Genomic DNA, 110,365 nt, shown 5'->3' with positions numbered 1-110,365 from the left:
CGCGGGTCACCGCCGGGCGCGGCGCCGGATGGGCGGCGGCGCGGGCGGCGGCGGCGGCGCGCAGCCGGCGCAGGTCGGGGGCCGGGCGCTCGACCGGGGCCTCGTGCAGGTTGGGGAACTCGCTGACCCCGGTCAGCGGCGCCTTGCGCTTGGCGATCGCCTGCTCGCGCTCGGCCCAGGCGGCGGCGACGCGGGCGGCGAGGCTGCCGTCCTCGATCACCGCCAGCATGCCGCCGGCGGCCTCGATCGCCTGGAACTCGGCCCAGGCGGCCTCGGCCAACTGGCGGGTCAGGGTCTCGACGTACCACGAGCCGCCGGCCGGATCGATCACCCGGTCGAGCGAGGATTCCTCCTTCAGCAGGATCTGGATGTTGCGGGCGAGGCGGCGGGCGAAGGCATCGGACGGGCCGAGTTCGGCGTCGAACGGCACCACCACCACCGCGTCGGCGCCGCCGACTCCGCCGGCAAAACCGGCGACGGTGGTGCGCAGCAGGTTCACCCACGGATCGCGGCGCGACATCATCCGCCGGCTGGTGCGGGCGGTCAGCTCCATCCGCCGCGCCGGCTCGGGCGCGCCACAGGCCTCGGCGACGCGGGCCCAGGTCAGGCGGGCGGCGCGCAGCTTGGCGATCGACAGGAACTGGTCGCAATCGACCGGCAGGGTGAAGGCGATCTGGGCCAGCGCGTCGGCGATGTCCATCCCGGCGGCGACCATTGCCTTGAGATATTGGGTGCCGGTCGCCAGCGCCACGGCGAGGTCCTGGGCGGCGGTGGCGCCGGCCTCGTGCCAGGCGGTGGTGTCGACGGTGACGGCGCGGACCAGCGGCCAGTCGCGGCGGGTGGCATCGGCCACCTCGGCCATCCGTTCGAGACAGGCCGGCAGCGGGGCGAAGGCGACGCCCTCGGCGGCCAGGGTGCCGAGCGGATCGATGCCGAACCCGCCCCGGGCCTGATCCGGGCCGATGCCGCGCTCGCGCCACAGCCCGACCAGGGCGGCGGCGGCGTCGATCGCGCCGACGCCGGCATCGAGGCTGACCGGCACCAGATCGAGCAGCACGTCCTTCAGCACCCGGTCGAGGTCGGCCTCGTCCTGGACGGCGATGCCGTCATCGCCCCACGCCGCCGCCTCGTTCGGGCAGCCCTGGCGGGTGGCGCGGTCGAAGCGGAGCTGGACCGCGGTGGCGCCGCGCAGCAGATCGTCGAGGATCGCGGCATTGGCGTCGGCCGGCTCGGCGGCGGCATGGTCGGCGCGGATCGCCCAGCCCTGGGCGCCGGCACCGCTGGCCTGGCCACCGCGCAGGAACGGCGCCGCGCCGGGGAAGCCGGTCGGGTCGCCGGCGGCGGCGAAATCGTCCCGGGTGTAGAGCGGCTGGACCACGATCCCCTCATAGAGCCGGGTCAGCAGTTTCTTGTCGAACGGGGCGCCCTTCAGGGCCTTATCGACCAGCGCCAGCCATTGCGCGCGATCGGGAACGGGGAATTCGGACGCAAGTTTCAAGCAGGGGTCACTCATGGTCTCGAACCTGGTGTTGGGCAACGGCGCGCACTATACGCGGAGCCGCGTTGCTCATCAGGCGAAAAATGACGGTTTTTGCATCGCCGTGAGCAAATCTTCGGCGATCAGTCCGCGTCCGGCGATCCGTCCGGCCCGGCCATGCAACGCCGCCCCGGCGGCGGCGGCGGCGAAAGCGTCCCATCCCTGGGCCAGCAACCCGCCGATCAGCCCGGCCAGCACGTCGCCCGAGCCGGCGGTGGCGAGGTCGGGCGGCGCGTCGGTATTGATCCGGGCGCGGCCGTCGGGGGCGGCGATCACCGTGTCGGGGCCTTTCAGCAGCACCACCGCGCCCGAACGGGCGGCGGCGGCGCGGGCGCGGTCGAGCCGGCTGCCGGCGACCGCGCCGAACAAGGCGGCGAACTCGCCGTCATGCGGCGTCAGCACCTGAGCGGGGGACAAGGCCGCGAACAGTGCCGCCGGATCGTCGCGCCAGCAGGTCAGGGCGTCGGCGTCGAGCACCGCCGGCCGCCCGGCCGCCAGCACCGTCCGCAGGTCGGCTCGGGTGGCGGCGTCGCTCCCGGCGCCGGGGCCGATCACCACCGCGTTGCGCCGGGGATCGGCCAGCAGGGCGGCCAGTTGATCGCGCCGGGCGAGGATGGTGCCGGGCTCGGCGCCACGCAAAGCGGGCAGGGCGTCGTCGGGGACGGCGAGGGTGACCAGTCCGGCGCCGATCCGCCGTCCGGCCAGCGCGGCGAGGCGCCCGGCCCCGGCCATCGGCCCGCCCACCACCAGCAGATGGCCGCGCCGGAACTTGTGGCCGTCGAGGGCGGGGGCGGGCAAGGCGGGCGCGTGGTTCTCGGCGGCAAGGGGGCGGATCTGGTCGAGCACGGTGGCGGGAATGCCGATCGCGGCGACGGTGATCGCGCCGCATTTGATTCGGCCGGGCAGCAGGCAATGGCCCGGCTTCTTGCGGAAGAAGGTGACGGTGGCGACGCAATCGGGGGCGGGGCCGAGCACCGCGCCGCTGTCGCCCGCGACTCCGGAGGGGACATCGACCGCCACCACCGGCAGGCGGCGCCGGGCGACCTCGGTCAGCGTGGCCGCCGCCGCGCCGTCGAGCGGGCGCGACAGGCCGGCGCCGAACAGGGCATCGATCACCCCGCCGCATCCGTCGAGCGCCTCGGGGGCGAGCGGCACCAGCGGGCCGGTCCAGCGTGCCGCCGCCAGCGCGGCATCGCCCTTCAGCCGGTCCCGCTCGCCGAGCAGGGCCACCCGCACCGGCCAGCCCCGCCGCGCCAGCAGGCGCGCGGCGACGAAGCCGTCACCACCATTGTTGCCGGGGCCGCACAGCACGGCGACGCGGGCGCGCGGCAGGGTGGCGGCGGCGATGCGGGCCACGGCCCAGCCGGCCGCTTCCATCAGCGTGACCCCGGGGGTGCCGGCGGCGATGGTCAGGGCGTCGGCGCGGGCCATCTCGGCCACGGTCAGAAGCTCGTCGCTCATTGGGGCAGGGTAGCGCGGGGGGCGGTGGGCTGCCAAGGCGGGGCTGCCGCCCCGCACCCCGCTTGGAGGCCAAGCCTCCAAACCTCCCTTGTTTTCATTGATGAATCAAACGGGGGTCCGGGGCATCGCCCCGGTTGGGTTTGGGCGAAAGCCCAACACCTCCTCCCGAAACCACATGGCTGGCGTTGTCACGCCGCATTTGCCAAGCCGAGCGCGCCGCACTACATGCAAAGGCCTGACGGCGTTGCAACATCGGGAGAGCGGAAGGGTGAAGATCATCGTCATCGGCGCGGGGGTGGTGGGAACGGCCGCCGCCTGGTATCTCGCCGCCGCCGGGCACGAGGTCGAGGTGGTCGAGCGGCGCGACGGCGCCGGGCTGGAGACCAGCTTCGCCAATGGCGGCCAGATCTCGCCCTGCCATGCCGAGCCGTGGGCCAATCCCGCCGTGCTGCCCAAGCTGGCCCGTTGGCTGGGGCGCGAGGACGCGCCGCTGCTGATGCGCTGGCGGCGCTGGGATCCCGAACTGTGGGCCTGGGGGGCGTCGTTCCTGGTCAATTGCCTGCCGGGGCGCACCGAGGCCAACACCGAGCGGGTGTTGCGCCTCGCGCTTTATTCCCGCGACTGCCTGCGCCGGCTGCGGGCCGAGACCGGCATCGCCTACGACCAGCGCACCGCCGGCATCCTTCATATCTACCGCGATCCGGCCGAATACGCCCATGCCTGCGCCGCCGCCGACCTGATGCGGCGTCATGGTCTCGATCGCGTCGCGCTGACGGTGGCCGAGTGCCTTGAACACGAGCCGGCGTTGGCCGCCGTCGCCCCGACCCTGGCCGGCGGCATCTTCACCCCCGGCGACGAAAGCGGCGACGCCCATCTGTTCACCCGCGAACTGGCCCGACTGGCCGAGGGGCGCGGGGTGCGCTTCCGCTACGGGGTGGGCGTGCGCCGGCTGGTGACCCGGGGCGAGCGCGTCGCCGGGCTCGATACCGAGGCCGGCCAACTTGAGGCCGAGGTCTATGTGCTGGCCGCCGCCACCGCCAGCCGCGCCCTGGCCCGGCCACTTGGGCTGCATTTGCCGATCGTGCCGGCCAAGGGCTATTCGATCACCGCCCCGGTGACCGACCCGGCCCGGGCTCCGGTGGTGTCGATCACCGACGACGAGCACAAGATCGTCGTTTCCCGCCTGGGCGAGCGGCTGCGGGTCGCCGGCACCGCCGAGATGACCGGCGAGGATCTGACCCTGACCCCGGCCCGGGTGGCGGCGGTGCTGGGCCATGCCCGCGCCCTGTTCCCCGGCGGCGCCGATTACGACCGGGCCGAGCCGTGGACCGGGCTGCGTCCGGCGACTCCCGACGGGGTGCCGCTGGTCGGCCCCACCCGCTACCACAATCTGTGGCTCGACACCGGCCATGGCACCCTGGGCTGGACCATGGCTTGCGGCTCGGGCGCGCTGCTGGCCGACCTGATCGGCCGCCGCCGTCCGGCGATCGACCCGGCCGGGCTCGGTTTGTCCCGATAGATCCGGGCGGGCCGCGCCGCTACAAACAGGTGGGCTCTGCCCACACCCATCCCTGATCGCAGGGATCCAAGGACCCCCGGCCCTTGGCGGGTGCGGGCGGAGCCCGCGTTTTTTTTCGTCCGAGCGGAGAGCGCAATGCCGGATCTGAGTACGAGTTGGGTGGGCGGGGCCGGGCTGGTCCTGTTCGTGGTCGCCTATATCCTGGTGATCGTCGAGGAACGCACCCACCTGCGCAAGTCGAAGCCGGTGGTGGTGGCGGCCGGCCTGATGTGGGCGCTGCTGGGGATCGCCGCCTTCCAGGGGGGCTTCACCGCCCAACTGGAAGAGTCGGTCCGCCACGTCCTGCTCGATTACGGCGAGTTGCTGCTGTTCCTGATGGTGGCGATGACCTATGTCGAGGCGCTGGAGGAACGGCGGGTGTTCGCCGCGCTGCGCTCGCGGCTGGTCCATGCCGGGCTCGGCTACCGCGCCTTGTTCTGGCTGACCGGGGGACTGGCCTTCGTCATCTCGCCGGTGGCCGACAACATGACCACCGCGCTGGTGATGGGGGCGGTGGTGGTGGCGGTCGGCCAGGGCCAGCCGCGCTTCATCGTCCCGGCCTGCGTCAACATCGTCGTTGCCGCCAATGCCGGTGGCGCCTTCAGCCCGTTCGGCGACATCACCACCCTGATGGTGTGGCAGAAGGGGATTCTGCCCTTCGCCGACTTCTTCAAGCTGTTCCTGCCGGCGCTGGCCACCTTCCTGGTGCCGGCGGCGCTGATGCATTTCGCCCTGCCGGCGGGACAGCCGGTCGCCGATGGGGCCGGGCTGGTGCGGCTGAAGCCGGGGGCGCGCCGCTTCATCGCCCTGTTCGCCCTGACCATCGCCCTGACCGTGCTGCTGCATTCGCTGCTCGGCCTGCCGGCGGTGCTGGGGATGATGACCGGGCTGGGGCTGCTCCAACTGGCCGGCTATGGCCTGCGCCGGGTCCATCGCCGCGATCCCAGCCGGGTCGAGCATGATTTCGATGTGTTCGCCCGGCTGAGCCGGCTCGATTGGGACACCCTGCTGTTCTTCTACGGGGTGATGATGTGCGTCGGCGCGCTGGGGGCGGCCGGGCAACTCGCCTGGGCCTCGCACCAGCTCTATGACGGCGGCGGGGCGACGCTGGCCAACATCGCCATCGGCCTGCTGTCGGCGGTGCTCGACAACATCCCGCTGATGTTCGCGGTGCTGACGATGAACCCGGCGATGAGCGAGGGGCAGTGGCTGCTGATCACCCTGACCACCGGCATCGGCGGCAGCCTGCTGTCGATCGGCTCGGCCGCCGGGGTGGCGCTGATGGGGCAGGCGCGGGGGATCTACACTTTCTCCGCCCATCTGCGCTGGACCGGCGCGGTTGCCGCCGGCTTTGCCGCCGGCATCGGGGTTCACCGGCTGGTCAACGCGTCGCTGTTCTGAGCGGCGGGAGGCAAGGCGCTGGACCCCCTTGATTTTCAAAAATAAAGGGGGTCCGGGGCATCGCCCCGGCCGGGTGCGGGCGGGAGCCCGCGCGCGTCAGCGCAGGCTGGCCTCGATGTTGCCGCCATCGACGGTGACGGTGCAGGCGGTGACCTTGTTGGAGCGGGCCAGCCAGACGAAGGCGTCGGCGACGTCCTCGGCGGTGACCTCGCGGCCGAGCAGGTTGCCGGCCATGTAATCCTGCTCCGACAGGCCGCGCGCCTTCGAGCGGCTGGCGATCATGTCGGCGGTCAGCAGGCCGGTGCGGATCCGGTCGGCATTGACCGCGCCGGTGCGGATCCCCTCGCGGCCATGGTCGAGGGCGTACTGCTTCATCAGGAACAGCGTCGCCGCCTTGGGCAGGCCGTAGGGGCCGAAATTCTTGCCCGGATTGACCGATTGCTTCGAGGCGTTGAACAGCAGCGCCCCGCCGGTGCCCTGGGCCCGCAGCAGCGCCACCGCCGCCTGGGCGACGTTCTGGTGGCCGAAGAAGTTCAGCTCGAACGATTTGCGCAGGGTGGCGTCATCGACGGTGCCGATGGTGCCCTGCCACGCCGCGCCGGCATTGCTGACCACCACGTCGAGCCCGCCGAAGCGGCGGGCCACCGCCGCCAGCGCGGCCTCGACCCCGGCGCGGTCGGTGACGTCGCAGCCGAGCCCGAGCACGCGCGGCCCGATCTCCGCCGCCGCTTTCGCCGCCGCCTCGGCCGACAGGTCGAGGATCGCCACCTCGGCCCCCTGGGCGGCGAAGGCCCGCGCGGTGGCGGCGCCGATGCCCGAGCCACCGCCGGTCACCGCCACCACCTGCCGCGCCAGCGCCTTTTCCGGGTGCTTGCGGGCCCCCAGCTTGGCCTGTTCCAGCGACCAGTATTCGAGGTCGAACAGGTCCTCCTCGCTGGCCGGCTGATAGATCCCGACGCTCTCGGCGGCGGCGGCGCAGGCGGCGGTGGCCAGCGCCATGTCGGCGGCGATCGCCGCCGCCTTGGCATCGGCGCCAATCCCGACCAGTCCCAGCCCGGGGATCAGCGCCACCCGCGGCACCGGGTCAAGCTCGATCCGCCCGCCGCCGCGCGCGGCGTCATGGCAGGCGAAATAGGCGTGATAGGCTTCCTCGAACGCCTCGATCGCCTGCCCGACCGCCTCGGTCCAGGCCTCCAGCCCGTCGGCGGCGGGGGCGGGCGGCAGCGCCAGCGGCGAGACCTTGGTGCGGATGACGTGATCGGGGGTGGCGACGCCGCGCCGCACCGCCTCGCTCAGGCCGGCATCATCGACCAGGGCGCGGGCCTCGGCGCCCGTGCGCAGATCAAGCAGCCAGCGCTCGAACCGCCCCTCGCCCCGCGGCCGCGCCAGCAGCCCGCGCAGACGCGGCAGCAGCAGCTCCGCCCCCACCGGCCGCGCCACCAGCCCGGCCACCGGCACCGCCCGGCGCCGGCCGCGCGCCAGCCGCCGTTCCGCCAGCGACACCAGGGTGATCATCCGTTCATAGGCGGTGTGGGCGTCGTCGCCCCAGGTCACCAGCCCGTGCTGGGTCAGCACCAGCCCCTCGACCGCCGGATTGGCCTCGTAGGTCTCGGCCACCGCCTTGGCCAGCGCCAGCCCCGACATCCGGTAGGGGACGATGCCGACCTTGTCGCCGAACGCCTCGGCCACCAGCGCCGTCGGGTCGGGCTGGTTGCAGAGCGCCAGCAGCGCGGTGGCGTGGGTGTGCAGCACCACCCGTCCCGGCAGGAAGGCGTGCATCAGGGTCTCGACCGACGGATCGGCCGCCTTGGTGCTGAGCCGGTTGAGCCGGAGCGCGTCGAGCATCGCCTCGTCGTCGAGCGTGTCGAGCCGGGCCAGCGCCCGCAGCGGATCGAGCCGCAGCGCGGTCAGGTCCTCGGGCCGCAGCGCCGCCATGTCGCGCCCCGAGCCCTTGACCCGCAGCAGCGCCACCTCGTCGCCCAGCAGGTCGCGTCCGGTCAGCTTGACCGAGCCGTTGCCGCCGCCATGCAGCACCAGCGCCGGATCGGCCCCCAGCAGCCGGCAGGCATAGGCGGTTTGCGCCAGCAGGGGATCGTCCCCCTCGGCGGCCAGACGTTGCGCTTCGGTGGCGGACCACAGGGATTTCATCGCGGCGAACCTCGAACAGGGAAAAATAGCCAGCGGTGTCTTTACTCCGCTTCGCCCGCGCTGTCACTTCCCCCCTGGCGGGGAAAAAGGAAAGGGTTCCAAGGGCCCTCGGCCCTTGGCGGGCGCGGGCGGAGCCCGCTACACTGCGCCCTGGTCATGTTTTTTCCGGTCTGTTGCTCCCGATGTCCGCTCTGCCGATCACCTACCTTGCCGCCCCCGACCTCGCCGCCGCGATCGAGGCGTGGCGGCGCTGGCTGGCCGAGGAGAAACGCGCCTCGGCCCATACCCTCGACGCCTACGGCCGCGACCTGTCGGCCTTTTTGGCCTTCCTCGCCGATTATCGCGGCGAACTGCCCGCTCTCGCCATGCTCGACGGGCTGACCCCGGCCGAGTTCCGCGCCTATCTCGCCCGCCGCGCCCAGCAGCAGCAGGGCCGCAGCGGCGGTGCCCGCCAGCTCGGCAAGTCCTCGCTGGCCCGGGTGATGTCCACCCTGCGCAATTTCTTCCGTTTCCTCGACCGTGCCGGGCTGGCCCACAACCCGGCGATTGCCGCCGTGCGGGCGCCTCGCGTGCCCCGTACCCTGCCGCGTCCGCTCGGCCAGGACGAGGCGCGCGACACCCTGGCCCTGGCCGGCGACATCCAGGAACAGCCCTGGATCGCCGCCCGCGACGTCGCCCTGTTTACCCTGCTGTACGGCGCCGGGCTGCGTATCGGCGAGGCGCTGGCGCTCAACCGCTACGAGGCGCCCAAGGGCGACACCATGGTGATCACCGGCAAGGGGGGCCGCCAGCGGATGGTGCCGATCCTGCCGGTGGTGCGCGAGGCGATCGCCCATTATCTCTCGCTGCTGCCGGCCGGCGGCCAGGACGGGGGCGGGCCGCTGTTTCTCGGCGCACGCGGCAAGCGGCTCAATCCCGGCGTGGTCCAGCGCCAGATGCGCGCGGTGCGCCGGCTGCTCGATCTGCCCGACAGCGCGACGCCCCACGCGTTGCGCCATTCCTTCGCCACCCATCTGTTGGCCGATGGTGGCGATCTGCGCACCATTCAGGAACTGCTCGGGCATGCCTCGCTCTCGACCACCCAGCGTTACACCGCGGTCGAGACGGCGCGGATGGCCGAAATCTACCGTGCCGCCCATCCGCGCGCGACGGGGGAGGCAGAATAAGAGTAGAGACGCGGGCTCTGCCCGCACCCGCCAGGAGCCAGCGGCTCCTGGACCAGCATCAATGGTCGGGAGCCCATGCAGCCTTCAGCTTGGGCGCAGGCCGTTCTTCCGGGGCAGACCACATGCGCATCCTTTACGTCGTTCATTCCTATCCGCCGTTCGAAGTCAGTGGCACCCCCCTGATCGCCCGTCAGTATGCTCGGCAGGCGCGGGAGGCTGGGTTGAGCGTCGCCGTCGCCTTCGGCGATCCGGGGCGGCCTCTGGCGGCACAGGACGACGGGATCAAGTTGATTCCGCTTCCGCTCGCCGCCAACTGGCCGGTCGCGGCCTATACCGCCTCGCTCGATGCCGCGCCCCGGCTGGAGGCGCTGCGCGCCTTTCGTCCCGACCTGATCCACATTCTCGATTGGGTCAATCTGCCGGCCGGGCTGCTCGCCACCGCCCGCGATCTTGGCGTGCCGGTGCTGCGTCACGTCTGGAACCTTGAGGATTTCTGTCCCTTCAACGAGCCGCTGCTGTTCGATCCCGCCGGCCGGCCCTGCCGCCTGCCGGTTGCCGCCGAACAATGCGGCGAATGTCTCGCCCGCCGCTATGGACGGGTGCAACTGACCCTCGATGGGCCGATCGACCAGTTGATCGAGCGTCTCCAGGCGATGCGCGGCCAGATCCGCGCCGACTTCGCCCGCGCCATCGCCGCCCGCGCCCCCGCCTTCGCCGAGCATTGCCGGATCTATCGCCGGCTGCTCTTTCCCTGCGCCTCGTTCGAGCGCAGTCTCGCCCCGCTGCTCGATCCGGTCCTGCCCCGACGGGTGATCGAACACGGCATTGACGTGCCCGTCGCGCCCGCCGTGGCATCGCCGCGCCAGGGGCCGCTGCGCGGCCTGTTTCTTGGGCCCTGCACCACCCGCAAAGGCTGGGGCGTGGTCGAGCAGGCCTTCGCCCGGCTCGCCGAACTTTATCCGGGGCGGTTCAGCCTGACCGCCTACGGCGCGCCGGAGCCGGCCGGGCCGTTGCCCCCTGGCCTGACCCTGCGCCCGGCCTTTGCGCCCGACCGGCTCGACGCGGTGCTGGCCGAGGCCGATCTCGGGCTGGTGCCGTCGCCGTTCGAAACCTTCAGCCGCGCCTGTCGCGAAATGCTGGCCCGGGGCGTCCCGGTGGTCGGCTCGGACGCCTTCGGCATTCCCGACATCGTCCGCGATGGCGACAACGGCCTGCTGATCGGCGAACCCACCGTCGAGGGGCTGGTCGCTGCCGTCGGTCGGGTGCTGGAGCAGCCCGACCTGCTGGAGCGGCTCCGCGCCGGGGCCCGCGCCACCCGGGTCCGCACCCCCGCCGAGGAATTCGCCGAACTGCTCGCCCTCTACCGCGAGACCTGTCCCGGGCGGGCGTGACCGGCGTTCAGCTTTCGACGAAGGTGGCGAAGGCGGCGCGCGGCTCGCGCGGGGTGTGCAGTTGGTTTTCCGGCGCCTGCGGGTCGGCATGGCCGAGGGCGATGCCGCAGGCGACCACCTGGGATTCGGGGATCGCCAGTTCGGCCCGGATCAGCCGGTTGAACTTGGCGAAGGCCTGTTGCGGGCAGGTGTCGAGGCCGAAGCCCCGCGCCGCCAGCAGAATCGATTGCAGAAAGGTGCCGAGGTCGAACCACGAGCCCTGATTGAGGCTGCGGTCGATGGTCAGGATCAGCCCGACCGGGGCGCCGAAGAAGCTGTAGTTGCGGCCGAATTGCCGCTTCATCGCCGCGTTGTCACCCTTGGCGATTCCCAGCAGCCCGTACAGCGCCAGCCCCAACTGCCGCCGCCGCGCCAGATAGGGCTCCTCCCAGCGGTCGGGGTAGTAGGGATATTCCTCCTGCTGCTCGGGATCGTCGGCCTCGTGCGCGGCGAGGATCCGCTGCGACAGCCGCTCCTTGGCGGCGCCGGTGACCACCCACACCTTCCACGGCTGGATGTTCGAGCCCGACGGCGCCCGCGCCGCGAGGTCGAGGATCGCCTCGACCGTCTCGCGCGGCACCGGATCGGGCCGAAACGCCCGTACCGCCCGCCGCGTCTCGATCGCTTCGAACACGTCGCACATCGCCCGCATGATCAGATCGCCCCCGTCATTGAGTGTGTCGCCAGGATAGGAGGGGCGGACGCGAGGCGGCAAGCCCCGGGGTCCGGGGCCTTCGGCCCCGGCGGGTGTTGGCGGCGCCCACGTCCATCGCGCCAGCGATAGAGCGCCCGCTTCAGTCCTGCTCGAGCGTGTCGGCGACGGCGGTAAGACGGTTGGTGAGGGCCTCGATCGCCGAGGCGAGACGGGCATCGATGTCGTCACCGATGGCGGCGACGCGGGCCGGGGCGGGGGCGCCCTCGCGGGCATCGGCCAGTTCGTCGGCCAGCATCAGGCACAGCATCACCAGCAGCCGCGAATCGCTGACCACGCCGACCGAGGTCAGCAGGTTCTGGGCCCGGCTGTCGATGTCGCGGCCGAGGGCCTGGACCCGGGCGGCCTGGGAATCGTCGCAGCCGATGTCGTAGAGGCGGCCATTGATGGTGACGGTGACGACGGCCAAGCCTCTATTCCTCCAGCAAGCCACGCAGGCGGTCGATGGCCTGATCGAGCCGGCCGCCGACCAGGCGGACGGTTTCCTCCAGCCGCTCGCAATCCTCGCGGGCGTCACGCAGTTCACCGGCCAGCAGCAGGTCGCCGGCACCGGTGCGGGTCGAGGCGGCTTCCAGGCGTTCGACCACCGCTCCCAGGCGCCGTATCGCTTCCTCGGTCCGGGACAGGCCGGTGCCTCGCCGTTGTTCCACGCCTACTATCCCTGTCGGTTGGGTTCCCGGGGGGAGGGTATGGCCGAAGGCGCGGCAAGTCAACGCGCGTCGCGGCGCTCGGGCCTTTGCCCGAGGCGGCTGCGCCGGGGGGGGACGGCGCGGGGAAACCGGGTCAGGGATGGGCGCGGCGGTCGAGATCGGCGAGCAGCCCAGCCCCGAAAATCGCGCAGCAATCGGCGTCGCGACAGCTGCGCCGCTGGGTACAGGACAGGATCTGGCGGACGAACTCGTTGGCTTCCGGCCGCGCGATCGAATCGTGCAGCCGACGCCCATGGTCCGAGACACGCTGAAACGAGCAGGTTTCGGTTGTGACCATCTGCCTCTCCCCAACTCCCATTACCATAGTCATAAACTGGGAGTTGGGCAAGACTTAGGTATCGAGGGCGGCGGCGGTTTCGCGCACCGCCTCGGCGAGGCCGAGCCGGCGCGGCACCACCCCGGGCGGGAAGGCGCCGAACAGCCGCGACGGCATCATCGGATCGAGCAGCACGAACACCCCATGATCCCCGGCGCGGCGGACCAGGCGGCCGAACGCCTGCTTGAGGCGCAGGCGGGTGATGCGGTCGTCGTAGAAGCGGCCGCCGAAGCGGTCGCGCCGGGCGCGGTGGAGCAGATCGGGGCGCGGCCACGGCACCCGGTCGAACACGATCAGCCGCAGGGCGCGGCCGGGCACATCGACCCCGTCGCGCAGGGCATCGGTGCCGAGCAGACAGGAATGCTCCTCGGCGCGGAAGATCTCGACCAGGGTGGCGGGATCCATCCCATCGACATGCTGGGCCAGCAGCGGCAGGCCGGCATCCTCCAGCGGCGCGGCGATGCGGCGATGGACCTCGCGCAGGCGGGAGATCGCGGTGAACAGCCCAAGCGCGCCGCCGGCGGCGGCGAGGAACAGCTCGCGATAGGCGGCGGCGACCTGATCCATCGCGTCCTTGCGCACGTCGGTGACGATCAGCACCCGGGTCTGGGCCGGGTAATCGAACGGCGAGGCCACCGCCGCCCGCAGCGGCGGGGCGGGCAGGTGGATGCCGCCGGTGCGCAGTTCGGCGGCATGCCAGTCGGCCTCGGGCTGGCCCGAACCGTCGCGCAGGGTGGCGGAGGTGATCACCACCCCATGGGCCGGGGCCATCACCGCGCGGGCGAACGGCACCGCCGGATCGATCCAGTGGCGATGCAGGCCGACATCGGTCTCGCGCCCGTCGAGGCGGTCGAGCGCCAGCCAGTCGAACATGCGCGGCGGTTCGGCCGGCGCGGGCGGGGCGGCATTTTCCGCCGGGCCCTCCGCGCCCCCCGGGCCTTTCGCGTCGGGCGGGGCGTTTGGGGTGCCGATTTCGGCCAGCATGTCGCGCCAGACCCCGAGCGGCAGCAAGGCGCGATGGCTGATGCCGCGCACGATCGCCTCGATCCGGCCCCGGGTGGCGCTGTCGAGTTCGGCCGCCTCGTCGTCGAGCAGGTCGTCGAGCGCCCGCGACAGATCCTTCAGCGGCTTTTCCAGCCGTTCCAGCGCGGCGGCGAGCCCGGCGGCGGCGGCGCCCAGCCCCTCGGCCGGCGGGGCCACCGCGCATTCCAGGCTGTAGGGCGAATCCGCCCCGGCGGCACGGGCCAGCACCTGTCGCCGCACCAAAGCGAGGAAGGTCTCGGCCGGCCCCTGCGGCTCGTCGAGGCCGAGCCGGGCGATCCAGCCCGGGCCGGGCAGGGCGCGGGCCGCCTCCAGCGCCGTCTCCAGCGCGGCGGCGGCCTCCTCGCTGGCGCCGATCAGTTCCTCGGCCCGGCGCCGCAGTCCGCGCGCCCGCGACCGCCCGCTGTCGCCCTCGGGGCCGAGCAGCCAGCGCCGCATCTCCGCCCCCTCCTGGCCCGACAGATGGGCGGAAAAGGCCGAATCGGCGACGTCGAACAGGTGATGCCCCTCGTCGAACACCAGCCGGGTCGGCAGCGAGGCATCGTCGAGCCCGCCCAGCGCCGCCTGGATCATCACCAAAGCGTGGTTGGCGACGACGATCTCGGCGCGGCGGGCGCGGCGGATCGCCCGCTCGATGAAGCATTTGCGGAAATGGAAGCAGGCGGAAAACACGCACTCGCCGCGCCGGTCGGTCAGGCCGAGCGTCGCCGACCGGCCGAGCAGATCGGCCAGCCAGCCGGGGAAATCGCCGCCGACCATGTCGCCGTCGCGGGTGGCGCCGATCCAGCGCGCCACCAGCCCGACCGGCACCGGGGCGCGGCGGTGGTCCTGACGCGCCGCCTCCTCGTAATTCAGCAGGCAGAGATAATTCTCGCGCCCCTTGCGGATCACCACCTTGCGCGCCTTCTCGGCCGGGTCGGGGAATAGCCGGTCGAGTTCGGCGTCGAGCTGGCGCTGGAGGTTGCGGGTGTGGGTCGAGATCCACACCGGGGCGCCGTTCTTTTCCGCCCACAGGCTGGCGGGAGCGATGTAGCCCAGCGTCTTGCCGGTGCCGGTGCCGGCCTCGGCCAGCACCAGATGCGGCTCGCCCGGGGCCTCGCGCGGCAGGAAGGCCTGACTGACCGCCGAGGCGTAATCGGCCTGCGCCGGCCGCTGCTCGGCATCGGGGCCGAGCATCTTCGCCAGCCGCGCCCGGGCCTCGGCCGGGCTGACCGGCAGGCTGGTGGCGGGCGGCTCGGCCGGGCCGTCGCTCCATTCGGGCAGACGCTCCCATACCCGGGCGGCGGCGGCACCGCGTCCGCCCTCGTTCTCGCCGCCCAGCGCGGCCAGCACGGCGCGGCCCCACCCCCAGCCGCCGCGCGCCATCATCCAGGCCAGCCCGCGCACCTCGCCGAGCGGGCGGGGCCGGGCCCGCGCCGCCGCCTCGGCCAGGGTTTCGAGCAGCCGCCACGCCGCGCGGCGCAGCGTTTCCGCCTCGTCGGCGGCATCGCGGGGCGGGGGCAGCCCGACCGCCTCGGCCAGCCCGCGCGGGGTGGGCAGACAGAAGCGGGCCGGGCGGACGAAGGCGAACAGTTCGAGCAGGTCGTGGCATTCGAACCGTTCGATGCGCAGCCGGGCGGCGACCGCCGGGCCATGGCAGACGATCGGCTGGTCGCAGCGGGCCAGCCGGGCGGCGTCGGCGGCCGACAGGGCGCGGCATTCCCCGTCGGGGTCGAGCGCCATCGCGCCGCGCCAGCCGACGATCAGCACCGGCACAGGCGGCAGCACGATCTGCGGATCGGTCATCATCGCCGGCAGACTAGCCGGTTCGTTCCCGGTTTGTCACGTCACCGGGCCACGCGGTATGATGTGGGCTCCGCCCACACCCGCCAAGGGCCGCAAAGCCCTTGGATCCCATTGATTGGAGGGCATCGGGGCGGCGGGTTATTTCGGGAGGCCGCACTTTTTGCGCGGGGGATTTGATGCAAAGTGATTTTCTCGACGCCCACCATCGCCATTGGGGGGATGCGGAATTGCTGTTTCAGCAGAATCGGCTGGCCAATGCCGATCACCTCTACGGCGTCGCCGCCGAATGCGGGCTGAAGCGGCTGATGCTGGCGTTCGGGATGGTTTATGATTCCGCCAAGGATCGCCCTGCCGATTCACGCGATGCGGAACATGTCAAAAAAATATGGAGCCGTTTCGAAAACTACAGGAGTGGGCATCCGGCAGGCCCCAATTACATTTTACCGCCCGAAAACCCGTTCGCGGATTGGCATGTTGGTCAGCGTTACGCTCCTCGGAGCAATTTCGATAACCGGCGGGTCGGTGATCACAAAGCCGGCGCCTCCCAGGTCCGCGCGTTGGTTCATCAGGCACTGCGAGACGGATTGATATGATCACCTTCGATCGCCTTCTTCCCGAGATCCTGGGTCGGTTCGAAACCTATCGGTCAAGGGTGGAGCGGCTCGACTGGTTGCTGGTCAATCGTGACCTCAACGGGCGGATCCGGTTGATTCTGCCGGAGGCTGCACAAGGGGACGACGAGGTGCGGTCCGGGATCGAGAGCCTTGCCGGGGATCTGGCCGAGACGCTGGGGCGGCATGGCTATCCCGCTGCCTCCGCCATCCTGTTCGAACCCGAGCGCGAGGCCGCCCTGGCTGGGGGAACCTCTTTTCGGCTGGAAGGGTTTGACAACGTTGTCGTGGTCGATCGTCTGGCTACCGAAGGGAATTGGCTGGAACTCACCCCGGAAAGCACCGGCGCGCCGCGTGTGGTGTTCTTTTCGATCAAGGGCGGGGTCGGGCGCTCGACCGCCCTGGCGGCGCTGGCCTGGGCGGTCGCGCAGGACAGCAAGCGGGTTCTCGTCCTCGACCTTGATCTCGAATCGCCCGGGCTCTCCACCACGGTGCTGCCGGAGGAAAAGCAGCCGCTGTTCGGTATCACCGACTGGCTGGTCGAGGATCTGGTCGATAACGGCGAAACGGTCCTGGAGTCGATGGTTGCCACCAGTGATCTCTCTCATGACGGCGAGATCCTGGTGGTGCCGGCGCATGGTCGCGACCCCGGGGATTATGTCGCCAAGCTGGGGCGGGTGTGGATGCCGAAAATCCATCCCGACGGGCGGCGTGAAGCTTTCTCCGCTCGTTTGAGACGCCTGATCGACGGCCTGGAGGCCCGTTACCGTCCCGATATTGTCCTAATCGATTCCCGCGCCGGCATCGAAGAGGTGGCGTCAAGTTGCGTGATGGGGCTGGGGGCCAATCTGGTCCTGCTGTTCGCGCTGGAAGGGCGGCAGACCTGGAGCGGCTATCGTATCCTGTTCGATTACTGGACCCGGGCCGGGGTGGCGTCGGAGATCCGCACCCGTTTGCAGATCGTCGCGGCACTGGTGCCGGAAACCGATCCGGCCGATTATCTCGCCGGGTTGCAGGATGAAGCCTACAAACTGTTTGCGGAAACCCTGTATGACGACCTGCCGGCGGGAGAACCCGCCCTGGATTTGTGGCATTTCGATCCAGCGGACGAGTCCGCCCCCCACCACCCCTGGCCGATCCGGTGGCATCGCGGCTTTGCCGCGCTACGCTCGCTGCACGGCCGGCTGGCCGTGATCGACCAAGGCGAGGTGGACGGCATTTTCGGTGCGCTGATCCGTAACGTGGACAGCTATCTGGAGCAGGGGACCCGCGATGACTGACGTTCAGGCACTCCGCAACGCGATCCTGGCCGCACCGCTGGAGACCAGCAATTTCGGCGAGGCGCCCGAGCCGGGCACGCTTTACCTTCCGCTTTCGCATCTGAAGGCGTTGCGTCTCGATGCCCATGTCGTCGTCGGCGGGCGCGGGGTTGGCAAGTCGTTCTGGACCGCGGCCCTGCAATCGGGACCGCTCCGTGCGGCGATCGGCACCGCCGTGCCCGAACTTGACGATCTCGACATCCGGATCGGTTTCGCCAACACCGACGCGATCGAGTCTTACCCCAATGCAGATCTGTTTGCCCGGCTGCTTGATCTGGGGGCGGAACCCTACGACATCTGGCGCGCCGTCATCCTGCGCTGGGTGGCGGAACGGGCGGGGCGGGCAATTCCGGTCGATAAATGGGACGCGACCATCGGTTGGCTGAAGGAGGAACCGGAGGAGGCGAGCCGGTTAATGGCGACCGCGCGAAGCTGGCGCGGACTGATCCTGTTCGATGCCCTGGACCGTACCAGTAGAGACTGGCAGCGTATGGATCAGATCGTCCGGGGGCTGCTGAACGCGGTGTTGTGGCTGAAATCCTCCGCCCCGACCCTGGCGGCCAAGGTGTTCCTGCGGGAGGATCAGGCCGAGCGGACCGTCTTCAACTTTCCCGACGCGTCGAAGCTGCTGGCGACCAAGGCGGAACTGACCTGGGCTCGGCATGATCTGCACGGGATGTTGTGGCAGCGTCTGATCAATGCGCCGGGGACGCATGGCGAGTACCTGCGCGCCGTTTGTGCCACGGCGGCAGCTCTTCCTTCCGGGGAGATCGGTCGGTTGAAGCCGCTTCCGGCCGAAATGAAGCGGGAATCGGACGCTCAACGGCGGGCGTTCGAGGCGCTCGCCGGCCCCTGGATGGGGCGGGACAGGCGGCGAGGCGTTCCCTACACCTGGTCTGTCGGCCACTTGTCCGACGCCAGGGGGCAGACCTCGCCCCGCTCGTTCCTGGCGGCGATTCGTCAGGCGGCGGACGATTCTCGCGAACGTTATGACAATTACAAATATGCCCTGCACTATGAGAGCATCAAACGCGGCATCCAAAAGGCCTCAGAGATCCGTGTTAACGAGATCGCCGAGGATTATCCCTGGGTTCCCGAAGTCTTGTCTGCACTCGAAGGACTGAATGTCCCCTGCGAGGGCGAGGTCATTCTGGCCCGTTGGCAAGCGGCCTTTCCCGCCGGCCCGCAGGCGATTCCCTCGGACCGGTTGCCTCCCCAGCATGCCGGGCGGGGCTGGGACGGCATCCGCGAGGACCTGCAACGGCTGGGTCTGATCGAGACCAAGAAGGACGAGCGGATCGACATGCCCGATCTGTACCGGGTCGGGTTCCGTCTGGGCCGCAAGGGCGGGGTGAAGCCACAACCACGGTCGTGATGATCGGCGTCACGAAGGAAAGTTCAAGGGTTCCAAGGGCCTCCGGCCCTTGGCGGGTGTGGGCGGCGCCCACGGTCCGACCTTGGGCGATGCCGGGGGAAACGTCTTGACGGCGGGGATGGGCCGTCGCATTCTTGCCCCCGGTCGGCAGTTCACCGAGGCGTCGCTGTCCCGCGCGGGAAGCTAAACCTGCCACTCTTCCGCCCGAGGCAATCCCTTGTCCCGTGCCGGGTCGAAAGCCAGCGACCATCGACTGTTCCCATCGCGGACGGCACGTCGAGGACAAGTCATGGCTCGACCCATTTTTCCCTTCGCCATCGGCGACATTTCCGCTCTGGCCCGTTCGCTTGGTCGCGAACTGGCTTCCCGTGACGGGCTCCCTGGGCATGTCGACCTGCTCAACATCCTGAGCCGCTCGGCCGGGTTCCGCAATTTTCAGCATTTCCGCGCCCAGGCCGCCGCCGCCGACCGGCTGGCCCGGCCACCGGTGTCGCCGGTGGAGGAGGAGCCGGTCGATCTGGTTCGGGTCGAGCGGGTGCTGCGTCTGTTCGATCCGGCGGGGCGGCTGATCCGTTGGCCGGGCAAGGACAGCCAGCGCGTCCTCTGCCTGTGGGCGCTGTGGGCGGCGATCCCCGCCGGGCGCCGCTTTGCCGAAAAGGAGGTCAACGCCCTGCTGGCCGCCCGCCATCATTTCGGCGACCATGCCCTGCTGCGGCGGGAGATGGTCGATCGCGGCCTGATGTGGCGGACGGCGGACGGCAGTCTTTACCGCCGGGTCGAGCAGCGTCCGCCGGCCGAGGCACGGGCGGTGATCCGCCGTCTGTCGGGGCGCGCCGATCCGGGGTGAGCCCGTCTGTCCGCCGGCACCTCGGCGCGGAGCCGCGCAGGCGACACCGTGCCGGGGGAGGCGTTGATCCCCTCCGCCTTTTTCGTGTGAAGAGATGTCTGGACTTCATCAAATGGTCCATTTCCGCTAAGAAAGCGCGTTTCGACCGCCGAAACTCGGTCCGTTGGCGCGGACAGGGGGGCGGTTTCGAGTTTCGGGATGTGCGAGCATGATCTTGACGATGTCTTGGCCCGGTTCGGTCGGCTCCACCGCCACCATGAGTCCGGGGGCCTGGGCATGAAGGGCATCATCCTGGCCGGCGGGCGCGGTACCCGGCTCTATCCGTTGACCCTCTCGGTCAGCAAGCAGATCCTGCCGGTCTACGACAAACCGATGATCTATTACCCGCTCAGCACCCTGATGCTGGCCGGAATCCGCGAGATCCTGATCATCACCACCCCCGCCGATCAGGACTCGTTCCGCCGCCTGCTCGGCGATGGCCGGCAATGGGGCCTGTCGATCGAATATGCCGCCCAGCCCTCGCCCGACGGGCTGGCCCAGGCCTTCCTGATCGGCGAGGCCTTTCTGGCCGGTTCGCCCTGCTGCCTGGTGCTGGGCGACAACATCTTCCATGGCGTCGGCCTCAGCACCCTGGTCAGTCAGGCCGCCGGGCTGGAAGAGGGCGGGGTGATCTTCGGCTATTCGGTGCGCGAGCCGTGGCATTATGGCGTGGTCGAGTTCGACGAATCGTTTCAGGCCCGCTCGATCGAGGAGAAGCCGGCCGCACCCAAATCGCACTGGGCGGTGACCGGGCTGTATTTCTACGATGCCGAGGTGGTCGAGATCGCCCGCGCGCTGCGACCCTCGGCCCGGGGGGAACTGGAGATCACCGACGTCAACCGGACCTATCTCGAACGCGGCCGGCTGCGGGTGCAGCGGCTGGGGCGGGGGTTCTGCTGGTTCGACACCGGTACGCCGGGGTCGCTGCTCGATGCCGGTCAGTTCGTCCGCACCCTGGTCGAGCGGCAGAATCTTCAGGTCGGCTGCCCGGAGGAGATCGCCTTCAGCCGGGGCTGGATCGATCAGGCGCAGCTGCTGCGGCTGGCCGAGCCGCTGCGGCAGTCGGAGTATGGCCGCTATCTGATCAATCTGGCGCGGTGAGGGCGATGAGCATTCTGGTCACCGGCGGGGCCGGTTTCATCGGGTCGGCGGTCTGCCACCATCTGCTCGATCATACCGACGACCGGGTGGTCTGCCTCGACAAGCTGACCTACGCCGCCAATCCGGCGACGCTTGACGCGTTGCGGCCCCATCCCCGCTTCGCCTTCGTCCAGGCCGACATCTGCGATGGCGGGGCGGTGGCGGCGATCCTGGCCGCCCATCGGCCGGGCCTGATCCTGCACCTCGCCGCCGAAACCCACGTCGATCGCTCGATCGCCGGCCCGGCCGCCTTCGTCCAGTCGAATCTGGTCGGCACCGCCATGCTGCTGGCGGCGGCGCTGGAGTATTGGCGCGGTCTCGCCCCGGCGGAGCAGGCGGCGTTCCGTTTCCTCCACGTCTCGACCGACGAGGTCTATGGCAGCCTCGGCGCCGAGGGCCGGTTCCGCGAGGACAGCCCCTACGCCCCCAACTCGCCTTATTCCGCCAGCAAGGCCGGGGCCGACCATCTGGCGCGGGCGTGGTTCCACACCTACGGTCTGCCGGTGCTGATCAGCAATTGTTCCAACAATTACGGTCCGCGCCAGTTCCCGGAGAAGCTGATCCCGCTGATGATCGTCAACGCCCTGGCCGGCAAGCCGCTGCCGGTCTATGGCCAGGGGGCCAACGTGCGCGACTGGCTGTATGTCGAGGATCACGCCGCCGCGTTGCTGGCGATCGCCCGTCGCGGCCGTCCCGGCGAAAAATACAATGTCGGCGGCCGCGCCGAGCGCAGCAACCTCGCGGTGGTGCATACCCTGTGCCGCCTGCTCGACGACAGCCTGCCGGACTCGCCCCACCGCCCCCATGCCGGGCTGATCCGCCATGTCACCGACCGACCCGGCCACGATTTCCGCTACGCGATCGATGGCGGCAAGATCGAGCGCGAGCTGGGCTGGACCCCCTCGGTCGATTTCGACACCGGGCTGGCCCGTACCCTGCGCTGGTATCTCGACCATCGCGACTGGTGGCGGACGGCGCTGACCCGCGCCGGCTGACCGCCTCAGCGGCGCGCCGCTTCCTCGACCTGCTCCTCCAACTGCTCGGCCTTGCGCCGCAGATTGGCCTCCATCCGTTTGATCCGCAGATCGAGATCCTCGATCGCGCTCAGGCGCTCGCGGCGGCGGCGGTCGGCGTGGGCGGCGGACAGCCGGGCCAGGCCCCAGTCGCTGGCGGCGAACAGCAGCGCCAGACCGGCGACCAGGGCGACGATCGCTCCCAGCCCGCTCCGGCCCCGATCGATCGCCACCAGGGCTCCCCAGAAGCCGATGGTGGTCAGGGTGGCGGCGGTGGTCAGGATCAGCCGGGTCACCACCCGGTCCCAGCCGCGTCGGCGCCGCTCGGCGTCGCGTAGGGCGTTGGCGATCTCCTCGCGGGCGATCGCCTGCCAACTGCGGAACGACATCCCGTCGCTGCCCCGGCGTTCGCGGATGGTCTGTTCGAGCTTGCGTACCAGATAATCGGCCTGCTGCTCGGGGGACGGACCCGGTCCGGCCACGGGAAACTCCTTGGTTGCCGACGCGCATGATACCATGCCCGGCCGGGCATGAGGATCCGGCCTTCCGGTCAGGCACTGCCGGCCCGCCCTGGCGCGGGGAATTCGGCCGGCGGGTCAGCCCCGGCCGGGGAAGGGGGGGCGATGTTGGATTTTGGCGTTGGTCCGGAAGATCCGTTGCGGGCCAAGTTCGACAATCTGGCCACGCTGGTCGATTTCGCCGCCGGCCGCCGCGACGCGCCGGCCTTTCCGGTCCGGCTCTTCCTTGAGGCGGCCAATGTCTGCAACCTGAAATGCCTTATGTGCTGCGAGTTTTCGCCTGCAAATCCCGATCGGATCATCGCATTCAAGGCGATCGAGCGCGGCATGTTCGATTATCGCCGTCATGCCGAGGCGCTGGCGCCCCTGCTGCGGGCGGCGCTGGTGGTGCATTGTTTCGGTTTCGGCGAGCCGACCCTCAATCCCGATTTTCTTGCTTTGCTCGCCAATTGTGCCGAGCAGGGTTGCATGGTCGATTTCTTCACCAACGGTACCTGCCTGACTCCGGAATTCTGCGACGCGCTGGTGGCGCGGCGGGTGTGGCAGGTTACCGTCAGCCTGTCCGGGGTAACGCGCGAGACCTACGAGACGGTCTATCGCGGCGGGCGCTTCGCCGCGCTGATCGACGGGTTGCGCCGGCTCCACGCCGCCAAGGCGCGGGTAGGGGCGACCTTTCCCCGGGTGGTCGTCAACTCGCTGGCCTTCACCCATCATGTCGAAAGGTTCGACAGCTTCTGCGCCCTGATGGCCGGTTGCGGGGTCGATTCGATCCTTCTCCGTCCGGTCCAGATCTACGGCGCCGACGTGCCGACGCCGATTCCGCTGGTACACCGTCTGGCGGCGATCTATCGCCCGTGGGTTGACGATCCGATCCTCGAGCGGGCGCGGCGGATCACCGAAAGTTTCGGCATCCTGCTCGAGGACCATCTCTACCGCGCCGACGGGGTGGCGGACGAGGCGGCCTATCAGGCGCGGCTGGCCGAGCGGGAGGCCTATCTCGCCGGCTGCCCGCCGGAACAGGCGGGGGTTCGCCATCTCGGGGAGGTCGACGCCGCCCTGTCGCACATGCGCTATCATCCGACCGAGCGCCGTAAGGAGCAGGTCTGCGCCTCGGCGCTGCCGCCCGATCCGTTGCCGGCCCAGCTTCGCGGTGTTTTGGAATTGCGGCCGATGCCCTGGCCGGACCAGACCCAGCCGTTTTTCTGTCTGGAACCGTTCACCACCCTTTATGTCCGCCAAGACGGCAGGGTCAAGCCGTGCTGTTTCGGGGTCAACGCGGCCCCCAATCTCGGCAATCTCGCCCTTGCCGATGGCGCGGCGATCTGGAATGGCCCCGGCTTTCGGGCGATCCGCAGCGGAATCGGTCACGATGTCTATTCGCGCCAGATCTGCGGGACTTGCCTGGCCGGCGGGGTCGGCCCGAGGCGGTGGGATACCTTCCTGGCCGAGTATCTCGACTGGCTCGGTCGGCCCGAGATCGCCGACGCCCTGGCCGGGACGGTCGCCCGGCTGCGCGCTTTGTCCAATGGCGACCTGATTGACGGCCATTTCCGGAACCGGGCCGAGCCGTTTTTATTCGGTGACGAGGCCGAAGTTCTGGCTGGGCTCGGTCCGCGGGATTTCGAGGGCCATCTCGACCTGATCCGCGACAACACGCTGTTCGGCTGGTTGTGGAGCCCGAAGGCGCCGCAATTGCGCTACGAGGTCGAGGCGGTGGTGGGGACGCGAGTGATCGGGCGCGGCCGTCCCGAGCCCGAGACACGGGCCGATCTGGTCGCCGCCGGCAAGGGGGACGGCCGCTACGGCTTCGCCCTGGCGCTCGGGGCCCGGCCCGGAGACGGCGAGGAGATCCAGCTTCGCCTCGCCGCCCGGCCCGATCTGGTGGTGCTGCGCCGCGCCGGGGCAGGATTGATGTCCGCGCCCTGACCCGGTTGGCCGGCTAATCGTGCCGTTCGCCGGCGCGCAGGATGCGGATGTAATTGACCCGGTCGTAGACGATCGAATCCTCGGTGGCGCCACGGCGGAGATGGCCGCGGATCGACCCGACCGATTGGGCGCCGCGGGCCTCAAGGTCGGCGATCAGCCCGTCCTTCAGCACCTTCAGGTAGGAAATGCCGTGGCGGAGCAGGGCGGAGGTGGTCATCACCACGTCGGCGCCGGCGAACAGGTACTTGACCACCTCGGCGGCGGTCTGCACCCCGGAGCTGGCCCCGATCGAGCCCTGGATCCGGCCGGCGACCGCCCCGATCCACAGCAGCGGCAGGCGGATCTCGGCGCGGTTGCTGAGCTTGAGGTCGCGCAGCAGGCTGAGATCGTCGAGGTCGATGTCGGGCTGGTAGAAGCGGTTGAACAGCACCACCCCGTCGGCGCCGGCCTGATCGAGCCGCTGGATCATCCGCCCGACCGAACTGAAATAGGGGCTGAGCTTGACCGCGACCGGGATCGACACCGCCTGCTTGACCGCGACCAGGATGTCGAGGGTGCGCTGTTCGACCTCGGCGCCGTCGAGGCTGAGGTCGGTCGGCAGGTAATAGATGTTCAGTTCGAGGGCGTGCGCCCCGGCCTGCTCGATCTGCTTGGCATAGTCGATCCAGCCGGCGCGGGTGATGCCGTTGAGGCTGGCGATCACCGGGATGTCGATCGCGGCGCGGGCGCGGCGGATCAGGTCGAGATAGCCTTCGGGGCCGACATTGGTGGCGGCCCCGGCCGGGAAATAGGAGCTGGCCTCGGGATTGCTCTCGGCCACCAGCCGTTCCATCTCCTCGATGTCGTTCTCGATGTCCTCCTGGAAGATCGAGGGCAGCACCACCGCGCCGGCGCCGGCCTCCTCCATCCGGCGCAGGTTGCCGAGGTCGAGCGCCAGCGGCGAGGCCGAGGCCACCAGCGGACAGCCGAGCTCGAGGCCGAGATAGCGGGTAGACAGGTCCATTGCGGATCTCCTTGTTGCCTGGATGGCGTGCCGGGACTGTCCCGGTTCTCCCTGGACGAAAGGTTAGCCCGAATTCTTGCCCCTGTCACGGCGGCCGCCATCTCTCGGTGTGCGGCCGGTTCGGCGGTTTCGGCTATGCTGCGGATCACCGCCCCGGCCGCGACCGCGCGCGGCGGGCGGCCCCCCAACGCGCAGGAGGTGCCGGCGATGTCCGTTTCCCCGTTTCCCCACTGCCGGATCGGCGATCTCACCCTGACCGCGATCGGTGACGGCGACCTGGCCATCGGGCTCGACTTGCTGTCCGGCATCGCGCCGGACGAGGCCGCCCACCGGCAGGCGGCGGCTGGGCAGGTTCCGCCCGGCTCGATCCATCTCAACGCCTATCTGGTGCAAGGCGGCGGCCGCGCCCTGCTGATCGATGCCGGCGCCGGCACCGCGCGGCCGGGCTGCGGCGGTCTGGCCGGCGGTCTGGCGGGGCTCGGGCTGACCCCCGCCGACATCGATGCCGTGCTGCTGACCCATGCCCATCCCGACCATGTCGGCGGGCTGATCGACGCCGATGGCACCGCCGCCTTTCCCCGCGCCGAATTGCTGGTTCCCGCCGCCGAACTGGCGTTCTGGCGGGACGAGGCCCATCTCGCCCGCGCCGACGAGCGCCAGCGCGGCCAGTTCCGGCTGGCGCGGCAGGCCTTCGCCGCCTATCAGGCCCGGCTGCGCCCGATCGGGGCCGGCGCGCTGTTTGCCGGCCTCGAGGCGGTGCCGCTGCCCGGTCATACCGCCGGCCATGGCGGCTATCTGATCGAGGGCGGCGGGCAAAGCCTGCTGGTGTGGGGTGATCTGGTCCATTTCCCGGCGATCCAGATTCCCCGCCCGGCGGTGTCGATCCGCTTCGATCAGGATCCCGTCCTGGCCGTCGCCACCCGCGCCCGGCTGCTCGACCGGCTGGCCGCCGACCATACCCTGGTCGCCGGCATGCATCTCGGCGCGGCCGGGTTCGGCTGGATCGAACCCGGCCGCGACGGCCTGGCCCTGCGCTACCGTCCGCTGGAACCGGCGTGAGGGCGGCGGGCGGATGCTTTCTCGGGGCTGCCGCCCCGATCCCCGCCCGGGGCGATGCCCCGGACCCCCTTTTTTCTTTTGATCATCAATAACAAAGGGAGTCCGAGGCATCGCCTCGGGCGGGCCAGGGCGGCAGCCCGAGGCTCACCCCACGGGTGAGCCTCCCCGCTGGCCTGACCGGACACGACGGGCTAAGCTGCCGGCCGGCGATTCGAACGGGAGGGATCCGGCGCGATGCCATCACCCCATCTGTGGCTGGCGCTCAGCCCGCACGGCTACGGCCACGCGGCGATGACCGCGCCGGTGATCGCGGCGCTGCGCCGCCGCCTGCCCGGTCTGCGCCTGACGGTGCAGACCAGCCTGCCGGTCGAGTTCCTGCGCGGCCGCTATGGCGCCGCCGCCGCTTTGGTCGAGGGCATCCCCGATTTCGGCCTCAGGATGCATTCCTCGACCCGGGTCGATCGCGACGCCTCGGCCGAGTCCTATCTTGCCCTGGCGGCGCGCTGGGATGAGTTGGTCGCCGCCGAGGCGGACCGGCTGGCCGCCGCCGCGCCCGATCTGGTGCTGGCCAACGTGCCGCCGCTGACCCTGGCCGCCGCCGCCCGGGCCGGGATTCCGGCGGTGGCGCTGTCCTCGCTCAACTGGGCCGACATGGTGCGGATCTATCTTGGCGACCGGCCGGCGCTGGCGCCGGTGCTGGCCCGGCTGGTGGCGGCCTATGATTCGGCTGAACTGTTCCTGCGGGTGACCCCGGCGATGGCGATGCCGGCGCTGGCGCGGGTGCGCGACATCGGCCCGGTGATCCTGGGCGGGACCGCCCGGCCCGACGCCCTGGCCGCGGCACTCAGGCTGGCCTCGGGCGAGCGGGTTGGGCTGATCGCCTTTGGCGGCATCGATGCCGACCTTGACCTCGCCCGCTGGCCGGTGCTGCCCGGCTGGCGCTGGCTGACCACCCTGGCGGTGCCGCCGGGCCGGGCCGATCTGCTCGACTGGCGTGCCGCCGGGCTCTCCTTCTCCGACCTGCTGACCTCGGTGGCGGCGGTGGTGACCAAGCCGGGCTACGGCACCTTCACCGAGGCCGGGCTGGCCGGGGTGCCGGTGCTGTACCAGCCCCGCCCCGACTGGCCGGAATGCCCGGCGCTCGACGATTGGCTGGCGGCGCACACCCGGGCGCTGGCGGTCGATCTGACCGATCCCGCTCCGCTGGCGGACTGGCTCGACCTTCTGCTGGCCCAGCCGGCGCGGCCGCCGGCGGTGGCCAGCGGCAATGACGAGGCCGCCGCCTGGCTGGCGGCGCGGCTGGAGGCCGGGCCAGGGTGAGGCGCTCCGGCGCGGGGGGTCGCAATCGTTGGGCGGACTGCCTATATACCGCAATGCGGGGTGCCGACCGATCTCTCCTCTTCCGGGGCCCACCGCACCAGACTCGTGCGGGGCAGGGGTGGACCTGCCCCGCTTTTTTCGCGCAGAACGTGGGGAAGCCGGACGATGGACGCCTGCCTGCTCTATGTCACCACCGCCAGCCGCGACGATGCCCTGGCGCTGGCCCGCACCCTGGTCGAGGAGGGGCTGGCCGCCTGCGGCAACGTCATCGACGGGATGGTGTCGGTCTATCGCTGGCAGGGCGAACTGCGCGAGGATCCCGAGGCGGTGCTGATCCTCAAGACCCGCCCGGATCTGGCCGAAACCGCCATCGCCCGGCTGCGCGGCCTGCATGGCTATGACTGCCCCTGCATTCTGCAACTGCCGGTGGACGGCGGCAATTCCGATTTCCTCTCCTGGATCGCGACCGAGACCCTTGGCGGCCGGGACGGGCCGACCCGCTGACGGGGTGGCGGCGCGCGCCGGCAACAAGGCTGCGCGGCGGCGGCAAAGGGATTATCCTGCGAGGCCCGGCAGACAGGGGGGATGGCAGGGTGAATCCGCTTTATCGCCAATGCGGCGTCACGGTGTTCGAGGAAATGTCCCGGCTGGCGGCCGAGCATGGCGCGATCAATCTCGGCCAGGGTTTTCCGGTCGGGATGGAGCCGCCGGCGCTGATCGAGGCGGCGGTGGCGGCGACCCGGGCCGGGCCGCATCAATATCCGCCGATGCTGGGACTGCCGGCGCTGCGCGAGGCGGTGGCGGCCTCGGCCCGCCGCTTCTGGGGGCTTGAACTCGATCCCGGCCGCGAGGTGCTGATCACCTCGGGCGCCAGCGAGGCGCTGTGCGACTGCTTCCTCGCCCTGCTCGAACCGGGCGACGAGGTGATTCTGCTCGAGCCGGCCTACGACGTCTATCCGGTGGCGATCCGCGCCGCCGGCGGGGTGCCGGTGGGGGTGCGGCTCGATCCGCCAGACTGGCGGCTGCCGCGCCAGCGCCTGCGCGCGGCGATCGGCCCGCGCACCCGCGCCATCGTCATCAACGACCCGATGAACCCGACTGGCAAGCTGTTCGACGACGACGAGCGCGCCTTCCTGGCCGATCTGCTCGACCGTCACGACCTGATCGCGGTGTGTGACGAGGTCTACGAGCACCTGACCTTCGACGGACGGCGGCACCGGCCGCTGATGACCCTGCCGCAGGCGCGGCGGCGCTGCCTGCGCATCGGTTCGGCCGGCAAGACCTTCTCGGTTACCGGCTGGAAGGTCGGCTACGTTTCCGCCTGCGCCGAGCTGCTGGCCCCGGTCGCCCGCGCCCACCAGTTTGTCACCTTCACCGTGCCGCCGATGCTGCAACAGGCGGTGGCGGTCGGGCTCGGCTTCGACGCAGCCTATTTCACCGGGCTGGCCGCCACCCTTGAGGCCCGGCGCGACCTGCTGGCCGACGGGCTCGCCCGGCTGGGGATCCCGGTGCTGCCCTGCGGCGGCACCTATTTCCTCTGCGTTCCCGCCGCCGCCTTCGCGCCCGGGGCGGACGACCGCGCCCTGGCCCGCCGCCTGACCGTCGAGGCCGGGGTGGCGACCATTCCGCTCAGCGGCTTCCAGCTCGGCCCGGGGATGGAGCCCCATCTGCGCTTCTGTTTCGCCAAGGACCCGGCCGATCTCACCGCCGCGATCGACCGGATCGGCCGCTGGCTCGGACGGCGGGACGCGGGAGAGGGGGAACGCCATGGAGCGGGATAGCGACGAGGCGGAGGGGCCGCCCCCGTCGGGGGGGCGGCGCCTGATCGGGCTGGGGCTGGTGCTGCTGGTGGCGCTCGGGCTGGTGGTGGCGCTCAGCCCCGGCCTGCTCGACCGGCTGCGCCAGAGCGCCGCGCTGATCCATCCCGGCGTGATCACGCCGCATTTCACCCTGACCGCCGGCGACGGCCATCAGGTCGGCGAGGCCGATTTCCGGGGCCGCTACATGCTGATCCTGTTCGGCTACACCGCCTGTGCCGACATCTGCCCGACCGCGCTGGCGGTGGTGTCGGTGGCGCTCGACCTGCTGCCGCCGGCCCAGGCCGAGCGCATCGCCCCGATCTTCGTCACCCTTGACCCCGAGCGGGATTCGCCCGCCACCGCCGCCGCCTATGCCGCCGCCTTCGACCGCCGGGTGACCGGGCTCGGCGGCAGCCCGGCCCAGATCGAGGCCGCGCTGCGCGCCTTTCGCGTCTATCGCGCCAAGGTGCCGGGCAGCGCGCCCGACCTCTACACCTACGATCATTCCGCGCTGCTCTATCTGGTCGGTCCCGATGGCGGGTTTCTCGCCACCTTCGATCCCGGCCAGGGCGGGGCGGCGCTGGCCGACGGGCTGGCGCGGGTGGTGCGCTGACCCGGGTCCGTCACAGCAGGGAGAGAGACTCTTGCCGCCCATCGAACGTGTCTACATCTGCGGCCTTGGCGCCATCGGCGCGATCTATAGAGAGACTCTTGCCGCCCATCGAACGTGTCTACATCTGCGGCCTTGGCGCCATCGGCGCGATCTATGCCGCCCGGCTGGGCGAAACCCAGGGGATCGAGGTCCGGGTGGTGGCCGACCCGGCGCGAATCGCCCGCTATCGCCGTGACGGCGTCAGCGTCAACGGCCGGCCGCTGACGGTCGGCTATCTGCGTCCCGACGACGCGGCGCCGCCGGCCGACCTGATCCTGGTCGCGGTCAAGCGCCATCAGCTTGAGGCGGCGGTGGCGGCGATCCATCGTTTCATCGGCCCGGGGACCATCATCCTGTCGCTGCTCAACGGCATCGACAGCGAGGCGGTGATTGCCGACAGCCTCGGCCTGCCGCCGCTGCCGCTGGCGATGGTGGTGGCGATCGACGCGGTGCGCGAGGGCGGCGCGGTGCGTTACAGCCAGCCTGGGGTGCTGGTGTTCGGCGAGCCGGTCGCCACCGAGACGCCGTCGCCGCGCATCGCCGCTTTGGCCGCCTTGTTTGAGCGCGCCGGCATGCCGACCCGCGTTCCCGCCGACATGCGGCGCGAATTGTGGTGGAAATTCATGCTGAATGTCGGGGTCAACCAGCTTTCGGCGGTGCTGCGCGCCCCTTACGGCACCTTCCAGAGCGTCGCCGAGGCGCGCGATCTGGTCCGGCTGGCCTGCCGCGAGGTGGTGGCGGTGGCGGCGGCGGAGGGGATCGGCCTCGGCGAGAACGACATCGATTCGTTCTTCCCGGTGATCGACCGCCTCGACCCGCAGATGAAGACCTCGATGCTCCAGGACGTCGAGGCCGGGCGCAAGACCGAGGTCGAGATGCTGGGCGGCACCGTGGTCGCGCTCGGCCGCCGCCATGGCATTCCCACCCCGGTCAACCAGACCCTGTTCGACCTGATCCGGGTGATCGAACAGGGGTGATCCCCCGGCGGCTCAGGCCAGGCTGTCCGGGGTGATCGCCGCGATCGTCCCGGCCCCGGTCAGGGTCATCGCCACCCGCATTTCCTTGGCGATCAGGTCGAGCAGGGTTTCGACCCCGCGCTGGCCGCCGGCGGCCAGCGCGTAGGCATAGGCCCGGCCCAGCATCACCGCGTCGGCCCCGAGCGCCAGCATCCGCACCACGTCGAGGCCGGAGCGCACCCCGGAATCCACCAGGATCGCCACCTGCCCCTTGACCACCTCGGCGATCGTCGGCAGGGCGCGGGCGGCCGACAGCACCCCGTCGAGCTGGCGGCCGCCGTGATTGGATACCACGATGGCGTCGGCACCGAACCGCACCGCGTCGCGGGCGTCGGCCGGATCGAGGATCCCCTTCAGCACCACCGACCCCTTCCAGGTCTCGCGGATCCAGCCGAGATCCTTCCAGCCGATCGACGGATCGAAATTGTCCCCCAGCCAGCCGATATAATTGTTGAGCCCGATGGCCCGGCCGAGATAGGTCGAAATGTTGCCGAGGTCGTGCGGGCGGCCGCGCAGGCCGACATCGAACGCCCAGCCGGGGTGGGTGATCGTCTGGAGCAGGCGCCGCGCCGCCGCGCGCGGGCCGGACAGGCCGGAATGGGCATCGCGGTAACGGGCGCCCGGCACCGGCAGGTCGACCGTGAACACCAGGGTGCGAACCCCCGCCGCCCAGGCCCGGTCAAGCGCGTCGCGCATGAAGCCGCGATCCTTCAGCACGTAAAGCTGGAACCAGATCGGTTGCGCGCTGGCTTGCTGCACCTCGGCGATCGGGCAGACCGACATGGTGGAAAGGGTGAAGGGGATCCCCTTGGCCGCCGCCGCGCGGGCGGCCTGGACCTCGCCGCGCCGGGCATACATCCCGGTCAGCCCGACCGGGGCCAGCACCACCGGCAGCGCCAGCGTCTGATCGAGCAGGCGGGTGGACAGATCGACCTCGCCAATCCCTGCCAGCACCCGCTGGCGCAGGGCGATCCCGGCCAGATCCTCCTGATTGCGCCGCAGGGTCTGTTCGGCATAGGCGCCGCCGTCGATGTAGTGGAACAGGAACGGCGGCAGACGGCGCCGGGCCGCCTCGCGGAAATCCTGGGTCGAGGCAATGATCATCGCGGCCGGATCCTCCCTGTATTTTGGCAAAGGATCCATGCATTGGGGGCGTGAGTCAAATCCCGCCATCCGTCCGTGTCGTGGGCTCCGCCCACACCCGCCAAGGGCCTTGCGGCCCTTGGCGGGTGTGGGCGGAGCCCACGACAATATTATGCGACAATGGGTAAACAATCCCCCGAGACCTGCCGTACCAACCAATCCTGACGGCAACGCCAAACCTTCCCCCTTGGCTCTCCAAGGCGAAGGGGCGGGGGTCAGGGGGCGCGGGCGAGGGCGCGCAGGGCGGCGCGGTCGGGTTTGCCGATCGGGGTCAGCGGCAGATGGTCGGTCTTGACCATCGCCCGGGGCCGCAGCGGCGAGGGCAGGTGGGCGCGGCACCAGTCGAGGAAGGCGTCCGGGCTGACCTCGCCGACCACCACCGCCACCAGCAGGTCCCCCCAGGCCGGGTCGGGGCGGCCGGTCACCCCGATCGCCCGCACTCCGGGGCAGCGCCCGGCCAGGGCCTCGACCTCGGCGGGGAGGATGTTCTCGCCGCCGCTGACCAGGATGTCGTCGGCGCGGCCGAGCACCACCAGCCGGCCGGCCTCGTCCCAGCGGCCGAGATCGTTGGTCTCGAACCAGCCGTCGGCGGCGAGGCCGCGCCCGGGGGCGAGGTCGGGGGCGAGGTAGCCTGCCATCACGCTATCGCCGCGCAGGCGGATCCGGCCGGCGGGGGTGAAATCGATTTCGAGGCCCGGCAGCGGGGTACCGGCGAGGCCGGGGCGCCAGCCGGCGGCGAACGGCATCGTCGCGGTCTGCGAGGCGGTCTCGCTCATCCCGTAGCTGATCAGCAGCGGCCAGCCGGCGGCGGCGGCGCGTTCGGCCAAAGCGGGGGAGAGGGCGGCGCCGCCGATCAGGGCGCAGCGCAGCCGGGGCGCCGGGCGGCAGCCGGCCTCGACCAGCCGGGCCAGCATCGCCGGCACTAGCGAGACGTGGCTGGCCCGGCCGGCTTCGAGGTCGGCGGCGACGCTATCGAGGTCGAAGCGGGGATGCAGCCGCAGGGTGGCGCCGGACTCGAGGCAGCGGAACAGGGTGGACAGGCCGCCGATATGCACCATCGGCAGGCAGCCGAGCCAGACATCGCCGGGGCCGAGCGGGATCAGCCGGCGCGAGCCGCGCGCGGCGGCGGCGAGATTGGCCCCGGTCAGCATCGCCCCCTTGGGGGTGCCGGTGCTGCCGCTGGTGGCGATCACCAACTGCACCGCCTCGGGCGGCAGGGCGCGGGCGGCGGGCAGGGCGGTGACGGCGGGGGCGGGCAGGGTGGTCAGCACCGCTTCAGGCGGCAGGCCGGCGGCGGCGAGCAGCCCGGCCCGCCGCGCCAGCGGCAAGGCGGGATTGACCGGCAGCAGCGCCAGGCCGGCGCGGGGGGCGGCCAGCGTCAGCAGGGCCAGCGCCTCGGCCTGATCGGTCTCGGCCGCCAGCAGCCGGGCCGGCGGAAGCGTCGCCAGCGCGGCGGCCAGCGCCTCGACCCTGCCGTCGAGTGCCGCGAACGAGGTTACGGCCGCGTTGACCGGATCGAGCGCCGGGGCGTCCGGGGTCGCCGTCGCCCGGCGGCGCAGCCAGTCGGTCGGCGCGCTCATCGCGCCTTGGTGGCGATGTGCAGGCAGGCGATGCCGAAGCTGAGGTTGCGATAGCGCACGTCGGCGAAGCCGGCGTCACGGAACTGGGCGGCGAAGCTGTCCTGGTCGGGGAACTTGCGGATCGATTCGACCAGATAGGTGTAGGCCTCGGGCTCGCGCGCGATCAGGGCGCCGAGGCGGGGGATCACCTGGAACGAAAACAGGTCGTAGAACGGCCGCAGCAGGGGATGGGCGCGGGAGAATTCGAGGCAGAAGGCGGTGCCGCCCGGCTTCAGCACCCGGTGCATCTCGGCCAGGGCGCGGTCGAGCCGGGTGACGTTGCGGATGCCGAACGAGATGGTCAGGCTGTCGATGCAGCCATCGGCCAGCGGGATCGCCTCGGCCTCGCCGGCCAGCCAGCGCAGATGGTCGTTGCCGGGACGGGCGCGGCCGGCCTGCATCATCTCGACGCTGGGGTCGCAGACGATCACGGTGCGGTCGGGGCCGGACAAAGCGCGGCCGACATCGCCGGTGCCGCCGGCGAGGTCGAGCAGGGTCTGGCCCGGCCGCGCCCCCACCGCCCGCACCAGCAGGGCCTTCCACAGCCGGTGGATGCCGAACGACATCAAATCGTTCATCAGGTCGTAACGCGGCGCCACGGCGCGGAACACCCGGCGGATGCGGTCGCGCCGCTCGTCGTTCGAAACCTGGCGATAGCCGAAACTGCGGTCGAGCTCGCTCATCCGTCCTCCGTCGGGAAAATCGTTGCTGGCGGAAATCTGGTGTAGCACCCGGGTCGGGCCCCGGCAACGCCGGGACCCGTGCCGGCCTCAGCGCGGCAGCCAGACCGAGGCGGTGGCCTGGGCGGCGATGCCCTCGCGCCGGCCGGTGAAGCCGAGTTCCTCGGTGGTGGTGGCCTTGACCGAGATCCGGCCCTGGTCGATCCGGAGGATCTCGGCCAGCCGCGCCGCCATCGCCGGGCGGAACGGGCCGACCTTGGGCCGCTCGCAGATCAGGGTGACATCGACATTGACGATCCGGCCGCCGCGCGCCGCCACCAGGGTGGCGGCATGGGCCAGGAACAGGTCGGACGGCGCCCCCTTCCAGCGCTGGTCGGACGGCGGGAAATGGTGGCCGATGTCGCCGGCGGCGATCGCGCCGAGGATCGCGTCGGTCAGGGCATGCAGCCCGACATCGGCGTCGGAATGGCCGAGCAGGGCGGCGTCGTGCGGCACCTTGATCCCGCACAGCCAGGTGCCGTCGCCCTGGGTGAAGCGGTGGACGTCATAGCCGCTGCCGGTGCGGATCTCGCCCGGTCCCTCGAACAGGCGGCGGGCGCGGTCGAGGTCGGCGGCGGTGGTGATCTTGACGTTGTCCTCGGCCCCGGCCACCAGCGCCACCCGCATCCCGGCGCGTTCGGCGACGGCGGCATCGTCGGTCAGCTCCTGGCCGGCGGCGGCGCGGTGGGCGGCGAGGATCGGGCCATAGCGGAAGCCCTGCGGGGTCTGGGCGCGGAACAGGCCGTCGCGCGAGACGGTATCGACCACCAGCCCGTTTTCGCCGCGCTTCAGGGTGTCGGCCACCGGCACCACCGGCAGCACCGCCTCGTGCTCGGCCAGGGCGGCGATCACCCGGCCGATGGTGCCGGCATCGACGAACGGCCGCGCCGCGTCCTGGATCAGCACCCGCTCGGGAGCGAGATCCTCCAGGCTTTCCAGCCCGAAGCGCACGCTGTCCTGGCGGCTGGCGCCGCCATCGACCGGTTCGAGCAGCTTCAGGCCGGCGGCGGCGATGTCGTAGAGCTGGCGGTCGTCTGGGTGGATCACCGCCCGCACCGCGTTGACCTGGGGGGTGGTGGCGAAGGCGGCGAGGGTATGGCGCAGCACCATCCGCCCGGCCAGATCGTGATATTGCTTGGGCAGGTCGCCGCCGAACCTGCGCCCGCGTCCCGCCGCCACCACCAGCGCCACCGTACCGCCCATCTCGTTTCCTCCAGCTTCCGGAAAGGGCCGTCAGCCTAGAGGGCGTCGCCGGCCTTGCCAAGCGGATGGTTCCGCGCCGGGCGGTTATTGGGTTACCGCTCCAACCTGCTTGGTGAGGGGTCCTCCTCCGTTTTTAATCTCCCGAAAAAGTCGCGGATAAAGACGGGGGGCTTCCATGGCGATGGCAAGTCCGATGGCTGCGGCTGTAGTCGAAGGCGTTCCTTTGAGCGTTCCCACGAAATTAAAGCTTTTTTTGACAATTCTTGCGATGTCTTCGGGTGTGATGCAAGATGGGATCAGAGATTTTAATAATCCGGCTTGCTGATATGATTCTATGACAAGTTGTGAGCAGAAGAATTTGTTGGATTCGGTGGCTTTATCGCAAAGAGATGTATTTGCTAGCACATCTCCAATGTATAAATATTCGGCTTTTGCATCTGCTTTGCTCTTGGCATAGGTAACGATTTCATTTGCTTTATCTGGTGTCATTTCTGGGCTGCGATAGGCAGCGGCATAGGTGTCCTCAGCTAAAAAGACCTCGAATGACCGGAATGAAACGCCATCGCCAATTGATTCAATGATGTGGCCATTTCCATAGTAGAGGCTGGCGTGGCTGACATATGATATTGTTGCTGTTCTGATAATTTTAGATGTAAAAGAATTTGCTGCGGAAATTATGATATCTGCTGGTTGAAGCTGTTCTTTTCCTATTGTTTGTTCATTTTCTTCGGACCGAGACATGAGGCCCCCGCAATGCGCTAGTGAATGGACGTTTTCTCGTTAGACCCCTGACTTTCTGGTTGGTGCTCTCATCCTTTGCCGTTCACGAGAATATAATGATATTGGCACGATCAAAAGAGGTGTCCAGCGAGCTTTTCGGCGATTCGAGAAATGCGAAGGAAACGAAAGCCAGGGGATACCCGCCCGGGGCTCAATAGGGAGGCGAAGAGGGAGGACGCAGGCGGCACCTGGCCGTGCGGCCGGCGCGGGGGAGGGCTCCGCCCCCGGCAACACTCGCCCTCTTCGCAGGGCGCGAAAGGATGCTATAGTCTTCGTATGTTGCCGATCCTTCTCAACATCGTCGCTCTCGCCGCGCTGCTTCCGGCCGCGGTGGTGTCTTTCCGCGCTCATGCCGGCCGTGACGGCCGGTTCTGGGCCGCCACCCTGCTGGCCGTGCTGGCGCCCGCCTTGTGGGCCGGCTGGCTGATGGGGGAAACCTGGCTGACCAGCCTGTCCGCCGGCCTGTGGGTCAGCATCGCCGGCAGCGCCGCGATGTTCGCCCTCTTGTCGGTGACCACGCCGCAGGCGTGGCGGCTGGGGCCGCTGCTGATGCCGTTCCTGGCCGTGGTCGGGCTGCTGGCCTCGGGCATCGGCTGGGTCGAGGCGGCGCCGCCCCGGCTCGGCGCCACCGCGCCCTCCGCCTGGGTCGATCTGCACATCGTGCTGGCGGTGCTGACCTATTCGCTGCTGACCCTGGCGGCGGTGGCCTCGGCCTCGATCTTCCTGCAGGAGCGGGCGCTGAAGCGCAAGCGCCCGACCGCGCTGACCCGGCTGCTGCCCAGCGTCGCCGACGCCGAGCGGATGTCCGGCCGCCTGCTGCTCGACAGCGAGGTGGTGCTGGGGCTCGGGCTGATCACCGGGCTGGTGCTCAATTATGTCGAGACCGGCTCGCTGGTGACCTTCGAGAACAAGGCGCTGTTCTCGCTGCTGGCCTTCGTCCTGATCGGCCTGCTGCTGATTGGGCACCGCGTTTGCGGCGTGCGCGGCCGCCGCGCCGCGCGGGTGGTGCTGACCGCCTATCTGCTGCTGACGCTGGCCTATCCCGGCGTCAAGTTCGTCCAGCAGGTGCTGATGGTCGCCGCGCCGGGCTGACCCCCGCCCGGCCGCCCGCGCCCGGCCGGTGGTTTTTGCCGTTGCGCTGGGCGGGGGCTGCATAATAAATACGCACACATGATGTGTGCCGGTCGTCTCCCCCCCCTGACCATCGGAAATCTCCGCCTCGACAGCGCCGCGATTCTGGCGCCGATGGCGGGGGTGACCGATCTTCCCACCCGCCGGCTGGCGCGCAGCCTCGGCGCCGGTCTGGTTGTCTCGGAAATGATCGCCAGCCAGGCGATGATCCGGCAGAACCGCCAGACCCTGCGCATGGCCAGCCATGATGTCTGCGATCAGCCGACCTCGGTCCAGCTCGCCGGCTGCGAGCCCGAGGCGATGGCCGAGGCGGCGCGGCTCAACCAGGATCTCGGCGCCAGCCTGATCGACATCAACATGGGCTGTCCGGTCAAGAAGGTCGCCCTCAAGGGCGAGGCCGGCGCCGCCCTGATGAAGGACGAGGTGTTGGCCGGCCGGCTGATCGCGGCGGTGGTCAAGGCGGTCCAGATCCCGGTGACGGTCAAGATGCGGATGGGCTGGGACCAATCCAGCCTCAACGCCCCCCGGCTGGCCCGCATCGCCGAGGAGAATGGCGCGGCGATGGTCACCGTCCATGGCCGCACCCGCAGCCAGATGTATTCCGGCCATGCCGACTGGGCCTTCATCGGCGCGGTCAAGCGCGCGGTGTCGATCCCGGTGATCGGCAACGGCGACGTCGGCTCGATCGAGGACGCGCTGGCGCTGCTCGACGCCTCCGGCGCCGACGGGGTGATGATCGGCCGCGCCACCATGGGGCGGCCGTGGCTGCCCGGCCAGATCGGCCATTTCCTTGCCACCGGCGAACGTCTTCCCGAACCTGGACCTGAACAGTTGCACGCCATCGTCACCGCCCATTTCGAAGCCCTGGTCGCCCATTACGGCCCGGTGGGGGGCGTGCGCAACGCCCGCAAGCACCTCGCCTGGTATTCGCGCGGCCTGCCCGGCTCGGCCGAGTTCCGCGCCCGGGTCAACGCCCTCGACGAGGCCGATCAGGTTCGCCGGGCGCTGGACGCCTTCTATGGACCGCTGGCCGGAAAGGTCGCCGCCTGATGGCGCCGCCCACCATCGTCGCCCCGCGCCGGCGCGGCCCGCACGCCCAGGGCGCCACCTTCGATCCCGGCATGGTGCTGGGGGCGCTCGGTGCCGCCGTGCTGGCGGTCGATGGCGACGACCGCATCCGCTTCGCCAATGGCGGGGCCGAGCAATTGTTCGCCTGTGGCGCCGCCTGGCTGTGCGGCCATCCGCTGGCCGAGTTCCTGCCGCCGGATTCGCCGATCTTCGCCCTGATCGCCCAGGCGCGCGGCGCCGGCAATTCGGTGTCGGAATTCGGGGTGGTGCTCGACACCCCCCGCACCGGCCACCGCGTGGTCGGGGTTCAGGTTTCGCCGCTGCCCGAGCAGCTCGACGCGGTGGTGATCAGCCTGCACGAGCAATCGATCGCCCTCAAGATCGGTGCCCAGCTCACCAGCCGCAACGCCGCCCGCTCGGTGACGGCGATGGCCTCGATCCTGGCCCACGAGGTCAAGAACCCGCTGTCCGGCATCCGTGGCGCCGCCCAGTTGCTGGAGCAGAATGCCGGCGAGGAGGACCGGGTGCTGACCCGGCTGATCTGCGACGAGGCCGACCGCATCGTCGCCCTGGTCGACCGGATGGAGGCGTTTTCCGACAAGCCGACGGCGGTGCGCGCCCCGGTCAACCTGCACCGGGTGCTGGAACATGTCCGCCGCATCGCCGAGGCCGGCTTCGCCCGCCAGATCCGCTTCGTCGAGCATTACGACCCGTCGTTGCCCACCGCGCTGGGCGACCGCGACCAGCTGGTCCAGGTGTTCCTCAATCTGGTCAAGAACGCCGCCGAGGCGGTGCCGGCCGAGGGCGGCGAGATCGTGCTGTCCACCGGCTATCAGCACGGGGTCCGGCTGGCCCTGCCGGGTGGCAGCGAGACCAAGCAGCATCTGCCGCTGGTGGTCAGCATCCAGGACAACGGCCCCGGCATCCCCGAGGATCTCCGTCCCAACCTGTTCGACGCCTTCGTCACCACCAAGGCCTCCGGCTCCGGCCTCGGCCTCGCTTTGGTCGCCAAGATCATTGGTGACCATGGCGGGGTGATCGAGTATGACAGCCAGCCCCGCCGGACCGTCTTCAGGGTGATGCTGCCGATGGTCCTGGACGGCGAGAACAAGGAAACCGAATGACCATGGCGAGGAGCGCCACCATCCTGGTGGCCGACGACGACCGCGGCATCCGCACCGTGCTGTCGCAGGCGCTGGGGCGGGCCGGCTACGAGGTCCGCACCACCGGCAATGCCTCGACCCTGTGGCGCTGGGTGTCGGAAGGCGAGGGCGATCTGGTGATCACCGACGTGGTGATGCCGGACGAAAGCGGCCTCGACCTGCTGCCGCGCATCAAGAAGATCCGTCCCGACCTGCGCATCATCGTGATGAGCGCCCAGAACACCCTGCTGACGGCGGTCAAGGCCACCCAGCGCGGGGCGTTCGAGTACCTGCCCAAGCCGTTCGACCTCAAGGAACTGGTCTCGGTGGTCAGCCGCGCGCTGTCGGCGCCGCGCGCCACCCCGGCCGAGGCCGGCGGCGAGGAGGAGGAGGAGCCCCTGCCGCTGATCGGCCGCTCGGCGGCGATGCAGGAGATCTACCGCATCCTCGCCCGGCTGATGGGCACCGACCTGACCGTGATGATCACCGGCGAGTCCGGCACCGGCAAGGAACTGGTGGCGCGCGCCCTGCACGATTACGGCAAGCGGCGCAACGGCCCGTTCATCGCCATCAACATGGCGGCGATCCCGCGCGAGCTGATCGAAAGCGAGCTGTTCGGGCACGAGAAGGGCGCCTTCACCGGCGCCACCCAGCGCGCCGCCGGCCGGTTCGAGCAGGCCGAGGGCGGCACCCTGTTCCTCGACGAGATCGGCGACATGCCGCCCGAGGCCCAGACCCGGCTGCTGCGGGTGCTTCAGGAAGGGGAATACACCACCGTCGGCGGGCGGGTGCCGATCCGCGCCAATGTCCGCATCGTCGCCGCCACCCACCGCGACCTGACCCAGCTGATCCGCCAGGGGCTGTTCCGCGAGGATCTGTTCTACCGTCTCAACGTGGTGCCGATCCGCCTGCCGCCGCTGCGCGAGCGGTCGGAGGACATCCCCGAGCTGGTGCGGCATTTCCTGTCGCTGGCCGGGGCCGAGGGGCTGCCGACCAAGACCATTGATGCCCAGGCGATGGAGCGGATGAAGCGCCACCGCTGGCCCGGCAATGTCCGCGAGCTGGAAAATCTGGTGCGGCGGCTGGCGGCGCTCTATTCGCAGGAAGTGATCGGCATCGAGGTGATCGAGGCCGAGCTGGCCAGCGGCGTCCCCCCGGTCGATGTGATCGGCGGCGGGGTCGAGGGCGAGGGGCTGTCGGCGATGGTCGAACGTCACCTGCGCGATTATTTCGCCAATCACGGCGACGGGCTGCCGCCGGCCGGGGTCTATGACCGGGTGGTGCGCGAGGTCGAGAAGCCGCTGATCGTGATCGCATTGGAGGCGACCAGGGGGAACCAGATCAAGGCGGCGCAGTTGCTCGGGCTCAACCGCAATACTCTGCGCAAGAAGATCCGTGATCTGGAGTTGCAGGTTAACCGCCCGCTGAAATGAAAAAAAGCGTGGGCGCTGCCCACACCCGCCAAGGGCCGGGGGCCCTTGGAACCCATTGGTGGGGATCGTCAATGACCGAGGGCCGCCGTCTGTCCCGTCTGCTCGCCTTCGGGCTGACCCTGGCGACGATCCCCTCGGTGGTCGCCACCATCTGGGTGCTGGCCGATGCCGGCATCACCCCGCCCGATCCCCATGCGGTGCTGCTGCTGCTCGGGCTCGACGGCGGGCTGCTGCTCGGCCTCGCGGCGGTGGTCGGGTTCGGGGTGTGGGAGGTGATCCGCGCCCGGCGCGGCGGCTCGTCGGGTTCGCGGCTGCATCTGCGCTTCATCGTGCTGTTCGCGCTGGTGGCGGTGACGCCGTCGATGCTGATGACGGTGAGTTCGGCCGCCTTCTTCCGCTACGGGCTGGAAAGCTGGTTCTCCGAGCGGGTGCGCACCGCGTTGCAGGCCTCGTTGGAGGTCGCCCACGCCTATCTCGAGGAACACAAGCAGATCATCGGCGGCGACGCGCTGGCGATGGCCAACGACATCAGCCGCGAGGGGCCGATGCTGATGCGCTCGCCCCAGCATTTCGCCCAGTTCGTCGCCACCCAGGCGGCGGTGCGCGGCCTGACCGAGGCGGTGGTGTTCGACGGGCGCGGCACCATCCTCGCCCGCTCCGGCCTGATCTTCGCGGTCGAGGCCAACATCGACCAGATCCCGACCTGGGCGTTCGACAAGGCCCGCGCCGGCGATGTCGCGGTGCTGCCCTCCGCCGGCGGCGACGACCGGGTGCGGGCGCTGGTCCAGGTCCAGGGGCTGTTCGGCGACACCTTTCTCTATGTCGGCCGCTTCGTCGATCCCAAGGTGATCGGCCACATGGAGCAGACCTCGGCGGCGGTGGCCCAGTATGAAAGCCTGGAGGGGCGGCGCTCGGGGCTGGAGACCGCGTTCTCGCTGGTGTTCGGCATGGTGGCGCTGCTGCTGGTGCTGACCTCGGTGCGGGTCGGGCTGGGGATGGCGACCCGGCTGGCCACCCCGATCGTCCGGCTGATCGATGCCGCCGAGCGGGTGCGCTCGGGCGATCTCGGCGTCCAGGTGCGCGAGGAGGACGCCGCCGACGAGATCGGGCTGCTGAGCCGCGCCTTCAACCGGATGACCGACCAGCTCGCCAGCCAGCGGGCCGAACTGGTCGCCGCCAACCGGGCGCTGGACGAGCGCCGCCGCTTCACCGAAACCGTGCTGGCCGGGGTGTCGGCCGGGGTGGTCGGGCTCGATCGCGACGCGGGCATCCATCTGCCGAATCGCTCGGCCGCCGAACTGGTCGGCCTGCCGCTGGAGGCGCGGATCGGCGAGGATCTGCGCGCGGTGGTGCCGGAGATGGCCGAGGCGATCGACGAGGTGATGCGCCGGCCCGACCGGCTGGTCCAGCGCGAGGTGCGGCTGTCGCCGCCGGGCGAGCGTTCGCGCATCCTGCTGGTGCGGGTGGCGGCCGAGACGCTTGATGGCGAGACGGTCGGCTATGTCGTCACCTTCGACGACATCACCGAGCTGGTCTCGGCCCAGCGCAAGGCGGCCTGGGCCGACGTCGCCCGCCGCATCGCCCACGAGATCAAGAACCCGCTGACCCCGATCCAATTATCGGCCGAGCGGCTGAAGCGCAAATATCTCAAGGAGATCGGCAGCGATCCCGACACCTTCGTTCAACTGACCGACACCATCGTCCGTCAGGTCGGCGACATCGGCCGGATGGTCGATGAGTTCTCCGCCTTCGCCCGCATGCCGGCGCCCCGGTTGCAGGACGAGGACCTGACCAATCTGTGCCGGCAGGCGGCGTTCCTCCAGCGCACCGGCGCCCCCGAAATTGCCTTCGTCGCCGAACTGCCCGACCATCCGGTGCGGATCACCGCCGACGGGCGGCTGATCGGGCAGGCGCTGACCAACCTGCTGAAGAACGCGGTCGAGGCGATTCATGCCCGCGCGGATCAGTCCGTGCCGGGCCGGATCGTGATAAGGTTGCGCGATGAGGCCGGGCGGATCCGGGTCGAGGTCGAGGATAACGGGCGCGGCCTGCCGCGCGAGGATCGCGAGCGGCTGACCGAGCCCTACGTCACCACCCGCGCCAAGGGAACCGGATTAGGCCTTGCCATCGTCAAGAAGATCATGGAAGACCACCACGGTGATTTGTATCTTGAGGACGCGCCGGGCGGAGGGGCGCGGGTCGGGCTGGTGTTCGCGTCGGGCGAACCGCCGGCGTCTTCCCCCTCCGGCGACACGACGGTAGTTCATGGCGCATGACATCCTGATCGTCGACGACGAGGCCGATATCCGGGTCCTGATCGCCGGCATTCTTGAAGACGAAGGCTACAGCACCCGCGAGGCCGGGAATTCCGACCAGGCGCTGGAGCAGATCCGTGCCCGCCGCCCCAGTCTGGTGGTGCAGGACATCTGGCTGCAGGGCTCGCGGCTCGACGGCCTCGGCATCCTGGCCGAGATCCGCCGCGACCATCCCGAGGTGCCGGTGGTGATGATCTCCGGCCATGGCACGATCGAGACCGCGGTGCAGGCGATCAAGGAAGGGGCCTACGACTTCATCGAGAAGCCGTTCAAGGCCGACCGCCTGCTGCTGGTGGTCGAGCGCGCGATCGAGGCGACCCGGCTCAAGCGCGAGAACCGCGAGCTGCGCCTGCGCAGCGGCGCCCCCGGCGAACTGGTCGGCATCTCGCCCGCGTTGGTCCAGGTGCGCCAGACGGTCGAGCGGGTCGGCCCGACCAATTCGCGCGTGCTGATCACCGGTCCGGCCGGCTCGGGCAAGGAAGTGGCGGCGCGGGCGATCCATGCCCGCTCCCGCCGCGCCGAGGGGCCGTTCGTGGTGGTCAATTGCGCCGCGATGCATCCCGACCGGATGGAGATCGAGCTGTTCGGCACCGAGCACGGCGTCGATGGCCCCGGCAGCCCGCGCAAGATCGGCACCTTCGAGCAGGCCCATGGCGGCACCCTGCTGCTCGACGAGGTCGCCGACATGCCGATGGAGACCCAGGGCAAGATCGTCCGCGTCCTCCAGGACCAGACCTTCGAGCGGGTCGGCGGCGGCGCCCGGGTCGAGGTCGATGTCCGCGTCATCGCCACCAGCAACCGCGACCTGTCCGAGGCGATGGTTGAGGGCGAGTTCCGCGAGGATCTGTTCTACCGCCTGTCGGTGGTGCCGATCCGCATGCCGGCGCTGCGCGAGGGCAAGGAGGACATCCCGCTGCTGGCCCGCGCCTTCATGGAACGCGCCGCCCAGGTCGCCGGGGTGCCGCCCCGGCCGCTGGGCGAGGACGCGCTGGCCGCGCTCCAGGCCTATGACTGGCCGGGCAATGTCCGCCAGCTGCGCAACGTGATCGACTGGCTGCTGATCATGGCCCCGGGCGACGCGCGCGACCCGGTGCGGGCCGACATGCTGCCCGGCGAGATCAGCGCGATCACCCCCACCGTGCTGCGCTGGGAAAAATCGAGTGAGATCATGACTTTGCCCCTGCGCGAGGCGCGCGAACTGTTCGAACGGGAATATCTGTTGGCCCAGGTCACCCGCTTTGCCGGCAACATCTCGCGCACCGCCGCCTTCGTCGGCATGGAACGCTCGGCGCTGCACCGCAAGCTCAAGCTGCTCGGCATCAACACCGACGAGAAGGCGCGCTAGATGAAGGTCATCGTCTGCGGGGCGGGGCAGGTCGGTTTCCACATCGCCCATTACCTCGCCAGTGAAAGCAACGACGTCACCGTGATCGACCAGCGGCCCGAGCTGCTGCGCAAGATCGGCGACACCCTCGACGTCCAGGTGGTGCAGGGCTTCGCCTCCCATCCCGGGGTGCTGGAGCAGGCCGGGGCCGGCGACGCCAACATGCTGATCGCCGTCACCGCCGCCGACGAGGTCAACATGGTCGCCTGTCAGGTGGCCCATTCGCTGTTCGAGGTGCCGACCAAGATCGCCCGGATCAGGAGCCAGAGCTACCTCGACCCGATCTGGGCCAACCTGTTCACCCGCGACCACCTGCCGATCGACGTGATCATCAGCCCGGAGATCGAGGTCGCCCGCGCCATCACCCGCCGGCTGCGGGTGCCGGGCACCATCGACGTGATCCCGCTCGCCAATGACAAGGTGCGGCTGATCGGGGTGCGCTGCACCGCCCAGTGCCCGCTGATCCACACCCCGCTGCGGCAATTGACCGTGCTGTTCCCCGACCTCGCCATCGTCATCATCGGCATTGTCCGCGACGGCAAGGCGATCGTGCCCGGGCCCGAGGACCAGATGCAGCCGGGCGACGAGGTCTATTTCGTGGTCGATACCGCCCATGTCGAGCGGGCGATGGCGGCGTTCGGCCGCGAGGACACCGAGGCCCGCCGGATTCTGGTGCTGGGCGGCGGCAATATCGGCCTGTTCCTGGCCCAGCGGCTGGAGGCGGCCCACCCCAACAGCACGATCAAGGTGATCGAGCAGGACCGAACCCGGGCCGAGCTGGTGGCGCGCAGCCTCAACCGCTCGGTGGTGATCAACGGCGACGTGCTCGACGGCGACATCCTGCGCGAGGCCTCGGTCGCCGCCGCCGAGGCGGTGATCGCCGTCACCAACGACGACGAGACCAACATCCTCGCCAGCCTGCTGGCCAAGCGTTATGGCTGCCGCCGCACCATGACCCTGGTCAACAAGACCGCCTACGGCACCCTGGTGGCGCCGCTCGGGATCGACGTGGTGATCTCGCCCCGCGCCATCACCGTTTCCAACATCCTCCAGCATGTCCGGCGCGGCCGCATCCGCGCGGTCCATTCGCTGCATGAGGGGTTCGGCGAACTGATCGAGGCCGAGGCGCTGGAAACCTCGACCCTGGTCGGCAAGCCGCTGCGCGATGTCCGCCTGCCGACCGGGGTGCTGCTCGGCGCGATCGTGCGCGGCGCCCAGGTGATCTCGCCGCGCGGGGCCACCGTGGTCCAGGCCGGCGACCGGGTGATCCTGTTCGCCGCCGCCGACGCGGTCAAGAAGGTCGAAAAGATGTTCGCGGTGCGGCTGGAGTTCTTTTGATCCGGGCGCTTCGCGCGCGGGCTGCCGCCCGCACCTGCTTGGGGCGATGCCCCAAACCCCCTTTTTTTGAAAATAAAGGGGGTCCGGGGCATCGCCCCGGTTGGGTTTGGGCGAAAGCCCAATAATGTTGGGGCCAAATGAGAAAAACCGTCTGATGCTCTCTTCGTTGCCGCGCCCGCGCGCGATTCTGTTCGATTGGGACAACACCCTGGTCGATTCCTGGCTCTGTATCCAGCACACCTACAACGCCACCTTCCGCCATTTCGGCATGCCGGAATGGGACATGGCCCAGACCAAGGGCCAGGTCGCCGCCTCGATGCGGGATTCCTTCCCGGCGATGTTCGGCGAACGCTGGCAGGAGGCGGCCCGGGTGTTCAGCGCCGCCTTTGCCGCAATCCATCTCGATCATCTCGCCCCGCTGCCGGGCGCGGCGCGGCTGGTGGCCGGGCTGGCCGGGGCCGGGGTGACGCTGGCGGTGGTCAGCAACAAGCGCGGCCATTTCCTGCGGGCCGAGGCCGAGGCACTGGGCTGGACCGCTCATTTCGCCCGGCTGGTCGGGGCCGAGGACGCCCCGGCCGACAAGCCCGATCCGGCGGCGGTGGCGCTGGCGCTCGACGGCACCGGCCTCGCCCCTTCCCCCGAGGTGTGGTTCGTCGGCGACGCCACCGTCGATATCGAATGCGCGGTGCGCGCCGGCTGTACCCCGGTGCTGCTGCGCCCCGAGCCGCCGCGCCCGGGTGAATTCGTCGCCCCCCCGGCCCGGGTCGTGCCCGACTGTGCCGGGCTGGCGGCGCTGCTGGCGGAAGTAGCGATTCCCATCGCCCCGGAATGGTGCTAACCAACGGGATAGACCGGGGAGCCACCCCGGCGTCGCCCCCGCAATCGAAACGGGCCAAAAGAACGGATCCTACACATGTCCGCTGAGAAGAATCAAAACGTTCAAGATGTTTTTTTGAATCATATTCGCAAGAACAAGGTGCCGGTGACGGTTTTTCTGATCAACGGGGTCAAGCTGCAAGGAATCGTCACCTGGTTTGACAATTTCTCGGTGCTGCTGCGCCGCGACGGACATACCCAGCTGGTCTACAAGCACGCGATTTCGACGGTGATGCCGTCCACGCCGATCGTTCTGTTCGATCCGGCCGCCAAGGAAGGTGGTGAAGAGTAGGTGAGCGGGTCCGCATCCGACCGGCCCCCGGCGGGGCCGTCCTCCCCCGGCCGTCAGGCCGCCCTGGTGATCCATCCGGCCCGGCGCGGCGCCGGCGCGGGCGAGGCCGAAGCCCGCCGTCCCGAGGCCCGGCTGGCCGAGGCGGTCGGGCTGGCCGGGGCGATCGACCTCGACGTGGTCGCGGCCGAGGTGGTGGCGGTCAGCCGGCCGCGCCCGGCCACCCTGATCGGCAGCGGCGCGGTCGAGCGGCTGGCCGAGACGGTCGAGGCGGCCGGCATCGCCCTGGTGGTGGTCGATGCCGCCTTGTCGCCGGTGCAGCAGCGCAACCTCGAAAAGGCCTGGGGCTGCAAGGTGATCGACCGCACCGGCCTGATCCTGGAAATCTTCGGCGCCCGCGCCCGCACCCGCGAGGGCACGCTTCAGGTCGAGCTGGCGGCGCTCAGTTACCAGCGGTCGCGGCTGGTGCGGTCGTGGACCCACCTGGAACGCCAGCGCGGCGGCTTCGGCTTCCTGGGTGGCCCGGGCGAGACCCAGATCGAGGCCGACCGCCGGCTGATCGGCGAGCGGATCGTCAAGCTCCAGCGTGAACTGGACGAGGTCAAGCGCACCCGCGACCTGCACCGCAAGGCGCGCCGCCGGGTGCCCTATCCGATCATCGCCCTGGTCGGCTACACCAACGCCGGCAAATCGACCCTGTTCAACACCCTGACCCGGGCCGAGGTGATGGCGCGCGACATGCTGTTCGCCACCCTCGACCCGACCATGCGCACCCTGACCCTGCCATCGGGGCGGCCGGCGATCCTGTCCGACACGGTGGGGTTCATCTCCGACCTGCCGCATGAGTTGGTCGCCGCTTTCCGCGCCACCCTCGAAGAGGTGCTGGAGGCCGACGTGGTGGTCCATGTCCGCGACATCTCCCACCCCGACAGCGCCGCCCAGGCCACCGACGTCGAGACGGTGCTGCGCGAACTCGGCGTCGGCGAACTGGTCGATGACGGGTTGCTGGAGGCGCTCAACAAGATCGACCGGCTCGACCCGGCCGGGCGCGAGGAACTGCTCAACCAGTCGCGCCGCCATCCCAACCAGATCCCGCTGTCGGCGGTCAGTGGCGAGGGCCTGCCGGCGCTGCTGGCCGAGATCGACCAAAGGCTGGGGCAGGGGCGGGCGGTGCTCGACGTCGCCCTGGCGCTCAGCGACGGGGCGACCATCGCCTGGCTCTACCGCCATGGCGAGGTGGTGGCCCGTCGCGACGACGAGACCCAGGCCTATCTGCGGGTCAAGCTCGACCCGGCCGACCTGCACCGCTTCCAGCGCCGTCAGGCCGCCGGGCGCGCCGCGCCGCCCTCATGACCGGATGGCCGGACCCGCAGGCGGTTGCCGCCCTGCTGCGCGAAGTGGCGGCGGCCGAGATCCTGCCCCGCTTCGGCTGTCTTGCCCCCGGCGAGGTGCATGAAAAGGCCCCGGGCCAATTGGTCACCGCCGCCGATATCGCCGCCGAACGCGCCCTTGCCGCCGGCCTCGCCCGGCTGGCGCCCGGGGTGCCCTGTGTCGGCGAGGAGGGGGTGGCGGCCGATCCCGCCCGGCTCGCCCTGCTGGAACGCCCCGGTGCGGTATGGGTGATCGACCCGGTCGATGGCACCGCCAATTTCGCCAAGGGCTCGTCCCGCTTCGCGGTGATCCTGGCCCTGGTGATCGACGGCGTCACCCGCTGCGGCTGGATTTACGACCCGGTGGCGGGGCGGATGGTGATCGCCGAACGCGGCCAGGGCGCATGGGAGGGCGACCGCCGCCTCGCCGTGCTGCCGGGCGGGCCGCTCGACCGCCTCAGCGGCTCGATCCGGCGCGGCTCGCGCCTGCAAGGCCGGGTCGCCCACGTCCTGCGCCAGGGCAGCGCCGCCCACGATTACCTCGATCTGGTCGGCGGCAAGCTGCATTTCGCCCATTTCCGCCGGCTGATGCCGTGGGACCACGCCGCCGGGGTGCTGATCCATGCCGAGGCCGGCGGCCATGGCCGGATGCTCGACGGCAGCCCCTACCAGCCGCGCGCCAGCGAGGGCACCCTGCTGCTGGCGCCCGATCCCCAGGTGTGGGACCTGCTCCGCGCCGGGCTGGCGTAATAAACCCCTCCCGTGGGCTCCGCCCACCCCCGCCAAGGGCCGCAAGGCCCTTGGATCCCCTTGGTGGTCGGGCGCGGACCGGCCTTTCCGCTTGGGCGCGAGCGTTTGCCGCGCGAAGGGCAAGGGAAAGGGTTCCAAGGGCCTTGCGGCCCTTGGCGGGTGCGGGCAGAGCCCGCGAACAGTTGATACCTCAAGGTTGAAGCTTGAAGCGCGGAAAGGCCAGCAACGCGCCGATCGCCAGCAGGGCGGCGAAGGACAGCCACGCCCCCGGGATCGCCGGATTGCCGCTGACATGGATCAGGTAGGTGCAGATCGCCGGGGTGAAGCCACCGAACAGGGTCTGCGACAGGCTGTAGGCCAGCGAGAAGCCGGCGGTGCGGACCTCGAACGGCATGATCTCGGTGACATGGACGATCATCGCCCCATTATAGAGGGCATAGAGCACCGCCAGTGTTTCCTCAACCTCCAGCATCCGGGTCAGCGACGGCGCCGCCGCCAGCCAGGACAGCAGCGGATAGGCGGCCAGCAGGATCAACCCGGCGGCGGCCAGCATCACCGGGCGGCGGCCGACCCGGTCGGACAGGGCGCCGCCGAGCGGGACGCACACCACGTTGGTGATCCCGACGCACAGGGTCACCAGCAGGGCGTCGCGGCTCGACAGATGCAGCACCGCGCTGCCGAAGGTCGGGGTGTAGGCGGTCAGCAGATAGAACGCCGCGTTGCTGATCGTCACCATCAGCATGCCGAGCAGGATGATCCGCCAGTGGGTCGCCACCCCGCGCAGGATGTCGCGCACGGTGGGGTGGTGGCGGCGGGCGGCGAAGGCCTCGGTCTCGGTCAGGCCGCGCCGCAGCAGCAGCAGGGCCGGGATGATCAGGCAGCCGATCAGCATCGGAATCCGCCAGCCCCAGGCCTCGACCTCGGCCAGCGGCAGGGCCGAATGCAGCGCCACCCCGATCGCCGCCGCCGCCACCACCGCCAGATTGAGGCTGGCCGACTGCCACGCCACGTAGAGGCCGCGCTGGCCGGGCGGCGCGATCTCGGACAGGTAGACCGAGACTCCGCCCAGCTCGACCCCGGCCGAGAAGCCCTGCAACAGCCGGCCCAGCACCACCAGCAGCGGGGCGAACAGGCCGAGGGTGGCATAGCCGGGCAAGGCGGAGATCAGCACCATCCCGAGCGCCATCAGCGCCAGCGTCAGCAGCAGTCCGGCGCGGCGGCCGTGATGGTCGATATAGGCCCCCAGCACGATCGCCCCCAGCGGCCGCATCAGGAACCCGGCGCCGAAGGTCATCAGCGTCAGCATCAACGAGGCGAACTCGCTGTCGGCGGGGAAGAAGGCCCGGCCGATCGCCCCGGCGTAATAGCCGAACACCATGAAATCGTACATTTCGAGGAAATTGCCGCTGGCGACCTGGACCACCCGCCAGATCTTCGCCCGCAGCCCCGTCGCCGCCGTCATGCCGTCCGCTCCCCCTCCTGTGGCGTGGCCGGGCGCATCTTCGGAGCGGGCGGCGGACATGGCAAGGGGCGGTGTTGCCGTGGCGGTTGGGCGAAAACGGTTGCGGCGGAACCGTCACCGGTCCCGCCGCTTTTCCTGGTTCCACCGTTTAGGGGGCATCCTCCTGACTCCGGAGCCGCGTCAAGAGGCTGGTCGTCGTCTTGAAGGTCGTTCCCGTTGCCCGGGCTTGTAGGGGGAGAGTACGCAATTTTGTTGTGCCTGTCACCCTGATTTTTGTGGGCTTGTTGCGGCGGGGCGGTCGGAAAGGCAACGGACGCAAAGGAAGGCCGCTTCGGTCTTGCGCGGGGAGCGGGGCGGGCGCACTCTGGCCGGCGGCAGGAACAGGAGACCCCCCCCATGGCCCGCCATTTCCCGTTGCCGTTGTTTCGCGCCGCCCTGCTGGCGGCGGCGATCCTCGCCCCGCCGGCCTGGGCCGAGGGGCCGGGGGCGCTTCAGACCGTGACGATCAGCCGCCAGGATTGCGCCCGGCTGGTTCGCCATGTCCCCGACGCCGACGTTGCCTATCAGCCGGGAGTCGATGTGCGCGGGCGCAAGGTGGCCCCGGCCGACCTCGACCCCGCCGCCGCCGATTTCGCCCGCCGGGTGGTGCCGGAAACGCTGGAAATCCCGCTCCGGATCAACCCGATCAATTACCGCAAGAACATGGCCGGTACCGACGTCACCCGCGGTCTCGGCAAGGCGTTCGAGCGCAGCGACACCACCATCGGCGTGGTCAAATATGATTTCCGTACCAACAGCTTCACCTACAACGACCAGCCGATGATCGGCGACGACCAGCGCGCCCTGGCCGAGGCCTGCGCCCAACGCGGCGCGCGCTGACCGGGGCCCCGCCGGCGGGGCATGTCTGCCCCCGGCATTGGGGCGGCGGCGGAGCCGTGACAGTCCGGGCAATCCGGGCTACAGTCCCGGCTTTCCCGCCTTTCCCGAATACCAGAGGACCGTCATGCGTCGTTCCAGCTATTTCCTGCCGACCCTCAAGGAGACGCCGTCCGAGGCCCAGATCGCCTCGCACCGGCTGATGCTGCGGGCCGGGATGATCCGTCAGTCGGCCGCCGGCATCTATACCTGGCTGCCGCTCGGGCTCCGGGTGCTGCGCAACATCGAGCGGATCGTGCGCGAGGAGCAGGACGCCGCCGGCGCCCAGGAACTGCTGATGCCGACCATCCAGTCGGCCGACATCTGGCGGGAAAGCGGCCGCTATGACGCCTATGGCAAGGAGATGCTGCGCATCCGCGACCGCCACGACCGCGAGATGCTCTACGGCCCGACCAACGAGGAACTGATCACCCAGGTCTTCCGCGACAACGTCAAGAGCTACCGCGACCTGCCCAAGACCCTCTACCACATCCAGTGGAAGTTCCGCGACGAGGTGCGGCCGCGCTTCGGCGTGATGCGCGGGCGCGAGTTCCTGATGAAGGATTCCTATTCGTTCGATCTGGATTTCGAAGGCGCCAAGCGGTCTTACGAGGCGATGTTCACCGCCTATCTCAAGACCTTCAAGCGGATGGGCCTGACCGCGATTCCGATGCGGGCGGATTCCGGGGCGATCGGCGGCAACCTCACCCACGAATTCCACATCCTCGCCGAAACCGGTGAAAGCGGCGTGTTCTACGACGTCGCCTACGAGGAACTGGCGGCGAAGGGCGAGATCGATCTCGCCGCGCTCGACCGGCTCTATGCCGTCACCGACGAGAAGCACGACCCCAACGCCCCCGGCGTGCCGCCGGCCGAGCGCCTGCGCGAGGCGCGCGGCATCGAGGTCGGCCACATCTTCTATTTCGGCACCAAATATTCCAAGCCGATGAACGCGGTGGTCCAGGGGCCGAACGGCGATGCCATTCCGGTCGAGATGGGCTCCTACGGCATCGGCGTGTCGCGGCTGGTCGGCGCGATCATCGAGGCCTATCACGACGAGCGCGGCATCATCTGGCCGGACAGCGTCGCGCCGTTCAAGGTCGGGCTGATCAACCTCAAGAGCGGCGACGCCGCCTGCGACGCGGTGTGCGAGGATCTCTACGCCAAGCTGACGGCCGGCGGGCGGGAGTGTCTTTATGACGACCGCGACGAGCGGGCCGGGGTCAAGTTCGCCGACATGGACCTGATCGGTCTGCCCTGGCAGCTGGTGGTCGGGCCGAAGGGCGTCGCCGCCGGGCTGGTCGAGCTGAAGAACCGCGCCAGCGGCGAAAAGGTCGAGCTGTCGGCCGAATCCGCGCTGGCCCGGCTGTTCGGCTGACGCCGATCTGGTGGGCTCCGCCCACGCCCGCCAGGGGCCGCAAGGCCCCTGGACCCCGGCGATTCGCCGGCAACGCAATGGGATGACGGCATGATCTTCGGTTCCTTCGAACGGATGGTGGCCTTCCGCTATCTGCGGGCGCGGCGGCGGGAAGGGTTCATTTCGGTGATCGCCGGCTTTTCGCTGGCCGGCATCGGTCTCGGCGTCGCCACCCTGATCGTGGTGATGGCGGTGATGAACGGGTTCCGCCACGAATTGCTGTCGCGGATCCTCGGCATCAACGGGCATGTCGGGGTCTATGCCGCCGACGGGGCGCTGACCGGCTATGAATCGCTGGCCCAGCGCATCCGCAACCTGACCGGGGTGACGATGGCGATCCCCACCGTCGAGGGGCAGGTGTTCGCCACCTCGCCCGCCGGCGGCACCGGGGCGATGGTGCGCGGCGTCGCCCCCGAGGACCTGCTGGCCCGGCCGATCTTCAGCGCCCACTGGCGCGGCGATCCCGCCGCCTTCAGCGGCGACGACGCGGTGGTGCTGGGCTCGCGGCTGGCGGAAAAGCTGGGGGTGACGATCGGCGACACCGTCTCGATCATCTCGCCCAAGGGCAACGCCACCGCCTTCGGCACCGTGCCGCGGATGCGCGGCTACCGGGTGGTCGGCACCTTCAATGTCGGCATGTTCGAATATGATTCGGCCTTCATCTTCATGCCGCTGGCCGCCGCCCAGACCTATTTCCGCCTGCCCGGCGCGGTGTCGCAGATCGAGGTGTTCCTCGACGATCCCGACCGGGTGCCGGCCCTGCGCGGCGACCTGTTCCAGATCACCGGCGGTCAGGCCCGGATCTATGACTGGCAGCAATCGAACGCCAATTTCTTCAACGCGGTCCAGGTCGAACGCAATGTGATGTTCCTGATCCTGACCCTGATCATCCTGGTGGCGGCGTTCAACATCATCTCCAGCCTGATCATGCTGGTGAAGGACAAGGGGCGCGACATCGCCATCCTGCGCACGATGGGGGCGACGCGGGGGATGATCATGCGGATCTTCTTCCTGTCCGGCGCCTCGGTCGGGGTGGCCGGCACCCTGTTCGGCACCCTGCTCGGGGTGTGGTTCGCCACCCATATCGAGCAGATCCGCCAGTTCATCCAGTCGATCATCGGCCGCGACCTGTTCGCCGCCGAGATCTATTTCCTGACCCAATTGCCGGCCCGGGTCGAACCCGGCGAGGTGGCGACGGTGGTGGCGATGGCGCTTGGCCTGTCGTTCGCCGCCACCATCTACCCGTCCTGGCGGGCGGCGCGGCTCGATCCGGTGGAGGCGTTGCGCTATGAGTGAGGCCATCAGCGAGGGGCTGCGCCTGTCCGGCATCCGCCGCCGCTTCGCCCAGGGCAAGGAAACCCTGGCGGTGCTGAACGGGGTCGATCTGACCCTGCGGTCCGGCGAGATCGTTGCCCTGGTCGGCCCCTCGGGCGCCGGCAAATCGACCCTGCTGCACATCGCCGGTCTGCTCGAACGTCCGGATGAAGGCGAGATCCACCTCGCCGGCACCGCCGCCGGCGACCTGTCCGAGGGCGAGCGCACCCGGCTGCGCCGGCTCCATCTCGGCTTCGTCTACCAGTACCACCACCTGTTGCCGGAATTCTCGGCGGTCGAGAACGTGATCCTGCCGCAGATGATCGCCGGGGCCAGCCGCCGCTCGGCCCGCGCCCGTGCTCTCGGCCTGCTCGACCGGGTCGGCCTCGCCGCCCGCGCCGAACACCGCCCCGGCCAGCTCTCCGGCGGCGAACAGCAGCGGGTGGCGATCTGCCGCGCCCTCGCCAACGCCCCCAAGGTGCTGCTGGCCGACGAACCGACCGGCAACCTCGATCCCCATACCGCCGAAACGGTGTTCGCCGAACTGCTCGGCGTGGTGCGCGGCAGCGGCGTCGCCGCCCTGATCGCCACCCATAACCCCGAACTGGCCCGCCGGATGGACCGCGCCGTCACCCTGCGCGAAGGCGTGCTGGTAGAGGTCTGATCTTCAAGCATTGTTCGTGTGAGTGAGCGCGGGCCTCCGGCCCGCGCTTTTTCATGGGCGCTGCCCATGCCCGCCAAGGGCCACAGGCCCTTGGATCCCCTCGATCTCAACAAGAGTTCGAAACATCACCAAGGCATCGACATAGCCGAGTCCAGGATGGTGAAATACCTGAGGCAAGCGGCCGACAATCTCGAAACCGAAAGATTGCCATAACGCCACGGCCCGGAGGTTGGTGCTGACGACGAAATTGAACTGCATCCCGCGGAACCCGCACTTTCTCGCGTGATGCAGCGAATGCGCACACATCGCGCGAGCCACACCGCGACCGGTGGCGGCGGGCGCAGTCATGTAGCCGCAATTGCAGATGTGTTTTCCGCCCCCCGCCTGATTGGGACGCAGATAATAGGTGCCGACGATTTCGCCGCCCTGTTCGGCGACGAAGGTTTCCCGATCAGCGCCCAGCCAATAGGCCAGGGCGTCCCGCTCGCTCATGTCCCGATCGAGGGCGTAGGTTTCGCCGGCCTGGATGGTCGGGCTCAGGATCCGCCAGATCGACTTCATATCCCCGATGTCGGCAGACCGTATAAGCATGGCGGCCCTCGTGCTTGAAAACCAATGGGTTCCAAGGGCCTTGCGGCCCTTGGCGGGTGCGGGCGGAGCCCGCGTCAGTCCAGATCCCCGTCGCGTATCGAGCCGGCGAGGCGGTGGATGTGGTGGCGGGTGATCGCCTCGGCGGCGTCGGAATCGTGGCGGGCGACCGCCGCGACCATTTCGACATGTTCGTCGGTACGTTCGTCGAAATCGCCGCCCTTGCGGTTGCGGCGCAGGCACATCGCGGTGCTGCGGGTCCACAATCCCGCCACCAGCTCGGTCAGGGTGGCGTTGCCGCCCAGTTCGGTCAGGCGGGTATGGAATCGATTGGCCTCAAGGGTATAGGCCTCGATCTCGCCCTGCTGGATCAGGTCGCGCTGGTGGGCGATCGAGCGTTCCAGTTCGGCGATCTCGTCCGGGGTGGCGCGCTGGGCGGCGAGGCGGGCGGCGAGGCCCTCCAGCGCGGCGCGGACGGTGAAGATCTCGCGCAGCCGCTTGATGTCGAAGCCGATGAAGAACACCCCCTGGCGCGGCCGCACCTCGACCATCCCCTCAGCCTCCAGCCGGGCGATCGCCGACCACACCGGCGAGCGGCTGACCCCCAGGCCGCGCGACAATTCCTCGACGCTGATCTTGTCGCCGGGCAGGAAGCGCCGCCCGCTCAGCAGATCCTCGCGAATCGCGTCATAAGCCTGGTCGGCCAGCTTGGTACGGTTGAGAGTCACGGTCGGCCTCGCGGACAAAAGCGGGGGAGGGAAAACGGCCCCGATCCTGCCTGAGCTTGCGGTCGGGCGCCAAGCTGTTTAGTGTAACACGTAACATGAAACACGACAGGAGGCGGCGATGGCCGCGATGAGGGTGTGGAGAGGATTGGCCGCCGGTCCGGTCATCGCCTGGATGGCGGTGGTTCTCGGCGCGGCGGTGCTGGCGCTGCGGCCGCTGCCGGGCGGGGAAAGCACCGCCCTGGCCCTGACCATCGCCTGCCTTGGCCTGTGGGCCACCGGGGCGATCCCCGAGGTGGTCACCGCGGTGATCTTCTTCACCGCCGCGATGCTGCTGAAGGCGGCCCCGCCCGGAGTGGTGTTCGTCGGCTTCGAATCCGCCGCGCTGTGGCTGATCTTCGGCGGGCTGGTGATGGGGGTGGCGGTCAAGGAGACCGGGCTCGGCGACCGCATCGCCCGCCGGCTGTGCTCGCTGTTCGGCGGCAGTTACGGCGCCCTGATCGGCGGCGTCGCCCTGGTCGGCACCGCGCTCGGCTTCCTGCTGCCCTCGTCGATGGGGCGGGCGGTGCTGCTGATGCCGATCGCGGTCGGGCTGGCGGCGCGGGCCGGGTTTCGCCCCGGCTCCAACGGCCATCTCGGGGTGGTGCTGGCCGCCGCCTTCGGCTGCCACGTCTCGACTTTCGCCATCCTGCCCGCCAACGTCCCCAATCTGGTGATGATCGGCGCCGCCGAGACGCTGCACTATCCCACGCCGACCTATGGCGAGTATCTGCTGCTGCATTTCCCGGTGCTGGGGGTGATCAAGACCCTGGTGCTGGTCGCGCTGATCGTGCGGATGTGGCCCGACACGCCGCGCCCCGAGGCGGCCGAGGCGGCGCCGGCCGCCTTCAGCCGCAACGAGCGGGTGCTGTCGCTGGTGCTGGCCGCCGCCCTGCTGCTGTGGGCGACCGACTTCCTCCACCATGTCAGCCCGGCCTGGGTCAGCATGGCGGCGGCGGTGGCGCTGCTGCTGCCGGGGATCGGGCTGGTCGATCGCCATGCCCTCAACAGCAAGGTCAATTACGGCTCGATGCTGTTCGTCGCCGGGATCATGGGGCTGGGGGCGCTGGTCGATTCCTCCGGGCTGGGCCACCGGCTGGCCGAGGCGGTGATCCCGCTGCTGCCGCTGGCGCCCGGCCATCCGGTCGGCAATTTCGCCGGCCTCGCCATCCTCGCCACCCTGGTCAGTCTGGTCACCACCCTGCCGGGGGCGCCGGCGGTGCTGACGCCGCTGACCGGGCGGCTGGCCGAGGCTTCCGGCCTGCCGGTCGAGACGGTGCTGATGACCCAGGTGCTGGGCTTTTCCAACCCGATCCTGCCCTATCAGTCGGCGCCGCTGGTGGTGGCGCTCCAGCTCGGCGGCGAGCGGATCGCTCCGGCCCGCAATCTGTGCCTGATCCTGGCCCTGGTCACCCTGTTGGTGCTGCTGCCGCTTGATTTCCTGTGGTGGGCGCTGCTCGGGCGGCTGTAGCCAAGCCGGCGGCGGCGTGGTTTAATTTCCTGTCACCGGGAGCGCCGCCATGACCGAAATCAAGCATGTTCGCGTGGTGATCGAGGGCCGGGTCCAGGGCGTGTGGTTTCGCGGCTGGCTGGCCCAGCAGGCGGGCGAGCGGGCCCTGTGCGGCTGGGTGCGCAACCGGTCCGACGGCACGGTCGAGGCCGTGCTGTCCGGTCCGGCCGCCACGGTCGAGGCGATGGTGGCCGCGTGCCATGTCGGCCCGCCGGCGGCGCGGGTGTCGCGCCTGTCGGTCGAGGCGGCCGAGCCGCCGGCCGGATCCGGTTTCCATCCCCGTCCCACCTGCTGAAGGCCGCCGCGATGAGCGCCCGCCGCTCCCCCTTCCATCCCAGTCGCCGTCAGTTCCTAGCCGGAGTTGCCGCCATGACCGTCGCCCCATCCGTCTCCGCCGCCCCCGCCCGCACCTTTCCCGAGGATTTCTTCTGGGGGGCTTCCAGCGCCGCCTATCAGATCGAGGGAGCGACCGAGGCCGACGGCCGAGGCCCCTCGGTGTGGGACAGCTTCACCGCCCGGGGCCGGATCAAGGACGGCAGCTCGGCCCGGGTCGCCTGTGACCATTACCACCGCTATCCCGAGGACATCGCCCTGATGAAGCAGGCGGGCTTTTCCGCCTACCGCTTCTCGCTGGCCTGGCCCCGGATCATTCCGGCCGGGCGCGGCGCGGTCAATCCGGCCGGGCTCGATTTCTACGACCGGCTGGTCGATGCCATCCTCGCCGCCGGGATCCGGCCGATGGCCTGTCTGTTCCACTGGGACCTGCCCCAGCCGCTGGAGGATGCGGGCGGCTGGCGCAACCGCGCCATCGCCGACGCCTTCGCCGAGTACGCCCGGGTGGCGGTCCGCCGGCTCGGCGACCGGGTCGGCGACTGGTTCACCCTCAACGAGCCCAATGTCGTCGCCATCAACGGCCACGGCACCGACGACCACGCCCCCGGCCTGCGTCTGGGGGAAAAGGGCGTGCTGACCGTGCTGCATCACCAGAATCTGGCCCAGGGCGACGCCTTCCGGGCGATGCGGGCCGAACGGAGCGGGCTGCGCCTCGGCACCGTCTGCAACCTCCAGCCGGCCCGGGCCGAGAGCGACCGGCCGGACGATCAGGCGGCGGCGATCCGCTGGGACGCGGTGTGGAACCGGGTGCCGCTCGACGGGGTGATGCGCGGCGCGGTGCCCGACGTGCTGGCACCATGGTTCGAGGGGATCGTCCAGCCCGGCGACCTCGACCGGATCCGTTTCCCGATCGATCTGCTCGGCATCAACTATTACTCGCGGATGACGATGAAGCACGAGCCGGGCCGGCTGTTCGACGCCGGTTGGGGCGATGCGCATTGCCAGCGTTGGACCGGGATGGGCTGGCCGGTCCAGCCGGACGGGCTCTACGACCTTTTGCTGGAGTTCAAGCAGCTTTACGGCAATCCGGCGGTGTTCATCGCCGAGAACGGTGCCGCCTATGACGACGTGGTCACCCCCGATGGCAAGGTGCACGATGCCGAGCGGGTCGCCTTCCTGCGCGACCATGTCGCCGCGGTCGGCCGTGCCCTGGCCGAGGGCTGCAACGTCAAGGGCTATCTGGTGTGGTCGCTGCTCGACAATTTCGAGTGGGCGGAGGGGCTGTCGAAGCGTTTCGGCATCGTCCGGGTCGATTACGACACCCTGCAACGGATCCCCAAGGACAGCTACCACTGGTTCGCCGAGACCATCCGCGCCGGCCGGGTGGTCTGAACGCGATTGGGCTTTCGCCCAAACCCAACCGGGGCGATGCCCCGGACCCCCTTTTTTTCGAAAAAGAAGGGGGTTTGGGGCATCGCCCCAAGCGGGCGCGGGCGGCAGCCCGCCTGGCGGTTGACAGGGTTCCCGCCCTCTGCGACCATGGTCAAGCACTTGAGATGGCGACAGAAATCATGAAGGTAGACTGGGTTCCGACCATGGAGACCGGCATCGCGGCGGTCGATCAGGACCACCGTGATCTGGTCGGGATGATCAACCGGCTCGACGACATGCTGGAGGCCCGTGCCGAACTGGCCGGGATCGGCGCGGTGATCGACGATCTGGTCGCCTTCGCCGAGCATCATTTCCGCCGCGAGGAGGAGATGCTGCTGCGCGCCGGCTATCCCGATGCCGCCGGCCACGGCGCCAGCCATGCCGGCTTCAGCCACCGTCTCGGCGCGATGCTGGCCGGCTGCATGATCGATCCCGGGCCGGAATCGATCGGCCGGCTGCACGCCCATCTTCAGGCCTGGCTGGTCGAACACATCCTGACCGAGGACATGCGCTACGTCAGCTTTCTGCGCGACGCCCCGCCACCGCCCTGACGCCCCGTTCCGGACGCTGCGTTAAAACTTCCTTTGCCGTCATCGTGCTTTCGTTCCCATTCCTGCCACCCGCCGGGGGAACAGCTTGGACCCGACCCTGATCGCCCGCCTCTATGCCGGCCTGCGCCGCATCCGCCGCTTCGAGGAAGTCACCGCCGAAATCTATCCCTCCGACCGGATCAAGAGCCCGGTTCACCTCGCCATCGGCCAGGAACAGGTCGCGGTCGGGGTGTGCGACGCGCTGGAGCCGGGCGACTGGGTCGGCGGCTCCTACCGCAGCCACGCGATGTATCTCGCCAAGGGCGGCGCCATGGAAGGGATGATGGCCGAGATGTTCGGCAAGGTCACCGGCTGCTGCCGGGGCAAGGGCGGCTCGATGCATGTCATCGCCACCGGGGCCGGGGTGATGGGCTCGTCGGCGGTGGTCGCCACCCAGGTGCCGGTCGCCGCCGGCTACGCTTTGGCCGCCCAGCGGGCCGGGCAGGGGCGGGTGGTGGCGGTGTTCCTCGGCGACGGCGCCACCGAGGAAGGCTGTTTCTACGAGACGGTCAATTTCGCCGCTTTGCACAAGCTGCCGCTGCTGTTCGTGGTCGAGAACAACGGCTACGCCATCCATGAGCCGCTGACCAAGCGCCGGGCCCGGCCCGAGGGGATCCGGGCCGTCGCCGAGGCGATGGGGGTGCCGGCGGTGCATGTCGCCGATGGCGACCTGTTCGCGATCCGTGACGCCGCCCTCGACGCGGTGGCGGCGCTGCGGGCCGGCGCCGGGCCGCGCCTGATCGAGGCCCAGGTCTATCGCTGGCGCCAGCATGTCGGCCCCAACGAGGATTTCGACCAGGGCTACCGCGACCGCGCCGAGGCCGAACCGTGGCTGGCGGCCGATCAGCTCGCCCGGCTGGCGGCGTTGCTGCCGGCGGCCGAGCGCGAGGCGATCGACGCGGCGATCGAAGCCGAGATCGCCGCCGCAATCCGCTTCGCCGAGGACAGCCCGCCGCCCGATCCGGCCGAGCTGTATGACGGTCCGTCCAGCCACCTGGAGGCCCGCGCCGATGTCTGAGCCGCGCCCGCTGCGCTATGTCGAGGCCCTGCGCGAGGCGCTCGACCAGGAAATGGCACGCGACCCCGCCGTGTTCGTGTTCGGGCTCGACGTCGATGACCATCTCGCCATCCAGGGCTCGACCAAGGGGTTGCTGGACAAATACGGGCCGGAGCGGGTGTTCACCACCCCCCTGTCCGAGGACGCGATGACCGGCATCGCCATCGGCGCGGCGATGGCCGGGATGCGCCCGGTCCATGTCCATATCCGGATGGATTTCATGCTGCTGTGCATGAACCAGCTGGTCAACATCGCCGCCAAGGCCCACGCGATGTGGGGCGGGCAGGTGCGGGTGCCGCTGGTGGTGCGCTCGATGATCGGCAAGTCGTGGGGGCAGGGGGCCCAGCATTCGCAGGGGCTGCATGCCCTGTTCATGCATATTCCCGGCCTCAAGGTGGCGGCGCCCAGCAACGCCCATGACGCCAAGGGCTGCCTGATCGCCGCGATCCGCGACGACGACCCGGTGATCTTCATGGAGCACCGGCTACTCTATCCCACCGTCACCGAGGTCGATCCGGCGCCGTTCGCGGTGCCGCCGGGGCGGGCGCGGGTCTGCCGGGCCGGCGACGACGTCACCATCGTCGGCATCTCCAACATGGTGCAGGAATCGGTGCGCGCCGCCGAATTGCTGGCCGAGGTCGGGGTGGCGGCCGAGGTGATCGATCCGATCTGGCTGCGGCCGCTCGACATCGGCACCATCCTCGCCTCGGCCCGGCGCACCGGGCGGCTGCTGGTGGTTGATAATGGGTGGACCATGTGCGGCGCCTCGGCCGAGATCGTCGCGGCGGTGGCCGAGCGGGCGCCGGAAGCGGGGATCCACGTCAAGCGGATCGGGTTTGCCGACGCCACCTGTCCGACCAGTCCGTGGCTGGAGGCTCATTTCTATCCCAACCCGGCCACCATCGCCGCCGCCGCCTGGGCGCTGGCCCGGCCCGACGCGCCGCCCTGGCAGCCGTCGGAGGAGCGGGCCAAGCTGGCCTATCAGGTGCAGTTCAAGGGGCCGTTCTGATCAAGGCGGGCTCTGCCCGCACCCGCCAGGAGGCGGGGCCTCCTGGACCTCCGGTCCCTGTGGAAGGGTGTGACGATGTTTTATGAATTGGCCGCCCCATCCTGGGGGGAGGAAGAGGTCGCCGCCGCCAAGCGGGTGATCGAGTCCGGGTTCTACACCATGGGGGGCGAGGTCAAGGCGTTCGAGCGGGCGTTCGCCGATTATTTCGGTGTTCGCGCCGGCATCATGGTCAATTCCGGCTCCTCGGCCAACCTGATCGCGGTGGCGGCGCTGGCCTATCGCCAGGATCGGCCGTTGCAACGCGGCGACGAGGTGATCGTCCCGGTGCTGTCCTGGGCCACCACCTATCATCCGCTCCAGCAATACGGGCTGAAGCTGCGGTTCGTCGATATCGAGTTGGAGACGCTCAACATCGATGTCGGGCAGTTGGAGCGGGCGCTGACTCCGCGCACCCGCGCCATCGTCGCGGTGTCGATCCTCGGCAATCCGGCGGCGCTCGACACCCTGCGCGCCTTCGCCGACGCCCATGGGCTTGCGCTGCTCGAGGACAATTGCGAGAGCATGGATGCCGAGTTGGGCGGGCGCAAATGCGGCAGCTTCGGCGATCTCAACACCTTCAGCTTCTTCTTCTCCCATCACATCTCGACGATGGAAGGGGGGATGATCCTGACCGACGACCGCGAGTTGGAGGATCTCTGCCGCAGCCTGCGCGCCCATGGCTGGACCCGTGACCTGCCGGCCGACACCGGGCTCTATCAGCGCGGCGGCAGCGACCATTTCGAGGCCTACCGCTTCATCCTGCCCGGCTACAACGTCCGGCCGCTGGAGATCGAAGCGGCGGTCGGGCGCGAGCAATTAAAGAAGCTGCCGGCGATGACGGCGGCGCGGCGGCGCAACCTCGCTTTGTTCCAGTCGCTGTTCGCCGACGACGAGCGGTTCATCCTTCAGCGTGAGAATGGAACCAGTTCCGCCTTCAGCTTCACCCTGATTCTCAACCCGGCCCATCGGCCCGACCGGGGCCGGGTGTTCGCGGCGCTGAAGCAGGCCGATATCGGCTTCCGCATCATCACCGGCGGCAATTTCCTCCGCCACGACGTGCTGCGCTTCTACGATTACGAGGTGGTCGGCGGCGCCGCCCCCAACGCCGACCTCGCCCACGATTACGGCTTCTTCGTCGGCAACCATCCCCACGACCTCACCCCCCAGATCACCCGCCTGCGCGAGGTGCTGGACACGGTGTGCCGCTAGTAAAAACAGGAGTTTGCGATCATGTCCTGCCACAACATCCTGGTCACTGGCGGTGCCGGCTATCTCGGCTCGATCCTGGTGCCCGAACTGCTGCGCGCCGGCCACCGCGTCACCGTGCTCGACAATTTCCTGTTCAAACAGACCTCGCTTAACCATTGCGTCGCCGATCCCAATTTCGACGTGGTGCGTGGCGACGTGCGCGATCAGGCGCTGGTCAAGTCGCTGCTGGCCAAGGCCGACATCGTGATCCCGCTCGCCGCCCTGGTCGGGGCCCCGCTGTGCAAGCAGGACCCGGTCGGCGCCACCAGCGTCAACCTCGATGCCCAACTGGCCCTGGTCAAGGCGCTGGCGCCGTCGCAGCGGGTGCTGATGCCGATCACCAATTCCGGCTACGGCATCGGCGAGGCCGGCAAGTTCTGTACCGAGGACAGCCCGATGCGGCCGCTCTCGCTCTATGGCATCCACAAGGTCGAGGTCGAGAAGGCGGTGCTCGATCATGGCAACGCGATCTCGTTCCGCCTCGCCACCGTGTTCGGCATGTCGCCCCGGATGCGGCTCGACCTGCTGGTCAACGACTTCACCTACCGCGCGGTCAATGATCGCTTCATCGTGCTGTTCGAGGGCCACTTCAAGCGCAACTACATCCATGTCCGCGACGTCGCCCGCACCTTCCTGCACGGCATCGACAATTTCGAGACGATGAAGGGCCGCCCCTACAATGTCGGCCTGTCCGAGGCCAACCTGTCGAAGATCGAGCTGTGCGCCCGGATCAAGGCCCACGTCCCCGATTTCGTCGTGCTCGAAGCCCCCGTCGGCGAGGACCCCGACAAGCGCGACTACATCGTCTCCAACGAACGGCTGGAGGCGACCGGCTGGCGCCCGGCCTATGCGCTGGATACCGGGCTGGCCGAACTGGTCAAGGGCTATCGCATGATCCGCAACAGCGTCTACAGTAACGTCTGACGGTTCGGCGCCCCCTGTCGGGCTGCCGCCCGAACCCGCCCGGGGCATTCGCCCCGGACCCCCCTTATTTTTGAAAATCAAGGGGGTTTGGGGCATCGCCCCAAACGGGGCCGGGGCGGTAGCCCCGCAACTCCCCCCCGGCCGCCCGTCGCGGAGGCCCCCCATGTCCGATCTCTCCCTCGGCATCATCGGCATGACCTGCGCCGCCTGCTCGGCCCGGCTGGAACGGGTGCTGAGCCGGCTCGACGGGGTCGAACGCGCCCTGGTCAGCCTGCCGGCCGAGCGCGCCGACCTGCGCTACGACCCAACCCGGGTCGGCCTCGCCGAGATCGAGGCGGCGATCCGCCGCGCCGGCTTCGCCCCCGATCCCGCCCGCCGGGGCGAGGACGAAGACCTCGACCGCGCCGAGGCCGCCCGCGCCCAACGCGGCCGGCACGAATGGCTGCTGCTGGCCTTCGCCGCGCTGCTGACCCTGCCGCTGGTGGCCGAGATGGTGGTGATGGTCGCCGCCCCCCACGTCCACCTCAGCCTGTCGCCCTGGGTGCAGATGGCGCTGGCCGGGCTGGTGCTGGCCGGGCCGGGGGCGCGCTTCTACGCCGGAGCCTGGGCGGCCTTGCGCAACGGTGCCGGCAACATGGACCTGCTGGTGGTGCTGGGCAGCTCGGCCGCGTTCGGCCTGTCGGCCGCCCGGGTCATCGCCGGCAGCGACGGCCCGCTCTATTTCGAGGGCGCGGCGGTGGTGGTCACCCTGGTCCTGCTCGGCAAGGTGCTGGAGGGCCGCGCCCGCCACGCCGCCGCCGGAGCGATCCGCGCGTTGATGCGGCTGGCCCCGCCCACCGCCCGGGTCGAGCGCGACGGCATCGAGATCGACGTCCCGCTCGCCCTGGTCGGCCTCGGCGAGAGGGTGGTGATCCGCCCCGGCGAGCGGGTCCCGGTCGATGGCCTGATCCTGGCCGGGGCCAGCAGCCTCGATGAATCCCTGATCACCGGCGAAAGCCTGCCGGTGCCGCGCGGCCCGGGCGAGGCGGTGGTGGCCGGCGCGATCAACGGCGAGGGCCTGCTGCGGGTCGAGACCAAAGGCGTCGGCGCTGAATCGACCCTCGGCCGCATCATCCGTCAGGTCCGCGCCGCCGAGGCCAGCAAGGCGCCGATCCAGGCCACGGTGGACCGGGTGGCGGCGTGGTTCGTCCCGGCGGTGGTGACGCTGGCCGTGGCGACCTTCCTCGTGTGGTGGTTGGCCCTGGACGCCCCGGCCGACGGCTTCGTTGCCGCCGTGTCGGTGCTGGTGGTGGCCTGCCCCTGCGCCCTCGGCCTCGCCACCCCGGCCGCGATCATGGTCGGCACCGGCGTTGCCGCCCGCCACGGCATCCTGATCCGCGACGCCGCCGCGCTCGAACTGGCCCATCGCGTCACCCTGGTGGCGTTCGACAAGACCGGCACCCTGACCGAGGGCCGCCCGGCTTTGGCCGCGCTCCACCCGCTGCCCCCCCTGGACGAAACCGAGCTGCTGCGCCTCGCCGCCTCGGCCCAGCGTGGCAGCGAACACCCGCTCGGCCGCGCTTTGGTCGCCGCCGCCGAGGCCCGGGGCCTCCCCCTCGACCCGGTCGAGGATTTCCGCGCCATCCCCGGCCTGGGCCTCGAAGCCCGCGTCGGCGGCGCCGCCCTGCTGATCGGCAGCCGCCGCCTGTTCGCCGAACGCGGCCTGCCGCTCGGCCCGCTCGATCCGCTCGCCGATGCCGAGGAGGCCCAGGGCCGCGCCCTGATGGCGGTGGCCCGCGACGGCGCGCCGCTCGGCCTGATCGCCCTGGCCGATCCGCCCCGTCCCGGCGCGGCGGCGGCGCTGGCCACCCTGCAAAGGCTGGGGATCGCCACCGCGATGCTGACCGGCGATTCCCCCCGCGCCGCCGCCGCGGTGGCCGCCCAGGTCGGCGTCACCCGGGTCGAGGCCGCCCTGCTGCCCGGCGACAAAAGCGCCGCCCTGGCCCGCCTGCGCCAGGAAGCCGGGGTGGTGGCGATGGTCGGCGACGGCGTCAACGACGCCCCGGCCCTCGCCGCCGCCGATATCGGCATTGCCCTCGGTGGCGGCAGCGATGCGGCGATGCGCGCCGCCGGCCTGACCCTGATGCGGCCCGACCTCGCCTTGGTCGCCGACGCCCTGGCCCTGTCCCGCGCCACCGCCGCCCGCGTCCGCCAGAACCTCGCCTGGGCCTTCGTCTATAACCTGCTGGCCCTGCCGGCGGCGGCAGCCGGCCTGCTGTCGCCGATGATTGCCGCCGCCGCGATGGCGTTCTCGTCGCTGTCGGTGGTGTCCAATGCCCTGTGGCTGCGCCGCTGGAAGCCCCCCGCGACGGAGGGGCGGCGGCGCTGAACGGGGCTGCCGCCCCGACCCCGCCCGGAGGCTGGCGCCTCCGGACCTCCCCCTTGTTCGCAATTTCCCGACAATTGACGGGATCCAAGGGCCTTGCGGCCCTTGGCGGGTGTGGGCAGCGCCCACCTTTTCCTTTTTGGGCTTACCCCGCCACCTTGGCGGCGAGGGCGGCGACGACGCGATCGACCACCGGGCCCCAGCTTTGTTCCTGGCCCTGGCGGAACAGGGTGACGGTGGGGTACCAGGGCGAATCGGTGCGGTCGATCAGCCAGCGCCAGTCGCAGGCGAAGGGCAGCAGGATCCAGGTTGGCTTGCCGAGGGCGGCGGCGAGGTGGGCGACGGCGGTATCGGCGCTGATCACCAGATCGAGCGTTTCGACCAGGGCGGCGGTGTCGTCGAAATCCTTCATCCCGTCGCGGACGTCGCGCAGGCCGGGCAGCGCCGGCAGCATCATCGCGTCGCTGAAGCGGATTTCCTTTTGCAGCGAGATCAGCTCGACCCCCGGCAGGGCCAGCGGGGTCAACTGGGCCAGCGGGATCGAGCGGTTGACGTCGTTGCGGTGCTGGGCATTGCCGCTCCAGGCCAGTCCGACGCGAAGGGCGCGGCGCGGGCCGAGGCGCTGTTCCCAGCCCGCGATCGCCTGGGCCTCGGCCGCGAGGTAGCGTTGGGGGGCCGGAATGGTGTCGATCTGGGTGTCGAACAGGCGCGGCAGGCTGAGCAGCGGGCAGAAGAAATCGAACGGCGGCAGCATGAACACTTCGCCCCGCATCGCCACCCCGGCCACCCCCTCGACCCGGCCGAGCAGCCGGGTCAGCGGCGGTTCGAGCGCCAGCAGCACCCGCGCCCCCTGCGCCGCCAGCAGCGCGGCGTAGCGGCAGAACTGGATGGTGTCGCCGAAGCCCTGTTCGGTATGGAGCAGGATGGTGCGGCCGTCCAGCGGCTCGATGCCGTCCCAGCGCGGCTGGCGGTAGGGGGGCAGGGTGGCCTTCAGCTCGGTATTGTCCCAGCGCGCCTCGTAATCGGCCCAGCCCTGGCGGTAATTGCCGCGCAGCAGATGGGAGAGGCCCCGGTTCCAGCGCGACTTGGCGTGGTCGGGGTTGAGCGTCAGCACCTGATCGTAACAGGTGATCGCCTCATCGACCCGCATCGCGGCGCTGAGGGCGATGCCCCGGTTGTAGTGGGCCTCCGGGTAGTTCGGGTCGAGGTTGATGGCGACGTCGTAGCTGGCCACCGCCTCGTCGAGCCGGCCCATCTCGCGCAGGGTCAGGCCGCGATTGTTGTAGGCCTCGGCATAGTCGGGGCGGGCGGCGATCGCGTCGGCATAGGCGGCCAGCGCCGCGTCGAAGGCGCCGCGCTGCTTGTAGAGATTGCCGCGGTTGAGCAGCGCCTCGGGGTAGGCCGGCCGCAATCCGGCGGCGAGGTCGTAGCTGGCGGCGGCCTCTTCGAACCGGCCCAGTTCCTTCAGCACGATGCCGCGATTGTTGTGGGCCTCGGCGCAATCGGGGCGCAGGGCGAGCAGGGCGTCGTAATTGGCCAGCGCGTCCTCGTGGCGGCCGAGCCGCATCAGCACCGTGCCGCGATTGATCACCGCCTCGACATAATCGGGCCGCAGCGCCACCGCCCGGTCATAATCGGCCAGCGCCTCCTCCAGCCGGTTGGCCTCGGTCAGCAGGGCGGCGCGGATGTAATGGGCCTGGGCCTGTTTCGGATCGACCGCCAGCACCGCGTCATAGGCCTCGAGCGCCGCCTCGCGGCGGGCGAGCCGGGTCAGCAGCCCGGCGCGCTGCATCAGGGTGGGGACATGGGTCGGGCGCAGCGTCAGCGCCCCCTCGCAGGCCGCCAGCGCCGGCTCCAGCCGTCCCTGGCGGGCCAGGATCTCGGCCCGTTCCTGATAGGCCTCGAAACAATCCGGCTTGAGGGCGAGGGCGCGGTCGAGGCTGGCCAGCGCGTCGGCCGGGCGGTCGAGGTCGCGCAGCACCAGGGCGCGGTTGACCTGCGCCTCGGCCGAGCCCGGCCGCAGGGCGATGCAGCGGTCGTAATCGGCCAGCGCCGCCGCGAACTGTTTCTGTTCGCGCAGGATGTTGGCGCGGTTGCCGTGCGCCTCGGCATAATCGGGCTTGAGGGCGATCGCCTGATCGCAGGCGACCCGGGCCGCGTCGAGCTTGCCGGCATGGCGCAGGGTGACGGCGAGGTTGTTGTGGACCGGCGCGTTGTCGGGCAGCAGGGCGGCGGCGCGGCGCAGCAGGGTCTCGGCCTCGTCCAGCTGCCCGGTCTGGGTGTTGCACACCCCGAGCAGATGCAGCGCGTTGAAATGGTCGGGGTCGAGCGCCAGCGCCTGGCGGTAGCGTTCGACCGCGTCGGCGATCCGCCCCCGCTTCTGCAGGGCGAGGCCCTCGGCGAACAGGGAATCGGCGTTTGGCTGGAAGGACGTCATCTCGACCCGCTCGCGAGGAGGAAAGTGATCATACGCGGCGCCGGTCGGGATTCCGGCGGCGCCGCGTCAGGGTGCCGGTTTTTGCCGGGGCTGGCAATCCCGGCCGTGGTGGCGCGGCGGGGGTTATTCGCTTTTGGCGCGCCGGTTGAGCATCGGCTTCATCCCCTCGATCGCCTGCACCACCCGCTCGGCCGGCATCTGGCGCAGGTCGATGCCGAACCAGCCTTCCGGCACCTCCAGCATCCGCTGATCGACGCTGCCGACCTGGAGGTGGGACAGGGTCATCTCGACCGGGCCGGGGGTACCGCCGGCCCCGCCGCTGACCGTGCCGACGGCGCGGACGACGATGTCGTCGCGGGTGGTCCAGATCTCGCCCTGGAAGCCGCCCTTGGGGCCGCTGGCGGTGGCGGTCCAGCGGGTGACGCGCTGGCCGCCCAGGGTTTCCTCGCCGATCCGCTGGCGTTCGACCTGCCAGGAATTCAGTCCGCCGACCAGACCGCTGGCGGCGTCGAGCGACAGGGTGACGTACCAGCGGCCGCCGATGCCGAGGAAATAGGCGGTGCCGGTGTCGCGCTGGATCAGGATCCCCTGGCCGCCGCCCTGGGTGGCGACCTCGCGCCGCTCGCTGCCCTGGGCATGCCAGACATGGCCGCTGTAGCTGCCGCGCGGGCCGTTGAGGGTGAAATCGGCGCTGTAGGGAACAGGGGTGTCGAGCAGGTCGAGGGCGGGCTCGGCGGCCTGGGCGCCGCCGGCGAGCAGGCCGAGCAGGGCCAGGGCCAGACTCCATCGCATCATCGGATCAACCTCGTTGGCGGTCGGCAGCCGGGCTGCCGGGGAGCGCGTCGCGGCGCGGGGCGCGGCGGGGATCACGGCCGCGCTGGGGGCGAGGAAATCACGTCGCCGCCCCCGGCTCAAGCCCCCTGCCGCCGCGCCGGCCGGAAAAATCGTGGTGCCGGGTCGGGGCTGGCCCTATCCTCGCCGGTTGAGGCGCGGCAGGCGGGGGAGAGCGGAACAGGTGAACGACATGGCCGGCCCCGGCGGGCAGAGCTCTGACGAACCGGCCGGCGCGGCGGCCGTCTGGCTGGCGGAACGGATCGAGGCGCCGCTGCTGCTGCTGCGCGACGGCCGGGTGGCGTGGGCCAATGCCGCCGCCGCCGGGCTGTTGGCGGCGGACTCGCCGGCGGCGCTGGCGGGGCGGGCCTGGGACGGGCTGCTGGCCGATGGCGGGACGGACGGCGCGGGGGGGATCCCGCGCCGGGCGCGGTTGCGCCGGGAGAGCGGGGAAAGTTTCGCGGCGGAGATCGAGGCCCAGCCGCTGCCGTTGTCCGGCGGGGCGGGCTGGGCGGTGCTGCTGCGCGATCCGGACGCGGCGGCGGCGGCGCGGCGCCAGACCCTGCACACCGCCCGGCTGGCGATCATCGGCGAGACCGTCGCCGCGCTGGTCCATGATCTGGTCCAGCCGCTCAACGTGATCCGGCTGGGTGCCGAGGCGGCGGTGCTGCTGGCCGACCGTGGCGCCTGCGAGCCCGCCGCCGCCCGCCAGCAATTCGAGCAGATCGCCGGGCAATGCACCCTGGCCGCCGCCCTGATCGCCACCCTGGGCCGGATCTGCCGCTACGAGGAGGCCGCGCCGGCCCCGTTCGACGCGGTGGCGGCGGCGCGCGAGACCGCGCTGCTGCTGCGCGGCCATCTGCTCGGGCATGGGATCGACCTCGACCTGTCCGGTCTCGACGAGGGCGACCGCCCCGCCCTGGTGGTCGGCCGGCGCAGCGAGTTCGAGCAGATGGTGCTGGCGCTGCTGCTCGACGCCGACCACGTCCTGGGTCGGCGCCGCTCGGGGCGCGCCCATCTGCGCCTGCGGGCCCGGCGCGACGACACCCAGCTCTGGCTGGAGATGCAGGACGACCGCCCCGCGGGCGGCGCGGCCGAGGGACACGCCACCCGGGCCGCCGCGGCGACGGTGGCGCAGGCGCTGGGCGGGGCGCTGTGCGGTCAAACGGCGGCCGACGGGGGCCGGGTGACGGTCCGGCTGCCTTTGGCGGCGGTCGACCCCGCCGCGGGCTGCGCCGGGGCGACGCTGCTGCTGGTGGGGGATCTGGCCGGGCGGCTGGCCGGCGATCTCGCCGGCTGGGGCGCCCGGGTCGGCTGTGCCGCGCCGGCCGAGGGCTGGGCCCGCTTCGCCGCCGATCCGGCCGACGTGGTGCTGCTCGACGCGGCGCCCGGGGCCGAGGCCGAGGCGGCGGCGCTGGTGGCGCGTCTGCGCGATTTCGATCCGCTGCTGCCGATCGTGCTGCTGCTGGCGCCGGGCGCGGTGCCGCCGCCGGCGCTGGCCACCCTGGCCGACGAACGCTGCCTGCTGTGGTCCTGGCCGGTGCCGCCGGCCGCGCTGCGCGAGGCGGTCGCCACCTTCCTGCTGCCACCGCCGGGCGAGCCCGGGGCGGAGGAATAGCCGTTCGATGTCCGGGTTGTCGCCAGCGCGGCGACGGGTTTATACTTTCGACGGGGGCAGGTTGGCTGATCCCCCATTAAGGGAGCACATGATTTGCGGATTCTCGTGGCCGACGATCACAAGTTGGTGCGGGACGGGCTCCGTCCGTTTCTGCGCGAACTCGATGCCCAGGCCGAGATCGTCGATGCATCCTCGCTGGACGAGGCCATCGCCGCCATTGAGGGCGCGGCCCCCTGTCCGGACCTGGTTCTGCTCGACCTGATGATGCCGGGGATGGATGGCCTCGAGGGACTCAGCCGCATCAAGTCGCTGTTGCCCGATCGGCCGGTGGTGATCGTCTCGGGCTATTCCTCGCGCGATCATGTCCAGGCGGCGGTTCAGGCCGGCGCCGCCGGCTTCATCCCCAAGACCGTCGGCGGCAGCGCGATGGTCAACGCCCTGCGTCTGGTGCTGTCGGGCGAGACCTACCTGCCGTCCAGCAGTTTCTTCGAGCCGTCCGATTCGGCCGGCGCCGGCAGCCATCCGGTCGGGGCGCCGCCGCCGTTCGACCGCCTGTCGCGGCGCGAGGGCGAGATCCTGGCGCAACTGATCGAGGGGCGCACCAACAAGGAAATCGCCCAGATCCTCAGTCTTCAGGAAATCACCATCAAGGTTCACCTGCGCAACGTCTACCGTAAGATCGGTGCCGCCAACCGCGCCCAGGCGGTGCGGATCGCGTTGCAGTCGGGCTGGGACATTCCGCCGGTGGCTCCGGTGGTCCGCTCGGTCGGCTGAGGCCGGACCGTCTGGTGATCTGACCGGCCCCCTCGGCCGGCGTGCCGCCGCCGTCGCGGCGGGCGCGGGGCCGGGGGCGGTCGGGCGTTCGCTTTTGGGGGGAGATTCGCTTGGCTTATCGTCGCGAAGGCATCAAGGCCTTTCATCCGTTTACCCTGATCGCCACCGGCTTCGGCGTCGGGCTGCTGCCCAAGGCGCCGGGGACCTGGGGCTCGCTGCTGGCGCTGCCGCTGGCCTGGGGGCTGGTGTCCTGGGGCGGTCAGGCGCTGCTGGCCCAGTTCGCCGCCGGCCTGTTCCTGGTCGGCTGGTTCGTCGCCCGCGATTATGTCGGCCGCAGCGGGGTCAAGGACCCGGCCGAGGTGGTGGTCGACGAGGTGGTCGGCCAGTGGCTGGTGCTGGTCGCGGCCCCGCTCAATCCGGTGTCCTACGCCGTCGGTTTCGTGCTGTTCCGGCTGTTCGACATCTGGAAGCCGGGGCCGATCGGCTGGCTCGAACGCAAATATGACAGCGGCCTCGGCGTGATGATCGACGATGTCGCCGCCGGCATCGCCGGCCTGATCGGCATGATCCTGTTCCAGCGTTTCGTCGCCCCGCTGCTGGGGCTGGGATGATCGACCCGGCGCTGCGGGTCGCCGCCGCCCGCGTGCTCGCCCTGCTGGCGGCGCGCGGCGAGATGGTGGCGACCGCCGAATCCTGCACCGGCGGGCTGGTCGCGGCGGCGCTGACCGCGGTGCCGGGCTCCTCCGCCGTGGTCGAACGCGGTTTCGTCACCTATTCCAACGCCGCCAAGAGCGAGATGCTGGGGGTGCCGCCCGCGCTGATCGCCGCCCATGGCGCGGTCAGTGCCGAGGTCGCCCGCGCGATGGCCGAGGGCGCGCTGCGGCACGCCCCGGTCGATCGCGCCGTGGCGATCACCGGCATCGCCGGCCCGACCGCCGATGGCAGCGCCAAGCCGGTCGGGCTGGTCCATTTCGCCCTGGCCCGGCGCGACGGGGCGACCCGCGACCATGTCGCCCGGTTCGACGGCGACCGCGACGCGGTCCGCCTCCAGGCCGCCCTGACCGCGCTCGACCTGCTGGCGGGCTGATCCCGGGGGGCCGGTCCGGCCTCAGGGCCGGTTGGGCAGGCCGATATGGAAGGTGGTGCCCTGGTCGGGCATCGATTCGACCCAGATCCGCCCCTGCATCTGCTCCACCACCTTCTTGCAGATGGCGAGGCCGATCCCGGTTCCCTCGTATTTGTCCGGGGTGTGCAGCCGCTGGAAGATGCGGAAGATCGTCTCGTGATATTCGGGATCGATGCCGATGCCGTTGTCGGCGACCGACAGGTGATGCTCGGCCGGCAGGGTGACCACCCCGATCCGGATCAGCGGCGGCCGGTCGGGGCTGCGGTACTTGATGGCGTTGCCGATCAGGTTCTGGAACAGCCGGCCGAGGTCGGTGGCGTCGCCGCGCACCGTCGGCAGGCCGGGGGCGATCTCGATCCGTCCGCCGGTCTCGGCCAGGGCGGCGCGGAAATTGGCGGCGGCGTCGGCCGCCACCTCGCCGAGATCGACCGGCTCGATCGGCTTCTGGTTGCGGCCGATGCGGGAATATTCCAGCAGGTCGATGATCAGCCGGTCCATCCGCACCGCGCCGTCATGGGCGAAATTGATGAATTCGCGGGCGGTGTCGTCGAGGCGGTCGCCATAGCGGCGGGCCAGCAGCGAGACGTAGCTCGACACCTGCCGCAGCGGCTGGCGCAGGTCGTGGCTGGCGACGTAGGCGAACTGTTCCAGCTCGGCGTTGGAGCGGGCCAGATCGCGCCGGTTCTCCTCCTGCTCCAGCACCGCGCCGACCAGCCGGGCCAGCAGGCGCATGAATTCGATGTCGCCCTCGTCGAAGCCGCGCGGGGTGGGGTGGGCGGCATGGAAGGCGACGGTGCCGTAGACCTGGCCGCGCAGCCGGATCGGCGCGCCGAGATAGCTGGCGATGCCGAGGCGGCGATAGGCGGGGTGGTCGGCATAGGCCGAGGCGGCGACGTCGGGCAGGGCCAGCACGTCGTCGGTCTCGATCACCACCGCGCAGAAGGTGTCGGCGAGGTCGAGCGGGCTGCCGTTGACGATGCCCCGTTCGGGCGGGGCGCCGTGATGTTCGATGATCGCCTGCCGGTCGTCGATGCGGACGATCAGGCCGATGTCGAGGCCGAGATGGCGGCGGCCGAGATCGAGCGCGGCGGCCAGCTGCTGGGCGGCGCCGAATCCGCTGGGCAGGGCGGCGATCTCGCTCAGCGCCCGCAGATTGTCGTACTGGCGTTGCAGGCGCTGGGTCCGCTCCTCCAGCGCCCGGGCGATCCGGGTGCGCTCGGTGATGTCCTCATGCGCCACCACCACCTCGCCGATCCCGCCATCGGCCCCCAGCACCGGGTAGACATGGGCGTGGATCCAGCGTTCGGGCAGCTCGCGGCCGTTGGGCGCGACGTACAGCGCCGGCAGATCGATCTGTTCGCCGGCGAAGGCGGCGGCGAGGTGCGGCTCCATCCCGGCGTCGGGCGGGGCGGCGCCGTCGGGGCCGGGCTGGCCCCACAGCCGGGTCCAGGCCCGGTTCGACATCCGTCCGCCGCCCTCGGCCTCGACCAGTTGCACCGCGACCGGGTTCTGTTCGAAGATGGCGCGGAAGCGGGCCTCCGACCCGCGCAGGGCGGTTTCGGCCGCCTTGCGGTCGCTGATGTCGAACGCGGTGGTCAGGCAGCACCAATTGTCGCCCCAGGACTGGCCGAGCGGCAGGCTTTGCAGGATCACCGGAAAAGGGGGGCGCTGGTCCGGTTGCAGCCACAATTCACAGCGGGCCGGGCCACCGCGCACCTGAAGAAAGTGATCATCGAGCGCCCGCCGGCTGGCGCGTTCGACGAACAGCAGAAACGGCTTGCCGACCAGGCGGTTCTTGGCCCGCCCCAGCATTTCCATCCCGGTGGCGTTGATTTCCAGGATCGAAAAGCTGGAATCGATGATGAAATAGCCCGCCGGTGAATTTTCGAACAGATCGTGATATTTCTGGCTGGTCAGTTCCAGGTTGATCTGTGTCTGGCGGAGCTGTTCGTTCTGGGATTTCAGCTCTTCCTGATGGACCTGAAGGCTGTGCAGCGCCTCGGCCATCTGCTGCTGGAAGGTCCCGGCATTGGGGCGATCGTCGCGCAGGATGCGCAGCTCGGCTTCAACCGCCGCCAGCTCCAGTTCAAGCTCAGCCCTGGTCTTTCGTGACCGATCGTTCCGGGTCATCACTATAACTTAGCCTGATCGTAGCGTGCGGGACATCGTATCCGTATATACTGTATGACATAGGCGCATCGGGCAGGGAAGACAAAACCGGTGCGATCTGAAATGCTCCGGTAGAGTGTGGCCGGGGGTCAAAAACGGCCAATCCGGGCGGGAAAAGGAAACTTCCCGTTTAGGTTCCAGACAAGGGGGACTCATGATCAAACGGCCGAGAGAGGAAGTTGCGGCGCCCAAGCTTCCACGCGGCCCGGCCGTTTCCTCCTCCTCTCCGGCGGCGGGGGGGCGCCGGGTGCGCGGGCGGCGCGGCGAGCTGTTCGTGGTCGGGATCGGCGCCTCGGCCGGCGGGCTCGAGGCGCTGCGGCCGTTCGTCGCCAACCTGCCGCAATCCTCCACCATGGCCTATGTCATCGTCCAGCACCTGTCGCCGCAATATCGCAGCATGATGGTGCAGCTGCTCGGCCGCGAAACCAAGCTGCCGGTCGAGGAGATCAAGGACGGGCTGGTGCTGGCGCCCAACACCATCTACATCACCCCGCCCAACAAGGACGTCCGGGTCAAGAACGCCACCCTGTGGCTGCGCGAGCCCTCGGCTCCGCTCGGGCCCAAGCCGTCGGTCGACGTGTTCTTCTCCTCGCTGGCCGAGGATCTCGGCCAGCAGGCGATCGGGGTGATCCTGTCCGGCACCGGCAGCGACGGCGCCCACGGCATGCGGGCGATCAAGGCCTGCGCCGGGCTGACCGTGGCCCAGGATCCGGAAACCGCCAAATATGACGGCATGCCCAAGGCGGCGATCGATTCCGGCTGCGTCGATCTGGTGATGCCGCCCGACGCGATCGGGCCGGAACTGGCCTCGATCTCGCGCTTTCCCCGCCCGGTGGTGGCGCAGAAATCGGAACAGACCGAAACCCGCGACACCATCAACGAGATCTTCCTGCTGGTGCGCAAGCGCACCGAGGTCGATTTCACCCAATACAAGGCCAACACCGTCCGCCGCCGGCTGGAACGGCGGATGGCCGCCAACCGGATCGAAACGCTCGATGCCTATCTCGAATTCGTCCGCCACCATCCGGGCGAACTCGACCTGCTGTGCAAGGACATCCTGATCTCGGTCACCTCGTTCTTCCGCGACACCAAGGCGTTCGAGGACATCCGCGCCACCCTGGGCGAGCTGGTGGCGGCCAAGAAGCCGGGCGACGCGATCCGCATCTGGATTCCGGCCTGCGCCACCGGCGAGGAGGCCTATTCCTTCGCCATGCTGCTGTCGGATCTGCTGGGCGAGACCCTCAATCAGTACAAGATCCAGGTGTTCGCCACCGACATCGACCTCGACGCGATGCGCCACGCCCGCAAGGGGGCCTATTCCGCCACCACGGTCGAAAGCCTCGACAAGACCACGCTGGCGCGTCATTTCGACGCGATGGGGCAGAGCTATCAGGTCAAGAAGCCGATCCGCGAGATGGTGGTGTTCGCCCGCCAGGACCTGATCAAGGATCCGCCCTTCGTCAAGGTCGATCTGATCAGTTGCCGCAACGTGCTGATCTATTTCAACGCCGACCTTCAGGACCGCATCTTTCAGATGTTCCATTATGCCCTGGGGTCCCAGGGCTATCTGTTCCTCGGCAAGTCGGAATCGGTCGGCCATTGCGCCGATCTGTTCCGCGCCGTCAAGCCGACCGCCAAGATCTTCCAGAAACGGATGGTGGCGCCGCGTTCGACCAACCCGGTGTTCGGCGCCTTCCGCCTCAAGGCGCCGGAAAATGGCGAGGCCGAGCGCGCCGCCGGGGCCGGCTCGATCGAGACGATCGTCCGCGACGGCTTCGTCGCCACCTGCATGCCGCCCAGCGTCGCGGTCAACGAGAATCTCGACATCCTGTTCTATCACGGCGACGTCGATACCTTCGTCCGTTTCCCCCAGGGCCGGCCCAACCAGAATCTCGGCAAGCTGATCGCCGAGGATTTCCGCATCGACCTGCGCGCCCTGATCCACCATGCCCGCGAGAAGGGCGCGGCGGCGATGGGGCCCAAGCGGCAGCTCAAGCTGCGCGACGGCGAGGCCTGCTGCCGGCTGGTGGTGCGCGCGCTGGGGGTCGAGGCCGGGCGCGAGCCGCTGTTCCTGGTCAGTTGCGAGAAGCTCGACCTGCCGGTGGAGGGGGAGGGCGAATCGCTGCCGCCCTCGACCAACGAGGCCCGGCTGATCGAGCTGGAACAGGAACTGACCGCCACCCGCGAGCATCTCCAGACCGTGGTCGAGGAACTGGAGACCTCGAACGAGGAACTCCAGGCCCTCAACGAGGAACTCCAGGCCGCCAACGAGGAACTGCAATCCTCCAACGAGGAGCTGGAAACCTCGAACGAGGAACTGCAATCGACCAACGAGGAACTGACCACCGTCAATCAGGAACTCCAGGTCCGCACCGCCGAACTGGCCGGGGCCAACGCCGACCTGCAAAACATCCAGGACAATATCGGCTTCCCGCTGCTGGTGGTTGATCGGGCGCTGCGCATCACCCGCTTCACTCCCCAGGCGGCGCGGATGTTCGGGCTGCTGCCGTCCGATGCCGGCCAGTTGATCACCGCCGTGCCCAGCCAGTTCCACGTCCGCGACCTCAAGGCGCTGCTGGTGACGGTGATCGCCAGCAACGCCTCGCACGAGGAGATCATCGAGGTCGACGGCAAGGTCTACCGGATGGGGGTCTATCCCTATCGCGACCTGCGCGAGCAGACCGCCGGCTCGATCATGAGCTTCATCGACGAGACCGAGCTGCGCACCACCCAGCGCGAGCTGGAGGCGACCATCGCCTCGCTGCGGGTCACCCAGGACGCCCTGCGCGAGGCCAAGGAGGCGGCCGAGGCGGCCAACAACGCCAAGTCCGAATTCCTCGCCAACATGAGCCACGAACTGCGCACCCCGCTCAACGCGGTGCTCGGCTTCGCCCAGTTGATGGCCGACGAGATGTGGGGGCGGCTCGGCGACGAACGCTATCGCGAATATGCCAACATCATCGTCGACAGCGGCCAGCATCTGCTGTCGCTGATCAGCCAAGTGCTCGACATGTCGGTGATCGAGGCCGGCCGCACCATCCTGCACGAGGGCACGGTGCGGATCGGCGAGGTGATCACCGCCACCCTGCGCCTGATGTCGCCCCAGGCGGAACGGCGCGACATCCGGCTGGCGGGCGAGCTGGCCCCCGATCTGCCCTGGCTGCATGGCGACCTGACCGCGGTGCAGCGGGTGCTGTTCAACCTGATCGGCAACGCCCTCAAATTCACCCAGCCGGGGGGGACGGTGACGGTGGCCGCCCGGGTCGAGCCCGGCACCGGGCTGGTGATCGCGGTGGCCGATACCGGCATCGGCATCAAGGCGGCCGATCTGGCCCGGGTGCTGATGCCGTTCGAACAGGGCGGGCTGCGCACCGTGCGCGAGCGGGAAGGGGTCGGTCTCGGCCTGCCGATCTCCAAGTCGCTGATCGAACTGCATGGCGGCACCCTGACCATCGACAGCGTCGAGGGCAAGGGCACCACCGTCACCGTCCGCTTCCCCGCCGAGCGGCTGGTGCCGCGCGGCTGACGGGAAAAAGCGGGCTCCGCCCGCCCCCGCCAAGGGCCGGGGACCCTTGGATCCCCTCGATGGTCGGGTGATCCGGCGCCTTTCCACCTGGGCGCGGGCGTTTGTTGCGCGTAGAACAAGGAACGGGATCCAAGGGCCTTGCGGCCCTTGGCGGGTGCGGGCGGAGCCCGCTTTTTTCAGGAGTCCGTCCGGTGCGGATCGATCAGATGTTGCAGCCCGTTTTCGCCGCCGGTCCCGATCGGATCGCGCTGCGGACGGAGACCGAAACGCTGTCCTATCGCCAGCTTGACGCGATGGTCGGCGCGGTGGCCGCCGGGCTGGCGGCGCGCGGGCTGGCGCCGGGCGACCGGCTGGCGCTGCTGCTGCCCAACGGGATCGACCTGGTGGTGGCCATCCTGGCCGCATGGCGGGCCGGGCTGGTGCTGGTGGCGCTCAGCTCCGAATATGCCCCGCCGCAGATCGCCGCGTTCCTGGCCGCCACCCGGGCGCGCGGGCTGGTGGCGGCGCCCGCGCTGCTGGCGCGGCTGCCGGCGGTGGGCGCGGCCGGGCTGGAGGTCGAGATCCTCACCGGCGCGGACGATCCCGGGCCGGGGCGGCACCGGTTCGCCGATCTGCTCGCCGGCGAGGTCTCCGCCGTGCCGGTGCCGGACGAGCCCGATCCGCTGGCGCTGATCGTGTTCACCTCGGGCACCACCGGCGAGCCGAAGGGCGTCGTCCACAGCCAGGCCCGGCTGGCGGCGCGCACCGAGGGGTTCGTGCGGGAAATGGAGCTGGGGGCGGACGACGTCGCCCTGCTGGTGTTCTCCGCCGCCCGGCCGGTCGGGCTGGTGACCCAGGTGCTGGCGATGCTGCGGGTGGGGGGGACGGTGTGGCTGGCCGAGCGGCCGGCGCCGGAGGTGTTCTGGCGGATCTACGCCCAGGCCCGGCCGACCTTCTTTCTGCTGATGCCGGCCTATGCCAGCCGGATCCTCGCCGAGCCGGGCGCCGACCGTCTCGACCATGCCCGCCTGCGCTACACCATCTGCGGCGGTGACCGCTCCAGCCTCGATCTGCACCGCCGCGCCCGTGCCGTGACCGGCCGGAAGCTGCTCGCTTTGTTCGGCATGACCGAGGTGGGCACCATCTTCATTCCGCGCCCCTCCAGCCCCGATTGCGACGGCGCGATCGGCTGGCCGCTGCCCGGGGTCGAGGTGCGGCTGGTTGACGAGGCCGGGCGGCCGGTGCCGCCCGGCGGAATCGGCCGCGCCCAGGTGCGCTCCCCGACGATGATGGTCGGCTACTGGAACGACACCCTGCGCACCCACCGCGCCCTCGCCACCGGCTGGCTCGACACCCAGGACCTGATGCGGCGCGACGAGACCGGCTGCCTGTGGTTCGTCGGCCGCGCCAACGAGATGATCGTCCGCAACGCCGTCAACGTCGCCTCGGTCCAGGTGATCGAGGCGCTGACCGCCCATCCCGCCATCGCCGAGGCCCGGCTGGTCGGGCTGCCCGATCCGGTCGAGGGGCAGCTCCCGGTGGCGTTCTACCGGCTGCATCCCGGCGCCGAGGCCCCGGCCGCCGCCCGGCTGCACGATTGGGTGGCGGCGCGGGTCGATCGTGACTCGATTCCGGCCGGATTCCTGGCGGTCGAAAGCTGGCCGACCACCCCGCAGGGCAAGGTCGATCCCCGCCAGTTGCGGGCGCTGGCCGAACAGGCCCGTCCGACGCTGGCCTGAGCGGGGTGGGGGCGCCGCCTCCCGGGCCTCAGCGCGACAGATCCTGGCCGACCGCCGGCTCGGGCAGGCGGAACGACATCGCCAGATTGGCCAGATAGGCCAGGGTGGCGACGATGCCGATGGCATAGGACAGCCGCACCACCGGGTCGTCGCCGACCGGCAGCCAGTAGGCGAGCGCCTGACTGAGCCCGATGAAGGCCGCGCCGCACATCCGCCCGCCGACATTGATGGCGAAGCTTTCCCCGGTGCCGCGCAGATGCAGCGGAAACACCCGGGGCAGGTAATTGCCCCAATAGCTGAACTGGGCCACCACCAGCAGCGAGACCAGGAACGCCCCGGCCTGGGCGGCCGGCACGCTGTCGAGCATCAGCCAGCCGAAACTGACCGGCATCAGCACCAGCCCCGGCACCAGCAACAGCCGCAGCAGGCGCTGGCGGCCGAGGATCAGCAGGGTCAGGGCGACGAAGGCGATCCGGCTGCAAATGCTGCCCAGGCCCTGGCCCTTCATCACCTCGGCGGTGGCGCCCTCCTCGATCGGGGCGGCGATCCGGCGCGGCGGCTCGTGGCGGCCGGCCGCCTCGGCCTGGGCCTGGGCCTGGGCCACCTCGGCGCGGACATCGGGCAGGCCCGGCACCAGTTGCGGCATCTGCTGCACGGCGGCGAAGGAAATCACGAAGCTCAGCGTCACCATCAGCGCGGTGACCAGGGTGGTGCGGCGCAGATCCGGCGCGAACAAAGCGGACAGTTTGGGGCGGGGCAGGGTGCCGGCGCGGTGGCGGTCCCGCCACAGCGGCGATTCCGGCAGCCACGGCCGCACCAGGATCAGCGGCAGCGCCGGAATCACCCCCGACATCAGGGTGTAGCGCCAGCCGGCCCGGGGATTCTCGATCGGGCCGAGCCAGCCCAGCATGTCGGGCAGCACCACCGGCGGCAGCGCCACCGCCGGCAGGGTCAGCCCGAACGCCAGCGGTCCCGGCTGCGCCGCCGCCCAGGCGGTGATCACCCCGCTGACCAGCGCCAGCATCAGCGCCCCCAGCGAGGAGAAGGTCTGGGTGATGCCGAGCACGCTTTCCCGCTTGCGGTGTTCGGGGAACAGCTCGGCCAGCCACGCCACCGCCGCGACGAATTCGACGCAGAAGCCGATGAACACCAGACAGCGCAGCGCCAGCAGCATCGGCAGGCTGGTCGAGAAGCCGCTGGCGAAGGAGGCGAGGGCATAGAGCAGGATGCTGAGGGTCAGCACCCGCTTGCGCCCGATCCGGTCGATCAGGGTGCCGCCGAGCAGGCCGAAGATCCCGCCGCACACCGCCGGCAGGTAGAACAGCAGGCTGAGCCACAGCGAGAACGCCGCCGAACCGGGGGTCAGCCCGGCCAGATCATGCAGCGCCGGCCGCACGATCAGCGACAGCATCAGCAGTTCGTAGGTGTCGAAGGCGAAGCCGATCGCGGCGATGACATAGATCAGCCAGCGCAGCGCCGGCGACGGCAGCGGGGCGGCGGCGGTGGAGACGGGGGCGGCGGGGCAGGGCATCGGGCGGGCGGGCCGGGGTAGGGGCAGGGGGGCGGACGGTACCATTCCCGCCCGTCCCGGGGAATGGACAGCCTCTCATAATCGCGTCGCGGTTTCCTGGCGCCCTTCCCGGCCCGGAGCGGGAAGGGCGCCGGGGCGCTCAGTTGGTCTTGATGCCGAGCAGGCGGTAGACCGGGCACCAGCCGACCAGGGCGCCGAGGATCGGAACCACCCCGAGCCAGCCCCACCAGCCGATCACCCCGGCCACCGACAGGCCGATCAGGGCGGCCCCGGCGATCAGGCGCACCACGCGGTCGATGCCGCCGACATTCTGTTCCATCTCGTTCTCCTCGTTGCGGTCAGGTGAGCGGCCGCCATTTCCTGCGGCATCATCTAAATTAGGTTTTTATCATATAAGAATGCGGCCGGCAAGCACGACCCTTCCGCCAGGACGATCCCGCCGAAGGTAGGGGGCGGGGGGTCAGCCCTCGCCGGCGGGCGGCTCGCCCCAGCGGCGCAGGGTGCCGCAATCGAGCCCGAACAGGTCGAGCGCCCGCCCGGCGGTGTGCTCGACCAGATCGTCAAGGCTGGTGGGGCGGGCATAGAAGCCGGGCACCGGCGGAGCGATCACCGCCCCCATCTCGGTCAGGTTGAGCATGGTGCGCAGATGGCCGGCATGCAGCGGGGTTTCGCGCACCATCAGCACCAGCCGGCGCCGTTCCTTGAGGGTGACGTCGGCGGCGCGGGTCAGCAGCGAGGCGGTCACCCCGGTGGCGATCTCGCTCATGGTGCGGATCGAGCAGGGGGCGACGATCATCCCGAGGGTGCGGAACGAGCCCGAGGCGGGGGCGGCGCCGATCGCGTCGATGGGGTAGCAATGGTCGGCCAGGGCGCGCAGCTCGGCCGGGGTCAGCGGACCCTCGTAGCCGAGGGTGATCTCGGCGGCGCGGCTCATCACCAGATGGGATTCGACGCCGATCCGCCGCAGCATCTGGAGAATACGAATGCCGTAGACCGAACCGGAAGCGCCGCTGATGCCGACGATCAGGCGCGAGGGGGGGGGAGTCACGGTGAATGTTCCTGTCGCGAAGGGAGGGGGTCCTCGACCCTGGTGAAGAAGATTAGCCCTGAGGCGCCCAGAGGGCAATTTCCCTGCTGACAACGGGCTCGGGTGGGGAATAAGCTTTTCCGGTCTCCACCTTAAAGGAGGGCCCTAGATGAGCGTCCATGACCGTATTGAAGCGCTGAAGGCCAGGCACGCGGCTCTGGAAACCGCGATCGAGGCGGAAGGCCGCCGCCCCGTCCCCGACAATGCTCATCTCCATGACCTCAAACGCAAAAAGTTGCAGATCAAGGACGAAATCACCCAGATCTCGGGCGGGCCCCACTAGCCGCCCGGCGGGGAAGGGGTCCCCCGCGACAGGCCGGCGTCAGACCGGCGGTTACGCGGGGGGTGAGGGAGCCTTGGGCCCTTCCCGATGACCGGCTGTCCCACCCAATGGGGCGGCCAACGGCCCGGCGGACTCCCCCGCCGGACCAAGGGGGGCGGAGTGGCAACCCTGGCCGGGGTTTTGCCCTCCGAACCCGTTTCCGCCCTTCGTCGTCCTTCCGCGCGTCCCTCCCGCCCCCGTGGCCGGACGGGCGCCGAGGGCGGCGGTGCGGCGGGACACCAGAAGCGAAGACAAAACAGAGAGGTATCAGGTCGACATGAGCAATCCGTACCAGCAGGCCTATGACGCTTCGTTGCACAACCCCGAGGGGTTCTGGGCGGAGGCGGCCCGCGAGATCGATTGGGAGAAGCCCTGGGACAAGGTGCTGGACGGCAGCAAGGCGCCGTTTTATCGCTGGTTCGTCGGCGCGGAGACCAACACCTGCTACAATGCGGTCGATCGCCATGTCGAGGGCGGCCGGGCCGATCAGCCCGCGATCATCTATGACAGCCCGGTCAGCAACACCAAGCGGATCCTGACCTATGCCGAGTTGCAGGATCAGGTGTCCCGCCTCGCCGGGGCGCTGGCCGGCCTCGGCGTCACCAAGGGCGACCGCGTCCTGCTCTACATGCCGATGATCCCCGAGGCGCTGGTCGGCATGCTGGCGACCGCGCGGCTGGGCGCGATCCATACCGTGGTGTTCGGCGGCTTCGCCCCCAACGAACTGGCCACCCGCATCATCGATGCCGAGCCCAAGGTGATCCTGTCCGCCTCGTGCGGGATCGAGGGCAGCCGGGTGCTGGCCTACAAGCCGATGCTCGATCAGGCGATCGAGCTGTCGAGCCACAAGCCGGCCCACACCGTGGTCTATCAGCGCCCGCAGGCCACCGCCGAGCTGAAGCCCGGCACCGATCACGACTGGGCCGCCCTGGTTGCCGGCGCCGAGCCGCATGGCTGTGTCACCGTCCAGGCGACCGATCCGCTCTACATCCTCTACACCTCCGGCACCACCGGCCAGCCGAAGGGCGTGGTGCGCGACAATGGCGGCCACATGGTCGCGCTGAAATGGTCGATGTCGGCGATCTACGACATCAAGCCGGGCGAGGTGTTCTGGGCCGCCTCCGACGTCGGCTGGGTGGTCGGCCATTCCTACATCTGCTACGCCCCGCTGCTGCACGGCGCCACCACCGTGGTCTATGAGGGCAAGCCGGTCGGCACCCCCGATGCCGGCGCGTTCTGGCGGGTGATCTCCGAGTACAAGGTCAGCGCCCTGTTCACCGCGCCGACCGCCTTCCGCGCCATCAAGCGCGAGGATCCCAAGGCCGAATTGCTGCGCCAGTACGATCTGTCGTCGCTGCGCACCCTGTTCCTGGCCGGCGAGCGTTCCGACCCCGACACCATCAACTGGGCCGCCGACAACCTCAAGGTGCCGGTGATCGACCATTGGTGGCAGACCGAGACCGGCTGGGCGATCGCCGCCAACTGCATGGGCCTGCATCATTTCCCGGTCAAGCCGGGCTCGCCGACCAAGCCGGTGCCCGGCTGGGGCCTGGAAGTGCTCGACGAAAGCCATCAGCCGTGCGAGGCCGGCAAGGTCGGCGCGCTGGTGGTGCGGCTGCCGCTGCCGCCCGGCACCCTGCTGACGCTGTGGAACGCCGACCAGCGTTGCCATGACAGCTACTTCGCCGAATTCCCCGGCTGCTACAAGACCGCCGACGCCGGCTATATCGACGAGGACGGCTATGTCTACGTGATGGCCCGTACCGACGACATCATCAACGTCGCCGGCCACCGCCTCTCGACCGGGGCGATGGAAGAGGTGCTGGCCAGCCATCCCGACGTCGCCGAATGCGCGGTGATCGGTGTCGCCGACCAGTTGAAGGGTCAGCTGCCGCTCGGCTTCGTCTGCCTCAAGGCCGGGGTGACCAAGTCGGACGAGCAGGTGATCAAGGAAGTGGTCCAGCTGGTGCGCGAGCGGATCGGCCCGGTGGCGGCGTTCAAGACCTGCACCGTGGTCAAGCGTCTGCCCAAGACCCGCTCGGGCAAGATCCTGCGCGGCACGATGCAGAAGATCGCCGACAACCAGGATTACAAGATGCCGGCGACCATCGACGATCCGGCGATCCTCGACGAGATCAAGGAATCGCTCGAAACCGTCGGCTATGCCCAGGCCCGGCCCTAGGCCGGGGGCGGAGCGGCACCGGCGGCGGCTTCCGTTGAGCGGAAGCCGCCGCCGGGCGGCAACCACAGGTTATCCTCCTTGCTGGACTTTTCCCTCCCGGCGCCCGCTGGGCGCGGTTTTGCCGCGCCGGCTGCCGTCGCAAGCGGGAATTTATCCGGCTGCGGCAGATTCCGGCTTGTTTTCCCGGCCGAATCGAGGGATGTCTGTCTCTCAGGCATGATTTCCGGCGCGACGGATCGTTGCGGCCGGGGTGGGAACAAAGGGATAAAAACAATGTCGGCGGTCGGTGCCGCGCCATTTTATTTCGCACCTGCGGTCGAACGTCTCGACCGGGACAGTCTGCGCCGTCTTCAGCTCGAACGGCTGAGGGGAGCCCTGACCCGCGCCTATGGTGTCCCCCATTACCGCCAGGCCTTCGACCGCGCCGGGGTGCGGCCCGAGGACCTCGCCGTGCTGGAGGATCTCGCCCGTTTCCCCTTCACCACCAAGGCCGACCTGCGCGATACCTATCCGTTCGGGCTGTTCGCGGTGCCGCGCGAGCAGGTGGTGCGGCTGCATGCCAGTTCCGGCACCACCGGACGGCCGACCGTGGTCGGCTACACCGAGGGTGACATCGCCACCTGGGGTGAGCTGATCGCCCGTTCGCTGGCCTGCGCCGGGGTGCGGCCGGGCGACATCTTCCACAACGCGCTGGGCTATGGCCTGTTCACCGGCGGGCTCGGCTTTCATTACGGCGCCGAGCGGCTGGGCTGCGCGGTGGTGCCGATGTCGGGCGGCCAGACCGAGAAGCAGATCCAGTTGATCCGCGATTTCGGCGCCACCGTGATCAACGCCACCCCGTCCTACGCCCTCAATCTGGCCGAGACCGCGACCCGGCTGGGGATCGATCTGGCCGGCGGCAGCCTGCGCATCGGCATCTTCGGCGCCGAGCCCTGGTCGGAGACGATGCGGGGCGAACTCGACCGCCGGCTCGGCCTGCGGGCGATCGATTCCTACGGCCTGTCCGAGGTGATGGGGCCGGGGGTGGCGATGGAATGCAGCCACCGCCTCGGCATGCATGGCTGGGAAGACCATTTCCTGTTCGAGGTGATCGATCCCGAGACGCTGGAGCCGCTGCCGTTCGGCCAGCCCGGCGAACTGGTGATCACCCCGCTGACCAAGGAGGCCCTGCCGCTGGTGCGCTACCGCACCCGTGACATCGCCACCCTGACCGACGATCCCTGTCCGTGCGGCCGCACCCATCTGCGCATCCTGCGCGTCACCGGCCGCAACGACGACATGATGATCATCCGTGGCGTCAACGTCTATCCCAGCCAGGTCGAGGCCGTGCTGCTCGGGGTGGCGGGGCTGGCGCCGCATTACCAATTGATCCTGTCCCGTCAGGGCTGGCTCGACCATCTCACCATCGAGGCCGAGGCCGACGCGGTGGCCGGCGACGAGGAGCGCGGCCGGCTGGCCGCCCTGCTGCGCCACCACGTCAAGTCGCTGATCGGCGTCACCTGCGATGTTCGGGTCCACCCGCCCGGAACCCTGCCCCGTTCGGAAGGCAAGGCGGTGCGGGTGAAGGATCTTCGCCAGGAAGGGGCGTAGCGACCGGCGGGTTCGGGGGGACCTCGCCGAGTTTGCGCCCCTGCCCCCACCCCCGGGCCTCGTGCCCGGGGGTGGGTCATTTTCGCGGGCTCTGCCCGCACCCGCCAAGGGCCGAGGGCCCTTGGATCCCCTTCCTTGTTCTTCGTGCGGCAGACCCCCGCGCCCAAGCTGACAGGCCGGTCCGCGCCCGACCATCAGGGGGATCCAAGGGCCTTGCGGCCCTTGGCGGGCGTGGGCGGAGCCCACATCACCTTACAACCCTTCCAGTCGCCGCAGCACCGCGACGTCCTCGCCGACGGCGTCGAGGGTGGCGCGGTGGCGGTGGGCGAGGTCGGTGAGGGCCGAGAGGGCGGCTTCGATCCGGGTGGTGTCGCGGGCGAGGTCGTCGATCCGGCCGAGCAGGGTTTCGTTGCCGCGCTGGCTGTCGAGGAACAGGGCGCGGGCGGCCTCGATCCGCTCGCCGAGCTGGGCCAGCGACTTTTCCATTCCGCCGATCGAGGCGTGGGTCTTGCCCAGACTGGCCTTGGTGTCCTGGGCCAGTTTCTTGACCTCGGTCGCGACCACGGCGAAGCCGCGTCCGGCGTCGCCGGCCCGGGCCGCCTCGATGGTAGCGTTGAGGGCCAGCAGGTTGGTCTGGCTGGCGATGATGTCGATGATCTTCAGCACGTCGCGCAGGCCGGTCATCGCGCTGGACAGCGAGGTGAATTCCTCGGACAGGGCGGCGCTGTCGGCCAGCCGGACGGCGGCGCGGGCGTTCTCGCCCAGGGCGGTCTGAAGCTCCCCGGCGATGCCGCGGATCCGCGAGGTCTGGTCGAGCACCTGGGCGGCCTGCTGGTCGAGGTCGGTTCCGGCGTCGAACTGGGCCAGCATCCGTTCGATGATCCGGCTGCGCATCGCGTTCAGCACCTGCATCCGCCGCACCCCGCTGCGGATCATCTGGAAATAGCCGGCGAAGCGGGCGTAATGGACCGGGAAGCGGGCGATGAAGCGGTCGTCCACCGCCTCCTGCGGCGCGTCGAAGAACACGATCGCGGTCAGGGTCTGGTTGATGTTGATGCCGAACAGCTCGCCGAAGGTCGAGAAGCCGGCGACCGGGCAGGGCCACAGCCCGTCGAGGCCGGACAGGCGGGGCGCATTGTTGAGCCGGCGCAGGATGCAATCGTTGAGGATCGCCCCCAGCGGCCGGGGCTTGCCGCGCAGGAAGGCGGCGAGGTCGTGCCGGGTCTGCTCGACGAAGTCGGTGGCGCGCAGCAGCAGCAGGGTGTCGCCCGGATTGACGTCGCAGAAGAACGACACGCTGCCGCTGGCGGGATCGATCGCCGCCACCGAGCGGACGAACAGCTCGTCTTCCAGTTCGACGCCGAAACTGTGGCCGGCGAGGCGGTCTCCCACCCGTTCGGGGGCGATCCCAAGCGATTCGGCCAGCACGGACAGGAACGGCCGCACCTCCTGGGTCGCCGGGTCGAGCACGGTGTGGACGGTGCGGCGGTCGGGCTCGGCGTCGATCACCAGGAAGCTGCGCTCGGTCTTCTCGAAATTCTGGCTCTTCAGCACGCCGAAGCCGCGCCCGGGGCGCAGCTTGAGGAAGGCGATCAAAGCATGGTTTTCCAGCACCCCGTCGCCGTCGGACAGGTGGGTGGCCTTGAAATCGAGCTTGCCGCCGGCCGAGCCGCCGATGAACAGGCAGGGGAAGCGCCCGGTCTGGTAGACCGCCTCCATCAGATGGTTCTCGCAGGCCGACAGCCCATCGACGAAGGTCAGCGCCAGGGTGTCGCGGGCATCGATCGCGAAGGGCGGAGTCACCGTCGCCAGCGAGCGGGCGATGCGGCCGACCCGCTCGGCGCGGTCGAGGCTGGGGGCGCCGCGCCGGATGTCGTCATTGTACAGCGGCACGCGGTGCAGGCTGACCCCGGCCAGCAGATCGGGCGGCAGGATCTGCACCACCAGCGTGCCGGGCTCGACCGGCTGGTACAGGCAACCGCCGCCGCCGCCCAGTTCGCCGGCGGTGGACACCGCCAGCAGCGGGCAGCCACCGCTCAGCCGGCGCAGCGCCGTCACCGTCGCCGCGAAATCGATCGCCGGGGAGACGAAGGCCAGCACCAGCGCCGCCGCCGCGCCGTCGAAGCGGAAATCCTCCGCCGCCAGCCCGCTCAGCCTGCCGTCGCTCTCGCGCACCCGCAGGGGATGGCCGCCGGTCGTCACCGTGGCGGGGTCGGGAGTGCGGGGAACGTGGTTCATGATGGTTGCGCTCATTTCAACGGTCAGGTTCGGGCTAACCTAGAAGATCGTTCCGGGGGATGGTTACTGGCAAAGAGTGATAAGGCAGCCATGCTGACCTATGGCGCCGGAGATAGGTTTGAAGTCTTGTCAGGTGAACGCTTGAGGGCGGGGCTGGGATTTCCGTCCCTTATGCCGTGATTGAAATTGGCATTTTTCAATCAAGGAGATGGTCGGGGCGGGCGCGATCGCGATCCGGGGGCGCCAAACGACACCGGCCGGAGGGGAGATCCCTTCCGGCCGGTGAGCATGACGAACCAGCGGGGCCGGGTCGCGCCCGGCGCCGGTCTCAATAAGCGCGTTCGATGCAGAAATCGACCGCCTCGAACATCGCCTGACGGATCGGATTGTCGGGGAAGATCGCCAGGGCCTGCCGGGCGTCGTCGCCGTATTTGCGGGCGTAGTCGATGGTGGCGTCGATGCTGCCATGCTTGCGCAGCAGGGCGATGGCGTGGTCGAGGTCGCCATCGTTCTGGTCGAGCTTTTCGAGGCAGCGGCGCCAGAAGGTCTTTTCTTCCTCGTCGCCGGCATGGAAGGCGTGGATCACCGGCAGGGTGATCTTGCCCTCGCGGAAATCGTCGCCGACGGTCTTGCCCAGCACCGCCTGCTCCGACGAATAATCGAGGGCGTCGTCGATCAGCTGGAAGGCGACGCCGAGGCTGAGGCCATAGGCCGACAGCGCGTCCTCTTCCGCCTTGGGGCGGTCGGCCACCACCGCGCCGATCCGGCAGGCGGCGGCGAACAAAGCGGCGGTCTTCGAACAGATCACCTCGAGATAGGATTCGACGGTGGTCTCGGTGTCGTTGGCGGTGATCAGCTGCAACACCTCGCCCTCGGCGATCACCGAGGAGGCGCGCGACAGGATCGCCAGCACGGCGAGCGAGCCGTCCTCGACCATCAGCTCGAACGAGCGCGAGAACAGGAAATCGCCGACCAGCACGCTGGGCTGGTTGCCGAACAGGGCGTTGGCCGAGGCGCGGCCCCGGCGCAGCTCGGATTCGTCCACCACGTCGTCATGGAGCAGGGTGGCGGTGTGCAGCAGCTCGATCACCGCCGCCAGCTTGACGTGCCGCTCGCCCTGATAGCCGACCAGCCCGGCCGAGGCCAGGGTCAGCACCGGCCGCAGGCGCTTGCCGCCGGCGGCGATGATGTGGCCGGCGAGCTGGGGGATCAGCGCGATCGGGCTGTGCATATGCTCGACGATGGTGCGGTTGACCTTTTCCAGGTCGTCCTTGACCAGCGCCAACAGCCTGTCCAGGCTGCTGGTCGCGTGGCCGGCTTGATCGTCGACAGTGCCTGCAATCGCCACCACGGTCCTTCAACTCCTCGTACTTTGGCCCGGCGCGGGCCGCGCAAGAACATAGTGTTGCGGCGGAAAGGCGGTCAAGCGTACATCCGCCCCGCTGACCGTTTTTTGGGAGGGGGCATGAACCGAGCGGGCGAGGGGGTCGCCACCGAGGACCGGCTGCTCGGCGGGCGGGTGCGGCTGCGCCAGCCGGCCGATGGCTACCGCGCGGCGATCGATCCGGTGCTGCTGGCGGCGGCGGTGACCGCCACCCCGGGCGAGCGGGTGCTCGATCTCGGCTGCGGCGTCGGCGCGGCGGCGCTGTGTCTGCTGGCCCGCCGCCCCGATCTGCGGGTGACCGGGCTCGAACTCCAGCCGGAGCTGGCCGAACTGGCCCGCATCAACGCCGCCGCCAACGACCACGCCGACCGGTTCGAGGTGGTGACCGGCTCGGCACTGGCGCCGCCGGCCGCGATCGCCCCCGGCGGCTTCGCCCAGGTGATCACCAACCCGCCCTTCGCCCTCGCCGGGGCGGGGACGGTGCCGCCCGACCGCTCGAAGGCCCTGGCCCATGTCGAGGCCGGGTTCGACCTCGCCGGCTGGATCCGCGCCGCCGCCCGCGCTTTGGCGCCGAAGGGGCGGCTGTGGGTGATCCACCGTGCCGACCGCCTCGATGCCCTGCTGGCGGCGTTCGCCGGGCGGGGGCTGGGCGAGGTGCGGGTGCTGCCGTTGTGGCCGAAGGCGGGGCGGCCGGCGGGGCGGGTGATCGTCTCGGCCCGCAAGGGGTCGCGGGCGCCGTTCGCGCTGCTGCCGGGGCTGGTGCTGCATCGCGACGACGGCGGCTACAGCCCGGCGGCCGAGGCGGTGCTGCGCGACGCCGCCGCGCTCGGCGGAGACTGAAAAAGAAGCGGGCTCTGCCCGCGCCCGCCAAGGGCCGCAAGGCCCTTGGATCCCATTCCCTTGGCGCCTCCGTGCCCGACCGTCAAAGGGTTCCAAGGGCCCCCGGCCCTTGGCGGGCGCGGGCGGAGCCCGCTTTATCTCCGGGACCTTGCGCCCGAGCCAAAAATGGCGCTAAGGTCTTCCCCTTTCGTTATTCCTGCCAATTGGATGTTCGCCATGTTCAAGGGATCGCTCACCGCTCTCATCACTCCCTTCCGCCGGGGGCGGGTCGATGAGAAAGCGTTCCAGGACCTGGTGGCGTGGCAGATCGCCGAGGGCACCGACGCGCTGGTGCCGTGCGGCACCACCGGCGAATCGCCGACCCTGACCCCGGCCGAGCACATCCGGGTGATTGAGCTCTGTCTCGAAGTGGCGCGCGGCAAGGTGCCGGTGATCGCCGGCACCGGCTCGAACTCGACCGACGAGGCGATCGAGCTGACCCGCCATGCCCGGATCGCCGGGGCCGACGCCGCCCTGGTGGTGGCGCCCTATTACAACAAGCCGAGCCAGGAAGGGCTGTTCCGCCATTTCGAGGCGATCGCCGCTTCGGTCGATATTCCGATCGTGGTCTACAACATTCCCGGCCGCTCGGTGATCGACATCTCGGTCGAGACCTTCGAGCGGCTGGCGACGATCCCGACCATCGTCGGCATCAAGGACGCCACCGCCAAGCTCGACCGGCCGTTGCAGATCCGCTCCCGCCTCGGCGACCGCTTCTGCCAGCTGTCGGGCGAGGACGCCACCGCGATCGCCTTCAACGCCCAGGGCGGCGTCGGCTGCATCTCGGTGACCTCGAACGTCGCGCCGGCTTTGTGCGCCAAAATGCAGGCGGCGTGGGCGGCGGGCGATCTCGCCACCTGCTTCGACCTGCGTGACCGCCTGATGCCGCTGCACGAGGCGCTGTTCTGCGAAACCAGCCCGGCCCCGGTCAAGTACGCCTTCAGCCTGCTCGGGCGCGGCACCGCCGAGCTGCGCCTGCCGCTGGTCGAGGCCTCGCCCGCCGCCCAGGCCAAGGTCGAGGCCGCGATGCGCGGTCTCGGCCTGATCTGACCGGAGAGCGACGATGGCGCTGCCAGCCCGGATCGCCGCGCAGAACCGCCGGGCCCGACATGATTACTTCATCCTGTCCGAGATCGAGGCCGGCATCATCCTGGTCGGCACCGAGATCAAATCGCTGCGGGCCGGCAAGGGCAACATCAACGAAGCCTATGCCGGGCCGATGCAGGACGAGCTGTATCTGTTCAACGCCTACATCCCCGAATACCAGTCGAAGATGCCGTTCCCGCACGAAACCCGGCGGCCGCGCAAGCTGCTGGTGCACAAGCGGGAACTGGCCAAGTTGCTGGGCGGCATCACCAAGGACGGGATGACCCTGGTGCCGCTCGACATCCATTTCGTCGATCGCGGCTATGCCAAGGTCCAGCTCGGCCTCGCCAAGGGCAAGAAGCTGCACGACAAGCGCGAGGCGATCAAGGAACGCGACTGGAACCGCGACAAGGCCCGCCTGATCCGCGACAAGGGGCGGGAATAGGGCCGATCGCCCCGGTTCGGCCCGGCCCGGAGGCGATGCCCCCGGGCCGCCACTGGTCCCCCCGGATCAGCTGGCGAGCGGGCAGAAGGTATTGGACTGGGAATCCAGCCCCCACAGGGTGCCGTTCTCCATGTCGAACCACCAGCCATGCAGGGTCAGCTGCTTCTGACCGACCCGTTCCCGCACCCAGGGGAAGGTCATCAGGTTGGCGAGCGAGATCGCCACGGTTTCCATTTCGCACATCCGGCGGGCGCTGTCGGCGGTTTCGCCGGCGCTGAGGGCCAGGGCCATGCAGCGGTCGCGCGCGGCGCGGGCGATCCCCATCCAGGGACGGACGAAATCGGTGCCGTCGGCCGGGTCGTCCTCGACCAGGGCCCGCACCCCGCCACAGCCGCTGTGGCCCAGCACCACCACATGCTCGACCATCAGCTTGCGCACGGCGAACTCGATCGCCGCCGAGGTGCCGTGATAGGTCCCGGCGGTCTCGAACGGTGGCACCAGATTGGCCACGTTGCGGATCACGAACATTTCTCCCGGCTGGGTGCCGAACAGCAACCCGGGATCGACCCGCGAATCCGAACAGCCGATCAGCAAAGCTTTTGGCTTTTGGCCCCCCACGGCCAAAGACCGGAACAACTCCCGATTATCCTCGAAATAGGTGGCGCGGAAGTTCCGGAACCCCTCGATCAAACGATCCATTGCAACATCCCTGCTCCAACATCCGGCCGAGTCACTTAGCACATCGCGCGGGCCGCGAACATCCCCGGTGACTTCCAGATGACAAGATGGCATGCCTTGCAAAAAAGGCGGGGTTCCCTCCTGCGGCGGCGGCCCGCCCTCTGGGTTGCACATCCTCTTGCGTTAGGAAAGTTTCGATGTTCGCCTTCTCCAAAATCGCCGGGGCGCTGACCGAGCCGGCCCTGTTGGTGTTCCTGCTGGTGGCGATCGGCACCGCCCTGTTGTGGCGGCCGTGCTGGCTGCGCCTCGGCCGGGCCCTGCTGACCCTGACCGTGGCGCTGCTGCTGCTGCTCGGGCTGGTGCCGCTCGACCGCTGGCTGGCCACCGCGCTGGAGGACCGCTTCGCCGCGCCCGCTCCGCTGCCGGAGCGGGTCGATGGCATCCTGGTGCTGGGGGGGGCGATCGACCCGGTGGTCAGCACCGCGCGCGATCAGGTCACCGTCAATTCCGCCGCCACCCGGCTGACCGCGCTGCCGGCGCTGGCGGCGCGCTATCCCAACGCCCGGCTGGTGTTCAGCGGGGGCTCCGGGCTGGTGCTGCGGCCGGAGCTGGCCGAGGCCGATCAGGTCGCCCGCTTCTATCGCGAGATCGGCTTCGCCGCCGACCGGATCGAACTGGAGCGGCAGTCGCGCAACACCCGCGAAAACGCGCTCTACACCAAGGCGCTGGTCGCGCCGCGCCCGGGCGAGACCTGGCTGCTGGTGACCTCGGCGCTGCACATGCCCCGCGCGGTCGGCTGCTTCCGCGCCGTCGGCTGGCCGGTGCTGCCCTATCCGGTCGATTACCACACCACCGGGGACGGGGCGGCGCCGTCCCTCAACCCCTTCGCCACCCTGGCCGGGCTGGGGACGGTGGGACATGAACTGATCGGGCTGGCGGTCTATCGTCTGCGCGGCTGGAGCCCGGCCCTGCTGCCGGCGCCATAGCGGGCTCCGCCCGTACCCGCCAAAGGCCGAAGGCCCTTGGATCCCTTTCCCTGTCCTTCGCGCGGCAGACACCCGCGCCCAAGCTGACAGGCCGCTCCGCGCCCGACCCTCAATGGGATCCAAGGGCCTTGCGGCCCTTGGCGGGGGTGGGCGGAGCCCACATTTAGTCGCGGGCGAGGGCGCGGGACAAAGCGGCGAGGCGGCCGAACGGCGCGACGCCGGGGGGGAGGTCGATCCGGCCGGCGCGGCGCAGTCCGTCGCGGCCGAAGCGGTCGCGCACCGCCTGGACCAGCCATTGCTCGGCCTGGGCGTGGCGGCGGTCGCCGGCCTGATCGGCATGGCGGTCGAGGGCGGCGATCAATTCGGCGATGCCCTGGTCGGCCGGGGCGGACACCGCCAGCACCGGCACGGTCCAGCCGGCGCGGGGGGTGAGGGCGAGGGCGGCGGCGACGTCGGCGCAGGCCCGGGGCGCGGCGGCGAGGTCGGCCTTGGTCACCACCACGATGTCGGGGATCTCGGCGATGCCGGCCTTCATGAACTGGAGGCTGTCGCCCGAGCCGGGCTGGACGCAGAACAGCACGCTGTCGACCAGGGCGGCGACGTCGGTTTCCGACTGGCCGACCCCGACCGTCTCGATCAGCACCCGGTCGAACAGGGCCCGCATCAGCACCATCGCCGCCACGGTCAGTTCGGCCAGCCCGCCCAGGCGGTCGCGCGCCGCCATCGAGCGGACGAACACCCCCTGGTCGTCGGGATCGGTGGCGAGGCGGGTGCGGTCGCCGAGCAGGGCGCCGCCGGAACGGCGCGAGGAGGGATCGACCGCGATGCAGCCGACGGTCAGCCCGGCGGCGCGCCAATGCTGGATCAGCCGGCTCATCAGGGTCGATTTGCCGACCCCGGGCGGGCCGGTCAGGCCGATCACCCGCCCCCGTGCCGCCTGATGGGCTTCGTCGAGCAGGGCCAGGGTGGCGGGATCGTCGGGGGCGGTTTCGAGGCGGGACAAGGCGCGGGCCAGCGCCGGCTTGCCGCCGGCCCGGAGCGCGTCGAGCCCCGCCATCCCGATCACGCCGGCTGGATCGCCGACAGCCGCCACGGGCCGCCGGTTTCGGCGCGGACGAAGGTCCAGGCCTCGGTGTGGTGCTGCGGCACCACCTGGCTGCCGCCGATCACCGCGCCATTGTCGCGGCGGACCATGTAATCGAGGCAGTCGAAGCCAAGACGGGCGGTGAGGTATTCAAAGCCCGGCTCGCGCCAGCTTTCCATCACCTCGCCCCGGCGCAGCACCACCCGCTCGACCCGGTTGACGATGCCCTCGGCGGCGTTCTGGGCGAGGTCGTTGGCCAGAGAGGCGGCCATCTCCGGGGTGGCCCACTGTCGCAGGGCGTTGATGTCGCCGACGCTCCAGGCCTGCTGCACCCCGAGCAGCACCTGGGTGAATTCCCCCTGATCGCTTTCGGTCGGCTCGAACGCGCGCTCGGCCGGGGCGGGCGGCGGCGGGGCGGCGGGGCGGGTCGAGGCCGCCGGGGTCAGATCGAGCTGGGGCTCGCGCGGGCCGGGCTCGTGGCGCGGGGTGAATTGCGGCTCGCGGGCGCCGCCGAGGGCGGGACCGGCATAGGCGTTGCGGCCGAGCCCGACCGGGGCGGCATAGGGATTGGGGCCGGCGGGGGCGCGGCCACGGAACAGCTTGTAGGCCAGCCACAGCAGGCCGCCGATCACCCCGACCTGCAACAGCAGGCCGATGATGCCGGCGGTGGGGGAGGCATCGACCGCCTGGGCCAGCGCCGGGTCATGGCCGAACAGCAGGCTGCCGAGGCCGACGCCGACCAGCCCGCCGGTCAGGCCGGCCAGGAACGGGCTGCGCTGGGCGAAGCCGGGCTTGGCCATCGCGGCGGCGGGAGCGGCGGCGGCATAGCCGGGATTGGCGGCCGAATAGCCCGGAGCGGCCGGCGACGGCGTCGGCGCGGCATAGGGGCGTGGCGAGGCGTAGGGGGTGGCGGAATTGGGGATGCCGGCCGGCTGGAGCGGCTGGGCCTCGACATTGCCGGTGCGCGGCGCGGCCTGGGGCGGCGGCGGCGGGGCGGCGTTGGCGCGGGCGGCGGAGGGCGAGGGCGGCGCCAGGGTGCCCATCGGCAGGGTGGAGGGATCGATGCTCTTCGATCCGCGCGAGCCGGCGGTGGTGCCGCTCGCCTTCGAGGTGGTACCGGCCTTGGCCAGGGCCTCGCCGGCCCCGGTCAGCGCCAGGGCCAACGCGACCAGGGCGGAGAGCACAATCTGCCTCATCTCGAGTCCTCAACTGAAAAAGGGAAATCCCTCCCTAAGGTGGGAGGGATTCGCCCGAATGCAAATCCGTGATGCCCGCAAGCCGCTCAGTTGCCGGCCGGGTCGCCCTGCAACCGGCTGGCCAGCGAGGCGGCCATGAACGGGTCGAGATCGCCGTCGAGCACGCCCTGGGTATCCGAGGTCTCGACGTTGGTGCGCAGGTCCTTGACCATCTGGTAGGGCTGAAGCACGTAGGAGCGGATCTGGTGGCCCCAGCCGATGTCGGTCTTCTGGTCCTCCAGCGCCTGGGCGGCGGCCTCGCGCTTCTGCAACTCGGCCTCGTAGAGGCGGGCGCGCAGCATTTCCCACGCCCGGGCCCGGTTCTGGTGCTGCGACCGCTCCATCTGGCAGGCGGCGACGATGCCGGTCGGGATGTGGGTGATGCGCACCGCCGAATCGGTCTTGTTGACGTGCTGGCCGCCGGCGCCGGACGAGCGGTAGGTGTCGATGCGGCAGTCGCTTTCGTTGACCTGGATGTCGATGCTGTCGTCGATCACCGGATAGACCCACACCGAGGAGAAGCTGGTGTGGCGCCGCGCCGCGCTGTCATAGGGGGAGATGCGCACCAGCCGGTGCACCCCGCTTTCGGTCTTCAGCCAGCCATAGGCGTTGTGGCCGAGGATGCGGACGGTGGCCGACTTGATCCCGGCCTGTTCGCCCGGGCTTTCTTCCAGCCACTCGACCTTGTAGCCGTGCTGCTCGGCCCAGCGGGTGTACATCCGCAGCAGCATCTGCGCCCAGTCCTGCGACTCGGTGCCGCCGGCGCCGGCATTGATTTCGATGTAGCAATCGTTGTGGTCGGCCTCGCCCGACAGCAGGGTCTCGAGTTCCATCTTGCCGGCCCGTTCGCGCAGCGCCCGCACCATCGCCTCGGCGTCGTCGACCACGGTGGAATCGCCCTCGGCCTCGCCCAGCTCGATCAGTTCGAGCAGCTCGGCCAGTTCGCGCTCGGCGGCGCGGCAGCCCGAGATCTGGGTGTCAAGCTCGGTGCGCTCGCGCATCACCTTCTGGGCCCGCTCGGCGTCCGACCACAGGTCGGGATTCTCGGCGGCGGCGTTGAGTTCGTCCAGCCGCACCAGCGCCTCGTCCCAGTTGAGATGGCGCTTCAGGAGCGCGACGGAGCGCTGAATGTCCTGGGCGAGCGATTCGATTTCGGCCCGCATGGCTGGTCCCCTCGACGAGAAAATAAGCCGTTCTTTTTAGGAAACTCGGGCGCGGATGGCAACTGCGCAAAGTGCGGGCGGTCGGGCACGGAGGCGACAGGGGAACGGGTTCCAAGGGCCGACGGCCCTTGGCGGGTGGGGGCGGAGCCCACGTCCGGCGGTCAGAACAGGAATGAATCGACGTCGGCCTCGGCATCGGCGGCGGTGGCGGCGGCGGCGCCGGACTCGCCGACATTGAACATCTCGTGGATGTCGCGTTCGCTCGACATGGTGTAGTGGTGGCCGAGCAGGCGATGGATCTGGTCGCGCACGCTGGCCGGATCGACCCCGCCCGGCACCGCCCGTTCGGCCACGGCGGTCAGGCGGCGGGCCAGCGCGGCCACCCCCTCCTGCAGGCTGTGTTCGCGGTCGAAGCCCTGGCTGGCATCGTCGAGCAGGCGGGCGACCCCGTCGCAGGCGTGGGTCAGCTCGGTGAGGGTGGCGGCCAGTTCACCGCTCAGGAGACGCAGCGGCGGCAGGGTGGAGCCGATCGCCTCGGCCAGGGTGGCGGCGGTGCGGTATTCCTGCTCGGACCGCTCGGCGATCGCGGCGGCCTCGGCGGTGGCGGCGTCGATCGCCCCGCCGATCTGGCGGGAAATCTCCTCGGTGCGGCGCGAGCAGGCGCGCAGTTCCTGCGCCACCACCCCGAGGGCATGGCCGGCGCTGCCGAGCCGGCCGCATTTGAAGGTGGCGTTGAGCCCCATGATGCGCAGGTCGGCATCGATCGAGCGCAACTCGCCCAGGTCGCTGGCGATCTCGGCGAACACCCCCGATACCGCGGTGATCTGGATCCGCATCCGCTCGTCGGCCTGACAATAGCTTTGCAGCAGGGTGGCGGCGCGGTCGACATCGTGGGCGACGTCCTCGATGAAGCCGCCGTCGCCGCCGCCGCCGAACAGGGTGCGGGCCTCGTTCAGCATCGCGGCGGCATCGTGGCCGAGCCCGGCCAGATTGCTCTTCAGGTCCTCGATCGCCTGACGGAAATCGGCGGTGGCGCGATTCATCTGCTCGATCTGGAGGGCGCAGACCGCCGCCGCCACCCGCCGTCCCTCGCCGGGGTCGAATCCGGCGGCGCGGGCGCCCGCCTCGTCGAGCAGGGCGGCGACCTGAGCGAGCGCGGTGCGGACATGCTCGAACCGCTGCGAGGTCAGGTCGTTGATCTGGAGCGCGGAAATGCAGCGCGACACCCGCTCGGCGATCACCTTGGTGCGGCTTTCGATCTCGGGCAGGGCGGCGCGGGCGCGCTGGCGGCGGCGCGACAGTTCGGCGACCTGACCGCCGAGCCGTCCGCCGATCCGTTCCAGCTCGGCGGAATCATTGCCCTGGAAGCGGGCCGCCGCCTGCCGCGCCGTCGCCAGCGCCCGGTCGAGGGCGCCGAGGCGGGCCTGGGTCTGGTCGAGGGTGGCGGCGGCGAGCTGGTGCAGCCGGTCGATGTCGCGGGTGAAGACGGTGAAGTCGATCCCCTCGGCGGTGATCTGGGCGGCATGGATCTTGGCGTTGGTGCCGAGGGCCGAAATCTCGTCGATGATCTTGGCCAGCACCGCCAGCGGACGGGCCACCGCCCCGGCGCCGCGATCGAGCCGGCTCAGCCCATCGACCACCTCGTGGGTTTCCGAGGAAATGGTCAGCAGGCTGCGCTGGCCTTCGGCCAGGGTGCGTTCGGCCTGGGCGCCCTCGTCGCGCTCCAGCAGATCGGACAGGACGGCGAAGCGGCTGGAACCGCCGCCGAGCGCCCCGCGCGCCGAGGCCAGGGCGTCGCCGAGGGCAATGAAGGCGGTCTCGTTGGGGGCGACCAGTCGGATGATGTCGTCGCCGATCGCCGCGAGTTCGGCGGCGAGCGGGGGGAGGGGGGCGCGGGGCGATTCGAACCCGTCCATCAGCGTCCCCCCGACGCGACGGCGGCGGGATCGGCATCGACGCGGACGATCTCGCGCGGGATCTGGCTGAGCGGGAGCACCCGGCTGACCCCGCCCCGGGCGATCGCCTCCTTGGGCATGCCGAACACGATGCAGCTCTCCTCGTTCTGGGCCACGGTATAGGCACCGGCGGCATGCATTTCCGCCATGCCGGTGGCGCCGTCGTCGCCCATCCCGGTCATGATGATGCCGACCGCGTTGGCGCCGGCGCAGCTGGCGGCCGAACGGAACAGCACATCGACCGAGGGGCGGTGGCGCGACACCAGCGGCCCGTCCTTGACGGTGACGTAATAGCGCGCCCCGCTGCGCTGGAGCAGGGTGTGGCGGTTGCCGGGGGCGATCAGGACGCGGCCGCGCAGCACCGCGTCGCCGTCGCTGGCCTCCATCACCGTCACCGCGCACAATCCGTCGAGGCGGCGGGCGAAGGCGGTGGTGAAATGTTCCGGCATGTGCTGGACGATGACGATGCCGGGGCTGTCGGGCGGCAATTGTTCCAGCACCTCGCGCAGGGCCTCGGTGCCGCCGGTCGAGGCACCGATGCAGATCACCTTCTCGGTGGTGCGGGCCATCGCTCCGGCGCCGGGACGGGGGGCGGGCACCACCGCGTCGGCCGACAGCTTTGGCGCCGGGCCGGTGCCGTTTCCGGCGGGGGGCCGACGCGCGGCGCGCGGCGCCAGCCGGCAGTGCGAGGCCGCCTTGATCGCGTCGCAGATGCGGACCTGGGATTCGAGCAGGAACTGGCGGGTATCGACGCGCGGCTTGACGATGATGTCGACCGCCCCGGCCTCCAGCGCCTGCAACGCCGTTTCCGAGCCTTCCTCGGTCAGTGACGAGCACATCACCACCGGGATCGGATGCTGGGCCATGATCCGGCGCAGGAAGCTGATGCCGTCCATCCGCGGCATCTCGACATCGAGGGTGATGACGTCGGGCACCTCCTCGCTGATCAGGCGGGCGGCGGCGTAGGGGTCGGCGGCGGTGCCCATCACCTCGAGGTTTGGATCGGATTCGATCACGCTTTTCATCGCCTGCCGCACCGTGGCGGAATCATCGACGATCAGGACCCGGATCTTGAGAGCCATGGGCGGTCATCTCCGCATGAAGACGGCGGTGGCGACATGGGTCAGAGGCAGGGTGCTCCCCAGCACGGATTCGCTGTGGCCGACGAACAGGTAGCCGCCCGGCCGCAGGTGCCGGCACAGCTTGGACAACACCGTGTGCTGAGTAGGCTTGTCGAAATAGATCAGCACGTTGCGGCAGAAGATCACGTCCATGTCCTGTTCAAGCGGATAGTCGGAATCCATCAGGTTGAGATGGCCGAAATGCACCCGCTGGCGTAGCTCCGGCACCAACCGCACGGTTGGGCGGTTGCGATCGCGCGAGCGGCGCAGGTAACGCTTGGCCAACTCGGGCGGGATCGCCGCCGCCATCTCTTCAGGATATATCGCTTGTTTGGCTTGGGCTAGGACTTCCGTGCAGATGTCGGTGGCAAGGATGTCGAACGGGAAGGTCGGTTTGCCGTTGGCGCGGCCGTACTCGCTCAGCACCATCGCCAGGGTATAGGGCTCGGCCCCGGTGGCGCAGGCGGCGCTCCACAGCTTGAGCGGCCGGTTGCTGCCGGGCCGGTGCGGGCGGGTGGCGAGATCGGGCAGGGCGGTGTTGACCAGGAAGCGGAAATGATTGTTCTCGCGGAAGAACTCGGTCTTGTTGGTGGTGATCGCGTCGATCAGGTCGGTCAGTTCCTGATGGAGGTTGCCGTCGTCGAACAGGTGGCGGCAATAATCGTTGAGGGTGGGCAGAGCCAGCACCCGGGCCCGCCGGCGCAGCCGTCCCTCGACCATCACCTTCTTGGCGGGGGGGATGCGGATGCCGCAATGGGTCTGGATCAGCGATCCGAGCCGGTTGAAATCGCGGTCTGACAGGCGGTCTTCGGAAGGAGAGGCGTCATCCATTCTGGGCGGGTCCTCGGCGGGCGGAAAGAATTGAGTCAGGTTTCGAGCGGAATCTGGGCGATTTCCTCGCTCGACAGCAGTTTGGCGAGGTCGAACACGATCACGAAGGCCCCATTGCGGCGGCCGATGGCGCGGATATAGTCCGACCGCCAGCGCACGCCCACCTCGGGCGGGCCTTCCAGTCCCTGCTCGTCGAGCGCGGTGACTTCGAACACCCGGTCGGCGACCATCCCTAGAGTGATCTGGCGCTGATCGAGTTCGACTTCAAGCACCACGATGCGGGTGTTTTCGGTCGGCGGCACCGCCGGCAGGCCGAGCTTGCGGCGCAGATCGATCACCGGCACCCCCTGACCGCGCACATCGATCATCCCGGCGAGGAAGTCGGGGGCGTTGGGCAGCCGGGCCAGCGGGCACAGGTCGAGGATCTCCCGCACCTGTTCGACCCCCAGCGCGAAGGTCTCGCGGTCGATGCCGATGGTGACGTACTGGGCGGTGTCGGATCTGCTGATGCTGGTGACGGTCATCTCGCCTCTCCGCGATCGGGACCGGGCGCGGGGGGGGGGGGGGGGGCCCCCCCCCCCCCCGCCTCGGGGTCAGAACTGCACATAGCGCGAATCAAGCTCGTCGGCGGGACTGCCGCTTTCGAGATTGAGCGCCACCCCCCGCCGCGCCGGGGCCGTCGGCTGGGCCCGGGTCGGCGCGGTCACCGCCGGCGTCGCCGACGCGGCGGTGGGCCGGGCGGGCCGGCGTCGCGCCGGGCGCTGGCCGGCGGCCGCGTCGAGACGGAAATAGGAAATGGTCGATTGCAACTGCTCCGACTGCGAGGCCAGTTCCTCGGAGGTGGCGGCCATCTCCTCGGAGGCGGCCGAGTTCTGCTGGGTCACCTTGTCGAGCTGCTGGATCGCCTGATTGATCTGCTCGGCACCGACATCCTGCTCGCGGCAGGCGGCGCTGATTTCCTCGACCAGTTCGGCGGTCTTGCGGATATCGGGCACCAGCCGCGACAGCATGTCGCCGGCCTCGCGCGCCACCTTGACCGATTCCGACGACAGGGTGCTGATCTCGGCCGCCGCGCCCTGGCTGCGCTCGGCCAATTTACGCACCTCGGAGGCGACCACGGCGAAACCCTTGCCATGCTCGCCGGCCCGCGCCGCCTCGATCGCGGCGTTGAGGGCGAGCAGGTCGGTCTGGCGGGCAATCTCCTGCACGATCGAGATCTTCTCGGCGATGATCTGCATTGCCGAGACGGTCTTGCCCACCGCCTCGCCCGAGGTCAGGGCGTCCTTGGCCGACTGGCGGGCGATCTTCTCGGTCTGGGCGGCGTTCTCGGCGTTCTGCTTGATGTTGGCGGCCATCTGCTCCATCGAGGCCGAGGCCTCCTCGGCGGCGGCGGCCTGCTCGGTCGAGCCCTGCGACAGTTGTTCGGCGGCGGAGGACAGTTCCTGGCTGCCGCTGGCGACGTTGTCGGCGGCGCCCAGCGCATCCGACACCACCCCGCGCAGCTTGAGGTTCATCGCGTTGAGGGCATCGACCAGATCCTTGATCTCGTCGTTGCTGGTGACGCTGACCTGGTTCTGACTGAGGTCGCCGCTGGCCACCGCATTGGCCAGCCCGACCGCCTTGCCCAGGCCGCGCGAGATCGCGATCGCGATGTAAAACGCCGCCCCGAGCGAGATCACGATCGAAGCGATCAGCAGGGCGATCAATTGCAGTCGCAGCGAGGCGTATTGTTCATAGGCGTCGTTGTTGGCCGTTTTCATGTCCTCGGCGGCACGGTTGGATAATTCGGCCAGCTGTTCATTGAGCGTCACGTAGATTTCACGCGATTCACCAATGGAGAGAGCGGTCGCCTTGGTGTCGGAATTGATCGCGGACAGCTCGGCGATCTGCCCGAACAGGGAATCCCACCGCTGGAACCGGTCGGCGGCGAGGTCGAGGGCGCGGCGATCCTCGTCGCCGACCGTCGCATGCCGCAATTGGTCGAGCTGTTGGCGGGCCTGGGATTCCGCGGTGCGGGCGCGTTCCAGATAAAGCGCGGTCTGCCGGTCGTCGTTGGTCAGAATCGCGCCGCGCAGGGCGGCCTGGGCCGCGCGCAGCTGGGTGGTGAGGCGGCGGACCTGATGGACGAGGCGGAGTTGATCCGGGGTGGGAGCCGTGCTGCCTTCAAGCCGCGAGAGCAGGGGCTGCAGCGCCTCGAAAAGCCCATCCATCGCCGGGGTCGCCTCGGCACGATCCAGTTCGCTGGCCCGGTCGTTGGAGCGAATTCGGGCCAGTTCATGCAGACGCTTCTGGGTTGCGCGGTATTTCTCAAGGTTCAATGAAACGGAATCGAATTTTTTTTGAATGGAATCAGGCGCATTTTTTAGAAATTCATCGATCATCTTCATCATCTCAACCCGGTGTCCCTCCTGGTTGGCGATGAATTTTTCGACATCCTGCTCGCTGTTGACGAGCAGCATGTTTTTTTCCGATCGGGTCATGTCGCTCAATTTGTTCTTGATCAGGGCGATCAATTCCTGACGGTGAGCCGGTCCATTGACCAGGGAATCCATCGTCGCGTGCAGGTCGGACAGGCCGTTGATCGCGGCTCCGGTCGCGATCAACAGCAACAGGATCAGAATGCCAAAGGCAGCGGCCAGTTTGGTCTTGACGGTTATGCGCATGATCCCCCCCTTTCAGGTGCGGATGGTGGCCCTTGCCAGGGACAGTCTGTCACTCCGCCCAGGACATCGTCCCGCCCGCGCGGCGGTCACGCGGCTAACGGTGGTGCTGGCATGACAGGGACGGATGGTGATGCCGGTCATCGAGATCCTCCGGCCCCGCACAAGTCGATCATAGCGCACTCAAAGGTAAAGAAAGGGTACCGGGACGGCAGTGAAAGACCGTCCCGGCCGGAATTCAAAACTGGACGTAGCCGGAATCCAGGTCGTCGGCCGGATTTCCGCTCTCGAGGTTGAGTTTGACTCCCTTGCCCGTTCCACCTGAGGGCTTGTTCTTTCCCGCGCTCTTCCCGCTCGGGGTGATGTGGGCGACGGCGGGGACGCCGCGGGCCGGCCGCGTCGTCAGCGCGTGACCGGTGGCCGGGCGGGAGGAACGCTTGCGGTCCTGGCCGTCGAGGCTGAAGTAGGAAATGGTCGATTGCAGCTGCTCGGCCTGGGACGCCAGTTCCTCGGAGGTGGCGGCCATCTCCTCGGAGGCGGCCGAGTTCTGCTGGGTCACCTTGTCGAGCTGCTGGATCGCCTGATTGATCTGCTCGGCGCCGATGTCCTGCTCGCGACAGGCGGCGGTGATCTCCTCGACCAGTTCGGCGGTCTTCTTGATGTCGGGCACCAGCTTGGACAGCATGTCGCCGGCCTCGCGCGCCACCTTGACCGAGTCGGACGACAGGGCGCTGATCTCGGCCGCCGCGCCCTGGCTGCGCTCGGCCAGCTTGCGCACCTCGGAGGCGACCACGGCGAAGCCCTTGCCGTGCTCGCCGGCCCGTGCCGCCTCGACCGCCGCGTTGAGGGCCAGCAGGTCGGTCTGGCGGGCGATCTCCTGCACGATCGAGATCTTTTCGGCGATGGTCTGCATCGCCGAGACGGTCTTGGTCACCGCCTCGCCCGACACCTGGGCGTCGCGGGCCGACTGACGGGCGATTTTTTCGGTCTGCGAGGCGTTTTCGGCATTCTGTTTGATGTTGGAGGCCATCTCCTCCATCGAGGCCGAGGCCTCCTCGGCGGCCGAGGCCTGCTCGGTCGAACCCTGCGACAATTGCTCGGCGGCGGAGGACAGTTCCTGGCTGCCGCTGGCGACGTTGTCGGCGGCGGTCATCGCGTCCGACACCACCGAGCGCAGCTTCTCCAGCATGGTTTCGAGGGCGATGCCGAGGGTATCGACGTCGGACATCCGCTTCGCCGTCACCGCGAGGTCGCCGGCGGCGATCCGTTCGGCCACCGCGGCGGTGGCGCGCAGGTTGGCGGTCATGCCGTTGAGCGAGTCGATCAGGTCCTTGATTTCGTCGTTGGTTTCGGTGGTGACGGTCTGGCCGAGATCGCCGAGCGCCACCGCGTTGGCCAGCCCGACCGCCTTGCCCAGGCCGCGCGAGATCGACAGGGCGATGTACAGGGCGGCACCGACCGCGATCAGCAGCGACACCGTCACCAGGATGATCAGTTGCAGCCGCAAGGAGGCGTAGGTCGCTTCGGCCCCGGATTGGGCTTCGCTCATCAGTTCACTGTTGCGGGCGGCCAACGCATCGAGTTGATCGTTGGTCGCGGTGAACAGCTTGCGCCCCTCACCGCCGGACAGGGCTATCGCCTTGCTGTCGGAGTTGATCGTGCTCAACTCAACCATTTTCGCCAGCACGGTGTCCCAGCGTTGGAAGCGGTCGGCGGCCGTGTCGAGCATGCGGCGGTCCTCGTCGCCGACGCCATGGCGCAGGGCGTCGAGTGCTTGACGGGCCTCGGCGTTGTAGTTGCGGGTTTGCGACAGGAATTCGGTGGTTTCCTTGTCGTCGCTGGTCAGCATCGACTGGCGCAGGTTGCTCTGGGCGGCACGCAGCAGGGTGGTGATGCGGCGCACCTGATGGGCGATGCGGATCTGCTCGGCCGGTGCCGACGCAGTGTTCTCCGCTCGCGTCGCCAACGGTGCCAGCGCGTCGAGCAGGGCGTTCATTGCCTGCCGTCCCTCGGCGCGGTCGAGTTCAGCGGCCTGGGCATTGGAACGGATCCGGCCCAGTTCGCGGATTTTGTCCTGGACAATACGGTATTTTTCGATGTTGGCGGTGACCTGGGCGAAGCGCTTGCGTCCTTCGTCGGTGGCGATGGCGGTGTAATCGTCGATCAGCTTCGCCAGTTCGATACGGCTGGCCTCTTCCTTGGCGATATGCTCCTCGACTTCCTGGTTGGATCCGGCCAGCAGCATGTTCTTCTGGTGCCGGAGCATGTCGAGCATCTTCCGGCTGATCTGGGTGGTCAGATACTGGCGTTGCACCGGCCCCTTGATCAGTTCGTCCATCGTCTCGTTGAGTTGTGACAGGCCGTTGATCGCCGATCCCGTCGCGACCATCAGCAGCAGGATGATCACCCCGAAGGCGGCGGCCAGTTTTGCTTTGACGGTGATGCGCATCTCAAAGTCCTTTCTGGAACGGTCTCGGCCAAGCGCCGCCTCGGGTCAGGGCGCGAACAGGCGGATGATGTCGGGGATGACGATGAAATCGGTTCCCCGCCGGCCGATTCCCTTGACGTATTCCGCCGGCCATTTCATGCCGAGGTCCGGGGTCTGCTCGATGGTGGCGTGGGCGATCTCGGTGACTTCGTAGACCTTGTCGGCCAGCAGCCCGACCACGGTGGTCTCGCCGTCGAGGTCGATCTCGACCACCACCACCCTGGTGTCCGGGGTGGGGGGCGGGGCCGCCATGCCGAATTTCAGCCGCAGGTCAGCCAGCGGCACCACCTTGCCGCGCACGTTGATCAGCCCGGAAACAAAGGCGCGGGCGCCCGGCACCTCGGTCACCGGGATCAGGTCGAGGATCTCGTGGACGATTCCGGCCTCGATCGCGAAGATCTCGCCGCCGAGGGCGAGGGTCAGCGCCTCGAAGCCGGCATCCTCGTCGGGGACGGACATCAGCCGGCACTCCTCTGCTGGTCGAGGCTCTGGCCGCTGCTGACCAGATGGCCGACGTCGAGGATCAGGGCGACGGTGCCGTCGCCGAGGATGGTGGCGCCCGAGAAGGCGCCGACGTCGGCATGCAGCTTCGACAGGGATTTGATCACGGTCTGGTGGTCGCCCAGCACCTGATCGACCACCAGTCCGACCCGGCGTTCGCCGGTCGAGATGATCACCACCTTCTGGAACGGATCGGGCGGGGTGGCGGTGGCGAACAGCTCGCGCAGGCGCAGATAGGGCACCAATTCGCCCCGGATCGACAGGAAGGTGCGGCCCTCATGGCGGCAATCCGCCTCGGGCGACAGCTCGACGCATTCCTCCACCGCCGCCAGCGGCAGCACGAACCGGCCGCGCCCGACCCGCACCAGCAGCCCGTCGATAATCGCCAGGGTCAGCGGCAAATTGAGGGTGATCTCGGCCCCCCGGCCGGGCGTGCTGTCGACCTCGATGGTGCCGCGCAGCGAATCGATGGTGCGTTTGACCACGTCCATCCCCACCCCCCGGCCGGACAGGCTGGTGACGGCACGGGCGGTGGAAAAGCCGGGATGGAAGATCAACTGGAACAGATCCTGGTCGGACAGGCGGGCGCCGGGGGCGATCAGGCCCTGGTCCTCGGCCTTGGCGCGGATGCGGTCGCGGTCGAGGCCCCGGCCGTCGTCGCGGATCGAGATCCGCACCTGGGTGCCGGCATGGCGGGCGGAAAGATGAACCCGCCCCTGCGCCGGCTTGCCGGTGCGCAGCCGTTCCTCGGCGGTCTCCAGGCCATGGTCGAGGCTGTTGCGGACGATGTGGACCAGCGGGTCGTTGAGCCGCTCGATCACCGTCTTGTCGAGCTCGGTCTCCTCGCCCTCGGTGGTCAACTCGACTTCCTTGGACAGGTCGCGCGACAGGTCGCGCACCAGCCGGCGGAAGCGGCCGAACAGCGAGCCGATCGGCAGCATGCGGATGCCCATCGTCGTCTCGCGCAGGCCGTTGGCGAGGCGCTCGATCTCCTCGGCGATCGCCTTGATCTGGAGATCCTCGATCCCGCCGATCAATTGCTTGAGCCGGGCCTGGGCGATCACCAGTTCGCCGACCTGATCCATCAGGTCGTCGAGCCGTTCCGCCGCCACCCGGATCGAGGCATGGGCGGCGGGGGCGGCGGCCTTGGCCGCCACCGCCTCGGTGCGCAGGTGATGTTGCTCGGCCAGGGCCGAGCGCAGCCGGTCCTCGCTGAGCGCCCCTTCCTCGACCAGCATGGTGCCGAGGCGGGGCTGGCGGGCGGCGGCGTCCTCGATCGTCTCGGGGGCGACGTCGCCGCGCCGGGTCAGGATCTCGCCCAGCCGGGCCTCGGGATTCTCGACCCGCTCGATGGTCAGGTCCATCCCGTCGCGGACGAAGATGAACACGTCCTCGATCGCCGAGCGCGGCTGGTCGGTGGTCAGCACCACGTCCCAGGCGAGGTAGCAGGCGTAGGGGTCGATCTCCTCGAGCGGCGGCACCGTGTCGGTCAGGCCGACGATGGTCGCCTCGCCCAGGTCGCGCAGTTCGGCCAGCAGCAGCAGCGGGTTGGTGCCCATCGCCATCGCCTCGGCGGCGAGGCGGACACGGAACCGCCAGGTGATCGGCGCGGCCGGCGCGGCGGCGGC

The 110,365-nt window shown here is 69.9% G+C and carries 92 protein-coding genes; 54 read left to right on the top strand and 38 right to left on the bottom strand.

All coding sequences use genetic code 11. The features are described from left to right. A partial coding sequence (locus ACFSNB_RS06700) for a methylmalonyl-CoA mutase subunit beta (protein ID WP_377315262.1) occupies positions 1–1,513 on the bottom strand: 1,513 nt, incomplete at its 3' end. A gap of 57 nt (positions 1,514–1,570) precedes the next feature. Then, complete coding sequence (locus tag ACFSNB_RS06695) at positions 1,571–2,998, bottom strand: NAD(P)H-hydrate dehydratase (protein ID WP_377315261.1); 1,428 nt, start codon at positions 2,996–2,998, stop codon at positions 1,571–1,573. A gap of 175 nt (positions 2,999–3,173) precedes the next feature. Here ACFSNB_RS06695 and ACFSNB_RS06690 point away from each other — a divergent pair, with 175 nt between their 5' ends. Both ACFSNB_RS06690 and nhaD read left to right on the top strand, forming a co-directional pair. Further along, the gene (locus ACFSNB_RS06690) at positions 3,174–4,517 is read left to right on the top strand and encodes a D-amino acid dehydrogenase (protein WP_377315260.1); all 1,344 of its coding nucleotides are present in this window, start codon (positions 3,174–3,176) and stop codon (positions 4,515–4,517) included. A gap of 135 nt (positions 4,518–4,652) precedes the next feature. Then, a complete protein-coding gene (gene nhaD, locus ACFSNB_RS06685; RefSeq protein ID WP_377315259.1) occupies positions 4,653–5,957 on the top strand; it encodes a sodium:proton antiporter NhaD in 1,305 nt (434 codons plus the stop codon). A gap of 96 nt (positions 5,958–6,053) precedes the next feature. Here nhaD and ACFSNB_RS06680 read toward each other — a convergent pair whose 3' ends face one another. Continuing rightward, positions 6,054–8,105, bottom strand: coding sequence for a bifunctional aldolase/short-chain dehydrogenase (locus tag ACFSNB_RS06680; protein WP_377315258.1), 2,052 nt, complete (start codon positions 8,103–8,105; stop codon positions 6,054–6,056). Positions 8,106–8,287: 182 nt separating this feature from the next. On the opposite strand from ACFSNB_RS06680, the gene ACFSNB_RS06675 reads away from it, so the two are divergent. Both ACFSNB_RS06675 and ACFSNB_RS06670 read left to right on the top strand, forming a co-directional pair. Then, positions 8,288–9,271, top strand: a complete 984-nt coding sequence (locus ACFSNB_RS06675) for a tyrosine recombinase XerC (protein WP_377315257.1) — start codon at positions 8,288–8,290, stop codon at positions 9,269–9,271. A gap of 122 nt (positions 9,272–9,393) precedes the next feature. After that, on the top strand, positions 9,394–10,662 hold the full coding sequence (locus ACFSNB_RS06670; protein ID WP_377315256.1) for a glycosyltransferase: 1,269 nt from the start codon (positions 9,394–9,396) through the stop codon (positions 10,660–10,662). Positions 10,663–10,669: 7 nt separating this feature from the next. On the opposite strand, the gene ACFSNB_RS06665 is transcribed toward ACFSNB_RS06670, so the two are convergent. From ACFSNB_RS06665 to ACFSNB_RS06645, 5 genes are all read right to left on the bottom strand, one after another. Next, entirely contained in the window at positions 10,670–11,416 is a 747-nt protein-coding gene (locus ACFSNB_RS06665; protein WP_377315255.1) for a nitroreductase, read from the bottom strand. A gap of 79 nt (positions 11,417–11,495) precedes the next feature. After that, a complete protein-coding gene (locus ACFSNB_RS06660) occupies positions 11,496–11,822 on the bottom strand; it encodes a cell division protein ZapA (RefSeq protein ID WP_377315254.1) in 327 nt (108 codons plus the stop codon). A gap of 4 nt (positions 11,823–11,826) precedes the next feature. After that, the gene (locus tag ACFSNB_RS06655; protein WP_377315253.1) at positions 11,827–12,063 is read right to left on the bottom strand and encodes a hypothetical protein; all 237 of its coding nucleotides are present in this window, start codon (positions 12,061–12,063) and stop codon (positions 11,827–11,829) included. Between the two features lie 133 nt (positions 12,064–12,196). Next, positions 12,197–12,400, bottom strand: a complete 204-nt coding sequence (locus ACFSNB_RS06650) for a hypothetical protein (RefSeq protein ID WP_377315252.1) — start codon at positions 12,398–12,400, stop codon at positions 12,197–12,199. Between the two features lie 54 nt (positions 12,401–12,454). Next, positions 12,455–15,268 carry an ATP-dependent DNA helicase gene (locus ACFSNB_RS06645; RefSeq protein ID WP_377315251.1) on the bottom strand — a complete coding sequence of 938 codons (2,814 nt, stop codon included), beginning with the start codon at positions 15,266–15,268 and terminating at the stop codon, positions 12,455–12,457. A 173-nt stretch (positions 15,269–15,441) separates the two neighbouring features. Between ACFSNB_RS06645 and ACFSNB_RS06640 the strand changes: the two genes are divergently transcribed. From ACFSNB_RS06640 to rfbB, 6 genes are all read left to right on the top strand, one after another. Then, positions 15,442–15,858, top strand: a complete 417-nt coding sequence (locus tag ACFSNB_RS06640) for an SAM-dependent methyltransferase (protein ID WP_377315250.1) — start codon at positions 15,442–15,444, stop codon at positions 15,856–15,858. Then, complete coding sequence (locus ACFSNB_RS06635; RefSeq protein WP_377315249.1) at positions 15,855–17,156, top strand: KGGVGR-motif variant AAA ATPase; 1,302 nt, start codon at positions 15,855–15,857, stop codon at positions 17,154–17,156. Before ACFSNB_RS06640 ends, ACFSNB_RS06635 begins: the two co-directional genes overlap by 4 nt. After that, on the top strand, positions 17,149–18,570 hold the full coding sequence (locus ACFSNB_RS06630) for a hypothetical protein (protein ID WP_377315248.1): 1,422 nt from the start codon (positions 17,149–17,151) through the stop codon (positions 18,568–18,570). The genes ACFSNB_RS06635 and ACFSNB_RS06630 overlap by 8 nt, the downstream gene beginning before the upstream one ends. A 289-nt stretch (positions 18,571–18,859) precedes the next feature. Next, positions 18,860–19,417: a DUF2087 domain-containing protein gene (locus ACFSNB_RS06625; protein WP_377315247.1), complete on the top strand. Its 558-nt coding sequence runs from the start codon at positions 18,860–18,862 to the stop codon at positions 19,415–19,417. Between the two features lie 276 nt (positions 19,418–19,693). After that, positions 19,694–20,557 carry a glucose-1-phosphate thymidylyltransferase RfbA gene (gene rfbA / locus ACFSNB_RS06620; protein WP_377315246.1) on the top strand — a complete coding sequence of 288 codons (864 nt, stop codon included), beginning with the start codon at positions 19,694–19,696 and terminating at the stop codon, positions 20,555–20,557. Between the two features lie 5 nt (positions 20,558–20,562). Continuing rightward, positions 20,563–21,591: a dTDP-glucose 4,6-dehydratase gene (rfbB, locus tag ACFSNB_RS06615; protein WP_377315245.1), complete on the top strand. Its 1,029-nt coding sequence runs from the start codon at positions 20,563–20,565 to the stop codon at positions 21,589–21,591. Between the two features lie 5 nt (positions 21,592–21,596). Here the strand turns inward: rfbB and ACFSNB_RS06610 are convergent, their stop codons facing one another. After that, positions 21,597–22,091 carry a hypothetical protein gene (locus ACFSNB_RS06610; protein WP_377315244.1) on the bottom strand — a complete coding sequence of 165 codons (495 nt, stop codon included), beginning with the start codon at positions 22,089–22,091 and terminating at the stop codon, positions 21,597–21,599. A 141-nt stretch (positions 22,092–22,232) separates the two neighbouring features. Between ACFSNB_RS06610 and ACFSNB_RS06605 the strand changes: the two genes are divergently transcribed. Then, positions 22,233–24,053, top strand: coding sequence for a radical SAM/SPASM domain-containing protein (locus ACFSNB_RS06605; protein ID WP_377315243.1), 1,821 nt, complete (start codon positions 22,233–22,235; stop codon positions 24,051–24,053). A 13-nt stretch (positions 24,054–24,066) separates the two neighbouring features. On the opposite strand, the gene ACFSNB_RS06600 is transcribed toward ACFSNB_RS06605, so the two are convergent. Then, positions 24,067–25,056, bottom strand: coding sequence for a dihydroorotate dehydrogenase-like protein (locus ACFSNB_RS06600; protein ID WP_377315242.1), 990 nt, complete (start codon positions 25,054–25,056; stop codon positions 24,067–24,069). Positions 25,057–25,263: 207 nt separating this feature from the next. Between ACFSNB_RS06600 and ACFSNB_RS06595 the strand changes: the two genes are divergently transcribed. The 6 genes from ACFSNB_RS06595 (at position 25,264) to ACFSNB_RS06570 (ending at position 30,863) form a co-directional block, all read left to right on the top strand. Next, the gene (locus ACFSNB_RS06595; protein ID WP_377315241.1) at positions 25,264–26,115 is read left to right on the top strand and encodes an MBL fold metallo-hydrolase; all 852 of its coding nucleotides are present in this window, start codon (positions 25,264–25,266) and stop codon (positions 26,113–26,115) included. A gap of 234 nt (positions 26,116–26,349) precedes the next feature. Next, positions 26,350–27,435 carry a hypothetical protein gene (locus ACFSNB_RS06590; protein ID WP_377315240.1) on the top strand — a complete coding sequence of 362 codons (1,086 nt, stop codon included), beginning with the start codon at positions 26,350–26,352 and terminating at the stop codon, positions 27,433–27,435. Positions 27,436–27,600: 165 nt separating this feature from the next. Continuing rightward, on the top strand, positions 27,601–27,939 hold the full coding sequence (cutA, locus tag ACFSNB_RS06585) for a divalent-cation tolerance protein CutA (protein WP_377315239.1): 339 nt from the start codon (positions 27,601–27,603) through the stop codon (positions 27,937–27,939). A gap of 89 nt (positions 27,940–28,028) precedes the next feature. Continuing rightward, a complete protein-coding gene (locus ACFSNB_RS06580) occupies positions 28,029–29,216 on the top strand; it encodes an aminotransferase (RefSeq protein WP_377315238.1) in 1,188 nt (395 codons plus the stop codon). Then, a complete protein-coding gene (locus tag ACFSNB_RS06575; RefSeq protein WP_377315237.1) occupies positions 29,203–29,847 on the top strand; it encodes an SCO family protein in 645 nt (214 codons plus the stop codon). Before ACFSNB_RS06580 ends, ACFSNB_RS06575 begins: the two co-directional genes overlap by 14 nt. Before the next feature lie 98 nt (positions 29,848–29,945). After that, the gene (locus ACFSNB_RS06570; RefSeq protein ID WP_377315236.1) at positions 29,946–30,863 is read left to right on the top strand and encodes a ketopantoate reductase family protein; all 918 of its coding nucleotides are present in this window, start codon (positions 29,946–29,948) and stop codon (positions 30,861–30,863) included. Positions 30,864–30,875: 12 nt separating this feature from the next. On the opposite strand, the gene lldD is transcribed toward ACFSNB_RS06570, so the two are convergent. The 5 genes from lldD to ACFSNB_RS06545 all read right to left on the bottom strand — a co-directional run bounded on the left by lldD (position 30,876) and on the right by ACFSNB_RS06545 (position 36,327). Then, entirely contained in the window at positions 30,876–32,006 is a 1,131-nt protein-coding gene (gene lldD, locus ACFSNB_RS06565; protein ID WP_377315235.1) for an FMN-dependent L-lactate dehydrogenase LldD, read from the bottom strand. Positions 32,007–32,260: 254 nt separating this feature from the next. Beyond that, a complete protein-coding gene (locus ACFSNB_RS06560) occupies positions 32,261–33,625 on the bottom strand; it encodes an AMP-binding protein (RefSeq protein ID WP_377315234.1) in 1,365 nt (454 codons plus the stop codon). Further along, on the bottom strand, positions 33,622–34,347 hold the full coding sequence (locus tag ACFSNB_RS06555) for a class I SAM-dependent methyltransferase (RefSeq protein ID WP_377315233.1): 726 nt from the start codon (positions 34,345–34,347) through the stop codon (positions 33,622–33,624). The genes ACFSNB_RS06560 and ACFSNB_RS06555 overlap by 4 nt, the downstream gene beginning before the upstream one ends. Positions 34,348–34,434: 87 nt before the next feature. Then, positions 34,435–35,586 carry a bifunctional 2-C-methyl-D-erythritol 4-phosphate cytidylyltransferase/2-C-methyl-D-erythritol 2,4-cyclodiphosphate synthase gene (locus ACFSNB_RS06550; RefSeq protein WP_377315232.1) on the bottom strand — a complete coding sequence of 384 codons (1,152 nt, stop codon included), beginning with the start codon at positions 35,584–35,586 and terminating at the stop codon, positions 34,435–34,437. A gap of 84 nt (positions 35,587–35,670) precedes the next feature. Beyond that, positions 35,671–36,327 (bottom strand): YiiX/YebB-like N1pC/P60 family cysteine hydrolase, encoded by a 657-nt coding sequence (locus tag ACFSNB_RS06545; protein ID WP_377315231.1) that lies wholly within the window; start codon positions 36,325–36,327, stop codon positions 35,671–35,673. A 315-nt stretch (positions 36,328–36,642) separates the two neighbouring features. Here ACFSNB_RS06545 and ACFSNB_RS06540 point away from each other — a divergent pair, with 315 nt between their 5' ends. The 11 genes from ACFSNB_RS06540 to ACFSNB_RS06490 all read left to right on the top strand — a co-directional run bounded on the left by ACFSNB_RS06540 (position 36,643) and on the right by ACFSNB_RS06490 (position 49,462). Then, the gene (locus tag ACFSNB_RS06540) at positions 36,643–37,458 is read left to right on the top strand and encodes a cytochrome C assembly family protein (protein WP_377315230.1); all 816 of its coding nucleotides are present in this window, start codon (positions 36,643–36,645) and stop codon (positions 37,456–37,458) included. Between the two features lie 81 nt (positions 37,459–37,539). Then, positions 37,540–38,547, top strand: a complete 1,008-nt coding sequence (gene dusB / locus ACFSNB_RS06535; protein WP_377315267.1) for a tRNA dihydrouridine synthase DusB — start codon at positions 37,540–37,542, stop codon at positions 38,545–38,547. Further along, the gene (locus ACFSNB_RS06530; protein WP_377315229.1) at positions 38,547–39,689 is read left to right on the top strand and encodes a two-component system sensor histidine kinase NtrB; all 1,143 of its coding nucleotides are present in this window, start codon (positions 38,547–38,549) and stop codon (positions 39,687–39,689) included. The genes dusB and ACFSNB_RS06530 overlap by 1 nt, the downstream gene beginning before the upstream one ends. Next, the gene (gene ntrC / locus ACFSNB_RS06525) at positions 39,686–41,140 is read left to right on the top strand and encodes a nitrogen regulation protein NR(I) (protein WP_377315228.1); all 1,455 of its coding nucleotides are present in this window, start codon (positions 39,686–39,688) and stop codon (positions 41,138–41,140) included. Before ACFSNB_RS06530 ends, ntrC begins: the two co-directional genes overlap by 4 nt. Before the next feature lie 71 nt (positions 41,141–41,211). Next, positions 41,212–43,416: a sensor histidine kinase NtrY-like gene (locus tag ACFSNB_RS06520; RefSeq protein ID WP_377315227.1), complete on the top strand. Its 2,205-nt coding sequence runs from the start codon at positions 41,212–41,214 to the stop codon at positions 43,414–43,416. Continuing rightward, positions 43,406–44,800 carry a nitrogen assimilation response regulator NtrX gene (gene ntrX / locus ACFSNB_RS06515; RefSeq protein ID WP_377315226.1) on the top strand — a complete coding sequence of 465 codons (1,395 nt, stop codon included), beginning with the start codon at positions 43,406–43,408 and terminating at the stop codon, positions 44,798–44,800. The genes ACFSNB_RS06520 and ntrX overlap by 11 nt, the downstream gene beginning before the upstream one ends. Further along, positions 44,801–46,177, top strand: coding sequence for a Trk system potassium transporter TrkA (trkA, locus tag ACFSNB_RS06510; protein ID WP_377315225.1), 1,377 nt, complete (start codon positions 44,801–44,803; stop codon positions 46,175–46,177). A 154-nt stretch (positions 46,178–46,331) separates the two neighbouring features. Continuing rightward, a complete protein-coding gene (locus ACFSNB_RS06505; RefSeq protein ID WP_377315224.1) occupies positions 46,332–47,015 on the top strand; it encodes an HAD family hydrolase in 684 nt (227 codons plus the stop codon). A gap of 75 nt (positions 47,016–47,090) precedes the next feature. Next, complete coding sequence (gene hfq / locus ACFSNB_RS06500; RefSeq protein ID WP_377315223.1) at positions 47,091–47,345, top strand: RNA chaperone Hfq; 255 nt, start codon at positions 47,091–47,093, stop codon at positions 47,343–47,345. Between the two features lie 66 nt (positions 47,346–47,411). Beyond that, complete coding sequence (gene hflX, locus ACFSNB_RS06495; protein ID WP_377315266.1) at positions 47,412–48,695, top strand: GTPase HflX; 1,284 nt, start codon at positions 47,412–47,414, stop codon at positions 48,693–48,695. Continuing rightward, complete coding sequence (locus ACFSNB_RS06490; RefSeq protein ID WP_377315222.1) at positions 48,692–49,462, top strand: inositol monophosphatase family protein; 771 nt, start codon at positions 48,692–48,694, stop codon at positions 49,460–49,462. Before hflX ends, ACFSNB_RS06490 begins: the two co-directional genes overlap by 4 nt. Positions 49,463–49,652: 190 nt before the next feature. Here ACFSNB_RS06490 and tcuC read toward each other — a convergent pair whose 3' ends face one another. Beyond that, the gene (gene tcuC / locus ACFSNB_RS06485; protein ID WP_377315221.1) at positions 49,653–50,924 is read right to left on the bottom strand and encodes a tricarballylate/proton symporter TcuC; all 1,272 of its coding nucleotides are present in this window, start codon (positions 50,922–50,924) and stop codon (positions 49,653–49,655) included. Between the two features lie 396 nt (positions 50,925–51,320). Between tcuC and ACFSNB_RS06480 the strand changes: the two genes are divergently transcribed. The 4 genes from ACFSNB_RS06480 to ACFSNB_RS06465 all read left to right on the top strand — a co-directional run bounded on the left by ACFSNB_RS06480 (position 51,321) and on the right by ACFSNB_RS06465 (position 55,234). Beyond that, positions 51,321–51,803, top strand: a complete 483-nt coding sequence (locus tag ACFSNB_RS06480; protein WP_377315220.1) for a hypothetical protein — start codon at positions 51,321–51,323, stop codon at positions 51,801–51,803. Between the two features lie 124 nt (positions 51,804–51,927). Further along, the gene (gene proS / locus ACFSNB_RS06475) at positions 51,928–53,217 is read left to right on the top strand and encodes a proline--tRNA ligase (protein WP_377315219.1); all 1,290 of its coding nucleotides are present in this window, start codon (positions 51,928–51,930) and stop codon (positions 53,215–53,217) included. Positions 53,218–53,307: 90 nt separating this feature from the next. Beyond that, positions 53,308–54,552: a lipoprotein-releasing ABC transporter permease subunit gene (locus tag ACFSNB_RS06470; protein ID WP_377315218.1), complete on the top strand. Its 1,245-nt coding sequence runs from the start codon at positions 53,308–53,310 to the stop codon at positions 54,550–54,552. Beyond that, positions 54,545–55,234, top strand: coding sequence for an ABC transporter ATP-binding protein (locus ACFSNB_RS06465; RefSeq protein WP_377315217.1), 690 nt, complete (start codon positions 54,545–54,547; stop codon positions 55,232–55,234). The genes ACFSNB_RS06470 and ACFSNB_RS06465 overlap by 8 nt, the downstream gene beginning before the upstream one ends. Positions 55,235–55,285: 51 nt before the next feature. Here the strand turns inward: ACFSNB_RS06465 and ACFSNB_RS06460 are convergent, their stop codons facing one another. After that, entirely contained in the window at positions 55,286–55,795 is a 510-nt protein-coding gene (locus ACFSNB_RS06460; protein WP_377315216.1) for a GNAT family N-acetyltransferase, read from the bottom strand. A gap of 104 nt (positions 55,796–55,899) precedes the next feature. Next, on the bottom strand, positions 55,900–56,550 hold the full coding sequence (locus ACFSNB_RS06455) for a GntR family transcriptional regulator (protein ID WP_377315215.1): 651 nt from the start codon (positions 56,548–56,550) through the stop codon (positions 55,900–55,902). 118 nt (positions 56,551–56,668) lie between these two features. Between ACFSNB_RS06455 and ACFSNB_RS06450 the strand changes: the two genes are divergently transcribed. The 9 genes from ACFSNB_RS06450 to ACFSNB_RS06410 all read left to right on the top strand — a co-directional run bounded on the left by ACFSNB_RS06450 (position 56,669) and on the right by ACFSNB_RS06410 (position 67,095). After that, positions 56,669–58,057, top strand: coding sequence for an SLC13 family permease (locus ACFSNB_RS06450; protein WP_377315214.1), 1,389 nt, complete (start codon positions 56,669–56,671; stop codon positions 58,055–58,057). Between the two features lie 58 nt (positions 58,058–58,115). After that, positions 58,116–58,391, top strand: coding sequence for an acylphosphatase (locus tag ACFSNB_RS06445; protein ID WP_377315265.1), 276 nt, complete (start codon positions 58,116–58,118; stop codon positions 58,389–58,391). A gap of 74 nt (positions 58,392–58,465) precedes the next feature. Continuing rightward, positions 58,466–59,821: a GH1 family beta-glucosidase gene (locus ACFSNB_RS06440; RefSeq protein WP_377315213.1), complete on the top strand. Its 1,356-nt coding sequence runs from the start codon at positions 58,466–58,468 to the stop codon at positions 59,819–59,821. A gap of 164 nt (positions 59,822–59,985) precedes the next feature. Beyond that, positions 59,986–60,411, top strand: coding sequence for a bacteriohemerythrin (locus ACFSNB_RS06435; protein ID WP_377315212.1), 426 nt, complete (start codon positions 59,986–59,988; stop codon positions 60,409–60,411). Between the two features lie 85 nt (positions 60,412–60,496). After that, positions 60,497–61,468 carry a thiamine pyrophosphate-dependent dehydrogenase E1 component subunit alpha gene (locus ACFSNB_RS06430; RefSeq protein ID WP_377315211.1) on the top strand — a complete coding sequence of 324 codons (972 nt, stop codon included), beginning with the start codon at positions 60,497–60,499 and terminating at the stop codon, positions 61,466–61,468. Further along, positions 61,461–62,516 (top strand): alpha-ketoacid dehydrogenase subunit beta, encoded by a 1,056-nt coding sequence (locus tag ACFSNB_RS06425; RefSeq protein ID WP_377315210.1) that lies wholly within the window; start codon positions 61,461–61,463, stop codon positions 62,514–62,516. The genes ACFSNB_RS06430 and ACFSNB_RS06425 overlap by 8 nt, the downstream gene beginning before the upstream one ends. Positions 62,517–62,591: 75 nt before the next feature. After that, entirely contained in the window at positions 62,592–63,764 is a 1,173-nt protein-coding gene (locus ACFSNB_RS06420) for a DegT/DnrJ/EryC1/StrS family aminotransferase (protein WP_377315209.1), read from the top strand. A 21-nt stretch (positions 63,765–63,785) separates the two neighbouring features. Beyond that, a complete protein-coding gene (locus ACFSNB_RS06415; protein ID WP_377315208.1) occupies positions 63,786–64,727 on the top strand; it encodes an NAD-dependent epimerase/dehydratase family protein in 942 nt (313 codons plus the stop codon). Between the two features lie 163 nt (positions 64,728–64,890). After that, complete coding sequence (locus ACFSNB_RS06410; protein ID WP_377315207.1) at positions 64,891–67,095, top strand: heavy metal translocating P-type ATPase; 2,205 nt, start codon at positions 64,891–64,893, stop codon at positions 67,093–67,095. Positions 67,096–67,237: 142 nt separating this feature from the next. Here the strand turns inward: ACFSNB_RS06410 and ACFSNB_RS06405 are convergent, their stop codons facing one another. Next, positions 67,238–69,529: a tetratricopeptide repeat protein gene (locus ACFSNB_RS06405; protein ID WP_377315206.1), complete on the bottom strand. Its 2,292-nt coding sequence runs from the start codon at positions 69,527–69,529 to the stop codon at positions 67,238–67,240. 123 nt (positions 69,530–69,652) lie between these two features. After that, positions 69,653–70,324, bottom strand: coding sequence for a hypothetical protein (locus ACFSNB_RS06400; protein WP_377315205.1), 672 nt, complete (start codon positions 70,322–70,324; stop codon positions 69,653–69,655). A gap of 220 nt (positions 70,325–70,544) precedes the next feature. On the opposite strand from ACFSNB_RS06400, the gene ACFSNB_RS06395 reads away from it, so the two are divergent. From ACFSNB_RS06395 to ACFSNB_RS06380, 4 genes are all read left to right on the top strand, one after another. Beyond that, a complete protein-coding gene (locus ACFSNB_RS06395; RefSeq protein WP_377315204.1) occupies positions 70,545–71,978 on the top strand; it encodes a sensor histidine kinase in 1,434 nt (477 codons plus the stop codon). 93 nt (positions 71,979–72,071) lie between these two features. Then, positions 72,072–72,752, top strand: a complete 681-nt coding sequence (locus tag ACFSNB_RS06390) for a response regulator transcription factor (protein ID WP_377315203.1) — start codon at positions 72,072–72,074, stop codon at positions 72,750–72,752. A gap of 110 nt (positions 72,753–72,862) precedes the next feature. After that, complete coding sequence (locus ACFSNB_RS06385) at positions 72,863–73,363, top strand: phosphatidylglycerophosphatase A family protein (protein ID WP_377315202.1); 501 nt, start codon at positions 72,863–72,865, stop codon at positions 73,361–73,363. Further along, the gene (locus tag ACFSNB_RS06380) at positions 73,360–73,839 is read left to right on the top strand and encodes a CinA family protein (protein ID WP_377315201.1); all 480 of its coding nucleotides are present in this window, start codon (positions 73,360–73,362) and stop codon (positions 73,837–73,839) included. Before ACFSNB_RS06385 ends, ACFSNB_RS06380 begins: the two co-directional genes overlap by 4 nt. 21 nt (positions 73,840–73,860) lie before the next feature. On the opposite strand, the gene ACFSNB_RS06375 is transcribed toward ACFSNB_RS06380, so the two are convergent. Next, a complete protein-coding gene (locus ACFSNB_RS06375) occupies positions 73,861–76,008 on the bottom strand; it encodes a PAS domain-containing sensor histidine kinase (RefSeq protein ID WP_377315200.1) in 2,148 nt (715 codons plus the stop codon). Between the two features lie 286 nt (positions 76,009–76,294). Between ACFSNB_RS06375 and ACFSNB_RS06370 the strand changes: the two genes are divergently transcribed. Further along, positions 76,295–79,573 carry a chemotaxis protein CheB gene (locus tag ACFSNB_RS06370; protein WP_377315199.1) on the top strand — a complete coding sequence of 1,093 codons (3,279 nt, stop codon included), beginning with the start codon at positions 76,295–76,297 and terminating at the stop codon, positions 79,571–79,573. 206 nt (positions 79,574–79,779) lie between these two features. After that, positions 79,780–81,291: a class I adenylate-forming enzyme family protein gene (locus ACFSNB_RS06365; RefSeq protein WP_377315198.1), complete on the top strand. Its 1,512-nt coding sequence runs from the start codon at positions 79,780–79,782 to the stop codon at positions 81,289–81,291. Between the two features lie 28 nt (positions 81,292–81,319). Here ACFSNB_RS06365 and ACFSNB_RS06360 read toward each other — a convergent pair whose 3' ends face one another. From ACFSNB_RS06360 to ACFSNB_RS06350, 3 genes are all read right to left on the bottom strand, one after another. Next, positions 81,320–82,822: an MFS transporter gene (locus ACFSNB_RS06360; RefSeq protein WP_377315197.1), complete on the bottom strand. Its 1,503-nt coding sequence runs from the start codon at positions 82,820–82,822 to the stop codon at positions 81,320–81,322. A gap of 139 nt (positions 82,823–82,961) precedes the next feature. After that, on the bottom strand, positions 82,962–83,141 hold the full coding sequence (locus ACFSNB_RS06355; protein ID WP_377315196.1) for a YgaP family membrane protein: 180 nt from the start codon (positions 83,139–83,141) through the stop codon (positions 82,962–82,964). Between the two features lie 141 nt (positions 83,142–83,282). Then, the gene (locus tag ACFSNB_RS06350) at positions 83,283–83,870 is read right to left on the bottom strand and encodes a UbiX family flavin prenyltransferase (protein WP_377315195.1); all 588 of its coding nucleotides are present in this window, start codon (positions 83,868–83,870) and stop codon (positions 83,283–83,285) included. Positions 83,871–84,018: 148 nt separating this feature from the next. Here ACFSNB_RS06350 and ACFSNB_RS06345 point away from each other — a divergent pair, with 148 nt between their 5' ends. From ACFSNB_RS06345 to ACFSNB_RS06335, 3 genes are all read left to right on the top strand, one after another. Further along, positions 84,019–84,192 carry a YdcH family protein gene (locus ACFSNB_RS06345; RefSeq protein ID WP_377315194.1) on the top strand — a complete coding sequence of 58 codons (174 nt, stop codon included), beginning with the start codon at positions 84,019–84,021 and terminating at the stop codon, positions 84,190–84,192. Positions 84,193–84,457: 265 nt separating this feature from the next. Beyond that, complete coding sequence (locus ACFSNB_RS06340) at positions 84,458–86,413, top strand: propionyl-CoA synthetase (protein WP_377315193.1); 1,956 nt, start codon at positions 84,458–84,460, stop codon at positions 86,411–86,413. Between the two features lie 273 nt (positions 86,414–86,686). Continuing rightward, positions 86,687–88,003: a phenylacetate--CoA ligase gene (locus tag ACFSNB_RS06335; protein WP_377315192.1), complete on the top strand. Its 1,317-nt coding sequence runs from the start codon at positions 86,687–86,689 to the stop codon at positions 88,001–88,003. A gap of 252 nt (positions 88,004–88,255) precedes the next feature. On the opposite strand, the gene ACFSNB_RS06330 is transcribed toward ACFSNB_RS06335, so the two are convergent. Both ACFSNB_RS06330 and ACFSNB_RS06325 read right to left on the bottom strand, forming a co-directional pair. After that, positions 88,256–90,241 (bottom strand): methyl-accepting chemotaxis protein, encoded by a 1,986-nt coding sequence (locus ACFSNB_RS06330; protein ID WP_377315191.1) that lies wholly within the window; start codon positions 90,239–90,241, stop codon positions 88,256–88,258. A 328-nt stretch (positions 90,242–90,569) separates the two neighbouring features. Further along, a complete protein-coding gene (locus tag ACFSNB_RS06325) occupies positions 90,570–91,589 on the bottom strand; it encodes a polyprenyl synthetase family protein (protein ID WP_377315264.1) in 1,020 nt (339 codons plus the stop codon). A 117-nt stretch (positions 91,590–91,706) separates the two neighbouring features. Between ACFSNB_RS06325 and ACFSNB_RS06320 the strand changes: the two genes are divergently transcribed. The 3 genes from ACFSNB_RS06320 (at position 91,707) to smpB (ending at position 94,035) form a co-directional block, all read left to right on the top strand. Next, positions 91,707–92,465 (top strand): tRNA1(Val) (adenine(37)-N6)-methyltransferase, encoded by a 759-nt coding sequence (locus ACFSNB_RS06320; protein ID WP_377315190.1) that lies wholly within the window; start codon positions 91,707–91,709, stop codon positions 92,463–92,465. Between the two features lie 216 nt (positions 92,466–92,681). Then, positions 92,682–93,554 (top strand): 4-hydroxy-tetrahydrodipicolinate synthase, encoded by an 873-nt coding sequence (dapA, locus tag ACFSNB_RS06315; protein WP_377315189.1) that lies wholly within the window; start codon positions 92,682–92,684, stop codon positions 93,552–93,554. A 13-nt stretch (positions 93,555–93,567) separates the two neighbouring features. Beyond that, complete coding sequence (smpB, locus tag ACFSNB_RS06310) at positions 93,568–94,035, top strand: SsrA-binding protein SmpB (protein WP_377315188.1); 468 nt, start codon at positions 93,568–93,570, stop codon at positions 94,033–94,035. A 66-nt stretch (positions 94,036–94,101) separates the two neighbouring features. Here the strand turns inward: smpB and ACFSNB_RS06305 are convergent, their stop codons facing one another. Continuing rightward, positions 94,102–94,629, bottom strand: a complete 528-nt coding sequence (locus tag ACFSNB_RS06305; RefSeq protein ID WP_377315187.1) for a carbonic anhydrase — start codon at positions 94,627–94,629, stop codon at positions 94,102–94,104. Positions 94,630–94,910: 281 nt separating this feature from the next. Here ACFSNB_RS06305 and ACFSNB_RS06300 point away from each other — a divergent pair, with 281 nt between their 5' ends. Continuing rightward, positions 94,911–95,699: a YdcF family protein gene (locus ACFSNB_RS06300; RefSeq protein ID WP_377315186.1), complete on the top strand. Its 789-nt coding sequence runs from the start codon at positions 94,911–94,913 to the stop codon at positions 95,697–95,699. A gap of 163 nt (positions 95,700–95,862) precedes the next feature. Here the strand turns inward: ACFSNB_RS06300 and ACFSNB_RS06295 are convergent, their stop codons facing one another. From ACFSNB_RS06295 to ACFSNB_RS06245, 11 genes are all read right to left on the bottom strand, one after another. After that, positions 95,863–96,756 (bottom strand): ArgK/MeaB family GTPase, encoded by an 894-nt coding sequence (locus tag ACFSNB_RS06295; RefSeq protein WP_377315263.1) that lies wholly within the window; start codon positions 96,754–96,756, stop codon positions 95,863–95,865. A 5-nt stretch (positions 96,757–96,761) separates the two neighbouring features. Further along, positions 96,762–97,979 carry a TIM44-like domain-containing protein gene (locus ACFSNB_RS06290; protein ID WP_377315185.1) on the bottom strand — a complete coding sequence of 406 codons (1,218 nt, stop codon included), beginning with the start codon at positions 97,977–97,979 and terminating at the stop codon, positions 96,762–96,764. Positions 97,980–98,065: 86 nt separating this feature from the next. Then, positions 98,066–99,181, bottom strand: coding sequence for a peptide chain release factor 2 (gene prfB, locus ACFSNB_RS06285; protein WP_377315184.1), 1,116 nt, complete (start codon positions 99,179–99,181; stop codon positions 98,066–98,068). A gap of 161 nt (positions 99,182–99,342) precedes the next feature. After that, on the bottom strand, positions 99,343–101,097 hold the full coding sequence (locus ACFSNB_RS06280) for a methyl-accepting chemotaxis protein (RefSeq protein ID WP_377315183.1): 1,755 nt from the start codon (positions 101,095–101,097) through the stop codon (positions 99,343–99,345). Next, positions 101,097–102,218, bottom strand: coding sequence for a protein-glutamate methylesterase/protein-glutamine glutaminase (locus ACFSNB_RS06275; protein ID WP_377315182.1), 1,122 nt, complete (start codon positions 102,216–102,218; stop codon positions 101,097–101,099). Before ACFSNB_RS06275 ends, ACFSNB_RS06280 begins: the two co-directional genes overlap by 1 nt. A gap of 6 nt (positions 102,219–102,224) precedes the next feature. Next, on the bottom strand, positions 102,225–103,088 hold the full coding sequence (locus ACFSNB_RS06270; RefSeq protein WP_377315181.1) for a CheR family methyltransferase: 864 nt from the start codon (positions 103,086–103,088) through the stop codon (positions 102,225–102,227). Between the two features lie 35 nt (positions 103,089–103,123). Next, positions 103,124–103,612 (bottom strand): chemotaxis protein CheW, encoded by a 489-nt coding sequence (locus tag ACFSNB_RS06265; protein WP_377315180.1) that lies wholly within the window; start codon positions 103,610–103,612, stop codon positions 103,124–103,126. 69 nt (positions 103,613–103,681) lie between these two features. After that, positions 103,682–105,751: a HAMP domain-containing methyl-accepting chemotaxis protein gene (locus tag ACFSNB_RS06260; RefSeq protein WP_377315179.1), complete on the bottom strand. Its 2,070-nt coding sequence runs from the start codon at positions 105,749–105,751 to the stop codon at positions 103,682–103,684. 235 nt (positions 105,752–105,986) lie between these two features. Then, positions 105,987–108,197: a HAMP domain-containing methyl-accepting chemotaxis protein gene (locus ACFSNB_RS06255; RefSeq protein WP_377315178.1), complete on the bottom strand. Its 2,211-nt coding sequence runs from the start codon at positions 108,195–108,197 to the stop codon at positions 105,987–105,989. Positions 108,198–108,242: 45 nt separating this feature from the next. Then, on the bottom strand, positions 108,243–108,695 hold the full coding sequence (locus ACFSNB_RS06250) for a chemotaxis protein CheW (protein WP_377315177.1): 453 nt from the start codon (positions 108,693–108,695) through the stop codon (positions 108,243–108,245). Beyond that, positions 108,695–110,365, bottom strand: a 1,671-nt coding sequence (locus ACFSNB_RS06245; protein ID WP_377315176.1) for a chemotaxis protein CheA, incomplete at its 5' end; no start/stop codon positions are given. The genes ACFSNB_RS06245 and ACFSNB_RS06250, both read right to left, overlap by 1 nt.

Origin of the sequence: Phaeospirillum tilakii (genome assembly GCF_042683125.1) — a bacterium.
Taxonomy (GTDB): domain Bacteria; phylum Pseudomonadota; class Alphaproteobacteria; order Rhodospirillales; family Magnetospirillaceae; genus Phaeospirillum; species Phaeospirillum tilakii.
Note: the sequence above shows the minus strand (reverse complement) of the source record. Positions and strands in the feature narration are given on the sequence as shown.

What these genes read in the sequence shown, in the direction of transcription:
- prfB (WP_377315184.1), bottom strand. Translation starts at nt 99,181, where the DNA reads ATGCGGGCCGAAATCGAATCGCTCGCCCAGGACATTCAGCGCTCCGTC.
- ACFSNB_RS06300 (WP_377315186.1), top strand. Translation starts at nt 94,911, where the DNA reads ATGTTCGCCTTCTCCAAAATCGCCGGGGCGCTGACCGAGCCGGCCCTG.
- ACFSNB_RS06460 (WP_377315216.1), bottom strand. Translation starts at nt 55,795, where the DNA reads ATGAAGTCGATCTGGCGGATCCTGAGCCCGACCATCCAGGCCGGCGAA.
- ACFSNB_RS06365 (WP_377315198.1), top strand. Translation starts at nt 79,780, where the DNA reads ATGTTGCAGCCCGTTTTCGCCGCCGGTCCCGATCGGATCGCGCTGCGG.
- ACFSNB_RS06540 (WP_377315230.1), top strand. Translation starts at nt 36,643, where the DNA reads ATGTTGCCGATCCTTCTCAACATCGTCGCTCTCGCCGCGCTGCTTCCG.
- ACFSNB_RS06410 (WP_377315207.1), top strand. Translation starts at nt 64,891, where the DNA reads ATGTCCGATCTCTCCCTCGGCATCATCGGCATGACCTGCGCCGCCTGC.
- cutA (WP_377315239.1), top strand. Translation starts at nt 27,601, where the DNA reads ATGGACGCCTGCCTGCTCTATGTCACCACCGCCAGCCGCGACGATGCC.
- ACFSNB_RS06280 (WP_377315183.1), bottom strand. Translation starts at nt 101,097, where the DNA reads ATGGACGGGTTCGAATCGCCCCGCGCCCCCCTCCCCCCGCTCGCCGCC.
- ACFSNB_RS06630 (WP_377315248.1), top strand. Translation starts at nt 17,149, where the DNA reads ATGACTGACGTTCAGGCACTCCGCAACGCGATCCTGGCCGCACCGCTG.
- ACFSNB_RS06625 (WP_377315247.1), top strand. Translation starts at nt 18,860, where the DNA reads ATGGCTCGACCCATTTTTCCCTTCGCCATCGGCGACATTTCCGCTCTG.
- ACFSNB_RS06290 (WP_377315185.1), bottom strand. Translation starts at nt 97,979, where the DNA reads ATGAGGCAGATTGTGCTCTCCGCCCTGGTCGCGTTGGCCCTGGCGCTG.
- ACFSNB_RS06480 (WP_377315220.1), top strand. Translation starts at nt 51,321, where the DNA reads ATGGCCCGCCATTTCCCGTTGCCGTTGTTTCGCGCCGCCCTGCTGGCG.
- ACFSNB_RS06600 (WP_377315242.1), bottom strand. Translation starts at nt 25,056, where the DNA reads ATGGACCTGTCTACCCGCTATCTCGGCCTCGAGCTCGGCTGTCCGCTG.
- proS (WP_377315219.1), top strand. Translation starts at nt 51,928, where the DNA reads ATGCGTCGTTCCAGCTATTTCCTGCCGACCCTCAAGGAGACGCCGTCC.
- ACFSNB_RS06555 (WP_377315233.1), bottom strand. Translation starts at nt 34,347, where the DNA reads ATGAGCGAGCTCGACCGCAGTTTCGGCTATCGCCAGGTTTCGAACGAC.
- ACFSNB_RS06520 (WP_377315227.1), top strand. Translation starts at nt 41,212, where the DNA reads ATGACCGAGGGCCGCCGTCTGTCCCGTCTGCTCGCCTTCGGGCTGACC.
- ACFSNB_RS06650 (WP_377315252.1), bottom strand. Translation starts at nt 12,400, where the DNA reads ATGGTCACAACCGAAACCTGCTCGTTTCAGCGTGTCTCGGACCATGGG.
- ACFSNB_RS06380 (WP_377315201.1), top strand. Translation starts at nt 73,360, where the DNA reads ATGATCGACCCGGCGCTGCGGGTCGCCGCCGCCCGCGTGCTCGCCCTG.
- dapA (WP_377315189.1), top strand. Translation starts at nt 92,682, where the DNA reads ATGTTCAAGGGATCGCTCACCGCTCTCATCACTCCCTTCCGCCGGGGG.
- ACFSNB_RS06645 (WP_377315251.1), bottom strand. Translation starts at nt 15,268, where the DNA reads ATGATGACCGATCCGCAGATCGTGCTGCCGCCTGTGCCGGTGCTGATC.
- trkA (WP_377315225.1), top strand. Translation starts at nt 44,801, where the DNA reads ATGAAGGTCATCGTCTGCGGGGCGGGGCAGGTCGGTTTCCACATCGCC.
- ACFSNB_RS06440 (WP_377315213.1), top strand. Translation starts at nt 58,466, where the DNA reads ATGACCGTCGCCCCATCCGTCTCCGCCGCCCCCGCCCGCACCTTTCCC.
- ACFSNB_RS06465 (WP_377315217.1), top strand. Translation starts at nt 54,545, where the DNA reads ATGAGTGAGGCCATCAGCGAGGGGCTGCGCCTGTCCGGCATCCGCCGC.
- rfbB (WP_377315245.1), top strand. Translation starts at nt 20,563, where the DNA reads ATGAGCATTCTGGTCACCGGCGGGGCCGGTTTCATCGGGTCGGCGGTC.
- hfq (WP_377315223.1), top strand. Translation starts at nt 47,091, where the DNA reads ATGTCCGCTGAGAAGAATCAAAACGTTCAAGATGTTTTTTTGAATCAT.
- ACFSNB_RS06355 (WP_377315196.1), bottom strand. Translation starts at nt 83,141, where the DNA reads ATGGAACAGAATGTCGGCGGCATCGACCGCGTGGTGCGCCTGATCGCC.
- ACFSNB_RS06265 (WP_377315180.1), bottom strand. Translation starts at nt 103,612, where the DNA reads ATGACCGTCACCAGCATCAGCAGATCCGACACCGCCCAGTACGTCACC.
- ACFSNB_RS06695 (WP_377315261.1), bottom strand. Translation starts at nt 2,998, where the DNA reads ATGAGCGACGAGCTTCTGACCGTGGCCGAGATGGCCCGCGCCGACGCC.
- ACFSNB_RS06530 (WP_377315229.1), top strand. Translation starts at nt 38,547, where the DNA reads ATGGCGCCGCCCACCATCGTCGCCCCGCGCCGGCGCGGCCCGCACGCC.
- ACFSNB_RS06505 (WP_377315224.1), top strand. Translation starts at nt 46,332, where the DNA reads ATGCTCTCTTCGTTGCCGCGCCCGCGCGCGATTCTGTTCGATTGGGAC.
- ACFSNB_RS06490 (WP_377315222.1), top strand. Translation starts at nt 48,692, where the DNA reads ATGACCGGATGGCCGGACCCGCAGGCGGTTGCCGCCCTGCTGCGCGAA.
- ACFSNB_RS06690 (WP_377315260.1), top strand. Translation starts at nt 3,174, where the DNA reads ATGGCTGGCGTTGTCACGCCGCATTTGCCAAGCCGAGCGCGCCGCACT.
- ACFSNB_RS06420 (WP_377315209.1), top strand. Translation starts at nt 62,592, where the DNA reads ATGTTTTATGAATTGGCCGCCCCATCCTGGGGGGAGGAAGAGGTCGCC.
- ACFSNB_RS06360 (WP_377315197.1), bottom strand. Translation starts at nt 82,822, where the DNA reads ATGCCCTGCCCCGCCGCCCCCGTCTCCACCGCCGCCGCCCCGCTGCCG.
- ACFSNB_RS06545 (WP_377315231.1), bottom strand. Translation starts at nt 36,327, where the DNA reads ATGTCTCGGTCCGAAGAAAATGAACAAACAATAGGAAAAGAACAGCTT.
- ntrC (WP_377315228.1), top strand. Translation starts at nt 39,686, where the DNA reads ATGACCATGGCGAGGAGCGCCACCATCCTGGTGGCCGACGACGACCGC.
- ACFSNB_RS06275 (WP_377315182.1), bottom strand. Translation starts at nt 102,218, where the DNA reads ATGGCTCTCAAGATCCGGGTCCTGATCGTCGATGATTCCGCCACGGTG.
- ACFSNB_RS06635 (WP_377315249.1), top strand. Translation starts at nt 15,855, where the DNA reads ATGATCACCTTCGATCGCCTTCTTCCCGAGATCCTGGGTCGGTTCGAA.
- ACFSNB_RS06675 (WP_377315257.1), top strand. Translation starts at nt 8,288, where the DNA reads ATGTCCGCTCTGCCGATCACCTACCTTGCCGCCCCCGACCTCGCCGCC.
- ACFSNB_RS06270 (WP_377315181.1), bottom strand. Translation starts at nt 103,088, where the DNA reads ATGGATGACGCCTCTCCTTCCGAAGACCGCCTGTCAGACCGCGATTTC.
- ACFSNB_RS06575 (WP_377315237.1), top strand. Translation starts at nt 29,203, where the DNA reads ATGGAGCGGGATAGCGACGAGGCGGAGGGGCCGCCCCCGTCGGGGGGG.
- ACFSNB_RS06415 (WP_377315208.1), top strand. Translation starts at nt 63,786, where the DNA reads ATGTCCTGCCACAACATCCTGGTCACTGGCGGTGCCGGCTATCTCGGC.
- ACFSNB_RS06605 (WP_377315243.1), top strand. Translation starts at nt 22,233, where the DNA reads ATGTTGGATTTTGGCGTTGGTCCGGAAGATCCGTTGCGGGCCAAGTTC.
- dusB (WP_377315267.1), top strand. Translation starts at nt 37,540, where the DNA reads ATGTGTGCCGGTCGTCTCCCCCCCCTGACCATCGGAAATCTCCGCCTC.
- ACFSNB_RS06425 (WP_377315210.1), top strand. Translation starts at nt 61,461, where the DNA reads ATGTCTGAGCCGCGCCCGCTGCGCTATGTCGAGGCCCTGCGCGAGGCG.
- ACFSNB_RS06335 (WP_377315192.1), top strand. Translation starts at nt 86,687, where the DNA reads ATGTCGGCGGTCGGTGCCGCGCCATTTTATTTCGCACCTGCGGTCGAA.
- ACFSNB_RS06470 (WP_377315218.1), top strand. Translation starts at nt 53,308, where the DNA reads ATGATCTTCGGTTCCTTCGAACGGATGGTGGCCTTCCGCTATCTGCGG.
- ACFSNB_RS06560 (WP_377315234.1), bottom strand. Translation starts at nt 33,625, where the DNA reads ATGAGCGCGCCGACCGACTGGCTGCGCCGCCGGGCGACGGCGACCCCG.
- tcuC (WP_377315221.1), bottom strand. Translation starts at nt 50,924, where the DNA reads ATGACGGCGGCGACGGGGCTGCGGGCGAAGATCTGGCGGGTGGTCCAG.
- ACFSNB_RS06435 (WP_377315212.1), top strand. Translation starts at nt 59,986, where the DNA reads ATGGCGACAGAAATCATGAAGGTAGACTGGGTTCCGACCATGGAGACC.
- nhaD (WP_377315259.1), top strand. Translation starts at nt 4,653, where the DNA reads ATGCCGGATCTGAGTACGAGTTGGGTGGGCGGGGCCGGGCTGGTCCTG.
- ACFSNB_RS06260 (WP_377315179.1), bottom strand. Translation starts at nt 105,751, where the DNA reads ATGCGCATAACCGTCAAGACCAAACTGGCCGCTGCCTTTGGCATTCTG.
- ACFSNB_RS06295 (WP_377315263.1), bottom strand. Translation starts at nt 96,756, where the DNA reads ATGGCGGGGCTCGACGCGCTCCGGGCCGGCGGCAAGCCGGCGCTGGCC.
- ACFSNB_RS06590 (WP_377315240.1), top strand. Translation starts at nt 26,350, where the DNA reads ATGCCATCACCCCATCTGTGGCTGGCGCTCAGCCCGCACGGCTACGGC.
- ACFSNB_RS06405 (WP_377315206.1), bottom strand. Translation starts at nt 69,529, where the DNA reads ATGACGTCCTTCCAGCCAAACGCCGATTCCCTGTTCGCCGAGGGCCTC.
- ACFSNB_RS06255 (WP_377315178.1), bottom strand. Translation starts at nt 108,197, where the DNA reads ATGCGCATCACCGTCAAAGCAAAACTGGCCGCCGCCTTCGGGGTGATC.
- smpB (WP_377315188.1), top strand. Translation starts at nt 93,568, where the DNA reads ATGGCGCTGCCAGCCCGGATCGCCGCGCAGAACCGCCGGGCCCGACAT.
- ACFSNB_RS06400 (WP_377315205.1), bottom strand. Translation starts at nt 70,324, where the DNA reads ATGATGCGATGGAGTCTGGCCCTGGCCCTGCTCGGCCTGCTCGCCGGC.
- ACFSNB_RS06670 (WP_377315256.1), top strand. Translation starts at nt 9,394, where the DNA reads ATGCGCATCCTTTACGTCGTTCATTCCTATCCGCCGTTCGAAGTCAGT.
- lldD (WP_377315235.1), bottom strand. Translation starts at nt 32,006, where the DNA reads ATGATCATTGCCTCGACCCAGGATTTCCGCGAGGCGGCCCGGCGCCGT.
- ACFSNB_RS06330 (WP_377315191.1), bottom strand. Translation starts at nt 90,241, where the DNA reads ATGAACCACGTTCCCCGCACTCCCGACCCCGCCACGGTGACGACCGGC.
- ntrX (WP_377315226.1), top strand. Translation starts at nt 43,406, where the DNA reads ATGGCGCATGACATCCTGATCGTCGACGACGAGGCCGATATCCGGGTC.
- rfbA (WP_377315246.1), top strand. Translation starts at nt 19,694, where the DNA reads ATGAAGGGCATCATCCTGGCCGGCGGGCGCGGTACCCGGCTCTATCCG.
- ACFSNB_RS06345 (WP_377315194.1), top strand. Translation starts at nt 84,019, where the DNA reads ATGAGCGTCCATGACCGTATTGAAGCGCTGAAGGCCAGGCACGCGGCT.
- ACFSNB_RS06680 (WP_377315258.1), bottom strand. Translation starts at nt 8,105, where the DNA reads ATGAAATCCCTGTGGTCCGCCACCGAAGCGCAACGTCTGGCCGCCGAG.
- ACFSNB_RS06250 (WP_377315177.1), bottom strand. Translation starts at nt 108,695, where the DNA reads ATGTCCGTCCCCGACGAGGATGCCGGCTTCGAGGCGCTGACCCTCGCC.
- ACFSNB_RS06320 (WP_377315190.1), top strand. Translation starts at nt 91,707, where the DNA reads ATGAACCGAGCGGGCGAGGGGGTCGCCACCGAGGACCGGCTGCTCGGC.
- ACFSNB_RS06640 (WP_377315250.1), top strand. Translation starts at nt 15,442, where the DNA reads ATGCAAAGTGATTTTCTCGACGCCCACCATCGCCATTGGGGGGATGCG.
- ACFSNB_RS06375 (WP_377315200.1), bottom strand. Translation starts at nt 76,008, where the DNA reads ATGACCCGGAACGATCGGTCACGAAAGACCAGGGCTGAGCTTGAACTG.
- ACFSNB_RS06550 (WP_377315232.1), bottom strand. Translation starts at nt 35,586, where the DNA reads ATGGGCGGTACGGTGGCGCTGGTGGTGGCGGCGGGACGCGGGCGCAGG.
- ACFSNB_RS06450 (WP_377315214.1), top strand. Translation starts at nt 56,669, where the DNA reads ATGGCCGCGATGAGGGTGTGGAGAGGATTGGCCGCCGGTCCGGTCATC.
- ACFSNB_RS06595 (WP_377315241.1), top strand. Translation starts at nt 25,264, where the DNA reads ATGTCCGTTTCCCCGTTTCCCCACTGCCGGATCGGCGATCTCACCCTG.